The organism is Microbispora oryzae, assembly GCF_017896165.1.
GTDB lineage: Bacteria > Actinomycetota > Actinomycetes > Streptosporangiales > Streptosporangiaceae > Microbispora > Microbispora oryzae.
Genome location: NZ_JAFCNB010000015.1, coordinates 56,550 through 171,892, shown reverse-complemented (window position 1 = coordinate 171,892; position 115,343 = coordinate 56,550). Strand labels below are relative to the sequence as shown.

The window sequence follows — 115,343 nt, the reverse complement described above, 5'->3', positions numbered from 1 at the left end:
GTGGTGCACGCGGCGGGCGTCAGCGAGGACGTTCCGCTCGGCGAGGCGGACCAGGCCCATCTGGATCGCGTGATTCGCGGCAAGGTCGACGGGGCGTCGCATCTGGACGCGCTGGTCGGCGACGTCGAGGCGTTCGTGGTGTTCTCCTCGATCTCGGGGATCTGGGGCAGTGCGGAGCAGGCGGCGTACGGGGCGGCCAACGCCGCGTTGGACGCGCTGGTCGCGCGGCGGCGGGCCGGCGGTCTGCCGGGCACCGCGATCGCGTGGGGACCGTGGGCCCAGGTCGGTATGGCCGCCGACGACCAGGTCGCGGGGCAACTGCGTCGCCGTGGCCTGAACCCGATGACACCGGCCCGGGCGCTGACCGCGCTCGCGTTGGCCGTCGGCTCCGGGGATGACCTGGTCACGGTCGCCGATGTGCGGTGGGCGGAGTTCTTGCCGCTGTTCACCGCGAGCCGGGCTCGGCCGTTGTTCGATCGGTTGCCCGAGGCGGCCGAGGTGGCCGTCGCGCCGGAGCCTGACTCCGGCCTGGCCGCGCGGCTGGCCGGTCTGTCTTCGGCCGAGCGGCACCGTCTGGCGCTTGAGTTGGTACGGGCCGAGGTGGCCGCCGTTCTGGGACACGCGTCCACGGCGGCGATCGAGCCGGACCGGGCGTTCAAGGAACTGGGCTTCGATTCGCTGACGGCGGTGGAGCTGCGGAACCGCTTGCGGGTAGCGACCGGCTTGGCGTTGCCGGCCACGCTGGTGTTCGACTATCCCAGCGCCGAGCGACTTGCCGTATTCGTCCTTGAGCAGGTGATCGGCGTGGCCACCCCAGTGGTGGGAGCGGAGGTCACGGCATCGGCCACCGACGATCCGATCGTGATCGTCGGGATGAGCGTGCGGCTGCCCGGCGGCGTCCAGACGCCGGAGGAGTACTGGGATCTGGTCGCCTCCGGCAGAGACGGAATCGGGGCATTTCCGACCGACCGTGGCTGGGACATCGAGGCCCTCTATCACCCGGATCCCGACCACACGGGTACGTCGTACACCCGCCATGGCGGGTTCCTGTACGGCGCCGCCGAGTTCGACGCGGGGTTGTTCGGGATCAGTCCGCGTGAGGCGTTGGCGATGGATCCGCAGCAGCGGTTGTTGCTGGAGACGTCGTGGGAGGCGTTCGAGCGGGCGGGGGTCAACCCGCTGGGGTTGCGGGGTGAGCCGGTCGGCGTGTTCGTGGGCGCCTCGTACATGGGCTACGGGAACGGCCCGGGAGAGTCGGTCGACGGTCTTGAGGGTCATCTGCTGACCGGGACGGCGTCGTCGGTGATGTCGGGGCGGATCTCCTACAGCTTCGGGCTGGAGGGTCCGGCGGTGACGGTGGATACGGCGTGTTCGTCGTCGTTGGTGGCGTTGCATCTGGCGGTGCAGGCGCTGCGGTCGGGTGAGTGCTCGATGGCGCTGGTCGGTGGTGTGACGGTGATGCCGACTCCCGACATCTTCGTGGAGTTTTCCCGGCAGCGGGGTCTTGCCGTTGATGGGCGGTGTAAGTCGTTTGGTGCGGGTGCGGATGGGACGGGGTGGTCTGAGGGCGCGGGGATGCTGCTGGTGGAGCGCCTGTCGGAGGCCAGGCGCCTGGGGCATGAGGTGTTGGCGGTGGTGCGGGGGACGGCGGTCAATCAGGACGGTGCGTCGAATGGGTTGACGGCGCCGAATGGTCCGTCGCAGCAGCGGGTGATCCGGGCGGCGCTGGCGTCGGCGGGCCTGTCTTCGCAGGATGTGGATGCGGTGGAGGCGCACGGTACGGGTACGACGTTGGGTGATCCGATCGAGGCGCAGGCTCTGCTGGCGACGTATGGTCAGGGCCGGGAGCGGCCGTTGTGGCTGGGGTCGGTGAAGTCGAACATCGGTCATACGCAGGCGGCGGCTGGTGTGGCGGGTATCGCGAAGATGGTGCTGGCGATGCGGCACGAGACGTTGCCCGCGACGTTGCATGCGGGTGAGCCGTCGCCGCATGTGGACTGGTCGGCTGGGAGTGTCGAGTTGCTGACGGAGGCCCGGCCGTGGCTGGTGGGGGATCGGCCGCGCCGGGCGGGTGTGTCGGCGTTCGGTGTGAGCGGCACGAACGCCCACGTGATCCTGGAGGAGGCACCGGCACCGGAGGACTCGGAGCCCGCCTTCAGGCTGCCGGTCGTGCCGGTGCTGGTGTCGGGGCACACCGAGACGGCGTTGCGGGCGCAGGCGGAACGACTGCGGGCCTCCGCCCATGAGGACCTGCGTGCGCTCGCCGCCGCGGCGGGCCGGCGCCCGGCACTGGCCCACCGGGCCGTGGTGCTGGCCGCCGACCGCGACGCGCTGGTCACCGGCCTGGACGCGATTGTGTCCGGTACGGGTGGTCTGGCCGGGGTGGCTCGGGCTGGCCGGGTCGGGTTCCTGTTCACCGGTCAGGGTGCGCAGCGGGTTGGCATGGGCCAAGAGCTGTATAGGGCGTTCCCGGCGTTCGCGGACGCGTTCGACGCGGTCTGCGCGCATCTCGATCCGCATCTGGACCGGCCGCTGGCGGAGGTGCTGGCCGACGAGGCGTTGATCGATCAGACGGGGTATGCGCAGCCGGCGTTGTTCGCGGTGGAGGTGGCCCTGCACGCCCTGGTGGCGTCGTGGGGCGTGACCGCGGATGTGCTGGTGGGGCACTCGGTCGGGGAGATCGCCGCAGCACACGTTGCAGGAGTGCTGTCGCTGTCCGACGCGGCGACGCTGGTGACCGCGCGGGGCCGGTTGATGCAGGCGCTGCCTGCGGGCGGCGCGATGCTCGCGGTCGGCGCGTCCGAAGCAGACGTGCTGGAGGCGTTCCCCGACGTCGATGTCGCGGCGGTGAACGGCCCGGACGCCGTCGTGGTGTCCGGGACCGCGGCCGATATCGACCGGGTCGCCGGCCTCGCGGCCGAACGCGGGTGGAAGTCGTCGCGGTTGCGGACGAGTCATGCGTTCCATTCGCGGTTGATGGAGCCGATGCTGGCGGAGTTCGGGCGGGTGGTTCACGGGTTGGCGTTCGGGGAGCCGTCGGTTGCGGTGGTCTCGACGGTGACGGGCCGGCCGGTGGAGCCGGGGCAGTGGTCGGACCCTCAGTACTGGGTGGGGCAGGTTCGCAAGCCGGTCCGGTTCGCTGAGGCGATGGCTGCCTTGGATGGGGTGGGCAGGTTGGTGGAGTTGGGCCCGGACGGGGTGCTGACCGCGTTGGCCCAGCGGGTGGCTTCGCAGCCGGAGACCGTGGCGGTGCCGTTGCTGCGTCGGGACAGGGACGAGGTCACCACCGCGCTCACCGCCCTGGCGACGCTGCACGTCAACGGCGTTCCGGTCGACTGGAGCGCACTGCATGAGGGCGTCCGGCCGGCGGTCCTGCCCACCTACGCCTTCCAGCGGGAGCGGTACTGGATCACCGCGACTCGCGGCGCCGGGGACCTCAGCGCGGCCGGGCTCGGCGCCGCCGATCACCCCATGCTCGGTGCCGTCGTGCCGCTGGTCGACGGAGACGGCGCGATCCTCACCGGCCGTCTCTCGCTGCGTACCCATCCCTGGCTCGCCGACCACGTGGTGACGGGTGCGGTGCTGTTGCCCGGAACCGCGCTGCTGGAGGTGGCGGTCCAGGCTGCCCAGCAGGTGGGCTGCGACACCGTCGAGGAGTTGACTCTGCACGCGCCGCTCGTCATCCCGGACAGCGCCGCCATCCAGATCCAGGTGACGGTGGACGGCCCGGACGAGCACGGCCGGCGGGCGCTGCGCGTCCACTCCCGCGACGAGCACGACGAGCGCGGCGACGGCTGGCGGCACCACGCCAGCGGCAGCCTCACCGTGACCGGAGCCGTGGTCGGAGCCGTGGCTGGAGCCGTGACCGGCGCACTGACCGGCACGGTGGCCGACACAGTGACCGAGCAGGTCACGGATGCCTGGCCGCCCGCCGACGCCGTACCGGTGCCGCTCGACGACCTCTACCCTGGACTCCGGGACATCGGCCTGGACTACGGGCCGGTGTTCCAGGCCCTGCGGGCGGTCTGGCGGCGCGGCGACGACCTGTTCGCCGAGGTGGTCCTCGCCGAGGAACAGCGGCGTGACGCGTCCCGGTTCGGCGCGCATCCCGCTCTGGTCGACGCGGCGTTGCACGCGCTGAGCCTGAACGGCGAGGGTGAGGCGGCAGCGGCCCGGCTGCCGTTCAGCTGGTCGGACGTGACCGTCTACGCCACCGGCGCGGACCGGCTGCGGGTCCGGCTCAGCCCGGCGGGGGCCGACGCGGTCCGGCTTGAGGCGTTCACCGAGGCCGGGCAGGCCGTCCTCACGGTGGGGTCGCTGGTTCTGCGGCCGGCGCCGTCCGCCCGTCCGGGCGCGCGCGACCTGTTCGCGATCGAGTGGGACCGGGTGCCGGCCGGACCGGAGAGCTCCCCGGGAACGGCCGGCTGGGCGGTGTTCGGCGAGCCGCTGCCGGAGCTGCCGGACGTGCCCGCGCGGGCCACGCTCGACGCCCCGGTGATGCTCCTGACCGTTCGCGGCGCCGCGGCGGAGGGCGGTGCCACGGCGGAGAACGGCGACCGGGTCGTCGAGGCGACGCACGGCGAGACCCGCCGGGTGCTGGACGTTCTGCGGCGCTCGCTGGCCGGTGACTCCCGGCTGGTGGTGCTGACCAGAAACGCCGTACTGGCGGAGAGCGGCGGCGCCGACCTGGCCGGGGCCGCGGTCTGGGGGCTGCTCCGCTCGGCCCAGCAGGAGAATCCCGACCGGTTCCTGGTGGTCGACCTCGACGACGACGCCGCGTCCTGGCGGATGTTGCCGGCGGCGCTGGCGTCCGGGGAGCCGCAGCTGGCGATCCGCGGCGGCGCGCTGTTCGCCCCGAGGCTCACGCGCGCCGCGGGGGCCGACCCTGGTGCCGCCCAGGCGGCCGGGCCGTTCGGCGCCGGCACCGTGCTGATCACCGGTGGGTCCGGCGCGCTCGCCGGCCAGGTGGCGCGGCATCTGGTCGTCTCCCATGGGGTCGAGCGGCTGGTCCTGGTCAGCCGCACCGGGGGAGGCGCGACGGTCGCCGAGGCGCTCCGCGCGGAGGGCGCGCAGGTCACGCTCGCGGCCGCGGACGTGGCCGACCGGTCCGCCCTGGCCGCCGTGCTCGCGGAGATCCCGGCGGCGCATCCGCTGACCGCGGTGGTGCACACCGCCGGCGTCCTGGCCGACGGGATCGTCGAGCAGATGACGCCCGACCGGCTCGATCGGGTGCTGCGTCCCAAGGTGGACGGCGCGACGCATCTCCACGAGCTCACCCGCGATCTGGATCTGTCGGCCTTCGTCCTGTTCTCGTCCGCGTCGGCGATCTTCGGTACGCCGGGCCAGGCCAACTACGCCGCGGCCAACGCGTTCCTCGACGCGCTCGCGCTGCACCGCCGGGCGCTCGGCCTGCCCGGACAGGCGCTGGCCTGGGGACCGTGGGCCGACGGCGGCATGGCGGGTGGCCTGGACGAGACCGACCGGCAGCGGATGGCCCGGGCCGGTGTGCTGCCGTTCGACGTCGAGCCGGGCCTCGCGGCGTTCGACGCCGCGGTGGCCGCGCCGGCGACGCCGATCGTGCCGATCCGGCTCGACCTGGCGGCCGTACGCGAGACCGGGGACGTGCCGCCGCTGCTGCGCGGCCTGGTCAGGCGGCCCACGGTCAGGGCCGCGGCGCCTGCGGCGGTGCCGGTCGTGCAACGGCTGACGGGGCTGTCGGCCGACGACCAGCGCGGGCTGCTGCTCGACCTGGTGCTCGGCCACGTCGCGACCGTGCTCGGCTACTCGGGCGGCCAGGCGATCGAGCCCACCCGGGGCTTCCTCGACCTGGGCTTCGACTCGCTCACGGCGGTCGAGCTGCGCAACGGCCTGACGGCGGCGACCGGCCTGCGGCTGCCCGCGACGGTCATCTTCGACTACCCCACCCCCGGGGACCTGGCCGGACACCTCCACGACCAGCTCGCTCCCGCGGTGGCTCCGCCGTCCGCACTGCCCGTGCTGCCCGCGCTGGCCGAGCTCGACCGGTTCGAGGCCACACTGGCCGGCGACGGGCTCGACCCGGCGGTCCGCGACGAGATCGCCGGCCGCCTCCGGAAGCTGCTCGCCGCCTGGCAGCCGGCCGAGGACGACGAGGTCGCCGACCGGCTGGGGGAGGCCAGCGACGAGGAGATGTTCGCCTTCATCGACAACGAGCTGGGTCTCTAGCCGTCTCCGGTCCGGGACCTAAGGGAGGCGTAGGGGTTGAGAGCGCCTCCGTGCGCTCCTAGCGTCCGGGGCGGTGCCGCGCGTCCGCGGCGCCGCCCCCACCCCGCGATCCCGGTGACCACCGGAGTGAGGTGACGCGCTGGTGTCGTCGAGTGAGCAGAAGCTTCGTGACTACCTGAGGCGGGTGACCGCGGACCTCCACCAGACCCGCAGGCGGCTGGCGGAGGTCGAGGCCGGAACGCACGAACCGATCGCCGTCGTCGGCATGGCGTGCCGTTATCCGGGTGGGGTCACCTCGCCGGACGAGCTGTGGGAGCTGGTCGCGGAGGGGCGGGACGGCATCGGGCTGTTCCCGGCGAATCGTGGCTGGGATGTCGAGGGGTTGTATCACCCCGATCCCGATCATCCTGGTACCTCCTACGCCCGGGAGGGCGGGTTCCTCTACGACGCCGCCGACTTCGACCCGGACGTGTTCGGGATCTCGCCGCGTGAGGCGCTCGCGATGGACCCGCAGCAGCGCCTGCTGCTGGAGACGGCGTGGGAGGCGCTGGAGCGCGCCGGGATAGACCCGCTCGGGCTGCGCGGCAGCCGCACCGCCGTCTACGCCGGGTTGATGTACCACGACTACGCCGCACGCCTGCTCGACGTTCCCGACGAGGTCGAGGCCTACCTCGGCACCGGCAACTCCGGCAGTGTGGCCTCCGGGCGGATCGCGTACACGCTCGGGCTGGAGGGCCCCGCGCTGACCGTGGACACCGCGTGCTCGTCGTCGCTGGTCGCGCTGCATCTGGCGGCGCAGGCGCTGCGGTCGGGGGAGTGCGACCTGGCCCTCGCCGGGGGAGCCGCGGTGATGGCGACCCCGGACACGTTCATCGGCTTCTCCCGGCAGCGCGGGCTGGCCGCCGACGGGCGGTGCAAGTCGTTCGCGGCCGCCGCCGACGGCACCGGCTGGGGCGAGGGTGTCGGCATGCTGGTGGTGGAGCGGCTGTCCGACGCGCAACGTGCCGGACACCCGATCCTGGCGGTGGTGCGGGGGACCGCGGTGAACCAGGACGGCGCGTCCAGCGGACTGACCGCGCCGAACGGGCCGTCGCAGCAGCGGGTGATCCGCGCGGCGCTGGCCGGCGCGGGATTGACCCCGCGTGATGTTGACGTGGTGGAGGCGCACGGCACGGGCACCACGCTGGGTGACCCGATCGAGGCGCAGGCGTTGCTGGCCGCCTACGGTCGGGAGCGGGACGAGCCGCTGTGGCTGGGGTCGATCAAGTCGAATCTGGGGCACACGCAGGCGGCGGCGGGCGCGGCCGGGATCATCAAGATGGTCATGGCGATGCGGCACGGGGTGCTGCCGAAGACGTTGCACGTCGACGAGCCGACGCCCAAGGTCGACTGGGCGGCCGGGAAGGTCGAGCTGCTCACCGAGGCCCGATCCTGGCCCGCTGAGGGACGCCCGCGCCGGGCCGGTGTGTCGTCGTTCGGGATCAGCGGGACCAACGCCCACGTCATCCTCGAGGAGCCCCCGGCCGCGGCCGTCGCTCCCGCTCCTCCGGCGGGGAGGGTGGCTCCGCTGATCGTCACAGGGCCGGACCCCGACGCCGTACGGCGGCAGGCCGGGCGGCTCGGCCGGCACCTGCGCGAGCATCCGGACGCGTCGCTGACCGACGTCGCCTGGTCGGCCACGCTGCGGCCCGCGCTGCCGCACCGGGCGGTGTTCGTCGCGCGGCGGACCGGCGGCGGCACCGAGAAGGCCGCCGGCGCGCTGACCGCCTGGGCCGCCGGAGGCCGGGGCGAGGCGACGATCGAGGCGGTGGTCGAAGGGGTCGCGGCACGGGGCAAGCGGGCATTCCTCTTCACCGGACAGGGCGCGCAGCGTACGGGCATGGGCACGGAGCTCGCCGGCGAGTTTCCCGTTTTCGCCGACGCGCTGGCCACGGTCACCGCCGCGCTCGATCCGCACCTCGACCGCCCGCTGACCGCAGTGCTCGCCGACGAGGACCTGATCCACCAGACCGGGTACGCCCAGCCGGCGATCTTCGCCGTCGAGGTGGCGCTGCACGCGCTGCTCTCGCACTGGGGGGTGCGCGCCGACGTCCTGGTGGGCCACTCGATCGGCGAGATCGCGGCGGCGCACGTGGCCGGGACGCTCTCGCTGGCGGACGCGGCCACGCTGGTCGCCGCGCGCGGCAGGCTCATGCAGGCGCTTCCTGCGGGTGGCGCGATGCTCGCGGTGGGAGCGACGGAGGACGAGGCCAGAGCGGCGTTCGGCGAGCTGGACGTCGCCGCGGTGAACGGCCCGGCGGCCGTGGTGGTCTCGGGCGACGCGGACGCGGTGGAACGGGCGGCGGTGCTCGCGGCCGAACGAGGCTGGAAGACCAATCGCCTGCGGACCAGCCACGCCTTCCACTCCCGGCTGATGGAACCGATGCTGGACGAGTTCCGGGCCGTCGTACGGACCCTGAGCTTCGCCGACCCGTCGGCGCCCGTGGTGTCGACGGTGACCGGGCGGCCGGTGGAGCCGGGGCAGTGGCGCGACCCGGACTACTGGGTGGAGCAGGTTCGCAGGCCCGTCCGGTTCGCCGACGCGATCGCCGCGCTGGACGGCATCGGCGCGTTCGTGGAGCTCGGACCGGACGGGGTCCTCACCGCGATGGCCGGGCAGCTGCGGCCGGACGCCGTGCGCGTGCCTACCCTGCGCCGCGACCGGGACGAACCGGTCGTCGCGCTCACCGCCCTGGCCACGCTGTTCGCGCACGGCGCCCCGGTCGACTGGGCCGCGGTGCTCCCGGGCGCGCGCCTCGTCGACCTGCCGACGTACGGGTTCCACCGGCGGCGGTTCTGGCTGGACGCGCTGCCCTCGGAACGGCCCGGCACAGAACAGTCCAGCACGCGGCAGTCCGGCGCTGAGCGGTCCGGCCCTGAGAATTGGCGATACCGCGTCGAATGGCGGCCGCTCGTGAAAGCGCTCGTGAAAGCGTCTGACGCGGAGGCGCCCACAGTGCTGGAACCCACAGTGCTGGAACCCACAGTGCTGGAACCCACAGTGCTGGAACCCACAGTGCTGGAACCCACAGCGGAGTCGCCCGCCGTGGACCAGCCGCCCGCGGTGGAGTCGCCCGCCGCGTCGCTGACCGGTGCCTGGCTCGTGCTCGGCGACGACGACGGTGCCCTCGCCGGGACGCTGCGAGCCGCGGGCGCCGAGGTGGTCGCGGAATCGGGACCGGCCCTCGACGGGGTGCTGGCCGTCGTGTCGAGCCCGGCGGAGGCACTGGCGGTCACCCGGCTTGGCCTGGCGGCGCCGCACTGGTTCCTCACCAGGCGCGCGGTGTCGACAGGCCCCGGCGACCCGGCGCCCGACCTCGGCCCGGCGGCGGCCTGGGGGCTGGCGCGGGTCGCCGGCCTGGAGCACCCGGAGCGATGGGGCGGGCTGGTCGACGTTCCCGAGCACATGGACGCCGCGGCGGCGGCCTGGCTGATCGCCATCCTGGCGGGCGGGCTCGGCGCGGAGGACCAGATCGCCCTCCGCCCCGCAGGCCCGATGCTGCGACGGCTGATCCCCGCGCCGGCGCCGGCCGGCGTTCCGCCCTGGCGGCCCGCCGGAACCGTACTGATCACCGGAGGCACCGGCGGCCTGGGCGCCGAGGTCGCCCGATGGGCCGCCGCCAACGGCGCGGAGCGGCTGGTGCTGGTCTCCCGCCGCGGCGCCGCCGCCCCCGGCGCGGACGAGCTGCTCGCCGAGCTGCCCGGGGCGCGGGCACACGCGTGCGACCTGTCCGCCCGGCCGGCGGTCGAGGCCCTGCTCGCCGAGGCGGGCGAGGTGGACGTCGTCGTGCACGCGGCCGGCGTGAGCGACGACGTGCCGCTCGCCGCCGAGGACGAGGAGCATCTGCGCGCCGTCGCGGCCGGCAAGGTGGACGGGGCGGCCCATCTCGACGCGCTGTTGCCGGACGTGCCGCTGGTCGTCTTCTCCTCGATCGCGGGCGTGTGGGGCAGCGCGGGGCAGGGCGCGTACGCGGCGGCGAACGCGGCCCTGGACGCGATCGTCGCCCGGCGCCGGGCGCAGGGCCGGCCCGGGACGGCGATCGCCTGGGGGCCGTGGGCCCGCATCGGCATGGCGGCCGACGACGCGACCGCTGACCTGCTGCGGCGGCGCGGTCTCACCCCGATGCCGCCGGCGCGGGCGCTGGACGCCCTCGGCGTCGCGGTCGGCGCGGGTGCCGCGGGTGCCGCGGGCGACGCGGACGACGCGCTGGTCACCGTGGCCGACGTCGACTGGGCGCGGTTCGTCCCGGTGTTCTCCACCGCCCGGTCGCGGCCCCTGTTCGCCGATCTGCTCGTGGACGGCAGCCCCGGCCCCGGCCAGGCCCATAAGCACGCGGCCGATAAGCACGCGGCCGACCGGGACCCCGCCCACAAGGATCCGGCCGCGGACCTGGCCGCGTCGCTGGCGGATGCGGGCCCGGCCGAGCGCGACCGGATCCTGCTGCGGCTGGTCCGCGACGAGGTGGCCGCCGTGCTCGGGCACGGGTCGGGCACCGATGTGGCGCCGGCCCGCGCCTTCACCGAGCTCGGCTTCGACTCGCTCACCGCGGTGCAGCTGCGGGACCGGCTGATGGCCGCCACCGGGCTGGCGCTCTCGCCGACGCTCGTCTTCGACTACCCGAACGCCGAGCGGCTCGCCGGGCATCTCGGTGAGACCCTCACCCCCGCCGACGAGCCCGTGGATGTGCCCGACGCCGAGATCCACGCGCTTCTCGCCGCGATCCCGGCCGAGCGGCTGCGGGAGTCGGGACTCCTGCCCCGGCTGCTCCGGCTGGCGCCGGCGACGCCGGGCCGGCCGGTCCCAGAAGCCGCCGCACCCGCAGGCGATCCCGGCGGCGATCTCGACGGCGATCTCGATGGCGATCTCGACGTGATGGACGTCGACGACCTGGTGAAGCTCGCGCTGGGCGACACCGCCCCCGACCCCCACGCCGGCAGTTCCACCGAGCCCTGACCCGGCCCGACGAGCGGAGTGAATCATGACCCAGCCGGACGAGAAGCTCGTCGAGGCCCTGCGCAGCGCGCTGAAGGAGACCGACAGGCTCCGCCGCCAGCAACGGGAGGCGACCGCGCGGGCCACCGAGCCGATCGCCATCGTCGGGATGGCCTGCCGCTACCCCGGCGGGGTGCGCGGCCCGGAGGACCTCTGGCGGCTGGTCGCCGACGGCGGCGACGCGATCGGAGACTTCCCCGCCGACCGCGGCTGGGACCTCACCACGCTGTTCAGCGACGACCCCGACGTGCCCGGCACCTCCGTCACGCGCGCGGGTGGCTTCCTCTACGACGCCGGTGACTTCGACGCGTCTCTCTTCGGGATCAGTCCGCGCGAGGCCCGTGCGATGGACCCGCAGCAGCGGTTGCTGCTGGAGTGCGCCTGGGAGGCGTTCGAACGGGCCGGTCTCGACCCGCTGGGGCTGCGCGGCTCCCGCACCGGCGTCTTCACCGGCAGCAACGACCAGGACTACCTCGGTCTGCTCGGCGACCACCCCGGCGAGCTTGAGGGTCACCTGGGCACCGGCAACGCGTCCAGCGTCCTGTCCGGCCGGCTGGCGTACACGTTCGGGCTGGAGGGCCCGGCGGTCACGGTCGACACCGCGTGCTCGTCGTCGCTGGTCGCGCTGCACCTGGCCGCGCAGGCGCTGCGGAACGGCGAGTGCGACCAGGCCCTGGTCGCCGGAGTGCTGGTGATGTCGACGCCGGGGACGTTCCTGGAGTTCTCCCGGCAGCGTGGCCTGGCCGCCGACGGGCGGTGCAAGTCGTTCGCGGCGGCGGCCGACGGCACCGGCTGGGGCGAGGGCGCCGGGGTGCTGCTGGTGGAGCGGCTGTCCGACGCACGGCGGGCGGGCCGTCCGGTGCTCGCCGTGATCCGGGGCACGGCGGTGAACCAGGACGGCGCGTCCAACGGCCTGACGGCGCCGAACGGCCCGTCGCAGCGGCGGGTGATCCAGGCGGCGCTGGCCAACGCGGGCCTGATCTCCAGGGACGTGGACGCCGTCGAGGCCCACGGCACCGGCACGACGCTGGGCGACCCGATCGAGGCCCAGGCCGTGCTGGCCGCCTACGGCCAGAACCGGGACGAGCCGCTCTGGCTGGGCTCGCTCAAGTCGAACATCGGCCACACCCAGGCCGCCGCGGGTGTCGGCGGCATCATCAAGATGGTCATGGCGATGCGGCACGGGGTGCTGCCGAAGACATTGCACGTCGACGAGCCGACCCCCAAGGTCGACTGGTCCTCCGGCGCGGTCGGGCTGCTCACCGAGGCCCGGCCCTGGCCGGCGGTGGACCGCCCGCGCCGGGCGGGCGTGTCGTCGTTCGGCATGAGCGGCACGAACGCCCACGTGATCGTCGAGCAGGGCGACCCGGTGGAGGAGCCCGCCCCGGCGGCCGGGGCCGGGCCGGTTCCGCTGCTGCTCTCCGGCGCCGGCCAGGCCGGACTTCGGGCGCAGGCCGCCGCCGTACGGACCTTCCTGGAGGGAGGAGCGGCCGAGCGGGAGACCGGGGCGACGCTGGCCCGGCGGGCCGCGCTGCCCGACCGGGCCGTGGCGTGGGACGCCGAGAGCCTGGCGGCGGTCGAGTCGGGACGCGTCGCCGGGTCTACCCTTGGCGCCTCCGACGTCGTGTTCGTCTACCCCGGGCAGGGCGGCCAGTGGCTGAACATGGCGGTCGGGCTGCTGGACTCCCCGGCGTTTGCCGACCGCCTGAGGGAGTGCGACGCGGCGCTGCGGCCGCACGTCGGCTTCTCGGTGGAGGCCGTCCTGCGAGGCGAGGACGACTGGCTGACCCGGGTGGACGTCGTGCAGCCGGTGCTGTGGGCGGTGGGCGTGGCCCTCACCGCCTGGTGGGAGGCCCACGGGGTGACGCCTGCCGCGGTGGTCGGCCACTCGCAGGGCGAGGTCGTGGCGGCCGTGGTGGCCGGCGCGCTGTCCGTCGAGGACGGCGCGCGGGTGGTGGCGGTCAGGTCCCGGGCGGTGACCGGCCTCACCGGGGACGGCGGAATGCTCTCGGTGAGCGCCCCCGTGGCCGACGTCGAGCGCTGGCTGGCCCCCGCCCAGGGCCCCGGCGAGGCGGACTGGGCCGATCTCGTCGTGGCCGCCGTCAACGGCCCGGCGCAGGTCGTCGTGGCGGGCGACCGGCCCCGGCTGGAGGCGTTCGTCCCGTGGTGCGAGGAGCGGGGGGTGCGGGCCCGGCTGGTCGAAGTGCGGTACGCGTCGCACTCGCCGCAGGTCGACCAGGTGCGGGACGCCGTGCTCGACGGGCTGGCCGGCGTCCGGGGCGCCGCGCCACGCCTCCCCTGGTTCTCCACGGTCACCGGGGAACGGGTCACCGAGCCGGTGGACGGCGGCTACTGGTGGGCGAACCTGCGCGAACGGGTACGGTTCGCGCCGGTGATCCAGGGCCTGGCCGACGCCGGGTTCCGGCTGTTCGCCGAGATCTCCGGCCACCCGGTGCTCACGCTGGCGCTGGAGCAGTGCGCTCCCGACGCCGGGGCCTGGGGGACGCTCCGCCGCGGCGAGGACGGCCCGGCCGGCCAGATCCGCGCCCTGGGCGAGGCCTGGACGCGGGGCGTCCGGGTCGACTGGTCGCCGTGGTTCGCCGGCGCCCGCTGGCTCCCCGAGCTGCCGACCTACGCGTTCCAGCGCCGCCGTCACTGGCTGACGCCCGAGGAACAGCGGCGCGACCAGGGCGGCGACCCCGAGTTCTGGACCGCCGTCGACGCCGGCGCGGAATCGCTCGCCGGGGAGCTCGGGCTGGACGCCGAGGTCGTCGAGCCGGTGCTGAGCGGCCTGACCTCGTGGCGGGCGCGGCGGAAGCTGGCGTCCACGATCGACGGCTGGCGATACGCGGTCGGCTGGACCCCCCTGCCGGTCCCCGCGCCCGCGCGGCCACAGGGCCGGTGGCTGCTCGTCCGGCCCGACGGCGTCGACGTCCCTGACCTGGCGGGCCTGTTCGCCGACGCCGACGTGGTGGTCGTGGACGCGGCCGCAGGCCGCGCCGTGCTGGGCGCGGCCCTGCCCGCCGACCTGCCCGCCGACCTGCCCGCCGACCAGCCCGCCGGGCCGTACGCGGGGGTGGTGTCGCTGCTGGCCCTCGACGAGCGGCCGGCGCCGGGACACCCCCTGGTCGCGCGTGGGCTCGCCGGTTCGCTGGCGCTGGTCCAGGCACTCGGCGACGCCGGGATCGACGCGCCCGTCTGGGTCCTCACGCGAGGCGCGGTCGGTGTCGACGGGGCTCCGCGCAGCCTCGCCCAGGCCGAGGTCTGGGGCCTGGGCCGGATCGCGGGACTGGAGCTGCCCCACCGCTGGGGCGGCCTGATCGACCTGCCCGAGACGCTGGACGCCCGCGCCGGCGACACCCTCGCCGCGGTCCTCGCCGGCGCCCTGGGCCCGGAGGACCAGGTGGCGATCCGCGCCGGCGGGCCCCGGGCCCGTCGCGTCACCCCGGCACCCGCCCGCCGGGGCGAAGAGGGCTGGCGGCCCCGCGGCACGGTCCTCGTCACCGGCGGCACCGGCGCGCTCGGTTCCCGGGTCGCCCGATGGGCCGCCGCGAACGGCGCGGAACGGCTCGTGCTGACCAGCCGGCGCGGCCCCGGCACCCCCGGCGCCGAACGGCTCCGCGACGAACTCGCCGAGACGGGCGTCCAGGTGGAGATCGTGGCGTGCGACCTGGCCGACCGGGCCGCCGTCGAGGCCATGCTGGCGAAGGCCGGGACGGTCGACGCCGTCGTGCACGCCGCCGGGGTCGGCGCGAACGTGCCGTTCGACGAGACCGGCGTGGCGCTGCTCGAGCGCCTGCTCGCCGGGAAGGTCGCGGGCGCGCTCCACCTGGACGCCCTGGTCGGCGACGTGGACGCCTTCGTCACGTTCTCATCGCTGTCGGGGGTCTGGGGCAGTCAGGCGCACGCCGCCTACGCGGCCGCCAACGCGGCCCTGGACGCGCTCGCCGAGCAGCGCCGGGCCCGCGGCGGCACGATGACCGCCGTCGCCTGGGGTTCGTGGGCCGAGTCGGGCATGGCCTCGGCCGAGGTGGGGGCCGAGCTGCGGCGGCGCGGCATCGTCGCGCTGCCGCCCGAGCAGGCGATCGAGGCGATGTGCCGGGCGGTCGCCCAGGACGACACGACGATCTGCGTGGTCGACGTCGACTGGCCGCGCTTCACCGAGCTTTACACCGCGGCGCGGCCCCGGCCGCTGATCGGCGACATCCCCGCCGTCCGGGACGCGCTCGCGCGGACCGCCGAACCCGCCGGTGACGGCACCGGTCTGGCCGCCCGTCTGGCCGGGCTGCCCGCCGCCGAGCGGGAGCGGGCCGTCCTCGAATACGTCCGGTCCTGCGCCGCCGCCGTACTCGGCCACGCCTCCAGCGACGACATCGCTCCCCGCCGGTCGTTCCGCGACCTGGGCTTCGACTCCCTCACGGCGGTCGACCTGCGCAACCGGCTGCGGGCCGAGACCGGGATTCCGCTGCCGGCCACGCTCGTCTTCGATCACCCGAACGCCGCCGCGCTCGCCGCGTACCTGCTGGCCCGGGTCGGCGCGGCCACCGCGTCGGTCACGGGGGCGGCCGCATCCGCCACGACCGTGACCGTCACCGCGAGCGTCGCCGCCCTGGACGAGCCGATCGCCATCACCGCGATGAGCTGCCGCTTCCCCGGCGGGGTCGGCTCCCCGGACGACCTGTGGCGGCTGGTGGCCGACGGCGTCGACGCGATGTCGCCGTTCCCCACCGACCGCGGGTGGTATCTCGGCGACCTGGTCAGCTCCGACTCGTCGGTGCGCGGCACCACCTACACCAGCGAGGGCGGCTTCCTCGGCGACGTCGCCGGTTTCGACGCCCGCCTGTTCGGCATCACGCCGCGCGAGGCGGTCGCGATGGACCCGCAGCAGCGGCTGCTGCTGGAGTGCTCCTGGGAGGCCCTGGAACGCGCGGGCCTCGACCCGCTCGGGCTGCGCGGCAGCCGTACCGGCATGTTCGCCGGGACCAACGGCTCCGACTACCTGTGGTCGATGGGCGTCTTCCCCAGCGAACTGGAGGGCCACCTCGGCACCGGAAACGCGGCCAGCGTCCTGTCGGGGCGGATCTCGTACACGTTCGGGCTCGAAGGCCCCGCGATGACCGTCGACACCGGCTGCTCGTCGTCGCTGGTCGCGCTGCACCTGGCCGCGCAGGCGCTGCGGCAGGGCGAGTGCGACCTGGCGCTGGTCGGCGGCGTGACGATCATGTCGACGCCCGGCCCGTTCGTGGAGTTCAGCCGCAAGGGAGGGCTGGCCGCCGACGGACGGTGCAAGTCGTTCGCGGCGGCGGCCGACGGCACCGGCTGGTCGGAGGGCGTCGGCGTGCTCGTCGTCGAGCGGCTGTCCGACGCCCGGCGGGCGGGCCGTCCGGTGCTCGCGCTGGTCCGCGGCAGCGCGGTGAACCAGGACGGCGCGTCCAACGGGCTCACCGCGCCGAGCGGCCCCTCCCAGGAGAAGGTGATCCGCCAGGCGCTGGCCAACGCGCGGCTCGACGCCGCCGACATCGACGCCGTGGAGGCCCATGGCACGGGCACCACGCTGGGCGACCCGATCGAGGCCAACGCGCTGCTCGCCACCTACGGCGCCGGCCGCACCGGTGAGCCGCTCTGGCTCGGCTCGGTCAAGTCGAACCTCGGGCACACCCAGGCCGCGGCCGGCATGGCCGGGCTGATGAAGATGGTGATGGCGATGCGCCACGGGACGCTGCCCAAGACGCTGCACGTCGACGAGCCCTCCCCGCACGTGGACTGGGCGCTGGGCGGCGTCGAGCTGCTCACCGAGGCCCGGCCCTGGCCGGAGACCGGCCGACCGCGGCGGGCCGGGGTGTCCGCGTTCGGCGTGAGCGGCACCAACTCGCATGTCGTCCTCGAACAGGCCCCGTCGGACGCGGACCCGTCGGACCCGGCGCTGGACCCGGCCCCGGAGTCGTCCGTTCCGGCGTCCGGCGAGCCGGTGCCGCTGCTCCTGTCCGGCGCCGACGCGGGCGCGGTGCGGGCGCAGGCCGCGGCGGTCCGCGACTACCTGACCGCGACCGGCGCCTCCCTGGCCGACGTCGGGGCGACCTTGACGAGCCGGGCCGGGCTGACCGAGCGCGCGGTGGTCTGGGACCTCGGCGGACTGGACGCGGCCGCGAGCGGGCAGGCGCCGGTGTCGGGTTCGGTGTCCGGGAACGACGTGGTGTTCGTGTATCCGGGTCAGGGTGGTCAGTGGCTGGGGATGGCGGCGGGGTTGCTGGACTCGCCGGTGTTCGCGGGGCGGTTGCGGGAGTGTGATGCGGCGTTGGCGCCGTTGGTGGGGTTTTCGGTGGATGGGGTGTTGCGTTCGGGGGAGGGGTGGTTGTCGCGGGTTGAGGTGGTGCAGCCGGTGTTGTGGGCGGTGGGTGTGGCTCTTACGGCGTGGTGGGGGGCGCATGGGGTGAGGCCGGCTGCGGTGGTGGGGCATTCGCAGGGTGAGGTGGTCGCGGCGGTGGTGGCCGGGGCGTTGTCGGTGGGGGACGGGGCGCGGGTGGTGGCGGCTCGTTCTGGGGCGTTGGTGGGGTTGGACGGTAGTGGGGGGATGGCCTCGGTCGGTGCGGATGCCGGTGAGGTGGCGGGGTGGTTGTCGGGTGCGGAGTGGTCGGGTTTGGTGGTGGCGGTGGTGAATTCTCCGTCGCAGGTGGTGGTGGCGGGGGAGCGGCCTTTGGTCGAGGCGTTCGTGTCGTGGTGTGAGGGGCGGGGGGTGCGGGCCCGGCTTGTGGAGGTCGGGTACGCGTCCCACTCACCCCAGGTGGAGCCGGTACGCGAGGCCGTGCTGGCCGCCCTCACCGGCATCCGGAGCGCGGCGCCCACGATCCCGTGGCACTCGACCGTCACCGGTGAGCAGGTCACCGAACCGGTGGACGCCGAGTACTGGTGGGCGAACCTGCGGCAGCAGGTGCGGTTCGCGCCGGTCGTGCGGAAGCTGGCCGAGGCCGGTTTCCGGTCGTTCGCCGAGATCTCCGGGCACCCGGTCCTCACCCTGGCGCTGGAGCAGTGCGCCCCCGACGCGGGGGTGTGGGGCACACTGCGGCGCGGCGAGGACGGCCCGGCCGCGCAGATCCGGGCGCTGGGCGAGGCCTGGGTCCGGGGCGTCGAGGTCGACTGGACACCCTGGCACGCCGGCGGCAGGTGGCTGCCCGACGCGCCGACCTACCCCTTCCAGCACCGCCGCTACTGGCTCTCGCCGAGCGACGCGGGCGAACCCGTCCCCGCCCCGGACGCGGGCCCGCGCCACACGGTCGGCTGGACCCCGGTGCCGCTCGGGACCGGCGCGCGGCTCACCGGCCGCTGGCTGGTCGTGACGCCCACCGGCGCCGACCTCGTCGTACGGGCCGTGACGGAGCACCTGGCGGCGGCCGGGGCGGACGTGATGACCGCGGGACCGGGCGAGGTGCCGCCGGGCGAGCTCGCGGGCGTCGTGTCGCTGCTGGCCCTCGACGAACGCCCGCACCCCGAGCATCCCGGCGTTCCCCGCGGCCTCACCGACACCGTCGAGCTGCTGCGGGCGCTGGAGGGTGTGGCCGCGCCGCTGTGGATCGTCACCAGCGGAGCGGTCGGGCTCGACGCCGAGCCGGTGCGCAGCCTCGCACAGGCCCAGGTCTGGGGCCTCGGCCGGGTCGCCGCGCTCGAACACCCCCAGCGGTGGGGCGGCCTCGTCGACCTGCCGCCCACCGGCGCGGACGGACTCGCCGCGGTGCTCGGCGGGGTTCCCGGCAGGGAGGGTGGCGAGGACCAGATCGCGCTCCGCCAGGGGCGGGCATGGGGACGCCGCCTGCGGCCCGCTCCGGCCGCGTCCGGCGGCGGCTGGCGGCCGCGCGGCACCGTGCTGATCACCGGAGGCACCGGCGCGCTCGGCGGGCACGTCGCCCGCTGGGCCGTCCGCAACGGCGCGACCGGCCTGGTCCTGGCGGGCCGCCGGGGCCCGGACGCCCCCGGCGCCGAAGCGCTCCACGCCGAACTGGCCGACCTCGGCGCGCACGTGACAGTGGTCGCCTGCGACCTCACCGACCGCGACCAGGTGACCGAGCTCGTCGCCGGTCTCCCCGGCGACCTCACCGCGGTCGTGCACGCGGCCGGCGTCGCGCAGGACACGCCGATCGCCGGCCTGACGGCGGCCGAGACCGCGGCGGTGACGGGCGCCCGCGTCACCGGGGCGCTCCTCCTGGACGAGCTCCTGGCGGGCGTCGAGCTCGACGCGTTCGTCGTCTTCTCTTCCGTGGCCGGCGTCTGGGGCACCGCTCGCCATCCCGCGTACGCGGCCGCCGACGCCTTCCTCGACGCGTTCGCCGGGTGGCGCCGCGCCCAGGGCCGGCCGGCCACGGCCGTCGCCTGGTCGCCGTGGGCGGGTGGTGGGATCGCCGCGACGGCGGCCGCGGACGGTTCGCTGCTCCGGCTCGGCATCCGGCCGCTCGACCCCGGCCGTGCCGTGACAGAACTGTCCACCACGCTTCCTTCCCTGGTCGTCGCCGACGTCGACTGGGCCCGCTTTCTGCCGGCGTTCGAGCTGGCCCGGCCCACGCGCTTCTTCGCCGACATGGAGCCCGCCGCCGCCCGCGGCACGGATCAGGCGGACGGCACCGGCACCGACATCGACGCCGCCGCCGCGCTGCGGGACCGCCTGGCCGCCCTGCCCGCCGAGGACGCCGACCGCGAACTGGTCGACCTGCTGCGGGGCCACGTCGCCGCCGTGCTCGGCTTCCCGGAGACCGAGAAGATCCCGCCCACCCGCGCTTTCCGGGAAATCGGCTTCGACTCGGTCACGGCCGTCGAATTGCGCAACCGGGTGAACGCGTCCACCGGATTGCGGTGCCCGGCGACGCTGATATTCGATCACCCCACTCCGGCCGCTCTCGCGACATATCTGCGTATTCAAATGGTCCCGAACAATTCGCGCTCGGTTCTCGACGAACTCGACGACATCGAGCGGCGGATCACCGGCTCGGCACCGGACGCGATCACGGGCACCAAACTGCGGATCAAGCTCCGCTCCCTGCTGTCGACGCTGGAAGCCGGGGGTGCGCCGCGGCCCGCGCCGACGCCGGGGACGCAGGCGGGGACGCCCTTGGGAGACTCCGACGACGAGCTGCTGAAGTTCATCGATTCGCAGCTCGGACGGGCCTGAGGTAGGGGGACGCTAGGGGTTAGGGCGCCGATCCGGCGCTCCTAACCTGAGCGTCGGGCTGCTGGATTCGTTATTCCAAGAGACAGCCATCGATTTAGGACGCCGGTCGATTCGACGTGCGCTCGGTTATCCCCAGAGGTGGAGCTGAATGGCGACTGAGGAAACCCTCCGCGACTACCTCAAATGGGTGACCGCGGACCTCGCCCAGACCCGTCAGCGCCTCACAGAGCTGGAATCCGCGGAACAGGAACCGATCGCCGTCGTCGCGATGGGGTGCCGGTTCCCCGGCGGCGTCTCCTCACCCGACGACCTGTGGCGCCTGGTCACCGAGGGGCGGGACGCGATCTCGGCCTTCCCCGCCGACCGGGGCTGGGACACCTGGTACGAGCCCGGTTCGGCCGAGATGGACCGGGGCACCGGCGGCTTCCTCTACGACGCCGGCGACTTCGACCCCGCGTTCTTCGGGATCAGCCCGCGCGAGGCGCTGGCGATGGACCCGCAGCAGCGGGTGCTGCTCGAAGTGGCCTGGGAGACCTTCGAACGGGCCGGGATCGACCCGGCGGCGCTGCGCGGCACGCAGGCCGGCGTCTTCGTCGGCGGCAGCTACCTGGGATACGGCTCCTACGTGGAGGACCTGCCCGACGGCGTCCTCGGTCACCTGCTCACCGGCACCGCGCCGGCCGTCCTGTCCGGCCGGCTCGCCTACACGTTCGGGCTGGAGGGTCCGGCGGTCACGATCGACACCGCCTGCTCCTCCTCGCTGGTCGCGCTGCACCTGGCCTGCCGTGCCCTGCGTAGCCGGGAGTGCTCGATCGCGCTCGCCGGCGGTGTGGCGGTCATGTCGACCCCGGACTCGTTCGGGGAGTTCGCCAAGCAGGGCGGGCTGGCCGCCGACGGGCGGTGCAAGTCGTTCGCCGCGGCGGCCGACGGCACCGGCTGGTCGGAAGGCGTCGGCCTGCTGCTTGTCGAGCGGCTGTCGGACGCGCGGCGGCTCGGGCATCCGATCCTCGCTGTGGTGCGGGGCTCGGCGGTCAACCAGGACGGCGCGTCGAACGGGCTGACCGCCCCGAACGGCGGCGCCCAGCAGCGGGTCATCCTGCAGGCCCTCGCATCGGCCGGGCTGACGCCGCGCGACGTGGACGCGGTGGAGGCGCACGGCACCGGGACGCGGCTGGGCGACCCGATCGAGGCGCAGGCCCTGCTCGCCACCTACGGCCAGGACCGGGACGAGCCGCTCTGGCTGGGCTCGCTCAAGTCCAACCTCGGCCACGCGCAGGCCGCGGCCGGTGTCGGCGGTGTCATCAAAACCGTTCTGGCCCTGCGCCATGGGGTGTTGCCGAAGACGTTGCATGTGGATGCTCCGTCGCCGCAGGTGGACTGGGCGTCGGGTGCGGTGGGGCTGTTGACGCAGGCGCGGGCGTGGCCGGAGGTGGGCCGGCCGCGCCGGGCTGGGGTGTCGTCGTTCGGGATCAGTGGGACGAACGCGCATGTGATCGTGGAGCAGGCGCCGGACGCGACGCCGGCCGAGCCGGGCGAGGTGCCGGTTGAGGGTGGCGGGCCGGTGGTGGGGTCGCCGGTGGTGGGGTTGCCGGTGGTGCCGTTGGTGGTGACGGCGCGGTCGGCGGGGTCGTTGGAGGCGCAGGTCCGGCGGGTGGGTGCGCTGGAGGCGTCCCGGCTGGATGTCGGGGTGGCGTTGGCCGGGCGGGCGGTGCTGGAGCATCGGGCGGTGCTGCTGGGCGACGCGGTGGTCCGGGGGGTGGCCTCGGAGGGCCGGTTGGCGGTGGTGTTCACCGGTCAGGGGTCGCAGCGGGCCGGGATGGGCCGGGAGCTGTATGACGTGTTCCCGGTGTTCGCGGCGGCGTTCGACGAGGTGTGCGCGGCGCTGGACCTGCCGCTGCTGGACGTTCTGGGCGATGAGTCCCGGTTGGGTCAGACGGGGTGGGCGCAGCCGGCGATCTTCGCGGTTGAGGTGGCGTTGCTGGCGTTGGTCCGCTCCTGGGGGGTGGAGCCGGATGTGGTGGCGGGGCATTCGATCGGTGAGATCACCGCCGCCTATGCGGCGGGGGTGGTGTCGCTGGCGGATGCGGCGAGGTTGGTGGTGGCGCGGGGCCGGTTGATGCAGGCGCTTCCGGTGGGTGGGGCGATGCTCGCGGTCGGCACGTCCGAGGCCGACCTGCTGGCGGCTTTCCCGGACGTTGATGTGGCGGCGGTGAACGGTCCGGCGTCGGTGGTGGTGTCCGGGCCGCGGGAGGACGTCGAGCGGGTCGCGGGGCTGGCCGGTGAGCGTGGGTGGAAGACCAGCAGGCTGCGCACGAGTCATGCGTTTCATTCGCGGTTGATGGAGCCGATGCTGGCGGAGTTCCGTTCGGTGGTGGAGTCGCTGGCGTTCGCCGAGCCGGTGGTTCCGGCGGTCTCCACGGTGACGGGCCGCCCGGTGGAGTCCGGTCAGTGGAGTGAGCCGGAGTACTGGGTGGATCAGGTCCGCCGCCCGGTCCGGTTCGCCGACGCGGTCGCGGCCCTGGACGCTGAGCGGGTGCTGGAGCTGGGCCCGGACGGGGTGCTGACGGCGCTGGTCCAGGGCGTGACGCCGGACGTGAGGGCGGTGGCGGGGCTGCGCCGCGACCGTGACGAGGTCACCACGGTGCTGACCGCTGTGGCGGAGTTGTTCGTCGACGGGCAGGGCGTGGACTGGCGGGCGCTGTTCGACGGCACGGGCGCGCGCCCGGCCGAGGTGCCCACCTATCCCTTCTCCCACCAGCGGTACTGGCTCCGCCCCACCCCACGCGAGGCGGCCACCCCGACCGGCGCGGACGCCGGTCTCTGGGCCGCGATCGACTCCGCCGACCTCAGCGCGGTGGCGCATGAGCTCCGCATCGACGCCGAGGCCCACCGGGAGACGCTCGGCGCCCTGGTCCCGGCGCTCTCCTCCTGGCGTCGCCGCAGGCAGCGGCATGACCGGATCGACGGCTGGCGCTACCGGGAGACCTGGACGACGCTGCCCGACCCGGCCATCCGTCCGCTCACCGGCGCCTGGGTGCTGGTCGTCTCCGGCGACGCGTACGGCGTAGACGGGATCCTCACCCGGGCCGGCGCCGACGTCGTGGTGATCCCCGCGGCCGATCGGGGCACGCTCGCGGCCCGCCTCCGCGACCAGGCCGCCCACGGCGGCATCGCCGGGATCGTCTCGCTGCTCGCGATGAGCGACGGCACCGGCGCGGCGGGCCTCCCGGCGGCGCTGTCCGGAACGCTCGCGCTCGCCCAGGCCGTCGAGGACGCCGAAGCCGGCGGCCCGTTGTGGATCCTCACCCGGGGCGCGGTCGGCGCCGGGCCGGGCGACCGGCTCACCAGCGTCACCCAGGCCGAGGTGTGGGGCCTGGGCCGGGTCGTCGGCCTGGAGCACCCGGACCGCTGGGGCGGTCTCCTCGACCTTCCCGACATCCTCGAGCCGCGCGCCGCCGACCGGCTCGTCACGGTCCTCGGGGGCGGCCTCGACGCCGAGGACCAGGTCGCGATCCGCCCGTCCGGCCTGCTCGTCCGCCGGCTGGAGCACGCCCCGGCCGGCGCCGACGAGGGCTGGCAGCCGCGTGGCACCGTTCTGATCACCGGCGGCACCGGCGCGCTCGGCGGCCACGTCGCCCGCTGGGCCGCCGCCAACGGAGCCGCGCATGTCGTCCTGGCCGGCCGGCGCGGGCCGGACGCGCCCGGCGCTGACGTCCTGGCCGACGAGATCCGTGCCGCGGGCGCCCGCGTCACGATCGTCGCCGCGGACCTGGCCGACCGCGACGCGGTGGCCGCCCTCGTCGACCAGGCGACCGCCGACCCGCAGGCCCCGCTCACCGCGGTCGTGCACGCCGCGGGCATCGCGCACAGCGCCCCGCTGGCCGACCTCGACGCCGCCGGGTTCGCCGCTGTGCTCGCCGGCAAGACCACCGGCGCGCTGCACCTCGACGAGATCCTCGGCGACACCGACCTGGACGCGTTCGTCCTGTTCTCCTCGATCGCCGCGACCTGGGGCAGCGGCTGGGGCGGCACCTACGCGGCGGCCAACGCCGGCCTCGACGCCCTGGCCCTGCGGCGGCGCGCCCGCGGCCTGGCCGCCACCTCGCTGGCCTGGGGCCCGTGGGCCGAGGCGGGCATGGCGACCGAGGGCGGCACCGGTGCGGCCCTGAGCCGGCGTGGCCTGACCCCCATGCCCCCCGACCTCGCGATCGACGCCCTCCGCCAGGCCGCCGGGGGCCGCGCGTCGCTGCTCACCGTCGCCGACGTCGACTGGGCGTCCTTCGTCGAGACGTTCGCCGCGGCCCGCCGCCGTCCGCTGCTGGAGGACCTCCCGGAGGTCGCCCGCCTGGCCGCCGGCGAGCCGGTGGCCGATACGGGACGGCGCGCCGGGCTCTCCGCCCTGCCCCCGGCACAGCGGGAGACCGCGCTGGTCGACCTCGTCCGGGAGCACGCCGCGCGCGTCCTGGGCTACCCCTCCGCCGACGCGATCGCGGTCAGGCGGCCGTTCCGCGAGCTCGGCTTCGACTCGCTCACCGCGGTCGACCTGCGCAACGCGCTGACGGCCGACACCGGGCTGCGCCTGCCGGCGACGCTCGCGTTCGACTACCCGACGCCGCTGGAGCTCGCCCGCCACCTGCTGGAGGAGGTCTTCGGCGCCGAGACGGCCGCGCCGGTCACCGGCCCCGCCGGCGGTTCCGCCAGCGGGATCGCCGCGCCCGACGACGACCCGATCGTCCTCACCGCGATGGCGTGCCGCTTCCCCGGCGGTGTCAGCACGCCCGACGAGCTGTGGGACCTGGTCGCCGGGGAGGTCGACGCGGTCGGCCCGTTCCCGGCCAACCGCGGCTGGGACGTCGACGCGCTCTACGATCCCGACGCCGACCGGTCCGGCACCTCGTACACCGTCAGCGGCGGGTTCGTGCGGGACGCCGACGAGTTCGACCCGAGCCTGTTCGGGATCAGCCCGCGCGAGGCCCTCGCCATGGACCCGCAGCAGCGGCTTCTGCTGGAAACCGCGTGGGAGACGTTCGAACGGGCCGGGATCGATCCGCTCTCGCTCCGCGGCCGGCAGGCCGGCGTCTTCGTCGGCACCACCCACCAGGGTTACGTCTCCCTGCTGGAGGAGAGCGCCGACGACCTGAGCGGATACCTCGGCATCGGCAGCGCCGGCAGCGTGGCCTCCGGGCGGATCGCGTACACGTTCGGGCTGGAGGGCCCGGCCGTCACGGTCGACACGGCCTGCTCGTCGTCGCTGGTCGCGCTGCATCTGGCGGCCCAGGCGCTGCGGTCGGGGGAGTGCGACCTGGCCCTCGCCGGCGGCGTCACGATCATGGCCACGCCGGGCACGTTCACCGAGTTCTCCCGGCAGCGCGGCCTGGCCGCCGACGGGCGGTGCAAGTCGTTCGCGGCCGCAGCCGACGGCACCGGCTGGGCCGAGGGCGTCGGCATGCTCCTGGTCGAACGGCTCTCCTCGGCACGCGCGTCCGGGCGTCCGGTGCTCGCCGTCGTGCGCGGCTCGGCCGTCAACCAGGACGGCGCGTCCAACGGCCTGACCGCGCCGAACGGGCCGTCGCAGCAGCGGGTCATCCGGGCGGCGCTGGTCAACGCCGGGCTTGAGCCCGGTGACGTGGACGCCGTCGAGGCGCACGGCACCGGCACCACGCTCGGCGACCCGATCGAGGCGCAGGCGCTGCTGGCGACCTACGGCCGCGACCGTTCCGGCGAGCCGCTCCGGCTCGGGTCGATCAAGTCGAACATCGGGCACACGCAGTCGGCCGCCGGCGCGGCCGGGATCATCAAGATGGTCCTGGCGATGCGGCACGGGGTGCTGCCGAAGACGCTGCACGTCGACGAGCCGACTTCGCAGGTGGACTGGTCGTCCGGCGCGGTCGAGCTGCTCACCGAGGCCCGGCCGTGGCCCGCCGGATCCCGGCCGCGCCGGGCGGGCGTGTCCGCGTTCGGGGTCAGCGGCACCAACGCCCACGTCATCCTGGAGGAGCCCCCCGCCGCCACCGCGGAAGACGAGTCACCGCGGGGCCGCGGCGCGCTGCCGGCGGTGCCGCTCGTCGTCTCGGCGGCCACCGAGGCCGGCCTGGACGCGCAGACCGAGGTCCTCCGCGACTGGCTCGACGCGCATCCCGACGCCGACATCGCCGACGTGGCCAGGACCACCGCCGGGCGGGCCGCGCTCGCCCACCGGGCGGTCTACCTGGCGCCCAATCGGGCCCAGTTGCTCCGGGCGCTCAGGCGGCGGGAGACGGCGGCGCGCGGCGAGAGCGGCGACGGCCGGCTGGCCCTCCTCTTCACCGGCCAGGGCGCGCAGCGCCTCGCGATGGGGGAGCAGCTCTACGCCGCCTTCCCGGTGTTCGCGGCGGCCTTCGACGAGGTGTGCGCGCACGTCGACCCGCTTCTGGACCAGCCCCTGCGGCTGGTCGTCTTCGCCGACCCGGACGCGCTCGACCAGACCGGCTACGCGCAGCCCGCGATCTTCGCGGTCGAGGTGGCGCTGCTGGCCCTGCTCCGGCACTGGGGGGTGACGCCCGACTTCGTCGCGGGCCACTCGATCGGCGAGATCACTGCGGCCTACGCCGCCGGAGTCCTCTCGCTGGCCGACGCGGCGGCGCTGGTGACGGCGCGGGGCCGGTTGATGCAGGCCCTGCCGGCCGGAGGGGCGATGCTCGCGGTCGGCGTGTCCGAGGCCGACGTCAGGCAAGCGTGCCCGGAGGTCGACCTGGCCGCGGTGAACGGGCCGGAGGCGGTCGTGGTCTCCGGGGCCGACGGCGACATCGCGCGGGTCGCCGGGCTGGCCGCGGAGCGGGGCTGGAAGACCTCCCGGCTGCGGACGAGCCACGCGTTCCACTCCCGGCTGATGGAGCCCATGCTGGCGGGCTTCCGCGAGGTCGTCGAGCGGCTCACGTTCGCCCCGCCCCTGGTCGCCGCGGTCTCCACGGTGGAGCCGGGCGAGCCGCCGCGCTGGACCGACCCGGAGTACTGGATCGAGCAGGTCCGCCGGCCGGTGCGGTTCGCCGACGCGGTGACCGCGCTGACCGCCCAGGGTGTCACGCGCTTCCTCGAGGTCGGGCCGGACGGGGTGCTCACCGCGCTGGCCGGCGCGAACCAGCCCGACGCGCTCGCCGTGCCGACGCTGCGCCGGGACCGCGACGAGGCCGGCACGCTTCTCACCGGTGTGGCGACGGTCTTCGCGCACGGCGCGGAGGTCGACTGGGCGCGCGTCCTCGACGGCGCCGGCACACCGCTGCCCGACCTGCCGACGTACGCCTTCCAGCGGCAGCGTTACTGGCCGCGGGCCGGCACCGGCGCCGAGACCGATCCGGCGAGCCTCGGGCTGGGCCTGGTCGAGCACCCGCTGCTCGGCGCGGCGGTGCCGCTGGCCGGTGGTGACGGCGCCGTGCTCACCGGGCGTCTCACGCTCCGCGCCCAGCCGTGGCTGGCCGACCACACGATCCTGGGCGCCGTCCTGGTGCCGGGGACCGCGCTGCTCGAACTCGCCCTCGCCGCCGGAGCCGTGGCCGGCGCCCCGGCCGTCGACGAGCTGGTGCTCCAGCAGCCGCTCCGCCTCGACGGCCCGGACGGTGCCGCCGTGCAGGTCAGCGTGGGCGCTCCGGACGAGACGGGCCGCCGCCCGATCACCGTTCACTCCGGCCCCGCCTACGTGGGCCCCGCTTACCTGGGTACGGGCGAGCACGCCACCGGGGCCGACGACCCCTGGACCGTCCACGCCACCGGTTTCGTGAGCCCGGCCCAGCCGGCCGCCCAGACGTTCGCCTGGCCGCCGGCCGGAGCGACCCACCTGGCCACCGAGGACCTCTACGACCGGCTCACGACCGCGGGCTACGAGTACGGGCCGGTCTTCCGTGGCCTGCGCGGGGCCTGGCGGCAGGGCGACGACCTGTACGTGGAGGCGGAACTGCCCGGCGACCCCGGCCGCTTCGCCGTCCATCCCGCGCTGCTCGACGCGGTCTTGCACGGCCTGGGCCTGGGCCCGGACGGCGACGGCGCGACCCGGCTGCCCTTCTCGTTCACCGGCGTCACGGTGCACGCCGAGGGCGCCGGGCTGCTGCGGGCCCGGCTCCGGGTGAACGGCGAGACCGTCAGGATCGACGCGGTCGACGCCGCCGGCGATCCGGTGATCACCGTCGAGGGCCTCGTCTTCCGCCAGGTCACGGCGGACGAGACGGCCGCCGCCCAGACAGAGTCGGCCCGCTCGCTGTTCACCGTCGACTGGATCCCGCAGGAGGTCGTGCCGGAGGCGGGGGCTCCGGTTGCGATGGCGTTGGGCGATCGGCTGCCGGAGCCGGCTGCCGTTGTTGTGGTGGACGCGACGGCGCCGGGATCCGCTCGCGATCGAGCGGCCGCGTTGCTGGGGTTGCTGCAGGAGTGGCTGGCCGATCCGGTGTGGGCCGATTCCCGGCTGGTGGTGCGGACGTTCGGGGCGGTGGGCGAGGAGATCACCGACCCTGATGGGGCCGCGTTGTGGGGTCTGGTGCGGTCGGCGCAGGCCGAGCACCCGGACCGGTTCCATCTGCTCGACGCGCCGGAGGACGCGTTCTATCCGGTGCCGCAGGCGGTGATCCGCGATGGTGTCGTCCGGGTGCCCCGCCTGGCCCGCCTGAAGGCGCCCGACGCGGGCTCGGGCGGGGTGGATCTGGGCGACGGCGTTGTCGTGGTCACCGGTGCGACGGGCACGCTGGGTGGCCTGATCGCCCGGCATCTGGTGCAGGCGCACGGCGTCGTCGACCTGCTGCTGCTGTCGCGGTCCGGCGGGATCGCCGACGTCGAGGGCGCCCGGGTGCGGTCGGTTGCCTGCGACCTCTCCGACGCCGACGCCGTCGCGGCGGCGCTGCGGGACGAGCCGGTCAGCGCCGTGGTGCACGCGGCCGGCGTCATCGACGACGGCCTGCTCACCGACCTGACCCCCGAGCGCTTCGACGCCGTGTTCGGCGCCAAGGTCGACGCCGCCCGCAACCTCGCCGCGGCGACCCGGGGCAGGCCGCTGCGGGCGTTCGTCCTCTACTCCTCCGCCGCGGGGCTGTTCGGCGGCGCCGGTCAGGCCAACTACGCCGCCGCCAACGCCTTCCTCGACGCGTACGCCGCGATGGCGCGGGCGGAGGGCGTCCCGGCGACGTCGCTGGCCTGGGGCCTGTGGGACGCCGGGCTGGGCGCGGCGCTCTCCGACGTGGACCGCCGCAGGCTGGCCAGGGGCGGATTCGGCGCGCTCGACGCCGAGGCCGGGCTCGCGCTGTTCGACGCCGCCCTGGCCGCCGGCCGCCCCGTCGCCGTCCCGCTCCGGCTCGACCTGGCCGCGCTCCGCGGCGCCGAGCAGATCTCCCCGCTGCTGCACGGCCTGGTCCGGACCGCCACCCGGCGGCGCGCCGCCGCGTCCGCGGCCGAGACCGGCGGCTCCTCGCTGGCCCGGCACCTCGCCGGCCTGGCGGAAGCCGACCGGGTCGCCACGGCGCTGGCCACCGTACGGGCCCTGGCCGCCGCCGTGCTCGGCTATCCCGGCCCGGACGCGATCCCGGCCGGCCGGGCCTTCAGGGAGCTGGGCTTCGACTCGCTCACCGCGGTCGAGCTGCGCAACCGGCTCGCCGCCGAGACCGGCCTGCGGCTGCCCGCGACGCTGATCTTCGACTACCCGAACGCCACCGCCCTCGCCGAGTTCCTCACCGCCGAGCTGTCCGGATCGGTGACGGCCGTCGCACCGGTGACGGCCGCCGTGGCGCCGGTCGACGACGACCCCATCGTGATCGTCGGCATGGCGTGCCGTTATCCGGGTGGGGTCACCTCGCCGGACGAGCTGTGGGAGCTGGTCGCCCAGGGCAGGGACGGCATCGGGTTGTTCCCGGCGGATCGCGGGTGGGATGTCGAGGGGTTGTATCACCCCGATCCCGATCACCCTGGTACGTCGTACGCCCGGGAGGGCGGGTTCCTCTACGACGCCGCCGACTTCGACCCCGGCCTGTTCGGCATCAGCCCGCGCGAGGGCATGGCGATGGACCCGCAGCAGCGTCTGCTGCTCGAATCCGCCTGGGAGACCCTGGAGCGCGCGGGGGTCGACCCGCTGGGGCTGCGCGGCAGCCGCACCGGCGTGTTCGTCGGACTGATGTACCACGACTATCTCGGCCGGTTGACCGCCGTGCCCGAGGAGGTCGAGGGCTTCCTCGGCACCGGCAACTCCGGCAGTGTGGCCTCCGGGCGGATCGCGTACACCTTCGGGCTGGAGGGCCCGGCCGTCACGGTCGACACCGCGTGTTCGTCGTCGCTGGTCGCGCTGCATCTCGCGGCGCAGGCGCTGCGGTCGGGGGAGTGCGACCTGGCGCTCGCCGGCGGCGTGACGGTGATGGCGACCCCGGACACGTTCACCGGCTTCTCCCGGCAGCGCGGGCTGGCCGCCGACGGGCGGTGCAAGTCGTTCGCCGCCGCCGCCGACGGCACCGGCTGGGGTGAGGGCGTCGGCATGCTGCTGGTCGAGCGGCTGTCCGACGCCCGGCGGCACGGACACCGCGTGCTCGCGGTCGTCCGGGGCACGGCGGTCAACCAGGACGGCGCGTCGAACGGGCTCACCGCGCCGAACGGGCCGTCGCAGCAGCGGGTGATCCGCGCGGCGCTGGCCGGCGCGGGATTGACCCCGCGTGATGTTGACGTGGTGGAGGCGCACGGCACGGGCACCACGCTGGGTGACCCGATCGAGGCGCAGGCGTTGCTGGCCGCCTACGGCCAGGAGCGGGACGAGCCGCTGTGGCTGGGGTCGATCAAGTCGAACCTGGGGCACACCCAGGCGGCGGCGGGCGCGGCCGGGATCATCAAGATGGTCATGGCGATGCGGCACGGGGTGCTGCCGAAGACGTTGCACGTCGACGAGCCGACGCCCAAGGTCGACTGGGCGGCCGGGAAGGTCGAGCTGCTCACCGAGGCCCGGCCCTGGCCCGCTGAGGGACGCCCGCGCCGGGCCGGTGTGTCGTCGTTCGGGATCAGCGGGACCAACGCCCACGTCATCCTCGAGGAACCCCCCGCCCCGGCGGTCACGCCGGGCCCCGCGGTGGACCGTCCGGTGCCGCTGGTGATCTCGGCCAACGACCCGGCCGCGCTGGCCGAGCAGGTCGGACGGATCCGGGCCGTGCTCCGCGACCGGCCGGAGCCGCGGCCGTCGGACATCGGTCACGCGCTGACCGGCCGGGCCGTGCTGCCGCACCGCGCGGTGCTGCTGGCGCCCGGCGACGGGGAGCCGGTCGCGACCGGTCGCGCGGCCGAGGGCCGGTTGGCGATGATCTTCACCGGTCAGGGCGCCCAGCGGGCCGGCATGGGCCGCGAACTGTACGCGGCGTTCCCCGCGTACGCCGCGGCCTTCGACGAGGCGGCGGCCGCCCTCGGCCTGCCGCTGCACGAGGTGCTGGACGACCCCGCCAGGCTCGACCAGACCGGCTGGGCCCAGCCGGCGATCTTCGCGGTCGAGGTCGCGCTGCTGGCCCTGCTGCGGGCCTGGAGGGTGACGCCGGACGTGGTGGCCGGTCACTCCGTCGGCGAGATCACCGCCGCCTACGCAGCCGGCGTCCTCAGCCTGGCCGACGCCGCCACACTGGTCGCGGCCCGCGGTCGCCTCATGCAGGACCTGCCCGCGGGCGGCGCCATGCTCGCGGTCAACGCCGCCGAGGCCGACGTCCGCGCGCTGCTGGCCCCGGGGCCCGACGCCGCCGGCGGGCTCGCCGTCGACGTGGCGGCGGTGAACGGACCGCACGCGGTCGTCGTCTCGGGAGCCGAGGAGGACATCGACCGGATGGCCGAGCTGGCCGCCGAGCGGGGCTGGAAGACCTCGCGGCTCCGGACCAGCCACGCCTTCCACTCCCGGCTGATGGATCCGATGCTCGCGCGGTTCGCGGAGGTCGTCCGCGGGCTGACCTTCGCCGAACCGCGGCTGGCCGCGATCTCCACCGTCGAGCCCGGCGAGCCCCTGCGCTGGACCGACCCCGACTACTGGATCGAGCAGGTCCGCCGGCCCGTCCGGTTCGCGGACGCGGTGACGCGGCTGGAGGCTGCCCGCGTCCTGGAGCTCGGGCCGGACGGCGTGCTCACCGCGCTGGTCCAGGACGCGCGCCCCGAGCTGACCGCCGCCGCGACGCTGCGCCGCGGTCGTGGCGAGGCCGAAACCCTGCTCACCGCGGTGGCTCAGATCTTCGCCGCCGGTCAGGCCGTCGACTGGGCGGCGACGTTCGGCACCGGCCCGGCGCCCGTCCTCGACCTGCCGACCTATCCGTTCCAGCACCAGCGGCTCTGGATCGACGTCGCCGACCCGGCGGCCGACCTGGCCGCCGCCGGTCTGCGCGACGCCGAGCACCCGCTGCTGGGCGCGGCCGTCACGCTCCCGGACAGCGACGCCCTGCTGTTCACCGGCCGGCTGGCCGCGGGATCACCGGCCTGGCTCGCCGACCACGCGGTCTACGGCACCGTGGTCGTCCCCGGTGCCGCCCTGGTCGACATCGCCCTGGCCGCCGGGGCCCGGTCCGGCGCCCCCGTTCTCGGCGAACTGCTGCTCCAGGCACCGCTCGCGCTGCCCGCGACCGGCGGGGCCGCCCTGCGGGTCACCGTCGGAGCCCCAGACGACGACGGCCGCCGGACCCTGGCCGTCTACTCGCAGCCCGACGGCGCCGAGGGCTGGACCACCCACGCAACCGGATTCCTCACCACGGGGTTCCTCGCCGGCGACGCAGGGGCACCCGATCTCCCCGAGACGGCGACCGCGCCGCCGGGGGGCGGAGAGCCGATTCCCCTCGACGGCCTCTACGACCGGCTGGCCGACGCCGGACTGCGGTACGGCCCGGCGTTCCAGGGCCTCGCCGGTGCCGCACGCCACGGCGACGACGTGGTCGCCGAGGTGCGGCTGGACGGCGTGGACCCCGGCGGCTTCGGCGTCCACCCGGCGCTGCTCGACGCGGCCCTGCACGCGATCGGCGCGGCCGGGCTGTTCGACGAGACCGTCCGGCTGCCGTTCGCGGTCAGCGGCGCACGCCTGCACGCCGTGGGCGCGGGCGCGCTCCGCGTCCGCCTCACCCGCGTGGGCGACGGCGCGGTCCGCCTGGCCGCCTTCGACGGCTCCGGCGCACCGGTGCTCACGATCGACGAACTTGCCTTCCGCCCGGTCACCGCGGAGCAGGTCACGGCCGCGCCGGCCGGCCCCCGGTCGTTGTTCGGACTGGACTGGGTGCGGCACGATGCCACGCCCGGCGCGGAACCCCGGGCCGCGATCGCGCTCGGCGACCCGCTCCCGGCGCCCGCCGCGGTGCTCGTCGTGGACGCCACGGCACCGGGATCGGCCCGGCAGCGGGCCGCCGCGCTGCTCACTCTGCTCCAGAACTGGCTCCCCGATCCCGCCTGGGCCGATTCCCGGCTGGTCGTCCGCACGTACGGCGCGGTGGGCGACGAGGTCACCGATCCCGACGGCGCCGCCCTGTGGGGCCTGGCCCGGGTGGCCCAGTCGGAACACCCCGGCCGGATCCACCTGCTGGACGCCGCCGAGGACGCGTCGTACCCGCTGCCCCAGGCCCTGGTGCGCGACGACGTGGTGCGCGTGCCGCGCCTGGCCAGGCTCGACGGCTCGCGGGCGATCGACTTCGGCGACGGATCGGTGGTGGTCACCGGGGCCACCGGGACGCTCGGCCGGCTCGTCGCCCGTCACCTGGTCGACGCCCACGGCGTACGCGACCTCGTGCTGCTCTCCCGCTCCGGCGGAGACCCCGACCTCCGCGCCGGCCTCGAACGCGAGCTCGCCCCGGCGAACGTGCGGTCCGTCGCCTGCGACGTGGCCGACGCCGGCGCGGTCGCCGCGGCGCTGCGGAACGAGCCGGTGACGGCGGTCATCCACGCTGCGGGCGTGCTCGACGACGGGACACTGGAGTCGCTCACCCCCGAGCGGCTCGACGCCGTCTTCCGTGCCAAGGTCGACGCCGCCCGCAACCTCGCCGAGGCGACGCGGGACAGGCCGCTGCGCGCCTTCGTCCTCTACTCCTCGGCCTCGGGGCTGTTCGGCAACGCCGGTCAGGCCAACTACGCCGCCGCCAACACCTTCCTGGACGCGTACGCCGTGCGGCTGCGGGCACAGGGCGTCCCGGCGACCTCCCTCGCCTGGGGACTGTGGGACGCCGGCATGGGCGGCGCGCTGACCGGCGCCGACCGCGCCCGGCTGGCCCGCACCGGCTTCGGCGCGCTCACGCCCGCCGACGGCCTCGCCGCCTTCGACGCCGCCCTCGCCGCCGACCGGCCGCTGGCCGTGCCGATCGCGCTCGACCTCGCCGCGGTCCGGGCCACGGCGGCCGGCGGCACGGTCCCCGAACTGCTGCGCGGCCTGGTCTCCGTGCCCCGCCGGGCCGTCGACGGCGCCCCCACCCGGACACTCGCGGCCCAGCTCGCGCCGATGAACGACACCGAGCGCGGTCGGGTCCTGCTCGACCTCGTCCGGACCCGGACCGCCGCCATCCTGGGGTACGCGTCGCCCAGGGACGTCGAGCCCACCCGAGGCTTCCTCGAACTCGGCTTCGACTCGCTGACCGCGGTGGAGCTGCGCAACCGGCTGCAAACGGAGACCGGGCTGCGCCTGACGGCGACCCTGCTGTTCGACCACCCGTCACCGACCGCGCTCGCCCGCCATCTCGCCGAGCTGCTCCGCCCGGACGAGGCGCCCGAGGCCGGCCAGGTCGACGCCGTCTACGCCGAGATCGACGGCCTGGAAGCCCGGCTCAGGGCCGCCACCCTCGACGACGGCCACCGCGACGCGATCGGGCAGCGGCTGCGCGTCCTCGCCGCCGCCTGGGCCGCCCCCGCGAACGGCGCCGGCGCCGACGACATCCAGTCGGCGACAGCCGACGAGATCTTCGACCTTCTCGACGAGCTCGGCACCCAGTGAGCCGGCCCAGATCCGAAGGCGGTTCTGCCATGACCACTGCAGGGACCACCACAGGGACCACCGCAGGCGAATCCGCCGGGACCGAGGAGAAGTACCTCGCCTACCTCAAACGGGCGGCCGCCGACCTGCGTGCCGCCCGCCGGCGGGTGGAGGAGCTGGAGTATCGGGGCACCGAACCCCTGGCGATCATCGCCATGAGCTGCCGGTTCCCCGGCGGGATCGAGGGCCCCGAGGACCTGTGGCGGCTGGTCGCCTCCGGTTCCGACGCGATCGGCGCGCCTCCGGCCGACCGCGGCTGGGACATCGACGGCCTCTACGACCACGAGAGCGGCGAACTCGACCGGCGGGCCCGCCTCGAAGGCGGCTTCCTGCACGACGCCGCGGGCTTCGACGCGGACCTGTTCGGGATCAGCCCTCGTGAGGCGCTGGCGATGGACCCGCAGCAGCGGCTGCTGCTGGAGGCGACCTGGGAGGCGTTCGAACGGGCCGGTTTCGACCCCACCCAGGTGCCCTTCCCCCGCACGGGCGTGTTCGCCGGTGTCATGTACCACGACTACGGCTCCCGCCCGCTCGACCTGCCCGACGGCGTCGCCAGCTACCTGGGCAACGGCAACTCGGGCAGCGTCGCGTCCGGGCGGATCGCCTACACGTTCGGGCTGGAGGGCCCGGCGGTCACCGTCGACACCGCCTGCTCGTCGTCGCTGGTCGCCCTGCACCTCGCCGGTCAGGCGCTGCGGAACGGCGAATGCGATCTGGCGCTGGCCGGCGGTGTCACGGTGATGGCCACACCGACCACGTTCGTCGAGTTCAGCCGGCAGGGCGGGCTGGCCGCCGACGGGCGGTGCAAGTCGTTCGCCGCGGCGGCCGACGGCACCGGCTGGGGCGAGGGCGTCGGCCTGCTCCTGCTTGAGCGGCTGTCGGACGCGCGGCGGCTCGGGCATCCGATCCTCGCCGTCGTGCGGGGCTCGGCGGTCAACCAGGACGGCGCGTCCAGCGGCCTGACCGCCCCGAATGGCCCGTCGCAGCAGCGCGTCATCCGGGCCGCCCTGGCGTCGGCGGGGCTGACGCCGCAGGACGTGGACGCGGTGGAGGCGCACGGCACCGGGACGCGGCTGGGCGACCCGATCGAGGCGCAGGCCCTGCTCGCCACCTATGGGCGCGACCGTTCCGGCGAGCCGCTCTGGCTCGGTTCGGTGAAGTCGAACCTGGGGCACACCCAGGCCGCCGCCGGCGTGGCCGGTGTCATCAAGATGGTGCAGGCGATCCGGCACGGGGTGTTGCCGAAGACGTTGCATGTGGATGCGCCGTCGCCGCAGGTGGACTGGGCGTCGGGTGCGGTGGGGCTGTTGACGCAGGCGCGGGCGTGGCCGGAGGTGGGCCGGCCGCGCCGGGCTGGGGTGTCGTCGTTCGGGATCAGTGGGACGAACGCGCATGTGATCGTGGAGCAGGCGCCGGACGCGACGCCGGCCGAGCCGGGCGAGGTGCCGGTTGAGGGTGGCGGGCCGGTGGTGGGGTCGCCGGTGGTGGGGTTGCCGGTGGTGCCGTTGGTGGTGACGGCGCGGTCGGCGGGGTCGTTGGAGGCGCAGGTCCGGCGGGTGGGGGCGGTGGAGGCGTCCCGGCTGGATGTCGGGGTGGCGTTGGCCGGGCGGGCGGTGCTGGAGTATCGGGCGGTGCTGCTGGGCGACGCGGTGGTTCGGGGGGTGGCCTCGGAGGGCCGGTTGGCGGTGGTGTTCACCGGTCAGGGGTCGCAGCGGGCCGGGATGGGCCGGGAGCTGTATGACGTGTTCCCGGTGTTCGCGGCGGCGTTCGACGAGGTGTGCGCGGCGCTGGACCTGCCGCTCCACGAGGTGCTCGGCGATGAGTCCCGGTTGGGTCAGACGGGGTGGGCGCAGCCGGCGATCTTCGCCGTGGAAGTGGCGTTGCTGGCGCTGGTCCGCTCCTGGGGGGTGGAGCCGGATGTGGTGGCGGGGCATTCGATCGGTGAGATCACCGCCGCGTACGCCGCCGGGGTGCTGTCGCTGGCGGACGCCGCGAGGTTGGTGGCGGCGCGGGGCCGGTTGATGCAGGCGCTTCCGGCGGGTGGGGCGATGCTCGCGGTGGGGGCGTCCGAGGAGGACCTACGCGCGGCTTTCCCGGACATCGACATCGCGGCGGTGAACGGTCCGGGGTCGGTGGTGGTGTCCGGGCCGCGGGAGGACGTCGAGCGGGTCGCTGGGTTGGCGGCGGAGCGTGGGTGGAAGACCAGCAGGCTGCGCACGAGTCATGCGTTTCATTCGCGGTTGATGGAGCCGATGCTGGCGGGGTTCCGTTCGGTGGTGGAGTCGCTGGCGTTCGCCGATCCAGTGATCCCTGCGGTCTCCACGGTGACAGGCCGCCCGGTCGAGACCGGTCAGTGGAGTGACCCGGAGTACTGGGTGGATCAGGTCCGCCGCCCGGTCCGGTTCGCCGACGCCGCTGCCGGTCTGGACGCTGAGCGGGTGCTGGAGCTGGGCCCGGACGGGGTGCTGACGGCGCTGGTCCAGGGCGTGACGCCGGATGTGAGGGCGGTGGCCGCGCTGCGCCGCGACCGCGACGAGGCGACCACGTTGCTGACCGCGGTGGCGGAGTTGTTCGTCGACGGGCAGGGCGTGGACTGGCGGGCGCTGTTCGACGGCACGGGCGCGCGCCCGGCCGAGGTGCCCACCTATCCCTTCTCCCACCAGCGGTACTGGCTCGACACCGCCACCGACACCGGGGATGTCACCGCGGCCGGACTGTACGCGTCCGGTCACCCGCTCCTCAGCGCCGCGATGCTGCTGGCCGACGGAGACGGCGCCCTGCTCACCGGCCGGCTGGCCGCGGGAACACCAGGTTGGCTGGCCGATCATCGCGTGTTCGGCGCGGTACTCGTTCCAGGAACGGCGCTGCTCGATCTCGTCCTGGCCGCCGGGCGGCGGGTGGGCGCGACCAGCGTCGACGAGCTCATTCTCCGCGAGCCTCTGGTGATCCCGCCGCAGGGCGGCGTCCGCCTGCAGGTGAGGGTCGGCCCGGCGGACGACGCGGACCGCCGCGCGGTCACCGTCTACGCCCAGCCCGAGGACGGCGACCCCGGCGATTGGACCACCCACGCGGAAGGCACCCTCGCCCCTGCCGCAGACACCGACACAGAAACAGACACCGGCACCGGCACCGATGCCGACCTGAGCCTGGTCGCCTGGCCGCCGAGCGACGCCGACGAGATCGCGATCGACGGGCTGTACGACACGCTCGCCGATGCCGGTCTGTCCTATGGCCCGGCGTTCCAGGGCCTGCGGCGGGTCTGGCGGCGGGGCGCGGACGTGTTCGCCGAGGTCGCGGTTGGCGAGGTGGTCGACGGCTTCGGTGTGCATCCGGCGTTGTTCGACGCGGCGCTGCACGGGATCGGCGCCGGAGACCTGCTTCCCGGTGGCGAGGTGCGGCTGCCGTTCGCCTTCACCGGTGTGCGGGTCACCGGGGCGGCCGCCGGTGAACTACGCGTCCGGCTCTCCCGCGGCGAGAGCGCCGACACGGTGCGGCTGCTGCTCGCGGACGGAGCCGGGCTTCCGGTGGCCGAGGTGGACGCGCTCCTGCTCCGTCCGGTCACGGCGGCGCAGGTGTCGGGCGGCTCCGCCGGGCGTCTGTTGTTCGGGGTGGAGTGGGTGCCGCAGGACGTCGTGCCGGAGGCGGGGGCTCCGGTTGCGATGGCGTTGGGTGATCGGCTGCCGGAGCCGGCTGCTGTGGTGGTGGTGGACGCGACGGCGCCGGGAGCGGCGTTCGATCGGTCGGCTGCGTTGCTGGGGTTGCTGCAGGAGTGGCTGGCCGATTCGGCGTGGGCCGATTCCCGGCTGGTGGTGCGGACGTTCGGGGCGGCCGGTGATGAGGTCACCGACCCTGATGGGGCCGCGTTGTGGGGTCTGGTGCGGTCGGCGCAGGCCGAACACCCCGACCGAATCCATCTCCTCGACGCCTCCGAAGACATGGCCCTCCCGTTGCCCGAGGCGCTGGTGCGCGACGGTGTGGTCAGGGTCCCGCGGCTCGTACGGGTCCAGGCCCTCGACGCGGGCTCGGGCGGGGCGGACCTGGGTGACGGCGTCGTGGTGATCACGGGTGCTACCGGGACGTTGGGTGGTCTGGTCGCCCGCCATCTGGTGCAGGCGCACGGCGTCGACGATCTGCTGCTGCTGTCGCGGTCCGGCGGAGAGGTAGAGGTCGAGGGCGCTCGGGTGCGGTCGGTGGCCTGTGACGTGGGCGACGCGGACGCGGTTGCGGCGGCGCTGCGGGATGAGCCGGTAACGGCGGTGATCCACGCGGCGGGCCTGCTCGACGACGGCATGGTCGAATCGTTGACCCCGGAGCGGTTGGAGCGGGTGTTCGGGGCGAAGGTGGACGCGGCCCGCAACCTCGCCGAGGCGACACGGGGCAAGCGGCTGGGCGCGTTTGTGCTGTATTCGTCGGCGGCGGGGTTGTTCGGTAATGCCGGTCAGGCCAACTACGCGGCGGCGAACGCGTTCCTGGACGCGTACGCCGTGTCGTTGCGGGCGGAGGGTGTTCCGGCGACGTCGCTGGCATGGGGACTCTGGGACGCCGGTATGGGTGGCGGGCTCAGCGACGCCGACCGGGAGCGGATGCGGCGTGGTGGTGTGCTGCCGCTCACCGCCGAGCAGGGCCTGGCGGCGTTCGACGCCGCTCTCGCCGCGGGCAGACCCCTGGTCGCCCCACTGGTGATCGACACCGCCGCGCTCCGCGAGGCCGCCGGCGCGCCCGCGCTCCTGCGCGGGCTGGTCCGCGCCCCCGCCCGCCCGGCCGCCGGTACGGCGCTCGGCCGGCGGTTGGCCGGCCTACCCGAAGAACAGCGCGTCGCGGCCGTCGTCGGGCTGGTCCGGGCCCAGGTGGCGGACGTGCTCGGCTATGGCAGGGCTGAGGACGTCGACCCGCGGCGAGCCTTCAGCGAGCTGGGTTTCGACTCGCTGACCGCGGTGGAGCTGCGCAACCGCCTGAGTACGGTGACCGGGTTGCGGCTGCCGTCGACGCTGGTCTTCGACTACCCGAACGCCACGGTGCTGGCCGCCCACGTGGGTGCGGAACTGGCGGGGGCGGCTCGGGCGGTGGCCGCGCCGGCGCCTGCCGCCCACGACGACGAGCCGATCGCCATCGTGGGGATGGCGTGCCGTTATCCGGGTGGGGTGGCGTCCCCGGAGGAGTTGTGGGAGCTGGTGGCGGCCGGTCGGGACGCGATCGGCTCGTTCCCCGTGGACCGGGGCTGGGACGTGGAGAACCTGTATCACCCCGACCCGGATCACCCCGGTACGTCGTACTCGCGGGAGGGCGGTTTCCTCTACGAGGCGGGCGACTTCGACCCGGGACTGTTCGGGATCTCGCCGCGTGAGGCGCTGGCGATGGATCCGCAGCACCGGCTGCTGCTGGAGACCTCGTGGGAGGCGTTCGAACGGGCCGGGATCGACCCGCGCGCCTTGCGCGGATCCCGGACGGGCGTGTTCGCGGGCGTCATGTACGGCGACTACGCGACCGTCCTCGAACAGGCCGAGGCGCAGGTCGAGGGCTTCATGGGCACCGGTGGGAGCATCGCGTCGGGCCGGGTGTCGTACACGTTCGGTTTGGAGGGTCCGGCGGTCACGGTCGACACCGCGTGTTCGTCGTCTCTGGTGGCGCTCCACCTGGCTGTGCAGGCGTTGCGGAGCGGGGAGTGTGACGCGGCGCTGGCCGGTGGGGTGACGGTGATGGCCACCCCGGGCACGTTCGTGGGGTTCTCGCGGCAGCGGGGTCTTGCCGCTGATGGGCGGTGCAAGTCGTTCGCGGAGGGGGCTGACGGCACCGGGTGGGGTGAGGGTGTCGGCATGCTGCTGGTGGAGCGGCTGTCGGACGCCGAACGCCTGGGGCACCGGGTGCTCGCCGTGGTCCGGGGCAGTGCGGTGAACCAGGACGGCGCGTCGAACGGCCTGACCGCGCCGAACGGACCGTCGCAGCAGCGGGTGATCCGGGCGGCGCTGGCCAACGCGGGTCTGTCGCCGCAGGACGTGGACGTGATCGAGGCGCACGGCACCGGCACGGCGCTGGGCGATCCGATCGAGGCGCAGGCATTGCTGGCCACCTATGGCCAGGACCGGGACGAGCCGTTGTGGCTGGGTTCGATCAAGTCGAATCTCGGGCATACGCAGGCGGCGGCCGGGGTCGCGGGGATCATCAAGATGGTGCAGGCGTTCCGTTACGGCACGCTGCCCAAGACGCTGCATGTGGACGCGCCGACCTCGCAGGTGGACTGGTCGGCCGGGTCGGTCGAGCTGCTGACCGAGCCGCGCAACTGGCCGCAGGTGGGCCGGGCGCGGCGGGCGGCGGTGTCATCGTTCGGGATCAGCGGCACCAACGCCCACGTCATCCTCGAAGGCCCACCCGCCACGGCGCCGGTGGAGACAACGCGACCGGCGCTGCCGGCCGTACCGGTGGTCCTCACGGCCGCGACGGATCGGGCCCTCGCCGGGCAGGCCGAGCGGCTCCGCGCATACCTGCTGGCCCATCCGGACGCCTCCGTGGCCGACGTCGCCTGGACGCTCGCTCACCGGACACCGCTGCCCCGGCGTGCGGTGGTGCCGGCCGCCGATCGCGACCAACTGCTCAGCGCACTCGTCGCCCCAACGGCGGCGGAGATACGGACAGGACCTCTGGCGGTGGTGTTCACCGGTCAGGGGTCGCAGCGGGCCGGGATGGGCCGGGAGCTGTATGACGTGTTCCCGGTGTTCGCGGCGGCGTTCGACGAGGTGTGCGCGGCGCTGGACCTGCCGCTGCTGGACGTTCTGGGCGATGAGTCCCGGTTGGGTCAGACGGGGTGGGCGCAGCCGGCGATCTTCGCGGTCGAGGTGGCGTTGCTGGCGTTGGTCCGCTCCTGGGGGGTGGAGCCGGATGTGGTCGCGGGGCATTCGATCGGTGAGATCACCGCCGCCTACGCGGCAGGGGTCCTGTCGCTGGCGGACGCCGCGAGGTTGGTGGCGGCTCGGGGCCGGTTGATGCAGGCGCTTCCGGCGGGTGGGGCGATGCTCGCGGTCGGCACCTCCGAGGCCGACCTGCTGGCGGCTTTCCCGGACGTTGATGTGGCGGCGGTGAACGGTCCGGCGTCGGTGGTGGTGTCCGGCCCGCAGGCCGACGTCGAGCGGGTCGCTGGGTTGGCGGCGGAGCGGGGCTGGAAGACCAGCAGGCTGCGCACGAGTCATGCGTTTCATTCGCGGTTGATGGAGCCGATGCTGGCGGAGTTCCGTTCGGTGGTGGAGTCGCTGGCGTTCGCCGAGCCGGTGGTTCCGGCGGTCTCCACGGTGACGGGCCGCCCGGTGGAGTCCGGTCAGTGGAGTGACCCGGAGTACTGGGTGGATCAGGTCCGACGTCCGGTCCGGTTCGCCGACGCGGTCGCGGCTCTGGACGCGGGTCGCGTGCTGGAGCTGGGCCCGGACGGCATCCTGACCGCGCTGGTCCAGGATGTGGCCCCGGACGTGAGGGCGGTGGCCGCGCTGCGCCGCGACCGCGACGAGATCACCACGCTGCTCGCCGCGCTCGCCGAACTGCACTCGACCGGCCTCACGATCGATTGGAGACTCGTGCTCGGCGGCGGTGAACTCCTCGATCTGCCGAGCTACGCCTTCGACCACCAGCACTTCTGGCCGCGCCGCCGTACGCTGCGCGCCGCCGACGCCGCCGGCCTCGGCCTGACGGAGACCGGCCACCCGCTGCTCGGCGCGACGATCGCCCTCCCGGACGCGCCGGAGAGCGTGCTCACCGGCTTCCTTTCTGTCTCCACTCACCCGTGGCTGGCCGACCACACGGTCTTCGGTGCAACGGTCGTTCCCGGCACGGCGCTGGTCGAGATGGCACTCGCCGGCGGCGTCCGGATCGGGGCACCGGTCCTCGACGAGCTGTTGCTCCAGGCGCCGCTGCCGCTTCCGGCGTCCGGCGGTGCGCAGGTCAGGACCACGATCGGCGCGCCGGACGGCGACGGACGGCATCGGGTCTCCATCCATGCCCGGACCGACGACGAGGCTCCCTGGACGCTGCACGCGACCGGCGTGCTCGCCCCGGAGCACATGGCCGCCGCCGGAGAGGAAGCCGATCTGGTGGTGTGGCCGCCGTCCGGTGCGGAGGAGCTCGCTCTGGACGGTCTGTATGAGGCGTTCGCGGATGCGGGGCTGTTGTACGGTCCGGCGTTCCGGGGGTTGCGGCGGGTGTGGCGGCGGGGTGTGGAGGTGTTCGCCGAGGTCGTGACCGGGGAGGTGGTCGACGGTTTCGGGGTGCATCCGGCGTTGTTCGACGCGGCGCTGCACGCGCTGGGCGTCGGCGGGCTGCTCCCGGCCGAGGGCGCGCAGTTGCCCTTCGCCTTCGCGGGCGTACGCATGGCCGGCTCGGCCACCGGGACACTGCGGGTCCGGCTCGCGCCGGGGCACACCCCCGACTCGGTACGGCTCCTGCTCGCCGACGGGGCGGGCCTGCCGGTCACCCGGATCGACGGGCTGACGCTCCGTCCGGTATCGGCCGGGCAGGTGTCGGGCGGCTCCGCCGACCGTCTGTTGTTCGGGGTGGAGTGGGTGCCGCAGGACGTCGTGCCGGAGGCGGGGGCTCCGGTCGTGGTGGCGTTGGGTGATCGGTTGCCGGAGCCGGCTGGTGTGGTGGTGGTGGACGCGACGGCGCCGGGGTCGGCGTTCGATCGGTCGGCTGCGCTGTTGGGGTTGCTGCAGGAGTGGGTGGCCGATCCGGCGTGGGCGGATTCCCGGTTGGTGGTGCGGACGTTCGGCGCGGCCGGTGAGGAGATCGTCGATCCGGATGGTGCCGCGTTGTGGGGGTTGGTGCGGTCGGCGCAGGCCGAGCACCCGGGCCGGATCCATCTCCTCGACGCGCCCGAGGTCATGGTCGTCCCGGTGCCGCAGGCGGTGGTGCGTGACGGTGTGGTGCGGGTGCCGCGCCTGGGCCGCCTGAAGACACCCGGCACGGGTTCAGCTCACGTTGACCTTGGTGACGGGGTCGTGGTGGTCACCGGTGCCACGGGCATGCTGGGTGGTCTGGTCGCCCGGCATCTGGTGCGGGCGCATGGCGTCGGTGAGTTGTTGCTGCTGTCGCGGTCCGGCGGGGCGGTCGAGGTCGAGGGTGCGCGGGTGCGGTCGCTGGCGTGTGACCTGTCCGACGCGGACGCCGTCGCGGCGGCGCTGCGGGATGAGCCGGTCACGGCGGTGGTTCATGCCGCGGGTGTGCTGGACGATGCGTTGCTGGCTGATCTGACTCCGGAGCGGTTGCAGCGGGTGTTCGGGGCGAAGGTGGACGCGGCCCGCAACCTGCGCGCGGCGACGCGGGACAAGCGGTTGAGCGCGTTTGTGGTGTATTCGTCGGCGGCGGGGTTGTTCGGTAACGCCGGTCAGGCCAATTACGCGGCGGCCAACGCCTTCCTGGATGCGTACGCGGTGGTGTTGCGGGCGGAGGGCGTCCCTGCGACCTCGCTGGCGTGGGGACTCTGGGACGCGGGGATGGGGGAGGCGCTGACCCGCGCCGACCGGGAGCGGATGCGGCGTGGTGGCGTTCTCCCTCTCACCGCCGAACAGGGCCTGGCCGCGTTCGACGCCGCACTCGCCCACGGACGTCCGCTCATCGCCTTGCTGGGCGTGGACACCGCGGCGCTCCGCGCCGCCGACTTCGTACCACCACTGCTGGCCGGTCTGGCCCCCGGCCGCGCCCCGGTCGCACAGGGCAGCCCGCTGTCCCAGCGCCTCGCCGCGCTCCCCGAACATGAGCGGGGCCGAGCCGTGCTGGCGCTGGTCAGCGCTCAGGTGACCGCCGTGCTCGGCTACGCGTCGCCGGATCAGCTCGATCCCGACCGGGCGTTCAGCGAGCTGGGCTTCGACTCGCTGACCGCGGTGGAGCTGCGCAACCGGCTGGGTACGGTGACCGGCTTGCGGCTGCCCTCCACGCTGATCTTCGATTATCCGAACGCCACCCTGCTGGCGGCCTTCCTCGGCGAGCAGCTGTCCAGCCGACACGGCTCGGTCGCCGTAGTCACCAACCGCGGCCGAGTTGATGACGACCCGGTCGTGATCGTGGGGATGGCCTGTCGTTATCCGGGTGGCGTGGCCTCACCGGAGGAGTTGTGGGAGCTGGTGGCGGCCGGCCGGGACGGCGTGGGGTTCTTCCCGCACGATCGCGGCTGGGATCTGGAGAACCTCTATCACCCCGATCCCGATCACGCGGGCACCTCCTACACGCGGGAGGGCGGTTTCCTCTACGAGGCCGCCGACTTCGACCCGGGACTGTTCGGGATCTCGCCGCGTGAGGCGCTGGCGATGGATCCGCAGCAGCGGCTGCTGCTGGAGACGTCGTGGGAGGCGTTCGAGCGGGCCGGGATCGACCCGATGGGGTTGCGTGGCCGGCGGATCGGCGTGTTCGCGGGCGTGATGTACCACGATTACGGCTCGCAGACCGCCGAGGTGCCTCCCGGCGTGGAGGGCTTCCTCAGCACGGGCAGCTCCGGCAGCGTCGCGTCGGGGCGGGTGTCGTACACGTTCGGTTTGGAGGGTCCGGCGGTCACGGTCGACACCGCGTGTTCGTCGTCTCTGGTGGCGCTCCACCTGGCTGTGCAGGCGTTGCGGAGCGGGGAGTGTGACGCGGCGCTGGCCGGTGGGGTGACGGTGATGGCCACTCCGGGCACGTTCGTGGGTTTCTCGCGGCAGCGGGGTCTGGCGGCTGATGGGCGGTGCAAGTCGTTCGCGGAGGGGGCTGACGGCACCGGGTGGGGTGAGGGTGTCGGCATGCTGCTGGTGGAGCGGCTGTCGGACGCCGAACGCCTGGGGCACCGGGTGCTCGCCGTGGTGCGGGGCTCGGCGGTGAACCAGGACGGCGCGTCGAACGGGTTGACGGCGCCGAACGGACCGTCGCAGCAGCGGGTGATCCGGGCGGCGTTGGCCAACGCGGGGTTGTCGCCGCAGGACGTGGACGTGGTCGAGGCGCACGGCACTGGCACGGCGCTGGGTGACCCGATCGAGGCGCAGGCGCTGCTGGCCACCTACGGCCAGCGCCGGAGCGAACCGCTCTGGCTGGGCTCGATCAAGTCGAACCTGGGGCACACGCAGGCGGCGGCCGGGGTGGCGGGGATCATCAAGATGGTGCAGGCGATGCGTCACGGCATGTTGCCGAAGACGTTGCATGTGGATGCGCCGACCTCGCAGGTGGACTGGTCGGCCGGGTCGGTGGAGCTGCTGACCGACTCGCGCGACTGGCCGGCGGTGGATCGGGCGCGGCGGGCGGCGGTGTCGTCGTTCGGGATCAGCGGTACGAACGCCCACGTCATCCTCGAAGCCCCGGCGGACGAACCGTCTCCGGCGCCCGCCGTCGAGCTACCGGTCGTCCCAGTCGTGCTCACCGCCGCTGAGCCGGACGCGCTGCGGGAGGCCGCCGAGCGGCTCCGGCTTGGCCTTCCGGCAGACGCGGACCTGAACCAGGTCGGCCGGACCCTGGCGACCCGGGCACGGCTGCGGCATCGGGCGGTCGTCGTGGCCGGTGATCGTGTGGGGCTGGATGCCGGGCTGGCGGCGGTGGGGGCCGGGGTTCATCCGGTGGCCGGGGTCGCCGTGCCGGGCCGGTTGGCGGTGGTGTTCACCGGTCAGGGGTCGCAGCGGGCCGGGATGGGCCGGGAGCTGTATGACGTGTTCCCGGTGTTCGCGGCGGCGTTCGACGAGGTGTGCGCGGCGCTGGACCTGCCGCTGCTGGACGTTCTGGGCGATGAGTCCCGGTTGGGTCAGACGGGGTGGGCGCAGCCGGCGATCTTCGCGGTTGAGGTGGCGTTGCTGGCGTTGGTCCGCTCCTGGGGGGTGGAGCCGGATGTGGTGGCGGGGCATTCGATCGGTGAGATCACCGCCGCCTACGCGGCAGGGGTCCTGTCGCTGGCGGACGCCGCGAGGTTGGTGGCGGCTCGGGGCCGGTTGATGCAGGCGCTTCCGGCGGGTGGGGCGATGCTCGCGGTCGGCACCTCCGAGGACGACGTGCGAGAGGCATTCCCGGACATCGACATCGCGGCGGTGAACGGTCCGGCGTCGGTGGTGGTGTCCGGCCCGCAGGCCGACGTCGAGCGGGTCGCTGGGTTGGCGGCGGAGCGGGGCTGGAAGACCAGCAGGCTGCGCACCAGCCACGCGTTCCATTCGCGGTTGATGGAGCCGATGCTGGCTGAGTTCCGTTCGGTGGTGGAGACGCTGGCGTTCGCCGAGCCGGCGATCCCTGCGGTTTCTACGGTGACCGGTGCGGCTGTGTCGCCGGGTCAGTGGAGTGACCCGGAGTATTGGGTGGATCAGGTCCGCCGTCCGGTCCGGTTCGCCGACGCGGTCGCGGCCCTGGACGCGGGTCGCGTGCTGGAGCTGGGCCCGGACGGCATCCTCACCGCGATAGTCGGCGACCTGCGTCCGGAACTGACCGCGGTCGCCGCGCTCCGGCGTGGCCGCGCCGAGGCCGAGACACTGCTCACCGCGCTCGGCACGCTGTTCGTCCACGGGCAGACCGTGGACTGGCAGGCGGCGCTGGGTGACGGACTCCGCGCCGACCTGCCCACCTACCCGTTCCAGCACCAGCGGTACTGGCTCGACCCGACCCCGCCGACCGGCGACGTGACCACCGCTGGTCTCGATGCCCCTGACCATCCGCTGCTCGCGGCCTCGGTCGACGTCCCCGACTCGGGTGCGCTGCTGTTCACCGGAACCCTCGGCACCGCAAGCCGGCCCTGGCTCGCCGACCACCGCGTTCACGACATGACGATCGTTCCCGGCACCGCGCTCGTCGAGCTGGCCCTCGCGGCCGGGGCCCGGGCCGGCACCCCGGCGGTGGACGAGCTGGTGGTGCGGGACCCGCTGACCCTGCCCGAAGGGGCGTCCGTCCGGCTGCGGGTCCTGGTCGCCGCGCCCGACGACACAGGGCGGCGCGCGCTGACCATCTACTCGCGCCCCGACGACGAGCAGGCCGCCTGGGTCACCAATGCCACCGGCCTGCTCACCGAGCCCGAATCCAGCGAGTACGGCACCGATCTGGTGGTGTGGCCGCCGTCCGGTGCGGAGGAGCTCGGTCTGGATGGTCTGTATGAGGCGTTCGCGGATGCGGGGCTGTTGTATGGTCCGGCGTTCCGGGGGTTGCGGCGGGTGTGGCGGCGGGGTGTGGAGGTGTTCGCCGAGGTCGTGACCGGGGAGGTGGTCGACGGTTTCGGGGTGCATCCGGCGTTGTTCGACGCGGCGCTGCACGCGCTGGGCGTCGGCGGGCTGCTCCCGGCCGACGGCGCGCAGTTGCCCTTCAGCTTCTCCGGCATCCGGTGGCAACGACCGGCGGGCACCGCGCTGCGGGTGCGGCTGACACCCGGCGCGTCCACGGGTACGGTCCGGCTCGCGCTGGCCGACGCCTCCGGGCTTCCGGTGGCCGAGGTCGACGGGCTGACGCTCCGTCCGGTATCGGCCGGGCAGGTGTCGGGCGGCTCCGCCGACCGTCTGTTGTTCGGGGTGGAGTGGGTGCCGCAGGACGTCGTGCCGGAGGCGGGGGCTCCGGTCGTGGTGGCGTTGGGTGATCGGTTGCCGGAGCCGGCTGGTGTGGTGGTGGTGGACGCGACGGCGCCGGGGTCGGCGTTCGATCGGTCGGCTGCGCTGTTGGGGTTGCTGCAGGAGTGGGTGGCCGATCCGGCGTGGGCGGATTCCCGGTTGGTGGTGCGGACGTTCGGCGCGGCCGGTGAGGAGATCGTCGATCCGGATGGTGCCGCGTTGTGGGGGTTGGTGCGGTCGGCGCAGGCCGAGCACCCGGGCCGGATCCATCTCCTCGACGCGCCCGAGGTCATGGTCGTCCCGGTGCCGGAGGCGGTGGTGCGTGACGGTGTGGTGCGGGTGCCGCGCCTGGGCCGCCTGAAGACACCCGGCACGGGTTCAGCTCACGTTGACCTTGGCGACGGCGTCGTGGTGGTCACCGGTGCCACGGGCATGCTGGGTGGTCTGGTCGCCCGGCATCTGGTGCGGGCGCATGGCGTCGGTGAGTTGTTGCTGCTGTCGCGGTCCGGCGGGGCGGTCGAGGTCGAGGGTGCGCGGGTGCGGTCGCTGGCGTGTGACCTGTCCGACGCGGACGCCGTCGCGGCGGCGCTGCGGGATGAGCCGGTCACGGCGGTGGTTCATGCCGCGGGTGTGCTGGACGATGCGTTGCTGGCGGATCTGACTCCGGAGCGGTTGCGTGCGGTGTTCGGGGCGAAGGTGGACGCGGCCCGAAACCTCGCCGAGGCGACACGGGGCAAGCGGCTGGGCGCGTTTGTGCTGTATTCGTCGGCGGCGGGGTTGTTCGGTAATGCCGGTCAGGCCAACTACGCGGCGGCGAACGCGTTCCTGGACGCGTACGCCGTGTCGTTGCGGGCGGAGGGTGTTCCGGCGACGTCGCTGGCATGGGGACTCTGGGACGCCGGTATGGGTGGCGGGCTCAGCGACGCCGACCGGGAGCGGATGCGGCGTGGTGGTGTGCTGCCGCTCACCGCCGAACAGGGCCTGGCCGCGTTCGACGCCGCACTCTCGGCGGGCACACCCCTGGTCGCCCCACTGGTGATCGACACCACCGCACTGCGTACCGCGCTCGCCGTTCCACCGCTCCTGCAGGGCCTCGCGCCGGCCCGCACCGGCACCGGGGCCGCGAACGCGCTCGGGCTGCGGCTGGCCACGCTGCCCGAGGCCGAACGGGAGCACGCCGTGCTCGGCCTGGTCCGCACGCAGGTCGCCGAGACGCTTGGATATCCCTCCGCCGACCGGGTGGCGGCCGGTCGGGCCTTCACCGAGCTGGGCTTCGACTCACTCACCGCGGTCGAGTTGCGCAACCGCCTGACCGCCGCGACCGGGCTGCGGCTGCCGTCGACGCTGGTCTTCGACTACCCGACAGTCGCGGCCTTGGCCGGCTTCGTCTCCGGAGAACTCGCGGGACGGCACACGGCCATCGAGACCGCTCCCGCCGCGGTCGCCCTGGATGAGCCGATCGCCATCGTGGGGATGGCGTGTCGTTATCCGGGTGGGGTGGCCTCTCCGGAGGAGTTGTGGGAGCTGGTGGCGGCTGGTCGGGACGGTGTGGGGTTCTTCCCCGAAGACCGGGGCTGGGATCTGGAGAACCTGTATCACCCCGACCCGGATCACCCCGGTACGTCGTACTCGCGGGAGGGCGGTTTCCTCTACGAGGCCGCCGACTTCGACCCGGCGGTGTTCGGGATCTCGCCGCGTGAGGCGCTGGCGATGGATCCGCAGCACCGGCTGCTGCTGGAGACCTCGTGGGAGGCGTTCGAACGGGCCGGGGTCGACCCGCTGGGGCTGCGCGGCTCGCGGACCGGTGTGTTCGTCGGTGTCATGTACAACGACTACGGACTCGTCCTCGACCAGTCCACCGACAACGCGGAGGGCTTCCTCGGCACGAGCGGCAGCGTCGCGTCGGGGCGGGTGTCGTACACGTTCGGGTTGGAGGGTCCGGCGGTCACGGTCGACACCGCGTGTTCGTCGTCTCTGGTGGCGTTGCATCTGGCTGTGCAGGCGTTGCGGAGCGGGGAGTGTGACGCGGCGTTGGCCGGTGGGGTGACGGTGATGGCCACCCCGGGCACGTTCGTGGGTTTCTCGCGGCAGCGGGGTCTTGCCGCTGATGGGCGGTGCAAGTCGTTCGCGGAGGTGGCTGACGGCACCGGGTGGGGTGAGGGCGTGGGCATGCTGCTGGTGGAGCGGCTGTCGGACGCCGAACGCCTGGGGCACCGGGTGCTCGCCGTGGTGCGGGGCAGTGCGGTGAACCAGGACGGCGCGTCGAACGGGTTGACGGCGCCGAACGGACCGTCGCAGCAGCGGGTGATCCGGGCGGCGTTGGCCAACGCGGGGTTGTCGCCGCAGGACGTGGACGTGGTCGAGGCGCACGGCACCGGCACGGCGCTGGGCGATCCGATCGAGGCGCAGGCATTGCTGGCCACCTATGGCCAGGACCGGGACGAGCCGTTGTGGCTGGGTTCGATCAAGTCGAATCTCGGGCATACGCAGGCGGCGGCCGGGGTCGCGGGGATCATCAAGATGGTGCAGGCGTTCCGTTACGGCACGCTCCCGAAGACGCTGCATGTGGACGCGCCGACCTCGCAGGTGGACTGGTCGGCCGGGTCGGTGGAGCTGCTGACCGACTCGCGCGACTGGCCGCAGGTGGGCCGGGCGCGGCGGGCGGCGGTGTCATCGTTCGGCATCAGCGGCACCAACGCCCACGTCATCCTCGAAGCGCCGCCCGCCACGGCGCCGGTGGAGCCGGCGCCGCCACTGCCCATCACCCCGGTCGCGCTCGCGGCGGCCGACGACGACGCCCTCCGTGTGCTGGCCTGCCGCCTCGCCGAACGGCGCGACGTGCCGCTGGGACGGCTCGCGGCCGGACTGGCCACCCGGGCGGCCCTGCCGCGCCGCGCCGTTGTCCTCGCCGCCGACCACGCCGCGCTGAAGGAGTCGCTGACCTCGGACAGCGGGCGGGCCATCACCGGGACGGCCACCGAAGGACGTCTGGCGGTGACGTTCACCGGACAGGGCACGCAGCGGGCCGGCATGGGCCGGCAGCTGTACGACGCGTTCCCCGTCTTCGCCGCCGCGTTCGACGAGGCGTGCGCGGCCACGGGGTTGCCGCTGCGCGACGCGCTGGCCGACGAGGAGCTTCTCCACCAGACCGAGTGGGCGCAGCCCGCGATCTTCGCGGTCGAGGTGGCGCTGCTGGCGCTCGTCCGCTCCTGGGGGCTGACCCCGGAGGTCGTGGCGGGCCACTCGATCGGTGAGATCGCCGCCGCGTACGCCGCCGGCGTGCTGACCCTGGCCGACGCCGCGGCGCTGGTCACCGCGCGTGGACGGCTCATGCAGGCGCTCCCGGCCGGCGGGGCGATGCTGGCGATCGGTGCGGCCGAGAGCGAGGTGCGCGAGGCGCTCCCCGGCCTCGACATCGCGGCGGTCAACGCGCCGGGATCCGTCGTGGTCTCCGGAGACGCGGACGCGGTCGGACGGGCGGCGGCGCTCGCCGCGGACCGCGGCTGGAAGGCGAACCGGCTGCGCACCAGCCACGCGTTCCACTCCCGGCTGATGGAGCCGATGCTGGCCGAGTTCCGCGCCGTCGTGGAGACGCTGACGTTCGCCGAGCCGGTGATCCCCGCCGTCTCCACGGTGACCGGCCGCCCGGTGGAGCCCGGCCAGTGGACCGACCCCGGCTACTGGGTGCGGCAGGTGCGTGAGCCGGTGCGGTTCGCCGACGCGGTCGCGGCCCTGGACGCGGGACGGGTGCTCGAACTGGGCCCGGACGGCGTCCTCACCGCGCTGGTCCAGGACGTGGCCCCGGACGTGACGGCGGTGGCCGCGCTCCGCCGGGACCGGGACGAGCCCGCCACGCTGCTCACCGCCGTGGCCGAGCTGTTCGTGCACGGCCAGCCCGTCGACTGGACCGCGTTGGTGGGCCGGGCCGTCGAGGACCTCCCGACGTATCCGTTCCGGCACCGGCGGTTCTGGCCCCGGCCCAGGACCGGCGTCGGCGGGGACGTCGCCGGGCTCGGCCTGACCGGCACCGGCCACCCGGTCCTCGGCGCGGCGGCCGAGGTGCCCGGCTCCGGCGTGGTGCTGTTCACCGGTTCCCTCTCCGCGGTCACCCACCCGTGGGCGGCCGACCACACCGTCCACGGCCGCACGGTCGTGCCGGGCGCCGCGCTGGCCGAGATGGCCCTGGCGGCCGGCTCCCAGCTGGGAATCCCCGTGCTGGAGGAGCTGCTGCTGCGGACCCCGCTCGTCCTGCCGGGCCGGATCACCACGCAGGTGCGCGTCACGGTCGGCGCGCCGGACGACGCGAACCGCCGCCCGGTGAGCATCCACTCCCGGGCCGGGGCCGGCGAGCCCTGGACCGAGCACGCCGCCGGGCTTCTCTCCGAGGGGCTGCCGGTGGAGCTGCCGGCCGGCCGCGACACCGAGCCCGCCGCGGTCACCGTCCCGGCCGGGGCCGAGGAACTCGACCTCACCGGCTTCTACCCCGCGATGGACGCCGCGGGGCTCGGGTACGGCCCGGCGTTCCAGGGTCTGCGCCGGGCCTGGCGTGCCGGGCACGACGTGTTCGCCGAGATCGAGGTCGCGGAACCGGCCGGCGGATTCGCCCTCCACCCGGCGCTGCTCGACAGCGCGCTGCACGCCATCGCCGCCGGTGGACTGATCACCGGCACGGAGGTGCACCTGCCGTTCGCGTTCACCGGGGTCCGGCTGCTGGACGGCGGCGGCGCCACCACGCTGCGGGTCCGGCTCAGCCCGGACGGGCCCGGCGGCGTGCGGCTGACGATCGCGGACGGCACGGGGCTGCCGGTGGCCCAGATCGAACGGGTGGCGCTGCGGCCGGTCACCGCCGAGCCGGGCAGCGATACGGCGGGGCTCTACACGGTGGACTGGCGGCCCGCCCCGGTGGCCGTCCGCCCCGCCGAGGTCACCGACGGCGCGGAGCCGGCCGCGTGGCATCACCTGCCGTTCGGCGCACCGCTGCCCGTCCTGGCCGGCGCGCCCGCCGTCGTCGTGCTCGACGCCACCGCGCCGCCGGCTGGCCCGGCCCTTGACCCGGCCGCTGACCCGGGCACTGATCCGGCAGCGGTCCGGCGGGCCTTGGCGACCGCCCTCGGCACGCTGCAGGAGTGGGTCACCGATCCGGTCTGGGCCGACAGCCGTCTGGTGGTGCTGACCTCGGGAGCCGTGGCCACCGGCCCGGCCGACCCCGTGCCGGGGCTGGCCCACGCCGCCCTCTGGGGCCTGGTCCGTGCCGCCCAGACGGAGAACCCCGACCGCTTCACGTTGATCGACGCGGACCCCGGGCCGGCTTCCGGCGCCGTCGATGGTCTCGTCCCCGATGCCGTCCCGGGCATCGTCGCCGCCGGCCTCGCGCAGGCGGCGATCCGCGGTGACGCCGTCCTGGTGCCACGCCTGGCCGCGATGGACGGGGTGCGGGGAGTGCCGCAGGTGCCCGGCCTCGGTGACGGAACCGTCGTGCTCACCGGTGCCACCGGTGCGCTCGGCGGCGCCCTGGCCCGGCACCTGGTCGCCACCCACCGGGTGAAGCACCTGCTGCTGGTCAGCCGCCGCGGTCCCGACGCGCCCGGCGCCGCCGCCCTGGTGACGGAGCTGGCGGACGCCGGCGCGGAGGTGCGGCTGGAGGCATGCGACCTGGCCGACCCGGCCGCCGTCCGGCGCCTCCTCGGCCCGGTCGAGGTCAGCGCGGTGCTGCACGCCGCGGGAGGCACGGACGACGCGATGCTCGCCTCGTTGACGCCCGACCGGCTCGCCTCCGTCCTGGCCGCCAAGGTGGACGCGGCGGTCAACCTGCGCGCGGCCACCGCCGGCCGGCCGCTCAGCGCGTTCGTGCTGTTCTCCTCCGTCGCCGGTCTGCTCGGCAACGCGGGACAGGCCAACTACGCGGCGGCCAACACGTACCTGGACGCCTACGCGGCGCGGCTGCGGGCCGAGGGCGTCCCGGCCACCTCGATGGCGTGGGGTCTGTGGGAGACCGGTCTCGGCAGCGCCCTGTCCGAAGCCGACCGCGACCGGCTGCGGCGCGGCGGGATCGTGCCCCTGCCCACCGGCGCCGCGCTCGACCTCTTCGACGCCGCCCTCGGCGCCGGCGCCGCGCTGGTCGCCCCGCTCGGTCTCGACCTGGCCGCGCTCAGGCGGGCCGCGCCCGGCGGGCTCCCCGAGCCGCTCACCGGCCTGGTGCCGGCACCGGCGCGCCCGGCCGCCCGGCCGGCCGCCGGTCGTGACCGCGCCCTCACCAGGCAGCTGGTCACGCTCACCGCCGCCGAGCAGACCCGTACGTTGCTCGGGCTGGTCCGCACCCACGCGGTGGCGGTGCTCGGCCACGCCGGCCCGGCCGAGATCGGCGACACCCGGGCCTTCGGCGAGCTGGGCTTCGACTCGCTCACCGCGGTCGAGTTCCGCAACCGCCTGGCCGCCGACACCGGCCTCAGGCTGGCGCCGACACTGATCTTCGACCATCCGACGCCGCTGGCGCTGGCCGAGGCCCTCCGCGGCCGGCTTGCCCCCGAGGACACCGAGGGCGACACGGTGCTCCTGGCCGAGCTGGCCCGGCTGGAATCGAGTCTGGGCACGAGCACCCCGACCGAGGCGACGCGGACCGCGGTCGCGCTCCGGCTGCGGGCGATGCTCGCCGTCTGGACGACCGGCGCCGGGCCGGCCGGCGACGCCCCCACGGACGCTCCCGACGCCGACGCCGACATCGCGGCGGCCGACGACGACGAGCTGTTCAGCATGCTCGACAACGAACTCGGCGCTAACTGACCCACCCCGATCACCTGGAGTTGGCGAGACATGGACACCGAAGCGAAGCTCCGCGACTACCTCAAGCGGGCGACCGCCGACCTTCGGCAGGCCCGCCGCGACCTCGTCGACATCGAGGAGAGGGCCGCCGAGCCGATCGCGATCATCGGCATGGCCTGCCGTTATCCCGGCGGGGTGCGCACACCCGGCCAGCTCTGGGACCTGCTGGACGCGGGACGGGACGCGATCACCGGTTTCCCGCAGGACCGCGGCTGGGCGGTGGCCGAGGGCGATTTCACCCTGGAGGGCGGCTTCCTCGACGACGCGGGCGCGTTCGACCCGGCCGTCTTCGGCATCTCCCCGCGCGAGGCCCTGGCCATGGACCCGCAGCAGCGGCTGCTGCTGGAGATCTCCTGGGAGGCGTTCGAACGGGCCGGGATCGACCCGCTCGGCGTCAAGGGCTCCCGCACCGGTGTGTTCGCCGGCGTCATGTACCACGACTACGCCGCACAGCTGACCTCGCTGCCCGACGGCGTCGAGGGCTATCTGGCCACCGGCACGTCCGGGAGCGTGGTCTCCGGCCGCGTCGCCTACACCTTCGGCCTTGAAGGACCCGCGCTGACCATCGACACCGCCTGCTCGTCGTCGCTGGTCGCGCTGCACCTGGCGGTGCAGTCGCTGCGCCGGGGCGAGTGCGCGATGGCGCTGGCCGGCGGCGTGACCGTGATGGCGAGTCCGAGCACGTTCGTCGAGTTCGCCCGGCAGGGCGGGCTGGCCGCCGACGGCCGGTGCAAGCCGTTCGCCGAGGCCGCCGACGGCACCGGCTGGTCCGAGGGCGCGGGCGTGCTGCTGGTCGAGCGGCTGTCCGACGCCCAGCGCCTCGGCCACCCGATCCTCGCCGTGGTGCGGGGCTCGGCGGTCAACCAGGACGGCGCGTCCAACGGGCTGACCGCCCCGAACGGCCCGTCACAGCAGCGGGTCATCCTCGACGCGCTGGCCGACGCACGGCTCACTCCCGCCCAGGTCGACGCCGTGGAGGCGCACGGCACGGGCACCACGCTCGGCGACCCGATCGAAGCCCAGGCCCTGCTGGCCACGTACGGCCGGGACCGGGACGAGCCGCTCCGGCTCGGTTCGCTGAAGTCCAACCTGGGCCACACCCAGGCAGCCGCAGGCGTCGGCGGTGTGATCAAGATGGTCGAGGCCATGCGCCGCGGCGTGCTGCCGAAGACCCTGCACGTCGACGCGCCCTCCCCGCACATCGACTGGTCCACCGGCGCGCTGGAACTGCTCACCGCCGCGCGGCCCTGGCCCGAGACGGACGCCCCCCGCCGGGCCGCCGTCTCCTCCTTCGGGTTCAGCGGCACGAACGCCCACGTCGTCCTCGAACAGGCGCCGGCCGGCCTGGCCGCACCGGCGGACACCGTCGTAGCCCCGCCGCCCGCGGTCGTTCCGCTGCCGCTGGCCGGGGCCGACGCGGACGGGCTGCGCGCCTGGGCAGCCACGGTCCGCGACCACCTGACCGCGACCGGCGCGTCCCTGGCCGACGTCGGCGCCACCCTGATCACCCGGGGCGCGCTGCCCAGCCGGGCGGTGGCCTGGGATCTGGACGGCCTGGACGCGGTGGCCTCCGGCGTGGGCCCGGTCGCCGGCTCCCCGCTGGGCAGCTCGGATGTGGTGTTCGTGTATCCGGGTCAGGGTGGTCAGTGGCTGGGGATGGCGGCGGGGTTGCTGGACTCGCCGGTGTTCGCGGGGCGGTTGCGGGAGTGTGATGCGGCGTTGGCGCCGTTGGTGGGGTTTTCGGTGGAGGGGGTGTTGCGTTCGGGGGAGGGGTGGTTGTCGCGGGTTGAGGTGGTGCAGCCGGTGTTGTGGGCGGTGGGTGTGGCTCTTACGGCGTGGTGGGGGGCGCATGGGGTGAGGCCGGCTGCGGTGGTGGGGCATTCGCAGGGTGAGGTGGTCGCGGCGGTGGTGGCCGGGGCGTTGTCGGTGGGGGACGGGGCGCGGGTGGTGGCGGCTCGTTCTGGGGCGTTGGTGGGGTTGGACGGTAGTGGGGGGATGGCCTCGGTCGGTGCGGATGCCGGTGAGGTGGCGGGGTGGTTGTCGGGTGCGGAGTGGTCGGGTTTGGTGGTGGCGGTGGTGAATTCTCCGTCGCAGGTGGTGGTGGCGGGGGAGCGGCCTTTGGTCGAGGCGTTCGTGTCGTGGTGTGAGGGGCGGGGGGTGCGGGCCCGGCTTGTGGAGGTCGGGTACGCGTCCCACTCACCCCAGGTGGACGTGGTGCGAGACGCGGTCGTGACGGGGCTGTCCGGCGTCCGGGGCGCGGTGCCGACCATTCCGTGGTACTCGACCGTCACCGGCGAGCGGGTGGTGGATCCCGTCGGTGAGGATTACTGGTGGGCGAACCTGCGGGAGCCGGTGCGGTTCGCGTCCGTGGTGGAGAGCCTGGCGGCGGACGGTTTCCGGTTGTTCGCGGAGGTCTCCGGTCATCCGGTGCTGACGCTGGCCGTGGAGCAGTGCGTTCCCGACGCGGGGGTGTGGGGCACGCTGCGGCGCGGCGAGGACGGCCCGGCCGCGCAGATCCGGGCGCTGGGCGAGGCCTGGGTCCGGGGCGTCGAGGTCGACTGGACGGCCTGGCCGGCGGACGGCCGCTGGTCACCCGACCTGCCGACCTATCCCTTCCAGCGGACGCACTACTGGCTGACCGCCGCGCCCGGGGCCGGCGACCTGGCCGGGGCCGGGCTCGACGACACCGGCCATCCGCTGCTCGCCGCCGCCGTCCCGGTGCCCGAGTCCGGCACCGTGGTCTTCACCGGTCACGTCTCCCGGGCCACCCAGCCCTGGCTGACCGACCACGACGTGCTCGGCGACGTCCTGATCCCCGGCGCGGCGCTGGTCGAGCTGGCACTCGCGGCCGGTGAGCGGACCGACGCCCCCGTCGTCGAGGAACTGCTCATCCAGGCCCCGCTGGCGCTGCCCGAGACCGGCGGCGTCGACCTGCGCGTCACCGTCGCCCGGCCCGACCCGGGCGCCGCCCGCCGCGTGGTGACCATTCACTCCCGTTCCGACCGGGAGGAGCCCTGGACGCCGCACGCCACCGGCACCCTCCGTCCGGCCGGCACAGCGGAACGGGCGGAACCGGCAGGCCCGGCGGACCTGGCCTGGCCGCCGCGCGACGCCGAGCCGGTCGACGCCGAGGACCTCTACGCGGCGCTGGCCGACACCGGCCTGCGGTACGGGCCCGCGTTCCAGAACCTGCGCCGCGTGTGGCGGCGCGCGGGCGAGATCCTCGCCGAAGTCGCCCTCGACGGCGGCGGCGCCGATGGCACCGGCCCTGGTCACGACGGCTACGGCGGCTACGGGATCCACCCCGCGCTGCTCGACGCCTGCCTGCACGCCCTGGCCGCCGGCGGCCTGGTGCCCGGAGAGGACGGCGCGGCCCGGCTGCCGTTCGCGTTCAACGGCGTCCGGCTGCACGCCGTCGGCGCCGGCTCCCTGCGCGTCCGGCTCACCGCGGGCGACGGCCCGGAGACGATCCGGCTGCACGCCGCCGACGAGGCAGGGCTGCCCGTCCTCGACGTCGGCGCGCTCGCGGTGCGGCCGGTCACCGCCGCCCGGATCGGCGCCGCCCCCGGCCTGCCCCTCTACGGCCTCGACTGGGTGGACGCCGAGGCGCCCGCCGGTCAGGCCGTGGAGCGGCAGCCGATCAGTCAACCGGCGCTGCCGGCGATCACGCTCGGCGACGCCCTCCCCGGCGACCCCGGCGACGTGCTGGTGCTCGACTGCGCGAGCGGCACCACAGGGGAAAGCACCGTCGACGGCGCCGCCGTCCGGGCGGAGACCGCGCGGCTGCTGGAGACCCTGCGGCTGTTCCTGGGCGACGAGAGGCGGGCCGGAACCCACCTGGTCGTACGCACCGATGGGGCGATCGCCGCAGGCGCGGGGGACACCGTCCCCGGGCTCGTCGCCGCCGCGCTGTGGGGGCTGGTCAGGTCCGCGCAGAACGAGCACCCCGGCCGGATCACCATCGTCGACGCCCCCACCGCGGACCGGATCCCGGACGTGCTCGCCGCCGGTCACCCCCAGGCCGCGGTGCGGGACGGCCGGATCACGGTGCCCCGCGTCGTCCGGCACGCCGCCACCGGCGGGGAGCTGCCCGACCTGACCGGCGGCACCGTGGTGATCACGGGCGCCACCGGCACCCTCGGCCGTCTGATCGCCCGGCACCTCGTCGCCGCGCACGGCGTCCGCGACCTGCTGCTGCTCTCGCGCTCCGGTGGGGGCCCCGACCTCGACGGCGCGCGGGTGCGCGCGGTCGCCTGCGACGTCACCGACCCGGAGGCGGTCGAGGCCGCGCTGCGGGACGTGACGGTCAGCGCCGTGATCCACACCGCGGGCGTGCTCGACGACGGGCTGCTTGAGGACCTCACCCCCGGCCGCCTGGACGCGGTCCTGCGGCCCAAGGTGGACGCCGCCATGAACCTCCACGCGGCCACCGCGGGGCAGCCGCTCGCCGCGTTCGTGCTGTTCTCCTCGGCCGCGGGCCTGCTCGGCAACGCCGGGCAGGCCAACTACGCCGCGGCGAACACGTTCGCCGACGCCTACGCGGCGCGGCTGCGGGCCGAGGGCGTCCCGGCCACCTCGCTGGCCTGGGGCCTGTGGGACACCGACGAGGGCATGGCGGGCGGCCTCACCGACGCCGACCGCCGCAGGCTGCGGCGCGGCGGCGTTCTGCCGCTGGAGGCCGCCCAGGGGCTGGCCCTGTTCGACGCCGCCCTGCGCGCCGGAACCGCGCTGGCCGTCCCCGTGGCGCTGAGCCTGCCCGCGCTGCGGTCCACCGCGGACAGCGGGCTGCTCCCGCCGGTCCTGTCGGGGCTGGTGCGGCGCGCGCCGCGCCGCGCGGCCACGGCCGGCGGCGCGGACGGATTCGCCCGGCGGCTGGCCGGCCTGCCCGAGGCCGAGCGCGAGCAGACCGCCGTCGAGCTGGTGCGCGGCACGATCGCCGCCGTCCTCGGGTTCGCGTCCGGGGCCGCGGTCGACGGCAACCGGGCGCTGCGCGAGCTGGGCTTCGACTCGCTGACCGCCGTGGAGCTGCGGAACCGGCTGCAACCGGCCACCGGCCTGACCCTGCCGGCGACGCTCGCGTTCGACTACCCGAACGCCCGCGCCATCGCCCGCTACCTGCTCGATCGGGCGCTGGGCTCCGACCGGCCGGCGGGCGGGGCGTCGCCGGTGCGGCCAGGCCAGGCCCGCGCCGACGAGCCGATCGCGATCATCGGCATGGCGTGCCGGTTCCCCGGCGGGGTGCGCTCCCCGGAGGACCTGTGGCGGCTGCTGCGCGACGGCGTCGACGCGATCTCCGGCTTCCCCACCGACCGCGGCTGGGACCTCACCGGCACGGGCTTCACCCAGCAGGGCGGGTTCCTCTACGACGCGGGCCACTTCGACGCCGGCCTGTTCGGCATCTCCCCGCGTGAGGCGCTGGCCATGGACCCGCAGCAGCGGCTGCTGCTGGAGATCTCCTGGGAGGCGTTCGAACGCGCCGGTCTCGATCCGCTGGGGCTGCGCGGCTCCCGGACCGGCGTGTTCGCGGGCCTGATGTACCACGACTACGGCACCGGCCTGACCACGCTGCCCGAGGGCGTCGAGGGATACCGCGCGACCGGCGTCTCCGGCAGCGTGGTGTCGGGCCGCGTCGCCTACGTCTTCGGACTGGAGGGCCCCGCGCTCACGGTCGACACCGCCTGCTCGTCGTCCCTGGTCTCCCTCCACCTGGCCGCGGAGTCCCTGCGGCGCGGCGAGTGCGAGCTCGCCCTCGCCGGCGGCGTCTCGGTGATGGCGAACCCGAGCACGTTCGTCGAGGTCGCCCGGCAGGGCGGCTCGGCCGCCGACGGCCGGTGCAAGCCGTTCTCCGCCGCGGCCGACGGCGCCACCTGGTCGGAGGGCGCCGGCGTGCTGCTGGTCGAGCGGCTCTCGGACGCCCAGCGCCTGGGCCACCCGATCCTGGCCGTGGTGCGGGGCACGGCGGTGAACCAGGACGGCGCGTCCAACGGCCTGACGGCGCCGAACGGCCCGTCGCAGCAGCGGGTCATCCGGGCCGCGCTGGCCGACGCGGGCCTCACCCCGCAGGACGTGGACGCCGTCGAGGCCCACGGCACCGGCACCGCGCTGGGCGACCCGATCGAGGCGCAGGCCCTCCTGACCGCCTACGGCCAGGACCGGGACGAGCCGCTCTGGCTCGGATCGATCAAGTCCAACCTGGGTCACACCCAGGCCGCCGCCGGGGTCGCCGGGATCATGAAGATGGTGCTCGCGCTCGGCCACGGCGTGCTGCCCCGCAGCCTGCACATCGACGCGCCCTCCCCGCACGTCGACTGGGAGTCCGGCGCCGTCGCCCTGCTCGACGCCGAACGGCCCTGGCCGGTGGTGGACCGCCCGCGCCGGGCGGGCGTGTCGTCGTTCGGCATCAGCGGCACCAACGCGCACGTCGTCCTGGAGCAGGCCCCGCCCGCGTCGCCGGAACCGGAGAATCCGGAGCCGCCGGTCGTCCCGCTGCCGCTGTCCGGCCGCGACGGCGGCGCGCCGCCCGCCCAGGCCCGCCGGCTGGCCGCGTTCCTCCGCGACCGGCCCGACGTGCCGCCGGTCGACGTCGCGCACACGCTCGCGGGCCGGGCCACGCTGGAGCACCGCGCGGTCGCCCTCGGCGTGGACGCCCTCGGCGCGCTGGCGGACGGGCGGCCCTCGCCCGACGTCGTCACCGGCGTGGCCGGTCCGGCCGGCGGGACCGTCTTCGTCTTCCCCGGCCAGGGCGGCCAGTGGGAGGGCATGGCCGCCCGTCTGCTCGACCGGTCCCCGGCGTTCGCCGGCCGCCTGCGCGAGTGCGACGCCGCGCTCGGCCGGTATCTGGACTACTCGGTCGAGGCGGTGCTCCGGCAGGAGCCGGGGACGCCGTCGCTCGACCGGCTCGACGTCGTCCAGCCGATGCTGTTCGCCGTGATGGTGTCGCTGGCGGCGTGGTGGGAGGAGCACGGCGTCACCCCCGCGGCGGTCGTCGGCCACTCCCAGGGTGAGATCGCCGCCGCCTGCGTCGCCGGCGCGCTCACCCTGGACGACGCCGCCCGGATCGTGGCGCTGCGCAGCCGGGAGATGACGGCGATCGCCGGGGCCGGCGCGATGCTCTCGGTCGCCGCCGCCGAGGCCGGCGTGGCCGCCCGGATCGCCGCCTACCAGACCGCGTACGACGCGGCGGACACGGCGGCTCACCAGCCCGGCGACCAGGACGGGCCGGGACGGATCCGGCTGGAGATCGCCGCCGTGAACGGGCCCGCCTCGGTGATCGTGGCCGGTGCGGCCGGCGCGATCGACGAACTGGCCGCCGGCTACGAGGCGGACGGAGTCCGCGTGCGCCGGATCAAGGCGAGCGCCGCCGGCCACTCCGTCCAGGTGGAGGCGCTCCGCGACCGCGTCCTCGAGCTGCTCGCCCCGGTCCGGATCGCCGCCGGCCGGGTGCCGTGGTATTCCACGGTGCGGGCCGAGCCCATGACGGCCGAGGACGGCGCCGCCTACTGGTACGACAACCTGCGGCGGCCGGTCCGGTTCGCGGCGGCCGTCCGGCGCCTGCTCGCCGACGGATACCGCCACTTCGTCGAGGTCAGCCCGCACCCGGTGCTCACGGCCGGCATCCAGGACGTCGCGGCCGAGGCGGGGGACGGCGTGGCCGTCGCCGGCACGCTCCGCCGGGACGAGGACGGCCCGGACCGGGAGATCCGGGCCCTCGCCGAGGCCTGGGTCGCCGGCGTGCCGGTGGACTGGTCGACCGTGCTCACCGGACGCCGCCGGGCGCCGGACGTCCCCACCTACGCCTTCCAGCATCAGCACTACTGGCTGGCCGACGCTCCCGGCGCGGGCGGCGGCGGCCCGGACGGCGGCCCGGACGACGACTTCTGGGCGGCGGTCGAGGAGACCGACGCCGCGGCGCTCGGCCGGACGCTCGGCGTCGACCCCGGCGCGCTCGCCCCGGTGCTGCCCGCGCTCGCCGGCTGGCGCCGTGACCGGCGGGAACGCTCGCGGCTCGACGCCTGGCGGTTCCGGATCGCGTTCACGCCGCTGCCCGAGCCGGAACCGGCCAGGCTGTCGGGCACCTGGCTGGTGCTCCACCCGGCCGACGTCGATCCGGGGGAGGTGACGCTCGCGCTGATCGGCGCGGGAGCGGAGGTCGAGCACAGCACGGCCGTCGGCCGGGAGACGCTGCTCGCCCGGCCGTACGCGGGCGTCGTGTCGCTGCTGGCGCTGCGCGACGACGACCGGGCGGTGCTCGACACGCTGGCGCTGACGCGGGCGATCGGCGGCCTGGACACCGCGCTGTGGATCCTCACCCGGGGCGCGGTCGCCGCCGTCCCCGCGGACCCGGCGTCCCGGCTCGCTCCGGCGCAGGTCTGGGGGCTGGCCCGCACCTTCGCCCTGGAGCACCCGGAGGCGTGGGGCGGCCTGCTCGACCTGCCGGAGACGCTGGACGCCCGCGCCGCGGGCCGGATCGCGGCCGTCCTGGCCGGGCTGGACGACGAGGACCAGGTCGCCGTGCGCGCCACCGGAGTGCTGGCCCGCCGCCTGCTGCCCGCGCCCGCCGATCCGGCCGCGCCGCTGTGGGAGCCGCGCGGCACCGTGCTGATCACCGGCGGCACCGGCGCGCTCGGCGCGCACGTGGCCCGGTGGGCCGCCGGGTCAGGCGCCGATCACGTCGTGCTCACCAGCCGCAGGGGCGAGGCCGCTCCCGGCGCCGCCGAGCTGCGCGAGGAGCTGACCGCGCTCGGCGCGCGGGTCACCGTCGCCGCCTGCGACACCGCCGACCGGGCGCAGGTCGCCGCGCTGCTGGCCGCCCTGCCCGGCCCGGTCAACTCCGTGGTCCACGCCGCCGGCACGCTCGCCCCGGTGCTGCTCGCCGACACCACCCCGGAGGAGCTGGCCGCCGTCCGCGCCGGCAAGGTCGACGGCGCGGTCCACCTGCTCGACCTGCTCGACCCCGCCCACCTGGACCGGGTCGTGCTGTTCTCGTCCAACGCCGGCGTCTGGGGCAGCGCCCGCCAGGGCGTGTACGGCGCGGCCAACGCCGCCCTCGACGCGCTGGCCGAGCAGGCAAGGGAGCGCGGCCTCCCGGTCACGTCCGTGGCCTGGGGGCTGTGGGCCGGCGGCGGGATGGCCGAGGCGACCGGCGGCGAGGAGTACATGCGCAGGCGCGGCTTCCGCGGCATGGCGCCCGACGCGGCGATCGCCGCGATGCGGCAGGCCGCCGGGGCGGGGGAGACGTTCCTGTCGGTCGCCGACGTCGACTGGTCGGTCTTCGCCCCCGCTTTCGCCTTCGCCCGGCCCCGTCCGCTCATCGCCGACCTGCCCGAGGTGCGGGCCCAGCGGGCGGCCACCGCGGCCGCCCCGGCGGCCGACTCAGGAACGGAGCTGCGGCGGCGGCTGGCCGCCGCGCCCCCGCACGAGCACGAGCAGATCGTGCTGGAGGTGGTCCGGGGCAACGCCGCGGCGGTGCTCGGGCACGACAGCGCGGACGCGGTCGACGCGCGCCGTCCGTTCAAGGAGTTCGGCTTCGACTCGCTGACCGCGGTCGACCTGCGCAACCGCCTGACCGCCGCCACCGGGCTGACCCTCCCGGCGACGCTGGTCTTCGACCATCCGACGCCGGCGGCGGTGGCCCGGCTGCTGCTCGACGGACTGGTCACCGGCGACGGCGCGACCCCGGACGCCGTGCTGGCCACGATCGACCAGCTGGCCGAGGAGCTCGCGGCCACCGCGGGAGACACCGCGCTGCGGCTGCGGGTCGGCATGCGGCTGCGCGGCCTGCTCGACGGGCTAGACGGGCTCGGCGACGCCGGCGAGCCGGAGCAGGACGCGGTGAGCGGCACGCTCGAAGCCGCCAGCGCCGACGAGCTGTTCCGGTTCATCGACGAGCTCGGCGTGTCCTAAATGCCCAGTTAGGGGAGCGGTAGGGGTAGGCCGGTCCACCCCGGCCGCCTACCTTCGGCCGAGGCTGGCAGGAGTGGAGACCGCGCTCCGGCGGTCGATTCGCGTCGCTCTCCCGCGCTCCCCCCGCAAACCGATCTTGGTGAGGCCAGAGTTGGTGGATCAAGAGAAGCTCCTCGACTATCTGAAGCGGGTCACCGCGGATCTGCACCAGACCCGCGAGCGGCTGCGCAAGGCCGAGACCGCGGATCGGGAGCCGATCGCGATCGTGGCGATGAGCTGCCGCTACCCGGGCGGGGTCCGTACCCCCGACGACCTGTGGCGGCTGGTCAACACCGGCGCCGACGCGATCGGCCGGCCGCCCGGCGACCGCGGCTGGGACCTGGACGACGCCTACGACCCGGATCCGGAGCGCGCCGACGGCTACGCCTCCGAGGGCGGCTTCCTGGCCGGCGCCGGCGCGTTCGACGCGGCGTTCTTCGACATCAGCCCCCGCGAGGCGCTGTCGATGGACCCGCAGCAGCGGCAGGTGCTCGAAGCGTCCTGGGAGGCCTTCGAACGGGCCGGGCTCGACCCGGCCACGCTGCGCGGCAGCCGCACCGGGGTGTTCATCGGCTCCAACACGCAGGACTACGTCCGGCTCATCGGCGGCACCGTGCAGGCCGCCGAGGGCTTCCTGATCACCGGCACCACCGCGGCGGTCATCTCCGGCCGCGTGTCCTACACGCTCGGGCTGGAAGGCCCCGCCGTCACGATCGACACCGCCTGCTCCTCGTCGCTGGTCGCCATCCACCTCGCCGCCCAGGCGCTGCGCGCAGACGAGTGCGCGATGGCGCTGGCCGGCGGCGTCACCGTGATGGCCACCCCGAGCGCGTTCACCGAGTTCAACCGGCAGGGCGGGGTGGCCGCCGACGGGCGGTGCAAGGCGTTCTCCGCGGGCGCCGACGGCATCGGGCTCTCCGAGGGCGTCGGCCTGGTGCTGCTGGAACGGCTGTCGCGGGCGCAGCGGCTCGGCCATCCGATCCTCGGCGTGATCAAGGGCAGCTCGGTCAACCAGGACGGCGCGAGCAACGGCATCGCCGCGCCGAACGGCCCCTCCCAGCAGCGGGTCATCCGGCAGGCGCTGGCCAACGCCGGACTGTCGGTCGACGACGTCGAGCTGATCGAGGCGCACGGCACCGGCACCCGGCTGGGCGACCCGATCGAGGCCCAGGCCGTGCTCGCCACCTACGGGCAGGACCGCACCGGAGGACGGCCCGCCTGGCTGGGCTCGATCAAGTCGAACATCGGCCACACCCAGGCCGCCGCGGGCGTCGCCGGCGTGATGAAGGCCGTGCTGGCGATGCGGCACGACACCATGCCCAAGTCGCTGCACCTGGAGCAGCCCAGCCCACACGTCGACTGGACCGCCGGGGCCGTCGAACTGCTCACCGAGGCCCGCCCCTGGCCGCGCCGGGACACCCCGCGCCGCGCCGGCGTCTCGTCGTTCGGCGTCAGCGGCACCAACGTCCACATGATCATCGAGGAGCCGCCCGCGCCGGCGGAGGCCGAGCGGGTGGAGCCGTGCCCCGCGCCGGTGCCGGTCGTGGTCTCCGCCCGGGACGACGCCGCCCTCCGCGCCCAGGCGCAGCGGCTCTACACGTTCGTCGAGGACCGGCCGCAGCTCCGGGTGGCCGACCTGGGCTGGGCCCTGGCGAACGGGCGCGCCGCGCTGGAGCACCGCGCGGTGGTGCTCGCCGACGACAGGGACGCGCTGCAGCGCGGCCTGGCCGCGCTCGCCGTCGGCGAGCCGGGGCTGGGCCTGGTCACCGGCGAGCCCGCGGAGGGCAAGCTCGCCTTCCTCTTCACCGGCCAGGGCGCGCAGCGGACGGCCATGGGCCTGCGGCTCGCCGAACGCTTCCCCCGGTACGCCGAGGCGCTCGACACCGTGGCCGCCGCGCTCGACCGGCACCTCGTGCGGGCGCCGGAGGACCTCCCGCTGCGGGCCGTGCTCGACAGCGACCTGCTTGACCAGACCGGCTACGCCCAGCCCGCCCTGTTCGCGGTCGAGGTCGCCCTGCTGGAGACCGTACGCGCCCTCGGCCTGGAGCCGGAGATCGTCGCGGGCCACTCGGTCGGCGAGATCGCGGCCGCGTACGCCGCCGGGGTTCTGTCCCTGGACGACGCCGCCGCGCTGGTCGTCGCGCGTGGCCGGCTGATGCAGGCGCTGCCGCCGGGCGGCGCGATGCTCGCCGTCCAGGCCACCGAGGACGCCGTTCGGGAGGCCGGCCTGGACGGGCTCGACATCGCCGCCGTCAACGGCCCCGTCGCCGTCGTGCTCTCCGGCCCCGACGACGCGATCGACCGGTTCGCGCGCAAGGCCGGTGACGCCGGGTGGAAGGCGAGCCCGCTGCGGGTCAGCCACGCCTTCCACTCCCGGCTGATGGAACCCATGCTGGCCGAGTTCGGCGCGGTGGTCCGCGGGCTCTCGTTCGCCGAGCCGGCCCTCGCCGCCGTCTCCAGCGTGACCGGCCGCCCGGTCGGCGTCGGACAGTGGAGCGACCCGGCGTACTGGGTCGACCAGGTGCGGCGGCCGGTCCGGTTCGCCGACGCCGTCCACGCGCTGGACGCGCTCGGCGCGGGCCGCTACCTGGAGCTCGGCCCCGACACCGTCCTGGCCGGGATGGCCGCGCAGACCCTGCCGGACGCCGCGACGTGCGTCGGCACGCTGCGCCGCGATCGCGACGAGGTCGAGACCTTCCTCACCGCGCTGGCCAGGATCCACGCCGCGGGCTCCACCGTGGCCTGGCCCGCGCTCTACCCGGCCCGCCCCGCCGAGCGGCTCGACCTGCCCACCTACCCGTTCCAGCACCAGCTCTACTGGCCGTCACCCGCCGACCTGCTCACCGTCGACGCCGCCGGCCTGGGACTGACCGCGGCCGACCACCCGATGCTGGGCGCGGTGCTGACCCTCGCCGACGGCGACGGCAGCGTCTTCACCGGGCGGCTCGCCCTCCACACCCACCCGTGGCTGGCCGACCACGCCGTGCTCGGCACCGCCGTGCTGCCAGGGACCGCGATGGTGGAGCTGGCGCTGCGGGCCGGCGAGCAGGTCGGCACGCCGGTGCTCGAGGAGCTGACCGTCCAGGCCCCGCTCGCCGTCCCCGCGTCCGGAGGCGTCGCGCTGCAGGTCGTCACCGGCGCCGCCGACGAGACCGGACGGCGCCCGGTCAGCGTCCACTCCCGCCGCGAGGACGCGCTGCCCGACGAGGCGTGGACCCCGCACGCCGCGGGCCACCTCGCCCCCGCCGTCCCGCAGGACCCGCCGGCCGGCCTGAGCGTCTGGCCGCCGGCCGGCGCCACGCCGCTGCCGGTCGACGGGTTCTACGAACGGCTGTCCGGCGCCGGATTCGGCTACGGGCCGGCGTTCCAGGGCCTGACCGCCGCCTGGCGGCTCGGCACCGACATCTACGCCGAGGTCACGCTGCCGGAGTCCGAGACCGGCCAGGCCGCCCGGTTCAACCTCCACCCCGCGCTGCTGGACGCCGCGCTGCACGGCGTGGCGCTCGCCGAGGCCGGCGCCGACCGCTCGGCCCGGATGGCGTTCGCCTTCACCGACGTCACGGTGCACGCCGTGGGCGCCACCACACTGCGCGTCCGGCTCACCCCCTCCGGCGCCGACCGGGTCGCGCTCTTCGCCGCGGACGGCGCCGGGGCAGCCGTCGTCAGCGTCGGGTCGCTGGTCATGCGCCCGGTCACGAGCGCCCAGGCCGAGGGCGGGCCTCGGCGGGCGCCCCGGTCGCTGTTCGGCGTCGACTGGGACGAACGTCCGCTGGAGGCGGTCCCCGCCCCGGGCGACTGGGCCGCCCTCGGCCCCGTCCGCGACACCGGCCTGCCGCTGGCCGATCTCGGCTCCCTCACCGGACCGCCGCCCGCGGTCCTGCTGCTGGACTGCCCGCCCGAGAGCTACGACCCCGCCGGAGACCCGATCGGCACGGCCGGCCGCGTGCACGCCGCCACCCGGCGGGTGCTGGCCGCGCTCCAGCGGTGGATCGGCGACGAGCGGCTCGCCGGCACCACCCTGGTCGTCACCACCACCGGAGCGGTCGCCGGCGGCCCCGGCGAGGAACCCGCCGACCTCGCGCACGCCGCCGTCTGGGGCCTGGTCCGCTCCGCCCAGTCGGAGCACCCGGGCCGGATCGTCCTGGCCGACGTGGACGGCGGCGCGGCGTCGTGGGCCGCCCTGCCCGCGCTGGTCGCCGCGGGCGACATCACGCAGGCGCTGATCCGCGCGGGCGCCGTCGCCGCGCCCCGGCTGGCCCGCCTCGCCCCCGACCCGTCGATGACCCCGCCCGACGCGCCGGCCTGGCGGCTGGAGACCACCGCGGGAGGCACCCTGGACCACCTGCGGCTGGCCGCATACCCGGCGCCCGAGGGCCCGCTCGAGCCCGGCATGGTGCGGGTCGCCGTCCGCGCCGCGGGCCTGAACTTCCGCGACGTGCTGATCGCGCTCGGCGTCCACCCCAGCGACAACCCACTCGACCTCGGCAGCGAGGGCGCCGGCGTGGTCGTCGAGGTCGGCCCCGGCGTGCCGCACCTCACCCCCGGCGACCGCGTCATGGGCGCGTTCGCCGGCGGCTTCGGCCCGGTCGCCGTCACCGACGGCCGGCTGCTGGTCCCCATTCCGTCCGGCTGGACGTTCGCCGAGGCCGCCGCCGTGCCGATGGCCTTCCTCACCGCCTACTTCGCGCTCGTCGACCTGGCCGGCGTCCGGCCCGGCGAGACCGTCCTGGTGCACGCCGGCGCGGGCGGCGTCGGCACCGCGGCGATCCAGATCGCCCGCAACCTGGGCGCCCGGGTGCTGGCCACCGCCAGCCCCGCCAAATGGGACGCCCTGCGCGCGCTCGGCCTGCCGGACGACGACATCGCCTCCTCCCGCGACACCGGGTTCGCCGAGAAGTTCGCCCGCGTCACCGGCGGCCGGGGCGTCGACGTCGTGCTCAACTCGCTGGCCCACGAATTCATCGACGCGTCGCTGACCCTGCTGCCGCGCGGCGGCCGGTTCCTGGAGATGGGCAAGACCGACCTGCGCGACCCGGAGCGGCTGGCCGCCGCCCACCCCGGCGTCGCGTACCGGCCGTTCGACCTGTTCGAGGCCGGCCCCGAACGGATCCGCGCGATGCTCACCGAGATCACCGCGCTGTTCGAGTCGGGCGAACTGCGGCTGCCCCCGGTGCGGGCCTGGGACATCCGGCACGCCAGGGACGCGTTCCGGTTCGTCAGCCAGGCCAGGCACGTCGGCAAGAACGTGCTGATGATGCCCCGCCCGGCCCGCGAGACCGGGACCACGGTCGTCACCGGCGCCACCGGCACCCTCGGCGGCCTGCTCGCCCGGCACCTCGTCCACTCCGCCGGCGTCCGCGACCTGCTGCTGCTCAGCCGGAGCGGCACCGACGCGCCCGGCGCGGGCGGCCTGTGGTCGGAGCTGACCGAGGCGGGCGCCCGCGTCCGGCTGGTCCGCTGCGACGTCGCCGACCGCGACGACCTCGACCGGGTGCTCGACGGCGTGGACGTCCGCGCGGTCGTGCACGTCGCCGGCGTCCTGGACGACACCGTCCTGACCGGCCTGACGCCCGACCGGCTCGACGCGGTGCTGCGCGCCAAGGTCGACGCCGTGGTCAACCTGCACGAGGCCACCGCGGGCGCCGACCTCGACGCGTTCGTGCTCTACTCCTCGGTCGCCGGCCTGCTCGGCACCCCCGGCCAGGGCAACTACGCCGCCGCCAACGCGTTCCTCGACGCGTTCGCCGCGGCCCGCCGCGCCCGCGGCCTGCCCGGCACCTCGCTGGCCTGGGGCGCCTGGGACACCGCCGCCGGCATGGCCGGGAACCTGACGGAGGTCGACCGCCGGCGGCTGACCCGCGGCGGCATCGCGCCGCTGCCGGTGGCCGAGGCCCTCGACATGTTCGACGCCGCCCTCGTCTCCGAGCGGCCGCTGCTGGTGCCGATCCGGCTCGACCACACGGTGCTGCGGGCCCGGCAGGGCGACGCGGGCCTGCCGCCGCTGCTGCGCGGCCTGGTCCGCGAGCCCGCCCGGCGGGCGGCCACCGGCGCGACCGCCTCGTCGCTGCTCCAGCGCCTGGCCGGCCAGACCACGGCCGACCAGGACCGGACGCTGCTCGACCTGGTCCGCGCCCAGGTCGCCGCGGTGCTCGGCCACGCGTCCGGCGACGCGGTCCCGGCCGCGCGTGCGTTCAGCGAGCTGGGCTTCGACTCGCTGACGGCCGTCGAACTGCGCAACCGGCTCAACGCCGCCACCGACCTGCGGCTGCCCGCCACGCTGACCTTCGACTATCCGACCCCGCAGGCGCTGGCGGCGTTCCTGCGCGGCGAACTGGTCGGCGCGCTGGCCGAGCGCACCGCCCCGGCCGCCGCGCCGCGCTCCGCCGCGGCCGACCTCGACGACCCCGTCGTCATCGTGGGAATGGGCTGCCGCTATCCGGGAGGGGTGACCACACCCGAGGAGTTCTGGCGGCTGCTCGCCGACGGCCGGGACGGCGTCTCCGGCTTCCCCGACGACCGCGGCTGGGACCTCGACGCGCTCTACCATCCCGACCCCGATCACCCCGGCACCTCGTACGCGAAGGAGGGCGGGTTCCTCACCGGGGTCAGCAGGTTCGACCCCGGGTTCTTCGGGATCAGCCCGCGCGAGGCCGTGACCATGGACCCGCAGCAGCGGCTGCTGCTGGAGACCTCCTGGGAGGCGCTGGAACGCGCCGGCGTCGACGCCACCACGCTGCGCGGCAGCCGCACCGGCGTGTTCGCCGGCGTCCTCTACAGCGACTACGCCACCCTGCTGCGGCAGGGCAGCACCGGAGCCGAGGGCTACGCCGCCGCGGCCAGCGCCGGCAGCCTCGTCTCCGGCCGGGTCTCCTACACCTTCGGGTTCGAGGGCCCGGCGATCACCGTCGACACCGCGTGCTCCTCCTCCCTGGTCGCCCTGCACCTGGCCGCGCAGGCGCTGCGCTCCGGCGAGTGCGACCTCGCGCTGGCCGGCGGCGTCACCGTCATGGCCACCCCCGGCGCGTTCGTCGAGTTCAGCCGGCAGCGCGGCCTGGCGCCCGACGGCCGCTGCAAGGCGTTCTCCGCCTCCGGCGACGGCACCGGCTGGGGTGAGGGAGCCGGCGTCGTGGTGCTCGAACGGCTCTCCGACGCCCGCCGCGCCGGCCACCCCGTGCTCGCCGTGGTCCGCGGCAGCGCGGTCAACCAGGACGGCGCCAGCAACGGGATCACCGCCCCCAACGGCCCCTCCCAGCAACGGGTGATCCGGCAGGCCCTGGCGTCCGCCGGGCTCGAAGCCACCATGGTCGACGCCGTCGAGGCGCACGGCACGGGGACCTCGCTCGGCGACCCCATCGAGGCCCAGGCGCTGCTGGCCACCTACGGCCAGAACCGGACCGGAGCCCCGCTCTGGCTCGGCTCGGTCAAGTCCAACCTCGGGCACACCCAGGCCGCCGCCGGCGTGGCCGGCGTCATGAAGATGGTGCTGGCCGTCCATTACGGCGTGCTGCCCCGCACCCTGCATGTCGACCGGCCCTCCCCGCAGGTCGACTGGTCCTCCGGCGCGGTAGAGCTGCTCACCGAGGCCCGCCCCTGGACGCCCCTGGGTCACCCCCGCCGGGCCGGCGTCTCGTCGTTCGGGATCAGCGGCACCAACGCCCACGTCATCATCGAGGAGCCGCCCGCCGCCCCATCCGACCGGCCGGAGGCCGGCGGCCCGCCGCCGGTCGTGCCGCTGGTGCTGTCCGGGCACGACGCCGCCGGGCTCGCCGGGCAGGCCGGCCGGCTGCTCGACTTCCTCGACGCCCGTCCCACCGCGCGCCTGCTCGACGTCGGCCGGTCGCTGGCCGGCCGGGCCGCCCTGCCGTACCGGGCGGTGGTGCTGGCGCGCACCGCCGACCAGACCGTCATGGACCTGCTGGACGTCGCCGAAGGCGTGACAGGCGGCGGAGTGGCCGCCGACGGGCGGCTGGCGGTGGTGTTCACCGGTCAGGGGTCGCAGCGGGCCGGGATGGGCCGCGAGCTGTATGACGCGTTCCCGGTGTTCGCGACGGCGTTCGACGAGGTGTGCGCGGCGCTCGACCTGCCGTTGCTGGACGTTCTCGGCGATCCGGAGCGGTTGGACCAGACGGAATGGGCGCAGCCGGCGATCTTCGCCGTGGAAGTGGCACTGCTGGCGCTGCTGGCCGAGTGGGGTGTCCGTCCGGAGATGGTCGCCGGGCACTCGATCGGCGAGATCACCGCCGCGTACGCGGCCGGGGTCCTGTCGCTGGCCGACGCCGCCACGCTGGTCGCCGCGCGGGGCCGGTTGATGCAGGCGCTCCCGCCCGGTGGCGCGATGCTCGCGGTCGGGGCGGCGGAGGCGGAGATACTGGCGGCGTTCCCGGACGTCGATCTCGCCGCGGTGAACGGCCCGGCGTCGGTCGTGGTGTCCGGCGCCGAGGCCGACATCGAGCGGGTCGCCGCGACGGCGGCCGAGCGGGGCTGGAAGACCTCCCGGCTGCGGACGAGTCACGCGTTCCACTCCCGCCTGATGGAGCCGATGCTTGCCGAGTTCGCCGAGGTCGTAGGCGGCCTGCGGTTCGGCGAGCCGCGGCTGCGCGCCGTCTCCACGGTTACCGGCGCCACGGTCGCCCCGGGGGAGTGGACCGACCCGGACTACTGGGTCGACCAGGTCCGCCGTCCCGTCCGGTTCGCCGACGCGCTGGCCGCCCTCGACGCCGACCGGGTGCTGGAGATCGGTCCGGACGCCGTGCTCACCGCGCTGGCGCAGGACGCCCACCCCGACCGGTTGGCCGTCGCGACCCTGCGCCGCGGTCGCGACGAGGTCGAGACGCTGCTCGCCGCGCTCGGGCGGCTGTTCACGGCGGGCGTCGCGGTGGACTGGACCGCCGTCTTCGCCGGCACCGGCGCGACCCGGCTCGAACTGCCCACCTACGCATTCCAGCACGACACCTACTGGCCCCGCCCGCGCCCCGGGCGGCACGCGACCGACCCCGCCGGCCTCGGCCTGGTCGGCACCGGTCACGCGCTGGTCGGCGCCGCGGTGGAACTGCCCGGCTCGCCGGCCACCGTGCTCACCGGCCGTCTCTCTGTGGCCACCCACCCGTGGCTGGCCGACCACGTCGTGCTCGGCCAGGTCGTGGTGCCGGGCACCGCGCTGGTCGAGATGGTCCTGGCCGCCGGTGAGCGGGCGGGCGCCCCGGCGCTGGAGGAACTGCTGCTGCGCACTCCGCTGACCCTGCCGCAGGGGGGCGGCGTGCAGGTCCGGGTCACGGTCGGGGCCGGTCCGGAAGACGGACATCCCGGCGACGGGGTTCCGGCCGGCGGGGTCACGGGCGACTCGGTCTCCGGCGACGATCGGCGCACGGTCACGGTGCACGCCCGCGTCGACGAGACCGAGCCCTGGACCGTCCACGCGACGGGTTCGCTCACCGCGCGGCACGAGGAGCCGGCCGACGCCGGACTGGTCGCCTGGCCGCCCGCCGGGGCCGAGCCCGTACCGCTCGCGGACTTCTACCCGGCGCTCGCCGGCACCGGAATGGCCTACGGGCCCGCCTTCCAGGGGCTGCGCCAGGTCTGGCGGCGCGGCGACGAGGTCTTCGCCGAAGTCGGCACCGAGGAGGTCGCCACCGGATACGCGCTGCACCCGGCGCTGTTCGACGCCGCCCTGCACGCCGTGGGCGCCGGTGGACTGCTGCCCGAGCACGCCGTCCGGCTTCCGTTCGCGTTCGCCGGCGTCCGGGTCTCCGGCGAGGCCGGGACCACGCTGCGGGCGCGGCTCACCGCCGGAGCCGGACCGGACAGTGTGCGGGTGGCCCTCGCCGACGAGTCCGGCCTGCCGGTGGCCGAGGTCGAGCGGCTGACGCTCCGGCCGGTCACCGGAGCGCAGCTGTCCGCCGCCGACCGGCTGCTCTACGGCGTCGACTGGGTGCCGGAGGAGACCACGGTCTCCGAGGAGCCCTCGGCCGCGATCCCGCTCGGCGCCGCCCTGCCGGCTCCCGCCGCCGTCCTGACCGTCGACGCGACCGCGCCCGGCGCGGCGGACGAGCGCGCGGCGGCGCTGCTCACCCTGCTGCGTGCCTGGGCCGATGACCCCGCCTGGGCGGATTCCCGGTTGGTGGTGCGGACGTTCGGCGCGGCCGGTGATGAGGTCACCGATCCGGATGGGGCCGCGTTGTGGGGGTTGGTGCGGTCGGCGCAGGCTGAGCACCCGGGCCGGATCCAGCTGCTCGACGCGCCGGCTGACATGCTCGTCCCGCTGCCGGAGGCGCTGGTGCGTGACGGTGTCGTCAAGGTGCCGCGGCTCGTCCGGGTCCAGGCTCCTGACACGGGCTCGGGCGGGGTGGATCTGGGTGACAGGGTCGTGGTGGTCACCGGTGCCACGGGCATGCTGGGTGGTCTGGTCGCCCGCCATCTGGTGCGGGCGCATGGCGTCGGTGAGTTGTTGCTGCTGTCGCGGTCCGGCGGGGTCGTCGAGGTCGAGGGTGCGCGGGTGCGGTCGCTGGCGTGTGACCTGTCCGACGCGGACGCGGTCGCGGCGGCGCTGCGGGATGAGCCGGTCACGGCGGTGGTTCATGCCGCGGGTGTGCTGGACGATGCGTTGCTTGCCGATCTGACTCCGGAGCGGTTGCGTGCGGTGTTCGGGGCGAAGGTGGACGCGGCCCGCAACCTGCGTGCGGCGACGCGGGGCAAGCGGCTGGGCGCGTTTGTGCTGTATTCGTCGGCGGCGGGGTTGTTCGGTAACGCCGGTCAGGCCAACTACGCGGCGGCCAACGCCTTCCTGGACGCGTACGCGATGGCGTTGCGGGCGGAGGGTGTCCCGGCGACGTCGCTGGCGTGGGGGCTGTGGGACGCCGGTATGGGCGGCGGGCTGAGTGAGGCAGAGCGGTCCAGGGCCCGGCAGGGCGGGATCGTGCCGCTCACCGTCGATCAGGGTCTGGCCGCGTTCGACGCGGCCCTCGGCGCCGGCCGGGCCGTCGTCGCGCCGCTCGGGCTCGACCTCGCCGCGCTGCGCGCCCGGCCCGTGGTTCCGCCGCTCCTGCGCGCGCTGGTTCCGGCGCGGGGCCGGGGCGCGGGGGCGGGTTCGGCGGACGGCGTTTTCGCCGCCCGCGTGGCCGGCCTGCCGGGCGCGGAACGCGACCGGATCGTTCTCGACCTGGTCCGCACGCATGTGGCGGCGGTGCTCGGCCACGCCGACGGGTCCGCCGTCGCCGTGGACCTGCCGTTCCGTGAGCTGGGCTTCGACTCGCTGACGGCGGTCGAGCTGCGCAACCGGCTGGCGACGGTGACTGAGTTGCGGCTGCCGTCGACGCTGGTCTTCGACTACCCGAATGTCGCCGCGCTCGCCGCCTACGTGACCGGCGAGATCTCCGGGGCGGCCGCCACGGCGGCCCCGGTGGTGACCGCCGCGGTCGCCTCGGATGAGCCGATCGCGATCGTCGGCATGGCCTGTCGTTATCCGGGTGGGGTGGCCTCTCCCGAGGAGCTGTGGGAGCTGGTGGCGGCCGGTCAAGACGGTGTGGGCTTCTTCCCCGAAGACCGGGGCTGGGACGTGGAGAACCTGTATCACCCCGACCCCGATCACCCCGGCACCTCCTATACGCGCGAGGGCGGTTTCCTCTACGAGGCGGGCGACTTCGATCCGGCGGTGTTCGGGATCAGCCCGCGTGAGGCGCTGGCGATGGATCCGCAGCATCGGCTGCTGCTGGAGACCTCGTGGGAGGCGTTCGAGCGGGCCGGGGTCGACCCGCTGGGGCTGCGCGGATCGCGGACCGGTGTGTTCGTCGGCGTCATGTACAACGACTACTCGATGGTGCTGGGCGCGTCCGACGACAGTGCCGAGGGCTTCATGGGCATCGGCGGGAGCATCGCGTCCGGCAGGGTGTCGTACACGTTCGGGCTTGAGGGTCCGGCGGTCACGGTCGATACGGCGTGTTCGTCGTCTCTGGTGGCGCTTCACCTCGCCGTTCAGGCGTTGCGGAACGGGGAGTGCGATGCGGCGCTGGCCGGTGGGGTGACCGTTATGGCCACCCCCAACACGTTCGTCGGCTTCTCCCGGCAGCGGGGCCTGGCGGCCGATGGGCGGTGCAAGTCGTTCGCGGAGGGTGCCGACGGCACCGGGTGGGGTGAGGGTGTCGGCATGCTGCTGGTGGAGCGGCTGGCCGATGCCGAACGCCTGGGGCACCGGGTCCTCGCCGTGGTCCGGGGCTCGGCGGTGAACCAGGACGGCGCGTCGAACGGGTTGACGGCGCCGAATGGTCCGTCGCAGCAGCGGGTGATCCGGGCCGCGCTGGCCAATGCCGGGCTCGAGCCCGGTGACGTGGACGTGGTCGAGGCGCACGGCACCGGTACCGCGCTGGGTGACCCGATCGAGGCGCAGGCGCTGCTGGCCACCTACGGCCGCGAGCGCTCAGGCGAACCCCTGTGGCTCGGGTCGATCAAGTCCAACCTGGGGCACACGCAGGCCGCGGCCGGGGTGGCGGGGATCATCAAGATGGTGCAGGCGTTCCGTCACGGCACGCTGCCCAAGACGCTGCATGTGGACGCGCCGTCGTCCCAGGTGGACTGGTCGGCCGGGTCGGTGGAACTGCTGACGGAGTCGCAGGCGTGGCCGCAGGTGGATCGGGCGCGGCGGGCGGCGGTGTCGTCGTTCGGGATCAGCGGCACCAACGCCCACGTCATCCTCGAAGCCCCGGCAGCCACGACCACGCCCACTCCGGCATCCGACGAACGGCCGACGCCCGTGGTGATCACCGCCGCCGACGCGGACGGCCTGCGCGCGCAGGCCGAACGACTCCGCGGCGTGGACGCGCCGATCGCCGATCTGGCGGCGACGCTGAGCCGGCGAGCGGCGCTGCGGCATCGGGCGGTCGTCGTGGCCGGTGATCGTGTGGGGCTGGATGCCGGGCTGGCGGCGGTGGGGGCCGGGGTTCATCCGGTGGCCGGGGTCGCCGTGCCGGGCCGGTTGGCGGTGGCGTTCACCGGTCAGGGGTCGCAGCGGGCCGGGATGGGCCGGGAGCTGTATGAGGCGTTCCCGGTGTTCGCGGCGGCGTTCGACGAGGTGTGCGCGGCGCTGGACCTGCCGCTGCTGGACGTTCTGGGCGATGAGTCCCGGTTGGGTCAGACGGGGTGGGCGCAGCCGGCGATCTTCGCGGTTGAGGTGGCGTTGCTGGCGTTGGTCCGCTCCTGGGGGGTGGAGCCGGATGTTGTCGCGGGGCATTCGATCGGTGAGATCACCGCCGCGTACGCCGCCGGGGTGGTGTCGCTGGCGGATGCGGCGAGGTTGGTGGCGGCGCGGGGCCGGTTGATGCAGGCGCTCCCGGCGGGTGGGGCGATGCTCGCGGTCGGCACCTCCGAGGCCGACCTGCTGGCGGCGCTCCCGGACATCGACATCGCGGCGGTGAACGGTCCGGCGTCGGTGGTGGTGTCCGGCCCGCAGGCCGACGTCGAGCGGGTCGCGGGGCTGGCCGGTGAGCGTGGGTGGAAGACCAGCAGGCTGCGCACGAGTCATGCGTTCCATTCGCGGCTGATGGAGCCGATGCTGGCGGAGTTCCGTTCGGTGGTGGAGACGCTGGCGTTCGCCGAGCCAGTGATCCCTGCGGTCTCCACGGTGACAGGCCGCCCGGTCGAGACCGGTCAGTGGAGTGACCCGGAGTACTGGGTGGATCAGGTCCGCCGCCCGGTCCGGTTCGCCGACGCGGTCACGGCCCTGGACGCCGATCGCGTGCTGGAGCTGGGCCCGGACGGCATCCTGACCGCGCTGGTCCAGGATGTGGCCCCGGACGTGAGGGCGGTGGCCGCGCTGCGCCGCGACCGCGACGAGGCCACCACGCTGCTGACCGCCGTGGCGGAGTTGTTCGTCCACGGGCAGAGTGTGAAGTGGCGGGCGGTGTTCGACGGCGTCGACACCCGGCCGGCCGACGTGCCCACCTACCCGTTCCAGCATCGGCGGTTCTGGCCCCGGCCCCGGGCCTGGGTCAGCCGAGACGCGATCGGACTGGGTCTCGCGGAGACCGGCCACCCGCTGCTCGGCGCGGCCGTCGAGGCGCCCGACGCCGCCACGACGCTACTCACCGGCTGGGTGTCGCTGCGCACCCACCCGTGGCTGGCCGACCACGTCGTGCTCGGCCGCCCGCTGGTGCCGGGCACCGCGCTGGCCGAAGTGGCCCGCGCGGCCGGGGAACGAGCCGGTGCCGGAGTCGTGGAAGAACTGCTGCTCCAGGCCCCGCTACCGCTGCCCGAGCGCGGCGGCGTCCAGCTCCGGGCCACGCTCGCCGAGCCCGGCGCCGACGGTCGCCGTGCGATCACGATTCATGCCCGTGCCGAGGACGAAGAGCCCTGGACCGCGCACGCCACCGGCGTCCTGGCCGTCCCGGACGAAGGTGCCCCCACCGAGATCGACCTCGTCTCCTGGCCGCCGGCCGACGCGGATGCGCTGGACCTGTCCGGTTTCTACGCGGAGACGGCCGCGAACGGACTCGCCTACGGCCCGGCCTTCCAGGGCCTGCGGGGCGTCTGGAAGCGTGGGGAGGAGGTGTTCGCCGAGGTCGAGCTGGATCACACGACCACCGGATACGGTCTGCATCCCGCGTTGTTCGACGCCGTGCTCCATGCGATCGCCGCGGGCGGCCTGTTCAGCGACGGTGACACCCGGCTGCCGTTCGCCTTCACCGGGCTCCGGACGTTCGCCCCGGCCGGTGGGCGGCTCCGGGCGCGGCTGACCCGGGCCGGCGGTGCCGACACGGTACGGCTCGCGCTCGCCGACGCCTCGGGGACTCCGGTCGCCGAGGTCGACGGCCTGGTGCTGCGACAGGCGTCGGCCGCGCGGCTGGGTGCGGCCGCGGGTGATCGGCTGCTGTACGCGGTGGACTGGACTCCGCAGGACGTGACCGCCTCGGTCGAGGTTCCGGTCGTGGTGGCTTTGGGTGATCGGTTGCCGGAGCCGGTTGCGGTGGTGGTGGTGGATGCGACGGCGCCGGGGTCCGCTGGTGACCGTTCGGTCGCGTTGCTGGGGTTGCTGCAGGAGTGGCTGGAGGATCCGGCGTGGGCGGATTCCCGGTTGGTGGTGCGGACGTTCGGCGCGGTGGGTGAGGAGGTCACTGACCCTGATGGTGCCGCGTTGTGGGGGTTGGTGCGGTCGGCGCAGGCCGAGCACCCGGGCCGGTTGCAGCTCCTCGACGCGCCGGAGGACATGGTCGTCCCGGTGCCGCAGGCGGTGGTGCGTGACGGTGTGGTGCGGGTGCCGCGGCTGGGTCGCTTGAAGACACCCGGCACGGGCTCGGGCGGGGTGGATCTTGGTGACGGGGTCGTGGTGGTCACCGGTGCCACGGGCATGCTGGGTGGTCTGGTCGCCCGGCATCTGGTCAAGGCGCACGGCGTCGGTGACCTGCTGCTGCTGTCGCGGTCCGGCGGAGAGGTAGAGGTCGAGGGCGCTCGGGTGCGGTCGGTGGCCTGTGACGTGGGCGACGCGGACGCGGTTGCGGCGGCGCTGCGGGATGAGCCGGTAACGGCGGTGATCCACGCGGCGGGCCTGCTCGACGACGGCATGGTCGAATCGTTGACCCCGGAGCGGTTGGAGCGGGTGTTCGGGGCGAAGGTGGACGCGGCCCGCAACCTGCGTGCGGCGACGGCGGGTAAGCGGTTGAGCGCGTTTGTGCTGTATTCGTCGGCGGCGGGGTTGTTCGGTAATGCCGGTCAGGCCAATTACGCGGCGGCCAACGCCTTCCTGGATGCGTACGCGGTGGTGTTGCGGGCGGAGGGTGTCCCTGCGACCTCACTGGCGTGGGGGCTGTGGGACGCCGGTATGGGCGGCGGGCTGAGTGAGGCAGAGCGGTCCAGGGCCCGGCAGGGCGGGATCGTGCCGCTCACCGTCGATCAGGGTCTGGCCGCGTTCGACGCGGCCCTCGGCGCCGGCCGGGCGAGCGTCGCGCCGCTCGCGCTGGACACCGCGCCGATGCGCGAGGCCGCCGCGGCGGGTCTGCTGCCCCCGCTGCTGGCCGGCCTGGTGCGGGTGCCGGTCCGCAAGCAGGCCGACAGCGCGTTGAGCCGGCGCCTGGCCGGGCTGTCCGCGCCGCAGCGTGAGCGGGCCGTGCTCGATCTCGTGCGCACCCACGTGGCAGCGGTCCTCGGCTACCCGGGGCCGGACGCGGTCGAGGTCGAGCGGGCCTTCCGCGAGCTGGGTTTCGACTCGCTGACGGCGGTCGACCTGCGCAACCGGCTGGCGACGGTGACCGGGTTGCGGCTGCCGTCGACGCTGGTCTTCGACTACCCGAACACGCTCGCGCTGGCCGGGCATCTCGCCGCCGAACTCGCCGGAGCGTCCGAACGGGCCGGAACCGCCGCGCCGGAGCGCACCACGAGCACCGTCGAGAGGACGGACGAGCCGATCGCGATCGTCGGTATGGCGTGCCGCTATCCGGGTGGGGTGGCGTCCCCGGAGGAGTTGTGGGAGCTGGTGGCGGCCGGCCGGGACGGCGTGGGCTTCTTCCCCGAAGACCGGGGCTGGGACGTGGAGAACCTGTATCACCCCGATCCGGATCACCCCGGCACGTCCTACTCGCGCGAGGGCGGTTTCCTCTACGAGGCCGCCGACTTCGATCCGGCGGTGTTCGGGATCAGTCCGCGTGAGGCGCTGGCGATGGATCCGCAGCACCGGTTGTTGCTGGAGACGTCGTGGGAGGCGTTCGAGCGGGCCGGGGTGAACCCGCTGGGGCTGCGCGGCTCGCGGACCGGTGTGTTCGTCGGTGTCATGTACGACGACTACGCCATGGTGCTGGGCGGCTCCGACGAAGACACCGAAGGCTTCATCGGGACCGGTGGCAGCGTCGCGTCGGGGCGGGTGTCGTACACGTTCGGGTTGGAGGGTCCGGCGGTCACGGTCGACACCGCGTGTTCGTCTTCGCTGGTCGCGCTCCACCTGGCTGTACAGGCGTTGCGGAACGGTGAGTGCGATGCGGCGCTGGCTGGTGGGGTGACGGTGATGGCCACCCCGGGCACGTTCGTCGGCTTCTCCCGGCAGCGGGGCCTGGCCCCTGACGGGCGGTGCAAGTCGTTCGCGGAGGGGGCTGACGGCACCGGGTGGGGTGAGGGCGTGGGCATGCTGCTGGTGGAGCGGCTGTCGGACGCCGAACGCCTGGGGCACCGGGTCCTCGCGGTCGTCCGGGGCAGTGCGGTGAACCAGGACGGGGCGTCGAACGGCCTGACCGCGCCGAACGGTCCGTCGCAGCAGCGGGTGATCCGGGCGGCGCTGGCGAACGCCGGGCTCGAGCCCGGTGACGTGGACGTGGTCGAGGCGCACGGCACCGGCACGGCGCTGGGTGACCCGATCGAGGCGCAGGCGCTGCTGGCCACCTACGGCCAGGACCGGGACGAGCCGTTGTGGCTGGGCTCGATCAAGTCGAACGTCGGGCACACCCAGGCGGCGGCCGGGGTCGCGGGGATCATCAAGATGGTGCAGGCGATGCACCACGGCATGTTGCCCAAGACGCTGCATGTGGACGCGCCGACCTCGCAGGTGGACTGGTCGGCCGGGTCGGTGGAGCTGCTCACCGAGCCGCGCGACTGGCCGGAGCTGGGCCGGCCCCGTCGGGCGGCGGTGTCGTCGTTCGGCATCAGCGGCACCAACGCCCACGTCATCCTCGAAGCCCCGGCGGACGAACCGGTCGTCGCCACCGGCGAGAGACTGCCGATCACCCCCATCGTGCTCAGCGCGGCCGACCCCGAGGCGTTGCACGCCACCATCGGCCGGCTGCACACCACGACCACGCCGGACCTGCCACTGGACCAGATCGGCCGCACCCTGGCCGGCCGCGCGGCGCTCCGGCACCGTGCGGTGCTCCTCGCCGCCGACCGCCCCGCGCTCGACCGCGCGGTGGCCGGTCTCGACGCGGCCGACGCGCCCCAGCCCGAGGTACGGCACGGCGAAGCGCGCCGGGCGGCACTGGCCGTGGTCTTCACCGGCCAGGGCGCACAGCGGCTCGGCATGGGACGCGAGCTGTACGACGCGTTCCTGGTGTTCGCGACGGCGTTCGACGAGGTGTGCGCGGCGCTGGACCTGCCGCTCCACGAGGTGCTCGGCGATGAGTCCCGGCTGGATCGGACGGGGTGGGCGCAGCCGGCGATCTTCGCGGTCGAGGTGGCGTTGCTGGCGCTGGTCCGCTCCTGGGGGGTGGAGCCGGATGTTGTCGCGGGGCATTCGATCGGTGAGATCACCGCCGCGTACGCCGCCGGGGTGGTGTCGCTGGCGGATGCGGCGAGGTTGGTGGCGGCGCGGGGCCGGTTGATGCAGGCGCTCCCGGCGGGTGGGGCGATGCTCGCGGTCGGCACCTCCGAGGCCGACCTGCTGGCGGCGCTCCCGGACATCGACATCGCGGCGGTGAACGGTCCGGCGTCGGTGGTGGTGTCCGGGCCGCGGGAGGACATCGAGCGGGTCGCGGGGCTGGCCGGTGAGCGTGGGTGGAAGACCAGCAGGCTGCGCACGAGTCATGCGTTCCATTCGCGGCTGATGGAGCCGATGCTGGCGGAGTTCCGCTCGGTGGTGGAGACGCTGGCGTTCGCCGATCCAGTGATCCCTGCGGTCTCCACGGTGACGGGCCGCCCGGTGGAGTCCGGTCAGTGGAGTGAGCCGGAGTACTGGGTGGATCAGGTCCGCCGTCCGGTCCGGTTCGCCGACGCGGTCGCGGCCCTGGACGCGGGTCGCGTGCTGGAGCTGGGCCCGGACGGCGTCCTCACCGCGATAGTCGGCGACCTGCGTCCGGAACTGACCGCGGTCGCCGCGCTCCGGCGTGGCCGCGCCGAGGCCGAGACACTGCTCACCGCGCTCGGCACGCTGTTCGTCGGCGGCCAGGACGTCGACTGGACCGCGGTGCTCGGCTCCGGTCCGCGCGCCGATCTGCCCACCTACGCCTTCCAGCGCCGCCGATACTGGCCGCGTCCGCGCACCGGCCCGACCGGCGACGCCGCCGGCCTCGGCCTCGCGGGCACCGGGCACCCACTCGTCGGCGCGGCCGTGGCCCTGCCGTCCGGCGACAGCGTCTTCACCGGAAAGCTCTCCGTGCGTACCCACCCGTGGCTCCGCGACCACGCTATTGCCGGCCGGACGGTCGTCCCGGGCACCGCGCTGGTCGAGATGGCGCTCGCGGCCGGGGACCAGACCGGCCTGCCGGTTCTTGACGAGTTGCTGCTGCAGGCCCCGCTGTCCCTCGTCGGCCAGGACGGAAACCGGGCCGGGGTCCAGGTCCGGGTCACCGTGTCCGCGCCGGACGCGGGCCGCGGCGCCGTGACGATCCACTCCCGAGCCGACGAGGACGACGCGTGGGTGCTCAACGCCAGTGGCCTGCTGACGGGCGACGCCGAGCCGCTCCCTGAGCCCGCCGTGGCGGGGTCGTGGCCCCCGGCGGACGCCGACGAGATCGACGTCACCGGCTTCTACGCGATGGCGGCCGCCGGGGGACTGGACTACGGCCAGACCTTCCAGGGCCTGCGGCGGGCCTGGCGGCGCGGTGAGACGGTGTTCGCCGAGGTCGAGACCGAAGAGGTCGCCACCGGATACGCGCTGCACCCGGCGCTGTTCGACGCGGCACTGCACGCCATCGGCGCGGGCGGGGCGCTCCCGGCCGAGGGCGGCGTCCGGCTGCCGTTCGGCTTCACCGGAGTCAGGGTGACGAGATCCGCTGGGGCCGCCCTCCGGGTCGAGATCGCCCCCGCGCCAGGAACCGACACCGTCCGGCTCACGCTCACCGACCCCTCCGGTGACCCGGTGGCGACGGTGGAGAGTCTCTCCCTGCGACCGGTCACGCCCACCCAGTTCGGCGGCATCGCCGACCGCCTGCTGTACGCGGTGGACTGGACTCCGCAGGACGTGACCGCCTCGGTCGAGGTTCCGGTCGTGGTGGCGTTGGGTGATCGGCTGCCGGAGCCGGCTGGTGTGGTGGTGGTGGACGCGACGGCGCCGGGGTCGGCGTTCGATCGGTCGGCTGCGCTGTTGGGGTTGCTGCAGGAGTGGGTGGCCGATCCGGCGTGGGCGGATTCCCGGTTGGTGGTGCGGACGTTCGGCGCGGCCGGTGAGGAGGTCACCGATCCGGATGGTGCCGCATTGTGGGGGTTGGTGCGGTCGGCGCAGGCCGAGCACCCGGGCCGGATCCATCTCCTCGACGCGCCCGAGGCCATGGTCGTCCCGGTGCCGCAGGCGGTGGTGCGTGACGGTGTGGTGCGGGTGCCGCGCCTGGGCCGCCTGAAGACACCCGGCACGGGTTCAGCTCACGTTGACCTTGGCGACGGCGTCGTGGTGGTCACCGGTGCCACGGGCATGCTGGGTGGTCTGGTCGCCCGCCATCTGGTCAAGGCGCACGGTGTCGGTGAGTTGTTGCTGCTGTCGCGGTCCGGCGGGGTCGTCGAGGTCGAGGGTGCGCGGGTGCGGTCGCTGGCGTGTGACCTGTCCGACGCGGACGCCGTCGCGGCAGTGCTGCGGGATGAGCCGGTCACGGCGGTGGTTCATGCCGCGGGTGTGCTGGACGACGCGTTGCTTGCCGATCTGACTCCGGAGCGGTTGCAGCGGGTGTTCGGGGCGAAGGTGGACGCGGCCCGCAACCTGCGCGCGGCGACGCGGGACAAGCGGTTGAGCGCGTTTGTGGTGTATTCGTCGGCGGCGGGGTTGTTCGGTAACGCCGGTCAGGCCAACTACGCGGCGGCCAACGCGTTCCTCGACGCGTACGCGATGGTGTTGCGGGCGGAGGATGTCCCTGCGACCTCACTGGCGTGGGGGCTGTGGGACGCGGGGATGGGCGAGGCGCTGACCCGCGCCGACCGGGAGCGGATGCGGCGCGGTGGCGTTCTCCCTCTCACCGCCGAACAGGGCCTGGCCGCGTTCGACGCCGCACTCTCCGCGGGCACACCCGTGGTCGCGCCGCTCGCCCTCGACCCGGCCGGGCTCGGCCAGGCCGCCGAGGCCGGCCTGCTGCCCCCGCTGCTGGCCGGTCTGGCTCGTGCGCCGCGTGGCCGCCGGGCCGCCCCCACGGGGCCGACGCTGGACCAGCGGCTGAGTGGCCTGTCTCCCGAGGATCAGGACCGGCTTGTGCTGGAAACCGTCCAGGGCCAGGTCGCGGCCGTGCTGGGGCACGACTCCGGCGCCGCCGTCCCGGCCGGGCGGGCCTTCAGCGAACTGGGCTTCGACTCGCTCACCGCGGTCGACCTGCGTAACCGGCTGATGGCCGTGACCGGGCTGCGGCTGCCCTCGACCCTGGTCTTCGACTACCCGAACGTCGGCGCGCTCGCCGCGCATCTCGCCGACCGGCTCCGGCCCGCGGCGGTCTCCCCGGTCGAGGCGCTGCTGGCCGAGCTGGACGAGCTTGAGCGGGGCATGCGCGCGGCGACGGCCGACGACGAGGACCGGTCGCGGGTGACCGCCCGGCTCAACAGCCTGCTCGCCGCCTGGCAGGGCGCGGCGACGAGCGGCGGGACGGCGCTGGTCGAAGAGCTGGAGACCGCCAGCGACGACGAGATGTTCGACCTGCTCGGCAAGGAATTCGGCATCTCCTGACCCGCCGCGGCGGAGAGAGGCGACAGCACATGAGCGAGCCAGGCCAGGTCCCCGAGGATCGGCTGCGCTACTTCCTCAAGCGGGTCACCGCCGAGCTTCACGACACCCGGGAACGGTTGCGTGACGTCGAGCGGGCCGCGTCGGAGCCGATCGCGATCGTCGGGATGGCGTGCCGGTTTCCCGGTGGGATCGGCTCACCGGAGGACCTCTGGGACCTGGTGGCGGCCGGCCGGGACGCGATCGGGTCGTTCCCGGACGACCGGGGCTGGGACGTGGAGAACCTCTACCATCCCGATCCCGATCATCCCGGCACGTCGTACTCGCGCGACGGCGGCTTCCTGGCCGGCGCCGCCGACTTCGACCCGGGACTGTTCGGGATCTCGCCGCGTGAGGCGCTGGCGATGGATCCGCAGCACCGGCTGCTGCTGGAGACCTCGTGGGAGGCGTTCGAACGGGCCGGGGTCGACCCGCTGGGGCTGCGCGGCTCCCGGACCGGTGTGTTCGTCGGCATCATGTACAACGACTACGCGCTGGTGGTGAGCGAGTCCGCGGACGCCGCGGAAGGCTTCATGGGCACCGGTGGGAGCATCGCGTCGGGCCGGGTGTCGTACACGTTCGGTTTGGAGGGTCCGGCGGTCACGGTCGACACCGCGTGTTCGTCCTCGCTGGTCGCGTTGCATCTCGCCGTTCAGGCGTTGCGGAACGGGGAGTGTGACGCGGCGCTGGCCGGTGGCGTGACGGTGATGGCCACCCCGGGCACGTTCGTCGGCTTCTCCCGGCAGCGGGGCCTGGCCCCTGACGGGCGGTGCAAGTCGTTCGCCGAGGGGGCCGACGGCACCGGGTGGGGTGAGGGTGTCGGCATGCTGCTGGTGGAGCGGCTGTCGGACGCCGAACGCCTGGGGCACCGGGTCCTCGCGGTCGTCCGGGGCAGTGCGGTGAACCAGGACGGCGCGTCGAACGGCCTGACCGCGCCGAACGGACCGTCGCAGCAGCGGGTGATCCGGGCGGCGTTGGCCAACGCGGGGTTGTCGCCGCAGGACGTGGACGTGGTGGAGGCGCACGGCACCGGCACGGCGCTGGGCGATCCGATCGAGGCGCAGGCGCTGCTGGCCACCTACGGCCAGCGCCGGAGCGAACCGCTCTTGCTGGGCTCGATCAAGTCGAATCTGGGGCATTCGCAGGCGGCCGCGGGTGTGGCCGGTGTCATCAAGATGGTGCAGGCGATGCACCATGGCACGCTGCCGAAGACGTTGCATGTGGACGCGCCGACCTCGCAGGTGGACTGGTCGGCGGGATCAGTGGAGCTGCTGACCGAGCCGCGCGACTGGCCGCAGGTGGATCGGGCGCGGCGGGCGGCGGTGTCGTCGTTCGGCATCAGCGGCACCAACGCCCACGTCATCCTCGAAGCGCCGCCCGCCACGGCGCGGGTGGAGCCGGCGCCGCCTCTGCCGATCACCCCGCTGGTGCTCGCGGCGGCCGACGACACGGCGCTGGACGCCCAGGCCGCGAGACTCGCCGAGCATCTCGCCGCCCGTCCGGACGTGCCGCTGAGCGAGGTCGCCCGTACGCTCGCCGGCCGGGCCCGCCTGCCGCGCCGGGCCGTGGCGCTCGGCCGCGACCGGTCCGAGCTGGTGGCCGCGCTGGCCGGGGGCGGCACCGTGCGCGGCACCGCCCGCCCCGGCCGCCTCGCCGTCGTCTTCACCGGACAGGGCGCCCAGCGGCTCGGCATGGGACGCGAGCTGTACGCGGAGTTCCCCGCCTACGCCGCCGCGTTCGACGCGGTGTGCGCCGCCGTCGGCCTGCCGCTGCTCGACCTGATCGACGACGAGGAACGCATCCACCAGACCGGAACGGCGCAGCCCGCCATCTTCGCCGTCGAGGTGGCCCTGCTGGCCCTCCTGGCCGAGTGGGGCGTCCGGCCCGACGTGGTCGCCGGGCACTCCATCGGCGAGATCGGCGCCGCCCACGCCGCCGGCGTCCTCTCGCTGGCCGACGCGGCGGCGCTGGTGGCCGCACGCGGCCGGCTCATGCAGGCGCTGCCGGTCGGCGGCGGCATGCTCGCGGTCCGCGCCGCCGAGGCCGACGTCCGGGCGGCGTTCCCGGACGTCGACGTGGCGGCCGTCAACGGGCCGCGGGCGGTCGTCGTGTCCGGGCAGGACGCCGCGGTCGAGCAGGCCGCGGTGGCCGCCGCCGAGCGCGGCTGGAAGACCAGCCGCCTGCACACCAGCCACGCCTTCCACTCCCGGCTCATGGAGCCCATGCTGGGCGACTTCGCCGAGGTGGCCGCCGGACTGACGTTCGCGGAGCCGAGGGTGACCGCGATCTCCACCGTGACCGGGGCGCCGGTCGCCCCGGGCGAGTGGACCGACCCCGGCTACTGGGTCGAGCAGGTCCGCCGGCCGGTCCGGTTCGCGGACGCCGTTCAGGCGCTCGCCGCGCAGGGCGTCACCCGGGTCCTGGAGGCGGGCCCCGACGCGGTGCTCACCGCGCTGGTCCAGGACGCCGACGCCGGACTGCTGGCCGTGCCGGCGCTGCGACGCGGGCGTGCGGAGACGCCGGCGCTGCTCACCTCGATCGCCACCCTGTTCGCCGACGGCGCCGACGTCGACTGGCAGGCCGCCGTCGGCGGGACCGGCCACGCGGACCTGCCGGCGTACCCGTTCACCCACCGGCGGCTCTGGCCCCGCCCACGCCCGGGAGGCGCCGGCGACCCGCACGGCCTCGGCCTGGACCCGACCGGCCACCCGCTGGCCGGCGCCGCCGTCGAGATCCCGGACACCGCCACGCTCGTCCTCACCGGGACGCTCACGGCGGCCACCCAGCCCTGGCTGGCCGAGCACACCGTTCGGGGCCGTTCCATCGTGCCGGGCACCGCGCTCGTCGAGCTGGCCCTGACCGCGGGGGAGCGGGCCGGCGCGCCCACGCTGGACGAACTGCTGCTGCAGGCGCCGCTCATGCTGCCCGAACGCGGCCCGGTCACCGTCCGGCTCACCGTGACCGAGGCGGACGGGCGGCGTCCGATCACCATCCACTCGCGGGCCGGCGACGACGAGCCCTGGGTCCTGCACGCCACCGGGGTGCTCTCCGCCGGCGAACCCGCCGGCGTCGACGCCGACCTGGTCAGCTGGCCTCCGCCCGGCGCGGAGGAGCTGCCGCTGGCCGGGCTCTACGAGACGTTCGCCGACGCCGGCCTGACCTACGGGCCGTCGTTCCAGGGCCTGCGGCGGCTGTGGCGGCGCGGCCAGGAGGTGTTCGCCGAGGTCTCCACCGACGCGCCGGCCGACGGCTTCGGGCTGCACCCGGCGCTGTTCGACGCCGTCCTGCACGCGATCGGCCCGTCCGCGCTGCTGTCAGGCGGAGCGCAGCCAAACGGAGGGCAACCGGGCGAGGGGCTGCGGCTGCCGTTCGCGTTCTCCGGGGTGCACCGGTTCGCTCCTGCGGGCACCGCGCTGCGGGTGCGGCTGACCGCCCGGAGCGGGGCCGACACGGTCGGGATCACGCTGGCCGACCCCACCGGCCTGCCCGTCGCCCAGGTCGACCGGCTCACGCTGCGACCCGTCGCGGCCGGCCGGTCGCCGGGCGAGACGCCGGCCGGCCGCCTGCTCTACGGCGTCGAGTGGGTCACACAGGACGCCGCGCGGGAGGTGGGAGTGGCGCCCGACGCGGTGATTCGGCTCGGCGCCCCGCTGCCCGGCCCCGCCGGGGTCGTGCTCGTGGACGCCACAGCCACAGCCACCGCCGCCCACACCGCAACCGCCACCACTGCCGATACCACCGTCGACACCGCCACCGCCGCGCCCGGCTCCGCCCGCGACCGCGCGGCCGCCCTGCTCACCCTGCTGCGGACCTGGCTGGCCGACCCCGCCTTCGCCGGCTCCCGCCTGGTCGTCCGCACCTTCGGCGCGGTGGGCCCCCTGGTCACCGACCCGGACGGCGCGGCCCTGTGGGGCCTGGCCAGGTCGGCCCAGGCCGAGCACCCCGGCCGCATCCACCTGCTGGACGCGCCCGACGACATGGTGCTGCCGCTGCCACAGGCGCTCGTACGCGACGGAGTGGTCGGCGTGCCGCGCCTGGCGCGGCTGGGGGAGGACACCGGGACGGTCGAGCTCGGGGACGGGGCCGTGGTGATCACCGGTGCCACCGGCACGCTCGGCCGCCTGCTCGCCCGGCACCTGGTCGAGGCGCACGGCGTCCGGCGGCTGGTGCTGCTGTCGCGGTCGGGCGGAGACGAGGAGCTGGCGCGGGGGCTCGCCCCGGCCACGGTGCGGCTGGTCGCCTGCGACGTGGCCGACGCCGACGCCGTCGCCGCGGCTCTCCGCGACGAGCCGGTGACCGCGGTGATCCACGCCGCCGGCGTCCTCGACGACGGCCTGCTCACCGACCTGACCCCCGAGCGGCTCGACGCCGTCTTCGGCGCCAAGGTCGACGCCGCCCGCAACCTCGCGGAGGCGACGAGAGACAAGCCGCTGCGGGCGTTCGTCCTCTACTCCTCGGTGGCCGGGATCTTCGGAAACCCCGGTCAGGCCAACTACGCGGCGGCCAACGCGTTCCTCGACGCGTACGCGGCGCAGCTCCGCTCCCGGGGCGTCCCGGCGACCTCGCTCGCGTGGGGCCTGTGGGACGCGGGCATGGCCGGGACGCTCACCGACGCCGAGCTCCGGCGGCTGCGCCAGGGCGGCATCGTCCCTCTCACCGACGAGCAGGGCCTGGCGTGCTTCGACGCGGCGGTGGCCACCTCGCTCGGCACCGGACGGCCACTCGTCGTGCCGGTGGGCCTGGACATGGCCGGGCTGCGCGCCGCCGGGGCCGCCGGATCGCTCCCGCCGGTCCTCGGCGGGCTCGTCCCGGCCGGCCGGCCCGGTGGCGGCGCGCCCGACCCGCAGGCGCTCGCCGCCTTCCAGCGACGCCTGGCGGGGTTGCCCGCCGACGAGCGCCGGACGGCGCTGACCGACCTGCTCGGCCGGCAGGTCGCGGTGGTCCTCGGCCACGCCGAGACCGACGCCCTCGACCCGCACCGGCCGTTCCTGGAGGCCGGCTTCGACTCGCTCACCTCGGTCGAGCTCCGCAACAGGCTGAGCGCGGCCACCGGGCTGCCGCTGCCGACCACACTGCTGTTCGATCACCCCACACCCGACGCCCTCGTGTCCCACCTCACCGACCAGTTCACGTCCACCGGCCAGCCCGCGCGGCGCGAAACCGCCGGCACGTTCGGCGCGATGTTCCGGGAGGCCTCGGCGAGCGGGCGCAGCGGCGAGTTCTTCGGCGTCCTCGTGGCCGCGTCGGCGTTCCGCCCGGCCTTCCGCAGCAGCCGCGAGCTGCCCAAGCCGGTCGAGGTCGTACGGCTGGCCGCCGGAGCGGACGGGCCCGGCCTGGTCTGCCTCCCCTCCATCCTGGCCATCTCCGGTCCCCATCAGTACGTCCGGTTCGCGGGCGCGCTGCGCGGCCGGCGGGACGTCGCCGCGGTCGCCGCGCCCGGGTTCGGCCGCGACGAGCCCCTGCCGGCCACGGTGGAGGCGGTGGTCGCCGCGCAGGCTGAGTCGATCCTCGCGCACACCGGCGGGGCGCCGTTCGCGCTGGTCGGGCACTCCTCCGGCGGCATGCTCGCGCACGCGGTCGCCGCCGAGCTGGAGCGGGCCGGCGTCGCCGTCGCCGCGCTGGTGCTGATCGACATCTACTCCCACGACGTCGAGGCGCTCGCCGGCATCCAGCCGGTGCTCAGCGCCGGCATGATCGAGCGGGAGGACGGCTACGTCCCGATGGACGACACCCGGCTGACCGCGATGGGCGGATACGTCCGGCTGTTCCACGGCTGGCAGCCGACCCCGATCCAGGCTCCCACGCTGCTCGTCCGGGCCGCCGAGCCGATGTTCGGCTGGTCGCGCGACGGCGACTGGCGCTCGTCGTGGACGCTGCCGCACACCGCCGTTGACGCGCCCGGCACCCACTTCTCCATGATGGAGGAGCACGCCGCCACCACGGCGCGGATCGTCGACGAGTGGCTGTCCAGGTCTCCCGAGTCTCCCGCCGTTGTCTCCCCCGAACCGAAAGCGACGAACCGATGACCAACCCCGCCGACGACAACCTGTGGATCCGCCGGTTCCACCACGAGCCGAACAGCCGGGTCACCCTGGTCTGCTTCCCGCACGCCGGCGGCTCGGCCAGCTTCTTCTACCCGGTCTCCGACGCCATGCAGTCCACTCTCCAGGTGGTGGCGCTGCAGTACCCGGGCAGGCAGGACCGGCGGCACGAGCGGCCGCTGACGACGATCGACGAGCTGGCCGACGAGTCGTTCGCCGCGCTGCGCCCCCTGATGGACCGGCCGCTGGCCTTCTTCGGTCACAGCATGGGCGCCACCGTGGCCTACGAGGTCGCCGTACGGATGAAGCGCGAGCTGGCCGCCGACCCGGTCACGTTGTTCGCGTCCGGCCGCCGCGCCCCCTCGCGGCACCGTGACGAGACCGTGCACCGGCGCGACGACGACGGCGTCGTGGCCGAGCTGAAGAGCCTCAGCGGCACCGACTCCAGCATCCTCGGCGACCTGGAACTGCTGCGGATGATCCTCCCGGCGATCCGCAGCGACTACACGGCGATCGAGACCTACCGCTACCGGCCGGGCCCGCTCCTGGACTGCCCGATCGTCGCGCTGGTCGGGACGAGCGACCCCAAGGTGACCCTCGACGAGGCCGGCTCCTGGGCTGACCACACCACCGGCGGCTTCGAGATGCGCACGTTCGAGGGCGGCCACTTCTACCTCGCGCGCCACCAGCGCGCGGTGATCAACCTGATCAGCGACCAGCTTCTCTCCCTGACGCTCTGAGGACGGTCATGGCTCCGACGTTCGTGATCAGCACCGGCCGGTGCGGATCCACGCTGGTCTCCAGGATGTTGCGGCTCCACCCCGAGGTGCTCAGCCTCAGCGAGCTGTTCAGCACCGTCCGCAACCGCGGCTACCTCGACGGCGCGCCGGACGGCGAGCGGTTCTGGCGGATGCTGAGCGAGCCCGACCCGGCCGTGGACGTCATGGTCGCGGAGGGCCTCACGGTCTCCGAGCTGATCTACCCGTACGGCGCCGGGCGGTTCGACCCCGCCACGGGCGTCCCGGCGATCTGCCACATGACGCTGCCCATGCTCACCGACGACCCGGACGCGCTCTACGACGAGCTGGCGGCGGAGGTGCCCGGCTGGCCGGCCCGGCCGATCGCCGACCACTACCGGGCGCTGTTCGCCCACCTGGCCGGGCGGTTCGACCGGCCGGTGGTGGTGGAGCGGTCGGGCGGGTCGCTGGGCATGGTGCCGGGGCTGCGGGAGCGGTTCCCCGAGGCCCGGTTCGTCTACCTCACCCGCGACGGCGCGGACTCGGCGCTGTCGATGAGCAGGCACGCCGGGTTCCGGCTGATGCTGCTGGGCCGGGAGGCCGCCCGGATCGCCGGGGTCGCCTCCCCCGAGGAGCTGGGGGCCGAGCAGTTCCGGCTGCTCCCCGCGGAGCTGGGCCGGCTGCTGGCGACCCCGGGGGAGCTGCCCGAGGTGATGCGGCGGGACGTCCCGGTGACCGCGTTCGGCGCGCTGTGGTCGTCGATGACCTGCGAGGGCGCCGGCGAACTGCTCCGGCTGCCCGCCGACGCGTGGATGATGACGTCCTACGAGGGCCTGGTCACCGACGCCCCGGCGGAGCTGACCCGGCTGGCCGGCTTCCTCGGCGTGCCCGCGCCCGCCGGGTGGCTGGCCGAGGCCGGCGGTCTGGTCGACCCCAGCCGGCGGGCGGCCTCCGCCCGGCTGAACCCGCGGCTGCTGGACGCGCTGCGCCGCTCCTGCGCGCCCGGCGCGTCGGCCGACGCGGCGCTCGCGGCCGCCGCCGGTGTCACGCTCGCGACCACGGCCGTGTGATGAGCGGCCCGCTGCCGACGCCCGGGTCGTCGTCCGGGCCGCTGTCGTCCGGGCCGCTGTCGTCCGGGCTCCTCGCTCTGGTCCTGCCGGAAGTGGCCGCGACCGCCGAGACCTACGCCGACCCACCCGGCGTCCGGTTGTTCCCGGAAGAGGAGGCGGTGATCGCGCGGGCGGTCGACAAACGCCGCCGTGAGTTCACCACCGTCCGGCACTGCGCCCGCGCCGCGCTTGAACGGCTCGGCGTGGCCGCCGGGCCCATCCTGCCCGGGGAGCGCGGCGCCCCGGGCTGGCCGGACGGCGTCGTGGGCAGCATGACCCACTGCGCCGGCTTCCGCGGCTGCGCGGTCGCCCACGCCGCCGACCTCCGGGCGATCGGCCTCGACGCCGAGCCGGCCGGGCCGCTGCCCGACGGCGTGCTGGACGCGATCGCGCTGCCCGAGGAGCGGGCCGGCCTCCGCCTCCTGCCACCCGGCGTTCCCTGGGACCGGCTGCTGTTCAGCGCCAAGGAATCGGTCTACAAGGCGTGGTTCCCGCTCACCCGCCGGTTCCTGGAGTTCCACGAGGCCCGGATCGAGCTCGACCCGGCCGGCGGGTTCACCGCCACGCTGCTGGTCCCGCCGCCGAGCACCGTCGCGGGCCCGCTGACCGGCTTCGCCGGCCGCTGGATCCGGCGCGACGGTCTGGTGATCACCGCGATCGCCGTCACTCCCTAGGGGTGACGCAGGGGTGTGGATCCGCGCCGGCCGCACCGAGGATCGGCACGGGCACGACCTGCACGGCAACGGGTTGGAGAGCTTGATGCACACGCGTACCGGGATGGCGACGTCCGCCCAGCGGCCCTGCGCCGGCGACGCGCTCTACGTGCGTGACAGGTCCACCGGCGAGCTGTTCGGCTACCCCCACCGTCCCGGCGTCATCGACCCCGGCAGCTACGGAGTCCCGGCCCTGATCGGCGTCGGCTTCCTCCCCGGCGTGTCCCCGGTCCTGGCCGCGGGCGACTTCCAGGGCGACGGCGGGCTGGGGCTGCTCTGCGGTCTGCCGGGCGGCCGCGAGGTCGTGCTGCCCCCGGCGGACATGTTCACCGCGGCCGGCCTGCCGCCCGCGGCACCGGCGGCGGCGCCGGCCACCCAGGCCGTCGTGGTGCGATCCGGTGCGGGCCGCCCCGACCAGGTGCTGCGGGCCGCGCCCGATGGCACGGTCTGGTTGTCTCCCGCGTCCGTCCCCCATGGGGGAGAGCCGCTGACCACGATCGGCCCCGGCGCGGTGCTGCTCGGCATGGGCGACGTCACCGGCGCCGGCCGGCCGGAACTGCTGGTGCGCCGCCCCGACGGCGGGGTCGGCGCATTCGAGTTCCGCGGCGCCCCGGGCGGCGGAATCTGGCATGACCTGGGCGCCGACTTCGACGACGCCGTGGTGGTCGCCGCGGCCGACGCCAGCGGCGACGGCATGGCCGACCTGCTCGCCGTCGACGACGACGGCGAGCTGCTGGTCTTCCCGCACAGCGGCGTCTTCTGGCCGCAGGACCCCGCCGTCACGTTCCTCTCCCCGGTCCCTGTCGCGCTCGCCGTCGGCGCGTTCGACGTCATCGGCTGACCGCACACCCATCGCGATCGCGAGGAATTTCATGGACACCTTGGCCGAAGCGGTGCTCTCCGGCGCCGCGCCGGAGGAACTCAGCCGGCTCCCGCTCCCGCAGTCGTTCGCCGCGGCCCACCTGCGGGCCTCGGACGCCGGAGTCTTCGACGGCACGGCCGACCGGGACGTCCGGCGGACGCTGCACGTCGGCCCGGTGCCGATGCCCCGGATCGCCCCGGACGAGGTGGTCGTCGCGGTGATGGCCAGCTCGATCAACTACAACACGGTGTGGTCGGCGATGTTCGAGCCGATCTCGACGTTCACGGCGTTGCGCCGGTTCGCCCGGCAGGGCGGCTACGCGGCCCGCCACGACCTGCCCCACCAGATCGTCGGCTCCGACGCCGCCGGCGTGGTGGTCCGGGTCGGGGACGGCGTGCGGCACTGGAACGTCGGCGACCACGTCATGGTCAGCCCGGCCTACGTCGACGACCAGGACCCGGGCGCGCACGCCGACGGCATGATGGGCCCGGAGGGACGGGCCTGGGGGTACGAGACCAACTTCGGCGGCCTGGCCCACTACACGGTCGTCCGGGCCAGCCAGCTGGTGCCCAAACCCGCGCACCTGACCTGGGAGGAGGCCGCCTCCATCACGCTGTGCGCCGGCACCGCGTACCGGATGCTGGTCAGCGACAACGGCGCGCAGATCAAACAGGGTGACGTGGTGCTGGTCTGGGGCGCGACCGGCGGCCTGGGCGGGTTCGCCGTCCAGATGGTCAAGAACGGCGGCGGTGTCGCGGTCGGCGTGGTCAGCTCCGAGCGGAAGGCGCAGATCCTCCGTGAGCAGGGCTGCGATGTGATCATCGACCGCCGTGAGATCGGCATGGGCGACGACTCCGACGGCACGGCGGACGCGATCGAGTACGGCAAGCGGCTCGGCCGCAGGATCCGGGCCGAGCTCGGTGAGGACCCGCGGGTGGCCTTCGACTACGTCGGCCAGGCGACGTTCGGCACGTCGGTGCACGTCGTGCGGCGCGGCGGCGTGGTCGTCACCTGCGGGTCGAGCACCGGCTACCAGCACCAGTACGACAACCGCTACCTGTGGATGAACCTCAAGCGCGTGATCGGCAGCCACATCGCCAACCTCCAGGAGCAGTGGGACACCGCCCGGCTGTTCCGGCAGGGCGGGCTGGTGCCGATCCTGACCGACGTCTACCCGCTGGCGGAGACCGCCGAGGCGCTGCGGCTGGTGCAGACCAACCGGCACGTCGGCAAGGTCGGCGTGCTCTGTCTCGCCCCCGCCGAGGGGCTGGGGGTGACCGATCCGGACGCGAGAGAACGGATCGGCGTCGAACGGCTCACCTCCTGGCGCCGGTACGCGACGATGGCGCGGGTGTGACGATGAGCGCGATCGGCATCCTGGCCACCGGTTCCTACGTTCCCAAGCAGGTGGTGACCGGCGCGGACGTCGCCGGACCGGCCGGTGTCACGCCGGAGTGGATCGAGCGGAAGACGCAGATCGTCACCCGCCGCTACGCCGCCCCCGACCAGGCCACCTCCGACCTGGCGGCCGAGGCCGCGAAGCAGGCGCTCGACCAGGCGGGGCTGCCGCCCGAGGCGCTGCGCTACCTCATCGTCTCCACGTCCACGCCCGACTCGCCCCAGCCGCCCACCTCCTATCTGGTGCAGGACGCCATCGGCGCACATGGCGCCGCCTGCTTCGACATCAACGTCGTCTGCAGCGGCTTCGTCTACGGCCTGGCGCTGGCCCGGGCGCTGGTCGCCCAGCAGCCGGACGCGTACGCGCTGGTGATCGCCGCGGACGTGTACTCGCGCATCCTGGACGTCACCGACCGCAAGACCGTGGTGCTGCTCGGCGACGGCGCGGGCGCGGCGCTGGTCGGCGCGGTGCCGTCGGGCGGCTTCCTCGACGTCGAGCTGGCCAGCCACGGGGACGCGCGCGGGCTGATCCGGGTGGAGGCCGGCGGCAGCCGGATGCCGGCCACCCACGAGACCGTCGACGACGGAGGCCACTTCTTCCGGATGGACGGCCGGGGCGTGCGCGACTTCGTCATGGAGCACGTGCCCGGCGCGCTCCGGACACTGGTCGAGCGGACCGGTCACCGGCTGGCCGACGTGGACCACGTCGTGCCGCACCAGGCCAACGGCGTGCTGCTGAGCAAGCTGGTGACCCGGGCCGGCCTGGACCACGCGCACACCCACCGGACGCTGGAACGCTACGGCAACACCGGCAGCGCCTCTGTCGCCCTCGCGCTCGACGACGCCCACCGGAACGGGCACCTCGCCGACGGCGACCTGGTGCTGATCACCGCGTTCGGCGGCGGCATGTCGCTCGGCGCGGCCCTGCTGCGATGGACGACGGCGCGGTGACCACTACGGCGACCACGGCGGCGAGCGCCGCGGGCATCACCCGGGTCGGCGTCGTCGGCTGCGGCACGATGGGCGCCGGCATCGCCGAGCTCTGCGCCAAGGCCGGCCTGGACGTCCGGGTCGCCGTCTCCTCGGCGGGCTCGGCCGACACCGGCCGCCGGCGGATCGCCCGGTCGCTGGACCAGGCCGTGACCCGAGGCAAGCTCACCGCCGAAGCCGCCGAACGGGCCCTCGCCGCGATCTCGTTCACCGACGCGCTGCCGGACCTCGCCGACCGGCAGCTGGTGATCGAGTCGGTTCCCGAGGACGAGAAGCTCAAGCGGGACGTGTTCACCGCACTCGACGCCGTGGTCGCCGACCCCGGCGCGGTCCTGGCGTCGAACACCTCCTCGCTGCGGATCGCCACCCTGGCCGAGTGCGCCGGGCGGCCCGAGCGCGTGGTGGGGATGCACTTCTTCAACCCGGCGCAGGTGCTCCCGCTGGTCGAGGTGGTGCCCGCGAGCCACACCGCGGAGAGCGTCGTGGCCGCGGCCGAGACCTTCGCCGCGGACGTGCTCGGCAAGCAGGTGATCCGCTCGGCCGACCGCTGTGGCTTCGTGGTCAACGCCCTGCTCGTCCCGTTCCTGCTCGCGGCGGTCCGGATGGCCGAGGCGGGCCACGCCACCCCCGCCGACATCGACCGCGGCATGCGGCTGGGCTGTTCGCACCCGCTCGGCCCGCTGGAACTCGCCGACCTGATCGGCCTGGACACCATCGCGTCGGTCGCCGAGGCGATGCACGCGGAATTCGCCGACCCGTTGTACGCGCCGCCGGCGCTGCTGGTGGAACTGGTCACCGCGGGCCGCCTGGGCCGCAAGACCGGCTCGGGCTTCTTCGACTACCCGGGATAGACGCCGGCGCTGACCGCTGACCGGCCCCGGAGGCCATCGGCCGGCCGGGCGCGCGGGCTCCTACCATACGCGCATGACCACGCACCGATTCACGCTCACCGCCGAGGGCCCGTTCGACTTCGGCGCCGCGTTGCGCTTCGTCGAGGACTGGCCGGCCACCAGCGGGCTGCCCTCCGACGGGCGGGCGCTGCGCTTCGCCTACTGCGCGGAGTCCGACTGGCTGCCGATCGGCGTGACCGTGACGGCCGCGCCGGGCGGGGTGTCGGTCGCCACGACGCGGGCCGCCGGACCGCGGATCCGGGCCGAGGTGGCCCGGATCCTCTCCCTCGACGTGGACGGCACCGGCTTCGCCGAGCTCGGCGAGACCGACCCGGAGCTCGGCGACCTCCAGCGGCGCAGCCCCGGTCTGCGGCCGGTGTGCTTCTGGACCCCGTGGGAGGCGGCGTGCTGGGCGGTGATCGTGCAGCGCTCCTCGATGCTCATCGCGGCCCGCGTCAAGCAGCGCATCGCGGAGCGGTACGGCGCCATGGTCACCCTGGACGGACGGGAGCATCCGGCCTTCCCTCCTCCCGTGACGCTGCTGGAGGCCGGTGGGCTCGGCCTGCCCGCGCAGAAGGAGGAGTGGCTGCGCGGGCTGGCCGAGGCCGCGCTCGACGGAGTCCTCACCGCCGAGCACCTGCGCGCGCTGCCCCCGGAGGAGGCCCTGGCGCAGCTGCGCGCCCTGCCCGGCGTCGGGCCGTTCTCCGCGGGCCTGATCCTGATCCGCGGCGCGGGCGCGCCGGACGCGTTCCCCGGCGACGAGCCGCGCCTGTTCTCGATCCTGCGGGAGGCGTACGGCCTGCCGGAGGACGCCCCGCCGGTCGCGTACCGCGAACTGGCGGAGCGGTGGCGGCCGTACCGCTCCTGGGCATCCTTCCTGTTCCGGGCCGGGACCGCCCGCCCGGCCGTCACCGTGACGCGCGAGGCACGTCGCGGCGCGGCACGGGCGGGCCGTCCCGGGGTCACGCGGAGTTCGTGAGCCAGAACTGCTGGTTGCGCCCTCCGTTCCAGTACCACTGGTCGAGGCCGCCGCCCGCCCAGGCGTAGGCACCGCTCACGTCCATGTACAGCCCGCTGCGCAGGCTGGAGGGGTAGTACGTCGTGTTCAGCGCCACCGAGCCCATGTACCAGAGCTGGTTGGAGCCGCCGTAACACGGGTACTGGACGAGCTTCTCACCGGCCGTGGCGTCGTTGTTGTACACGCTCAGGCACTGACCGCTGCTCCGGTTCACGATCTCGTACCAGCCCCGGTAGCCCGGGCTCTCGACGAACGCCCAGTCCTGGTTGTAGCCGCCGTTCCAGGTGTACGTGATCACATCGGCGTTCGGCGACTGGGAGCCGCCGGCGACGTCGAGCACCAGGAACTGGCCCGACGACGTGTAGGTCCAGATGTCGTAGTAGTTGTTGTTGAACGGCAGGTAGGCCGCGATCTGACCGAGCAGCCAGGAGCCGTAGTGGCCGATCGAGCCGAGGGTGTTGAGCACGTCGTAGATGCCGTAGCCCAGATATCTCATGATCTGCAGGACCTGCTCGGTCGGCACTCCGTGGTTCAGGAGGAACGCGGCGATCCCGGAGATCGGGTCGAGTAGTTCGGTCCAGCTCAGGCTGCCGGGAATGTTCAGGCCGAAGCTGACGGTGCCGTAGGTGGCGCCGCCCGCGACGAACGAGCCGTATCCGTACGCGGCGATCCGGGCGTCGCCGCCGTCGCCGCTGACCGAGCCGATGAAGGAGCCGTCGACCCGCAGATAGTACGGGAGCCCGGCCAGCAGGACCAGGTTGACGGTGGCGCCGTTCGCGGTCGAGCCGAACGCCAGGTTCACCGAGCCCTGGTAGGAGTAGGACCCATAGGCGATGCCTCCCCTGAAGCCGAGTTTCAGCGATGTCGGCGCGGCGGACAGGAAGAAGTGCGTGTCGCTCATCCGGACCGGGCCGATGGGGTAGGCGCCCGTCGACACGTCGACGTCGAGAGACGGCGGCGTCACGCCGACCGCGCCCATGGCCTTCACCGGAACGTGGTCGACCGTGGCGTCGAACGCCAGCGTGAGACCGGGCTTGACGGTCTGGTTGGCGGCGGTGACGCCCCCGAAGGGCGCGAGGTAGAACGAGGCCCGGTCGACCACCAGAGAGTTGATCACGTCTCGCTCTCTCTGGGTGAGGGTACCGTTGGCGATCTTGTTGGCGTAGCCCACCGACAGCGGGGTCAGGGCCGGGCCGGGCGACCCGCCGGTCGGAGCGCCCTCGATCGAGAAGCCGATCACGGGCCGGGCGAGGTCCAGGTTGACGTCGAGGCTGGTCCGCGCTCCGGGGACGAGCCCGATCGCGGTTCCCCACGAGGCGGGCAGGACGACGTCGTCGGCCGAGAAGCCCACCGTCACCGTCGCGGGGGAGACGCCCACGGTGCCCCCCAGCCCCCCGACCGACAGGCCGTCGACTCCGAACGCGGACTGCCAGTCCGACAGCCGGATTCCAATGGTCAGAGAGGGCGGGGTGAGCTGGAGCGACCCGGTTACGACCACGGTGGCGTCGGATTCCCGCCCGCCCGGCGCCACCGGCGGCAGGTGCAGGTCGCCCGCCCCGGAGAGCGACACGCTCGCATTGGCGCCCAGCGTGAACCCGACGGTCACGTCGTTCAGGTAGAACGCGGTGCCGTTGCCGCTGAAGACCCGCAGACCGCCGCTCCCCGCGCCGAACCCGAGGTCCAGCCGCGCGGAGATGCCGGTCGTGGACAACGTCGCCACCGCGAGCACCGTGGTGGTGGGCACATGCACGCCGATCGTGCCGAAGGCGTCGGTGACGTTCCCCGGCAGCGTGCCGGAGTAGGAGAGGGTGACGCCGCGTTCGAGCGGGATCGTGGCCGGGAACGCGGCCCCGGGCAGCCCGAGGTCGGCCGGCTTGAAGGCGGCCACCTCCCGGCTGGAGACGTAGACGGTCCCGGTGCCGGACAGGCCGGAGCCGAGAGCGCTCAGGTCTCCGATCGTGGCCGCCGCGATCAGGCCGTCGCCGCCGAACGCCACCGCGGCGGAGATCCCCGTCACCCCGCCGGTCGGGCCGGTGACCCGCAGGTCGGCGTGGCCGGTGACGGTGAGGGACACCGCCCCGCCGACGACCCGGCCGGTCGCCGACAGCCCCGCACCGGTCAGCGCGAACGTGGGATCGCCCGGCAGCAGTTCGCCGGTCGCCTTGGTGCCGATGGTGAAGCTCTTCCCGGACAGGTTCACGCAGCCCTCGGCCCGCAGATCCAGGCTCGCCGGGGTGTAGGAGAACGAGCCCTGGGCGTCGATCCAGAGGTCGCCCTCGCCGATGCCCGACGGGCAGGCGAGATCCTTCGGGGGAGCCTGGTTGGACACGTGCAGGCTGGTCACGGACAGGGTCGCGCCCTCGCCGGGGGTCCAGGTGATCGGAGCGTCCCCGGAGGTGACGAGGTCGAAGCCGACGACGCCGGCCGTGGCCGTCACGGAGCCGCTGAACGCGGGCACCACGGTCAGGGACGGCAGCGGCTGCCAGGCGGGCGCCGAGGCGTCGCTCACCGACAGCGACCAGTTGTTCAGGTTGGTGAACGATCCTGCCACGTCCACGACGAAGGTGTCGCCGCCCGTCCCGACCTGGGCGCCGCCGGACAGGGTGAGTCCGCTTCCGGTCGCCAGGGTCAGGGTCGCGCCGGGCAGGAGCACGAAACCGCCGGTCACGGGGAGGGCGGAGGTGAGCGTGCCCGTGAGCGACGCGCTCAGGGCACCGCCCGTGTACGCGAGGGCGCCGTTCAGCGCCACCTTCGACCCGGCCACGAACGGCACGTCGCCGAGCGCCAGTGTGGCGGTCAGGTCGGCGCCGTCCGTCAGCGCCGAGGTGTCCGCGTGGGCGATGGTCACCTGGAGGGTCGCCGTCACACCGGAGACGGCGGCGGCGTTCAGCGACAGCGTCCCGGTCGACTCGTCGACGGTGAGGGTCGTGGGGCCGAACTCCGGCGCGGTCACCCCGGCGGGGAGCGTGATGGGAAGCCGTCCGGGCGGGCCGAGCTGTATCGTCAGCAGTTGCCCGGAGAGCGTTCCCGAGACGGTGGGCGACGAGCCGATCGGGATCCCGAGCTTGTCGGCGATGAACCCGCGGACGCCTTCGGACAACGTGTACGTGGTGCTCGCGTCCGCTGTGCCCGGCTCTGCGGTGCCCGGCTCTGCGGTGCCCGGCTCTGTGGTGCTCGGCTCTGTGGTGCTCGGCTGGGTGCTTACCGCCGCGCGTGACTCCGCGCTCGCCCCTGTGCTCGTCCCTGTGTCCACGGCCTCGCGAGCCGCGGCGGGAGCGGCAGAGGCAACGGGGAGCGCGGCGACCAGGCCGCCGCGTCCGGTCATGGTGACGCGCGCACGGGCCACGGGCGTTCTCCCGCCACCCCCGCTGCTCCCGGTGCCCTGAGCCTGCCGGGCGGTCCCGGCGGCGGTGACGAGCCCGCTGCCGCGGATCGTGCCGGTGATCCCGGTGCGTCCCACCTTCAGCTTGCCGAAGAACCCGGTCTGGCCCAGCGACAGTCCCTTCGGAGCCGTGGTCAGGGTGATATCCCCCTTCTGGCGTCCGGTGAGGATCGCGGCCCCGTCGGCCAGGTTGACCGCCACGGTCCCGTACGCCGCGAGGTCGCCGGACGTGCCGCCCGACGCGCCGCCGGACAGGGCGATGTCGCCGGTCACGGACAGCCACGGCGTCCCGCCCGCGACGCCGGGAGCCGTAAGGTCGTCACCCTGTGGCGGCGTGTTGGCGAACTCGACCGTCCCTCCGGTGAGGGACACGCCGTCGATGGGGCTCCAGGCGCCGGCCGTATGGGCGTGGAGGTCGAAGCGCACGCCGTCGCCGGTGCCGTCATCGGTGATGGTCCCGGTGACAGCCGGGGCGAGGGACAGGCCGGGCACGATCGGCGAGCCGTCCGCGGCCCGCCGGACGTCGAGCGTCCAGGCGCCGGAGGCGCTCAGCGCGCCGTCCACGTCGACCCGCAGCCGATGGTCCGTGGGACCGACGAGGGCGGGCCCCGACACGCGCAGCCCCTTCGCGGTGGACAGGGTGACGGTGGCGCCCTTGGCCACCAGCACCGTGCCCGCCGCCGGCGCCGCGTCCGCGGGCAGCGGTCCCGACAGCGACGCCTGGCCGTCGGGACCGATTTCCCCGGTCAGGCGCACCCGCCTGCCGAGCACGGGGACGGTGACCGCCAGCCGGCTCGTCAGATCGTCCGCGCCCAGCGCGGTCGTGGAGGCTCGCGCGATGGTGACCGACAGGGTGGCGTCCTTCGCGGATGAGGTCACGGTGAGCGAGTCCGCCGCCGTGTCGGCGACCAGGGTCGCGGGGGCGAACGTCGGCGGCGTGATCCCGGCGGGCAGGTCCAGGCGGGGGCGCGGCGCGTCCGCGGCCGCCGTCAGCCGGTGATCTCTGTCCCGCAGGCCGGTGAGCAGCCGGGAGCCTCCCGTGGACAGGCCGAGCCCGCGGTCCAGGAAACCGGCGACGGCCGCCGAGATCGGCTGGTTACCGGTCTTCGCCGGGGGCGGCGACTGCCGCTCCGCGTCGCGCCGTACGGCGTCGACCAGCGCCTTGGGATCCGCGGCCGTGGCCGTCGGGTGCGGTGCCGGGCGCCCGGAAGTCTCCGGAGACACAGGAGACGGAGGAGCAGGGGAGGCCGGGGGTGACGGCGGCGTGGCCGGGACGGCCGACGGCGTCGCGGGCACGTGAGTCGCGGGCACGTGAGTCGGAGGCACGTGAGTCGGAGGCACGGGCGAGGGAGTCAGGATCGACGGGGCCGGGCCGCCGGAGCCCGTGGGCAGCGGGCGGGCGTTCGCCGCGCTGAGCGGCACCGCCATCTGGATGATCGCGATTGCCAGGGCGGCGATCAGAGTGACGGCGGAACGTGTCAGGGTCGCCCGCGCGGGACGCCCGCGTGCGGGCGCGGGGCCGGACGACGACATGGACGGGAGAGCGGGTGCGGGCATGAAAGTTCCCCTCGGTGACCGGGCAGCGAGGAAGGACGCCGCCGCCCGGCCGTCCCCGCACGGCCGGCGCGAGCGCCTGGGAGATCCCCGTTCGCTGCCGGTGCCGACGATCCGCTCTTTAGGCGCCGTCGCGCATCTGGAGACTGTCTAGACTTTGCGCCTCACAAGTTATAGATCTTTTTTGTCCGGTCTATGAGGTCCGCGGCATGGTCTAAAGACGTGTTTATCCGCGTCCGCTCGACGTCCGGTGGCGTTCGCCCGCCCGGCGCGGAGCGCGAGGATCGGAGGAGCGTTGGAAGGTTCCATCCCTCCGGAGGCGGGGAACCTCCCCGCGGCGCTGACCGGCCTGGTGGGACGGGTGCGCGAGCTGGAGCTGCTGACGTCGCTGCTGCGCGCCACCCGTCTGATCACGTTGACCGGGACCGGCGGTTCCGGCAAGACGAGACTCGCGCTCGCGCTGGCGGAGACCTGCCGCCGGGAGTTCGGCGACGGCGCCTGGTGGGTCGATCTGGCCGGCACCACCGAATGCGACCAGGTGGCGACGGCGGTCGCCGCGGCCCTCGGCGTGCCGCGATCTCCCGGTGAGGACGCGGACGCGACCCTCGCCCGGCACCTGCGGTCCCGCACGGCCCTCGTCGTGCTCGACAACTGCGAGCAGGTGGTCACCGCGTGCGCGGTCCTGATCACGCGCCTGCTCACCTCCTGCCCGGGGCTGACGGTGGCCGCCACCTCCCGCGAGGTCATCGGCGTGCCCGGAGAGACGGTCTACCGCCTCGGGGGGCTGCGGCTCCCCGACCCGGGAGACGAGGCCGGGGGAGCGGAGTCCGTCGACCTGTTCGTTCAACGGGCGGGCAAGGCGGATCCCGGCTTCCAGATGACGCCCGCCCGCGCCGCCGCGGTGGTCCGGCTCTGCCGCCGGCTCGACGGGCTTCCGCTGGCGATCGAGCTGGCCGCGGCCAGGGTCGGCGTCCTGGGCGTGGCGGACATCGCCGATCGGCTGGACCAGGACATCGCGATCCTGCGGCATCCGAGCAGGACCGCACCCGCCCGCCACCAGACACTGCGGGCCACGCTCGACTGGAGCCATCGGCTTCTCACGGGTCCGGAGCAGATCGTCTTCCGGCGGCTCGCGGCCTTCCGCGGCACGTTCTCGCTGGCCGCCGCCGAGGTGGTGGGGGCCGGCCGGGGGGTGGATCGCGCGCTCGTCGTCGACCTCGTCGCCGGCCTGGTGGACAAGTCGCTCGTGCTGGCGGCCGGTCAGGGCGCCGAGCACCGGTACTGGATGCTGGAGACGATCCGCCAGTACGGCGAGCGCAAGCTCGCGGAGAGCGGAGAACAGGACGAGGTCCACGGCGCGCACGCCGACTTCTACGTCGGGCTGGCCGAGCGGGCGCGGGCCGGCCTCGAAGGGCCCGGCCAGGCTCGCTGGCTGGAGCGCGTGGAACTGGAGCACGACAATGTGCGCGCGGTGCTGCGCCGCGACCCGCCGGCCCGGCCGGACGCGCGGGCCCGGACGACCGCCCTGCTGTGGCCCTTCTGGTACCGGCGCGGCTACTACCACGAGGCCCGTGCCTGGCTTGAGCAGGTGACGGAGGCCGACGACGCGTCCGGCGCCCGTGAACTTCGGGCCGAGAACCTGACCGGGGCGGGTGTCCTCGCCTTCCTTCAGTGCGACTACCCCGTGGCCGGCGAACGCCTCAGCAAGGCCCGCGCCCTGTACGAGGAGGTGGGAGACCTCGTCGGCCTGGCCGGCACGCTGCAGCGGCTCGGCTCCATCGCGCGTGAGGAGGGGCGGTACGACGACTCGCGGCGCCTGCACGAGGAGAGCATGGGCATCTGGGCCGAGGTCGGCGACGACGCCGGGGTCGCGGCGTCGCTCGACTATCTGGGCTTCACCGCGTGGCTGGAAGGCGACGCCGAACGGGCCCTCGACCTGTGCGACCGGGCCGTCGCCGTCTTCCGGGCGCTTGGCCGCCAGCAGGAGACGGCCGCCGCCCTGGTCAACCTCGGCGTCGCCGTCCGGCTGACCGGTGAAGACGGGCACTCGGCCGCGATCCTGCGCCGAAGCCTCGACATCTCCCGGAAGATCGGCTACCGGGAGGGTGTGGCGTGGGCGCTGCACGAGCTGGCCCTGGCCGTCGAGGGTGAGGACCGCGCGGCCGCGGCGGAGATGCTGCGCGAGAGCCTGATGACCCATGTGGCGCTGGGCGACCGCTGGCGCGTGGCCAGCGTGGTCGAGTCGATCGCCGAGATCGTCGTCGCCCCCGCCGACCCCGCGCGAGCCGTCGCGCTGCTCGCGGCGTCCGACGTGCTCCGCCGGGAGCTGGGCGTCCCGGTCCCGCCCGCCGAGCGTCCCGCTCTCGACGCGTGCGTCGAGAGGCTGCGTACGGAGCTGGGGCCGGGCGGGTTCGCCGTCGCCTGGGAAGGAGGAGAGCGGATGAGGCGCATGACACTCGACGGGCTGGCCGCGGCGGCCACCCTCCCGGTCGGCGCCGACCTTCCGCCGCGACCGTTCGATGACCTCGGTCTGACCACGCGGGAACTCGCCGTCCTCCGCCTGGTGAGCCAGGGCATGACGAACCGGGAGATCGCGCTGGAGTTGCACATCAGCACGGGGACGGCGGGCGTCCACGTCTCCAACATCCTCCGCAAGCTGGGTGTGAGCAGCAGGATCCAGGCGGCCGCCGTCGCGCGGAGCCTCGGGGCCGAGGACCCGGGCCCCTGAGATGGGGGGCTTCGCCGGCACGGGCCCTGAGCCGGGTGTGGCAGGCTGCACTGACCCGTAGGCCACATCTGGGAGATCGCGAATGAGTCCGACACCGGCCGACGTCCGGTCCCTGCTGGGCTACCTGAACTGGAAACGGGGGCACGTCCTCGGCATCCTCGACGGCCTGGACGACGCGGCGCTCCGGCGCCCGGTCCTGCCCTCGGCCTGGACCCCGGTCGGCCTCGTCCACCATCTCGCCGTCGACGTCGAGCGCTTCTGGTTCGGGGCGGTCTTCGGCGCCGAGCCCGACGCCATCGCCTCGTTCGACGTCCCGGGGGACGCCTGGCAGGTGGCCGGCGAACGGCCGGTGGCCGAGGTGTTCGACCTGTACCGCGCGGAGACGGCGCGGGCCGACGCGCTGATCGGCTCCGCCGACCCCGGCCAGGGGCCGCGCTGGTGGCCCGGGCACCGCGACGACTCCCCGCCGGGCACGCTCCGCGACGCCATCGTCCACGTGCTGGTCGAGACGGCGACGCACGCGGGACACCTCGACGCGGTGCGGGAGCTCATCGATGGCAGGCAGTTCCTCGTGATGGACGGCTCCTCGTGACGGACGTCTGCCGGTGACGCCCTCTCAGTCCGCCCGCCCGGCGCGCAGGTGGGGCGGCGGCGTCAGCCCGTAACGCTCCACGACGTCGCCGAACCAGCCGGGGACGCCGTAGGTCAGGCCGTATCTCGCGGCGAGCTCGGCGAACTCGGCCGTCTCACCGAGGCTCAGGCCGGCCGGGGGTTCGACGGAGGTGAGCAGTTCGCTCAGCTCCCTGAAGTAGTTCTCGAAGCCGCCGGGCGTGATGACCTCGATGATGCGGCCGGGCGTCGTCCCCGCGTTCCACATCGCGTGCATCTGCCCGCGCGGCTTGGTGATGTAGCCGCCGGGCCCCAGGACGACCTCGTCGGCGTCGGACCGGAACCCGATCTCGCCTTCGAGCACGATGGAGTGCTCGTCCTCGCGGGTGTGAAGGTGCGGCGCGGTGATCGTGCCCACCGCGAACGGGTGTTCCAGGATGGCCACCCGGCCGTCGTTGTCGCGGCTGTGGAGCTTGAAGACCGCGCCGAAACCGCGCATGGCGACCGAGTCCCCGCCGCCGGGCGGGACCACCCGCACCGCCGGCGCGCCCGTGTTCTCCATCAGATTTCGCCCTCCTTCGCATCGGCCCGGCGCCGATCGTCGTGCCGGTGCGCGGACGCCTTCTCCGCGAGGCGCTCGAACTCCCATACGGGGAGAAGACCCGAGATCAGCTCGCCCGCGATCAGCCAGCTCGGCGTCACCCGCACGCCGAGCCTCGCGCCCAGCGACCGGACGCCGGCGAGGGACGCCGACGCGACGCCGGACGCCAGCGCGGCCCGGAGGGCGTCGAGATCGACACCCAGCGCGCCCGCGTGCCGTTCGATCACCGCCCGGTCGCCGAGGTCCTCGCCGAGCACGAAGTGCGCGGTGAACAGTTCCCCGATGAAGGCGTCCGACACGTCCGGCCGGTGGAGGCGGACCCATTCCGCGGCGGCCAGCGCCGTCCCGGTGTCGGGCAGCCGAGCCGGCCAGTTCAACGGCAGGCCGGCGCGGGCGGCCTCGCGCTCGAGTGCCGCGTACATCGGCCCGGCCCGCGGCCCCGCGTCGACACCGCCGGGCGGGATCTCCGGGTGGACCTGGAACGGCAGGCGGATGATGTTCAGGCCGCGTGCTTCGAGGACGTCGTTCCGCTGCTGTGCCACGTAACAGAACGGGCAGATGACATCGAACCAGTGCGGGACCGAGGAAGCCGGTATGGAGGACGGCCGGTCGCCCGGGACCGGGATCGCGCCGCCGGCGTTCATCCGGGAGTCCTTCCGGGGTAGTTACGTTACAACAAGCAACTGTAACGTAATTGCTCCCTCTCATCCAAACGGCCAGGTCGCCCTCCTGTGTTACAGTTCCTCGCTGTAATAGGACTATGTCGTCCATTGGTCGTCGGCGAGGTGATCCATGGCTCGGGCGCGACAGTCACAGGGTGAACGGCGTGGCGGCGACAATGCCACAGGGGAGGCCGGCGGCCCGCGCCCCGGGGGCCGCCCCCGTGACGTGGCCATCGACGAGGCCATCATCCTCGCCGCCCGTGAGCGGCTGATCCGCGACGGCTACTCCCGGATGACGATCGGCGACATCGCCTCCGACGCCAACGTGACCCGGCCCACCCTCTATCGCCGGTGGAACAACAAGTTCGACCTGGTCGTCGCCGCTCTCGACTACGGGTTCCGCAAGCAGCGCGACATGTACACGGTCGACCTCTCCGGGCTCGAACCGCGTGAGGCGCTCGTCGAGGCCGTCCGCCGGCTCGACCCCGCCTACTTCAATCCCGACGCCATGGTGCTGATGGGCAACTTCGCCGGCGAGGCGATCCGCGCCCCGGAGCTCCTCGGGATCCTGCGCGAGCACGCCGTCGAGCCCCGCATCGCCCTCATCGAGGAGGTGCTTGGCCGGCTGCGGGACCGTGGCGCGGTCGACGCCGGCGTCGACACCCGCGTGATCGCGATGATGTGCTTCGGCAGCTACTTCGCCGCCTTCTACGCCGGTGAGCCCAAGGAGGAGATCCCGGAGCGGGTCGTCGCCGTGCTGTGGCCCGCCGTCGCGGCCACTCCCCGCGAGGCATCCCAGGGCTGAACCTCGATCACCACCGCGGGCCGGTCTCGCTACCCGCAGGTGACGGTGACCGTGGCCGAGCCCATGATCAACGGGTCGTCGTTGCGGTACGAGTACGTGTCCCCGTGCAGGCCCTCGTGGTGGCCGGTCACTGTCAGGCCGTCGGAGTGACGCTCGGCCGAGTTGAGCACCAGCGAGTAGTTGTCGGCCGGGCACTGCGCGGTGACGTTCTCGCTCCCGCCGGGCGGCACCATCGACGCCACGGAGAAGTCGTAGCCGGTGGGCTTCCCGTGGTCGACGTTCGAGCAGGTGACCGTCAGCGTGACGCTCACGGTCACGTCGCGCTTCATCGCCGCCGCCTCCTGGTAGGTCTGCGTGTTGCGGAAGTCGACCCGCACCGACCGGCCGTCGTCCGACGTGTAGATGTGGTCGTACCGCTGGAACTTCTGATCGGATGCCACGGCCGCGGTGGACGACACGCCGGCGCGGACCACGTAGGGCTGCGTCGACGGGCACTTCTGCAGGACGTATCCCACGCCCTGCGGCCACAGGGTCCGGCCGTTCGACAGCACGACGGTGACCTCTCCGGGGTCGGTGGCGGCGTGCGCCGCCTGGGCGGACGTCGTGAGCCCGGCGAGCGCGGCGAACCCGGTGAACGCGACGACGGTGGCCGTCGCCAGGCGCGATGCGTGCATGACTGTTTCTCCCTCTGGGACCGGTGAACGGTTCTGCTTACGCCCGTGACAGTAAGGAGAGCGTCTTGGCGGGGTCTGAAGGTTCGCTTGGCGCCCAGGTCGAGGCGCTCGCGGGGGCGGGCCGGGCGGGCCCGCCCCCGATTCCCTGCTTTACGGATGGCTGTGCGGATACCTGTGCGGATAGCTGTACCGATCGCTGTAGGGATGGCTGACGAGAGCATCGTCCAGGGCGATGCGCACCGGGCCCCCGACGCGCGTCCGCCGCCGCGGAATCCAGGCCGGGCGGACGGCGCGGGGGTCCCGTCGTGCGACTTGATTCCTCCCCCCGGACGCCGCCGCACCCATGCGTGACCGCGGGACAGTCAACTGACTGAAGACCCGGGCCGTCCGGGTGCCTAGTGTCCTTCCTCGTCGACGACCCCACGTCATCGGAGGAAGACAATGACCTCTCGCTCGCGACACGCCAGACGGCTCATCCCGGCGCTGGCGGCCGCCGCCCTCGTCCTGACCTCGGTCACCGCCGCGCACGCGACGGGGACCGGGACGGCGGCTACGACGGGCATGACGGCGGGCCGCACCACCGCCGTCAAGCCGACCATCGTGTTCGTCCACGGCGCCTTCGCCGACTCCAGCGGCTGGAATGCCGAGATCGCGACGTTGCGGCGGCTCGGCTATCCGGTCGTCGCCGCTCCGGACGAGCTGCGCGGGCTCACGTCGGACGCCGACTACGTCCGGTCCATCCTCACGACCGTCAGCGGGCCCGTCGTGCTGGTCGGGCACTCCTACGGAGGCGCGGTCATCACCAACGCGGCCCGTGGCGTGCCGAACGTGAAGGCCCTGGTTTACGTGGGCGCGTTCGTGCCCGACCAGGGGGAGAGCATCGCCACGGTGCTGGACCCGGCCAAGTATCCCGGCTCCCTGCTCGGGCCCGCCACGACCGTCGCCAGGCCGTTCCCCAACCCCGCGGCACCCGGCGGGACGGACATCGACGTCTACATCAAGGAGGACAGCTTCCGCGCGGTCTTCGCGGCGGACGTGCCCGCGAGCACGGCCGCCGTCATGGCCGCCACCCAGCGGCCGCTGTCGCTGACCGCCCAGAACGAGCCCTCGGGGGAGCCGGCCTGGAAGACGATTCCGTCCTGGAGCCTCATCACCCTCGACGACAAGGCCATCCCGGCGGCGGGCCAGCGCTTCATGTCGGCGCGGGCCCACGCGCGGATCAGGACGGTCCACTCGTCCCACGCGGTGATGGTCTCCCACCCCGACGCGGTCGTGGCGATCGTGCGCGACGCCGCCGACAGCCGCGGATAGCCGCCGCCGCCGGCCGCCCGGGCGCGGCCGGCGGCGGAACGGCCGATGGGTCGCGGCGGGGCGGCCGAGCCGCAGCCGGAGACCAGGTGGCGCCCCGCCCGCGGGCTCAGGACTGGTTGAACAGCGAAAGCGTCAGGGTCGAGTGGTACTCGCCGGCCGCGACGTCGACGGAGGTCCGGAGGGCGAGGTCGGCGTTGACCTTCCAGGTGCCGATCTCGTCGGCGGAGTTCGCCGTCGAGACGAGCAGCTCCTGGCCCTTCAGACCGACGGTGGGGGCCCCGCTGCCGTCGGAGACGACGCTGGAGACGGGCTCACCGGCCGACACCGCGCCGGTGGTGGAGTCGGTCAGCAGGCGCGGGATCCAGCCCAGGTACTCCGGGCCGATGGGGGCCGCCGAGCCGCTGGTCGCGGTGAACTGGCTGGCCTGGCCGACGACCGCCCAGTAGTCGCCCGCGGGGATGTCCTCGGGCTTGCGGGTGTCGCTCACCGTGACCGTCGGCAGGGTGCCGACGAACTGACGGGCGGCGGCGTCGGACCCGTTCTCCTGCAGGGAGACGCCGGTGTTGTCGGCCACGGTCATCGACACCTGACCAGGAGTCGTGATCGGCTCGATCTTCACCGACACGTCGATGCCGCTGCCGGACGGCGCGTCGTCCGCCAGCGCGGGGGCGGCCACGCCGGCGAGGGCGAGACCGAGCACCGACGCGGCGAGTATCTGCGTGGTTCTCTTGGTTGCCATATGTTCACTCCATGTATGGGGGGGCGGGGCCGGCCGTATCCGGTCGGCCGGCCCCGGTTACGCGATGGCGGTGTCCCCGGCGGGGGGGCGACCGCCGGTGCGGTCAGCGGTCCGCCGGGGACACCCGCGGGCATGGTCAGCCGCAGCTGGCCGCGGTGTAGGCGGCCTCGTAGGTCGAGGTGACCTGCTTGCCGTCGATGGTCGCGGTCGCGGTCACGGTGACCGTGCCCGCGTCGATCTGCCCGGACCTGGTGTTGAAGGACTGGTAGGCCTGCTTGCCGGGAGCCACGTCGGCCACGGTCTTGGAGCCGTACGGAGTGGTCAGCGTCACCGTCGCCGGCACATCGGAGTCGTTGACGGCCGTGACCGCCAGGTACGCCGAGGCGCCGATGCACCGGGAGGAGGCCGTGACGGTCAGCTTGATCTCCGGCGCGGGCGGTGTGACGGGATCGAGCGCGACGGCGAAGATGTGCATGGTCGCGACCCCGTTCGCCGCCTTGGCGCTGATGTTGGGCAGGTCGACCCGGGAGATCTCCTTGTTCTGCAGCGCCACGCCCGCGTAATAGATGGTCGCGGCGGTGTTCTCCCGCTGGTTGTTCGGCCGGTTCTGGTAGGCGGCCACGACGGCGGCGTCGCCCTCCGGCCGGGGGTTGCCGTACCAGTCCGGCGAGCTGAGGGTGAAGGTCTGCCGGGTGCCGTCCTTGTAGACGATGGTGGCCGGCCCGGACACCGCGCCGTAGGTGCCCGTCAGCAGGAAGCCGAGCGTCTTGCCGGTGCCGGTCACCTTGAGGGACTGCCCGGAGGCGATGGCGTTGTCGGGGGTGCCCACCGTGACGTTGGGCCACTTGAAGGTCAGCCCGTTCTTGACGACGGTGCCGCCCGGGGTGACACCGGCCTGGGCCAGCGCCTGGGCGGAGATGCTGGCGCCGTTGCCGTCGATGCTTCCGGGGTTGGTGTTGGTGTCGTCGGTGACGGCGACGTTGCTGAAGAAGTCCTCAAGCGGCTTCTCCCCGCCGCTCCACACCCGCACCGTGGCCTGCGCGGACGCGGTCCAGTCCTCGCCCGCCTCGGTGCCGCTCACCACGCCGGTGAGGACCGCGGTGCCGCTCGCCGCGCCGGCGGCGGGAGTGACGGTGAACTCCACCGTGGCCTTCGCGTCCGCCGCCAGGGGGCCCACGTCGGCCTGCGCGGGGGTGACGGTCCATCCGTCCGGCGCGTGGAGGGACGCCGTCGCCTTCTGCGCCAGCGGCAGCTCGACCGCCTGGTAGGTGACCTTGACCTTCGCCGCCTGTCCCGGGCTGACCTCGTCGGGCGCGGTCATCGTGACCTTCTGCAGCGGGTGC

The 115,343-nt window shown here is 74.6% G+C and carries 27 protein-coding genes (2 of these 27 cut by a window edge); 21 read left to right on the top strand and 6 right to left on the bottom strand.

All coding sequences use genetic code 11. The features are described 5' to 3' along the window. From JOL79_RS34400 to JOL79_RS24190, 16 genes are all read left to right on the top strand, one after another. Window positions 1-6,204: the end of a type I polyketide synthase gene (locus tag JOL79_RS34400; RefSeq protein WP_230985370.1), read on the top strand. Its footprint begins 19,551 nt before the window's first position; only the last 6,204 of its 25,755 coding nucleotides appear in the window; its start codon lies beyond the left edge, outside the window; it ends in the stop codon at window positions 6,202-6,204. A 142-nt stretch (window positions 6,205-6,346) separates the two neighbouring features. Then, a complete protein-coding gene (locus JOL79_RS35565; protein WP_307848698.1) occupies window positions 6,347-11,197 on the top strand; it encodes a type I polyketide synthase in 4,851 nt (1,616 codons plus the stop codon). A 25-nt stretch (window positions 11,198-11,222) separates the two neighbouring features. Continuing rightward, on the top strand, window positions 11,223-20,390 hold the full coding sequence (locus JOL79_RS24255; RefSeq protein WP_210158207.1) for a type I polyketide synthase: 9,168 nt from the start codon (window positions 11,223-11,225) through the stop codon (window positions 20,388-20,390). A gap of 148 nt (window positions 20,391-20,538) precedes the next feature. Then, on the top strand, window positions 20,539-35,304 hold the full coding sequence (locus JOL79_RS24250) for a type I polyketide synthase (RefSeq protein ID WP_210158206.1): 14,766 nt from the start codon (window positions 20,539-20,541) through the stop codon (window positions 35,302-35,304). Between the two features lie 29 nt (window positions 35,305-35,333). Further along, window positions 35,334-55,625 (top strand): type I polyketide synthase, encoded by a 20,292-nt coding sequence (locus JOL79_RS35135; RefSeq protein ID WP_210158205.1) that lies wholly within the window; start codon window positions 35,334-35,336, stop codon window positions 55,623-55,625. Window positions 55,626-55,655: 30 nt separating this feature from the next. Continuing rightward, window positions 55,656-65,567 carry a type I polyketide synthase gene (locus tag JOL79_RS35130; RefSeq protein WP_210158204.1) on the top strand — a complete coding sequence of 3,304 codons (9,912 nt, stop codon included), beginning with the start codon at window positions 55,656-55,658 and terminating at the stop codon, window positions 65,565-65,567. Window positions 65,568-65,721: 154 nt separating this feature from the next. Further along, window positions 65,722-87,141 (top strand): type I polyketide synthase, encoded by a 21,420-nt coding sequence (locus tag JOL79_RS35125; RefSeq protein WP_210158203.1) that lies wholly within the window; start codon window positions 65,722-65,724, stop codon window positions 87,139-87,141. A gap of 29 nt (window positions 87,142-87,170) precedes the next feature. Continuing rightward, window positions 87,171-93,203, top strand: coding sequence for a type I polyketide synthase (locus tag JOL79_RS24230; protein WP_210158202.1), 6,033 nt, complete (start codon window positions 87,171-87,173; stop codon window positions 93,201-93,203). Further along, window positions 93,200-93,958 carry a thioesterase II family protein gene (locus JOL79_RS24225; protein ID WP_210158201.1) on the top strand — a complete coding sequence of 253 codons (759 nt, stop codon included), beginning with the start codon at window positions 93,200-93,202 and terminating at the stop codon, window positions 93,956-93,958. The genes JOL79_RS24230 and JOL79_RS24225 overlap by 4 nt, the downstream gene beginning before the upstream one ends. A gap of 8 nt (window positions 93,959-93,966) precedes the next feature. Continuing rightward, entirely contained in the window at window positions 93,967-95,025 is a 1,059-nt protein-coding gene (locus JOL79_RS24220) for a sulfotransferase family protein (protein WP_210158200.1), read from the top strand. Beyond that, window positions 95,025-95,738 carry a 4'-phosphopantetheinyl transferase family protein gene (locus JOL79_RS24215; protein WP_210158199.1) on the top strand — a complete coding sequence of 238 codons (714 nt, stop codon included), beginning with the start codon at window positions 95,025-95,027 and terminating at the stop codon, window positions 95,736-95,738. The genes JOL79_RS24220 and JOL79_RS24215 overlap by 1 nt, the downstream gene beginning before the upstream one ends. Before the next feature lie 85 nt (window positions 95,739-95,823). Next, window positions 95,824-96,618, top strand: a complete 795-nt coding sequence (locus tag JOL79_RS24210; RefSeq protein WP_210158198.1) for a hypothetical protein — start codon at window positions 95,824-95,826, stop codon at window positions 96,616-96,618. A gap of 31 nt (window positions 96,619-96,649) precedes the next feature. Further along, complete coding sequence (gene ccrA / locus JOL79_RS24205; RefSeq protein WP_210158197.1) at window positions 96,650-97,996, top strand: crotonyl-CoA carboxylase/reductase; 1,347 nt, start codon at window positions 96,650-96,652, stop codon at window positions 97,994-97,996. A gap of 2 nt (window positions 97,997-97,998) precedes the next feature. Continuing rightward, the gene (locus JOL79_RS24200; RefSeq protein WP_210158196.1) at window positions 97,999-98,988 is read left to right on the top strand and encodes a 3-oxoacyl-ACP synthase III family protein; all 990 of its coding nucleotides are present in this window, start codon (window positions 97,999-98,001) and stop codon (window positions 98,986-98,988) included. Beyond that, window positions 98,970-99,878 (top strand): 3-hydroxybutyryl-CoA dehydrogenase, encoded by a 909-nt coding sequence (locus tag JOL79_RS24195; protein ID WP_210158195.1) that lies wholly within the window; start codon window positions 98,970-98,972, stop codon window positions 99,876-99,878. The genes JOL79_RS24200 and JOL79_RS24195 overlap by 19 nt, the downstream gene beginning before the upstream one ends. Window positions 99,879-99,951: 73 nt before the next feature. Continuing rightward, window positions 99,952-100,896, top strand: a complete 945-nt coding sequence (locus JOL79_RS24190) for a DNA-3-methyladenine glycosylase family protein (protein WP_210158194.1) — start codon at window positions 99,952-99,954, stop codon at window positions 100,894-100,896. Here JOL79_RS24190 and JOL79_RS35560 read toward each other — a convergent pair. Beyond that, entirely contained in the window at window positions 100,880-105,541 is a 4,662-nt protein-coding gene (locus JOL79_RS35560; protein WP_210158193.1) for an RICIN domain-containing protein, read from the bottom strand. The genes JOL79_RS24190 and JOL79_RS35560 overlap by 17 nt on opposite strands. A 160-nt stretch (window positions 105,542-105,701) precedes the next feature. Here JOL79_RS35560 and JOL79_RS24180 point away from each other — a divergent pair, with 160 nt between their 5' ends. From JOL79_RS24180 to JOL79_RS24170, 3 genes are all read left to right on the top strand, one after another. Further along, a complete protein-coding gene (locus tag JOL79_RS24180) occupies window positions 105,702-106,025 on the top strand; it encodes a hypothetical protein (RefSeq protein ID WP_210158192.1) in 324 nt (107 codons plus the stop codon). 141 nt (window positions 106,026-106,166) lie between these two features. Next, window positions 106,167-108,599, top strand: a complete 2,433-nt coding sequence (locus JOL79_RS24175) for a helix-turn-helix transcriptional regulator (protein WP_210158191.1) — start codon at window positions 106,167-106,169, stop codon at window positions 108,597-108,599. An 82-nt stretch (window positions 108,600-108,681) separates the two neighbouring features. Then, window positions 108,682-109,191 (top strand): DinB family protein, encoded by a 510-nt coding sequence (locus JOL79_RS24170; protein WP_210158190.1) that lies wholly within the window; start codon window positions 108,682-108,684, stop codon window positions 109,189-109,191. Between the two features lie 24 nt (window positions 109,192-109,215). Here JOL79_RS24170 and JOL79_RS24165 read toward each other — a convergent pair whose 3' ends face one another. Together JOL79_RS24165 and JOL79_RS24160 are read right to left on the bottom strand one after the other, a co-directional pair. Further along, entirely contained in the window at window positions 109,216-109,770 is a 555-nt protein-coding gene (locus JOL79_RS24165) for a cupin domain-containing protein (RefSeq protein WP_210158189.1), read from the bottom strand. Further along, window positions 109,770-110,453, bottom strand: a complete 684-nt coding sequence (locus JOL79_RS24160; protein ID WP_210158188.1) for a DsbA family oxidoreductase — start codon at window positions 110,451-110,453, stop codon at window positions 109,770-109,772. The genes JOL79_RS24165 and JOL79_RS24160 overlap by 1 nt, the downstream gene beginning before the upstream one ends. A gap of 148 nt (window positions 110,454-110,601) precedes the next feature. Between JOL79_RS24160 and JOL79_RS24155 the strand changes: the two genes are divergently transcribed. Then, complete coding sequence (locus JOL79_RS24155) at window positions 110,602-111,276, top strand: TetR/AcrR family transcriptional regulator (RefSeq protein WP_210158187.1); 675 nt, start codon at window positions 110,602-110,604, stop codon at window positions 111,274-111,276. Window positions 111,277-111,305: 29 nt separating this feature from the next. Here the strand turns inward: JOL79_RS24155 and JOL79_RS24150 are convergent, their stop codons facing one another. Then, a complete protein-coding gene (locus JOL79_RS24150) occupies window positions 111,306-111,950 on the bottom strand; it encodes a hypothetical protein (RefSeq protein ID WP_210158186.1) in 645 nt (214 codons plus the stop codon). Between the two features lie 441 nt (window positions 111,951-112,391). On the opposite strand from JOL79_RS24150, the gene JOL79_RS24145 reads away from it, so the two are divergent. Next, window positions 112,392-113,261 carry an alpha/beta fold hydrolase gene (locus JOL79_RS24145; RefSeq protein WP_230985369.1) on the top strand — a complete coding sequence of 290 codons (870 nt, stop codon included), beginning with the start codon at window positions 112,392-112,394 and terminating at the stop codon, window positions 113,259-113,261. A 106-nt stretch (window positions 113,262-113,367) separates the two neighbouring features. On the opposite strand, the gene JOL79_RS24140 is transcribed toward JOL79_RS24145, so the two are convergent. Together JOL79_RS24140 and JOL79_RS24135 are read right to left on the bottom strand one after the other, a co-directional pair. Then, window positions 113,368-114,000, bottom strand: a complete 633-nt coding sequence (locus JOL79_RS24140) for a hypothetical protein (RefSeq protein WP_210158185.1) — start codon at window positions 113,998-114,000, stop codon at window positions 113,368-113,370. Window positions 114,001-114,136: 136 nt separating this feature from the next. Next, window positions 114,137-115,343: the final stretch of a glycosyl hydrolase family 95 catalytic domain-containing protein gene (locus tag JOL79_RS24135; protein ID WP_210158184.1), read on the bottom strand. The gene runs 2,411 nt beyond the window's last position; only the last 1,207 of its 3,618 coding nucleotides appear in the window; its start codon lies beyond the right edge, outside the window — the gene reads right to left on this strand; its stop codon occupies window positions 114,137-114,139.

Bases quoted from the DNA above. Each gene is read 5' to 3' on its own strand.
- JOL79_RS24255 (WP_210158207.1), top strand. From the start codon at position 11,223: ATGACCCAGCCGGACGAGAAGCTCGTCGAGGCCCTGCGCAGCGCGCTG.
- JOL79_RS24250 (WP_210158206.1), top strand. From the start codon at position 20,539: ATGGCGACTGAGGAAACCCTCCGCGACTACCTCAAATGGGTGACCGCG.
- JOL79_RS35135 (WP_210158205.1), top strand. From the start codon at position 35,334: ATGACCACTGCAGGGACCACCACAGGGACCACCGCAGGCGAATCCGCC.
- JOL79_RS35130 (WP_210158204.1), top strand. From the start codon at position 55,656: ATGGACACCGAAGCGAAGCTCCGCGACTACCTCAAGCGGGCGACCGCC.
- JOL79_RS24230 (WP_210158202.1), top strand. From the start codon at position 87,171: ATGAGCGAGCCAGGCCAGGTCCCCGAGGATCGGCTGCGCTACTTCCTC.
- JOL79_RS24225 (WP_210158201.1), top strand. From the start codon at position 93,200: ATGACCAACCCCGCCGACGACAACCTGTGGATCCGCCGGTTCCACCAC.
- JOL79_RS24220 (WP_210158200.1), top strand. From the start codon at position 93,967: ATGGCTCCGACGTTCGTGATCAGCACCGGCCGGTGCGGATCCACGCTG.
- JOL79_RS24215 (WP_210158199.1), top strand. From the start codon at position 95,025: ATGAGCGGCCCGCTGCCGACGCCCGGGTCGTCGTCCGGGCCGCTGTCG.
- JOL79_RS24210 (WP_210158198.1), top strand. From the start codon at position 95,824: ATGCACACGCGTACCGGGATGGCGACGTCCGCCCAGCGGCCCTGCGCC.
- ccrA (WP_210158197.1), top strand. From the start codon at position 96,650: ATGGACACCTTGGCCGAAGCGGTGCTCTCCGGCGCCGCGCCGGAGGAA.
- JOL79_RS24200 (WP_210158196.1), top strand. From the start codon at position 97,999: ATGAGCGCGATCGGCATCCTGGCCACCGGTTCCTACGTTCCCAAGCAG.
- JOL79_RS24195 (WP_210158195.1), top strand. From the start codon at position 98,970: ATGGACGACGGCGCGGTGACCACTACGGCGACCACGGCGGCGAGCGCC.
- JOL79_RS24190 (WP_210158194.1), top strand. From the start codon at position 99,952: ATGACCACGCACCGATTCACGCTCACCGCCGAGGGCCCGTTCGACTTC.
- JOL79_RS24170 (WP_210158190.1), top strand. From the start codon at position 108,682: ATGAGTCCGACACCGGCCGACGTCCGGTCCCTGCTGGGCTACCTGAAC.
- JOL79_RS24165 (WP_210158189.1), bottom strand. From the start codon at position 109,770: ATGGAGAACACGGGCGCGCCGGCGGTGCGGGTGGTCCCGCCCGGCGGC.
- JOL79_RS24160 (WP_210158188.1), bottom strand. From the start codon at position 110,453: ATGAACGCCGGCGGCGCGATCCCGGTCCCGGGCGACCGGCCGTCCTCC.
- JOL79_RS24155 (WP_210158187.1), top strand. From the start codon at position 110,602: ATGGCTCGGGCGCGACAGTCACAGGGTGAACGGCGTGGCGGCGACAAT.
- JOL79_RS24150 (WP_210158186.1), bottom strand. From the start codon at position 111,950: ATGCACGCATCGCGCCTGGCGACGGCCACCGTCGTCGCGTTCACCGGG.
- JOL79_RS24145 (WP_230985369.1), top strand. From the start codon at position 112,392: ATGACCTCTCGCTCGCGACACGCCAGACGGCTCATCCCGGCGCTGGCG.
- JOL79_RS24140 (WP_210158185.1), bottom strand. From the start codon at position 114,000: ATGGCAACCAAGAGAACCACGCAGATACTCGCCGCGTCGGTGCTCGGT.